Genomic DNA, 115,343 nt, shown 5'->3' on the forward strand with positions numbered 1-115,343 from the left:
ATCCGCCCCGACCAGCTCACCAGTCCACTCACCCTGCATAACAGCAGTCTGACCCCGCCGACCAAACGACGAGGTCAGAACGCATGATTTTCATCGGCCTTCTAGGCCGGGAGCAGCGGCGCGATCGCGACACGGGCGCGCTCAAAGCGCTCCACGGCGCCGTGGCACCGTAGCCAGAACACCATGTGGTGGTCGTCACAGATGTGGCGGCGGTCGTTGAATCCGAGCCCGTCCGGTTGGACGGCAAGACCGCCACAGCCCTGCGGGACATCCGTCCCGGCTCCCATCGCAAGCCCTGCCGCAGACAGCCGTGTGCGTCTCGTGAGCTTTCCGAGTGAATTGCGATGCGCTTTTCTTCGGGCGGGGTCGTCGATTTCCCCTGGCGCTGTCCCGCGACAGGCCAGTGACGTGCTGAGAGTCTCCACTCTGTCTCGGAGTCAGACTGCCACCAAGTCCTGAGTCCTTACACCCGACCGAGTATTCAGCTCGCGATACGTTGAACCGATCGCCGCCGGACCGCGTGTCAGAGCGTTGGGATCATACGGTGCCGACGCAGTGTTCTGGCCGAGAAAAGCGATGCCCGGTCATCCGGAACCGCACCGAGACGGCTTTCGTCGGGTGTTGTTTCGGGAGGTTCGAAGCAAAGGACAGCGATACGCCATGTCAATCACCCTTCCGGTGCTCCTGAAGAGCGACGACCTATTCGGAAAGGACAACGCGGCCGACACCTATGACCGCTCGCGCGAGCTCTCGCGGTATCTTCTGATGCACTACGGCACGGCCACCGACGTCTTCGACGATCTGGGCCATCCGCTGGCCCCGGCGCATGGCTTCCCCGGGCGGCTCTCCCGGGTCCTGGAGTCTGCCGCCCGCCGCAGCGGCCTGCGGGTGGCGCGGATGCTCGACGGCGGGTGCAACGTGGGCGGGGTCGCGCACGAGCTCAGCAGCTGGGTCGAACGGCTGGTGGTCGGCGTGGATCTGAGCGAGCGCACCATCGAGATCGCCCGGACCATCGCGATGTGCGGCGGCGGGAAGTTCAGCGTCTCGGAGCTGGGCCCGTTCACCAGGGACGTCGAACTGCGCCTGCCCGCGGCGGATGGTCGGGCGGCGGTGCGGTTCGAGGTCGGTGACGCGGGGGCGTTGAGCCCTGGTGACGGCCCGTACGACGCCGTGCTGCTCTCGAACGTGCTGGACCGGGTCGAGGACCCGGCAGCCTGCCTGGCGCAGTTCGCCGATGACGACAGCCTGCTGCGCTCGGGCGGGATGCTCGCCGTCGCCTGCCCCTGGTCGTGGTCGCCCGAGTACAGCGACACCGGCCTGTGGCTCGGCTCGGCCGAAGGCCGTACCACCAGCGAGACCGCACTCAAATCGCTGCTGTCCGGTCGCGGGTTCGCGCTGGCCGACGAAGTGAACCTCGGCGGTGTCCTGCGACAGAACCCGCGCGAGTACGACTACTTCGACGCACATGTCACGGTCTGGATCAAGAGCTGACAGCCGCCGTTCGGCGCCACGCTCAGCACGGTCCCACGTCGATGCTCGTCCGTGCGGCCGCCCCGGCCTCACGGACTCGGATCGGATCAACGAAAGGAACAAGCACATGCGCTTCAAGGTTCTCTCCGCGATCGTCGCCTTCTTCACGGCCCTCGCCGGCTTGGTCGTCGGAGCCGGCAATGCCAACGCTGACACGCCTCCCTGGTGGGTCTCGCACGTCTACATGAACATCGGTCCCACGGCCAGCCAGACCCAGCAGTCCCAGTACGGCGAGCTGATCGGGAGCTTGCGGGCCGCGTCAGGACATGCATGGCGCAACGGGGTGATGATGACTCAGAGCCCCAGCAGCCACAGTCTGATCCGGCTGGACCTGGCGCAGGGCAATGCGAACATCAGCCTCTGGTTCACGCCCGACAACCTCTACCTGCGAGGGTTCACCGCCGCCGACGGCGCGACCTTCTCGTTCAACGACTTCAACCTGCAGGCCGCCATGCAGCCGGCCGGCGGCTTCGGCAACAGCAATCTGCTCCCGGCGGCCGCCACCGGTGGCACGTACTACACGCTGCCCTTCAGCTCCAACTACAACAATCTGGTCCAGGTGGCGGGCCGGGACCGGGCGGCCATGCCCATCTCCTGGAACGACTTCTTCAACTCGTTCTACAACCTGGCGTACGCCGACCAGACCGCCGCCAACAACCAGACGATCGCCCGGGACCTGCTCTTCATGATCCAGTACACGTCCGAGGCGGCCCGCTTCAACGACACCTTCGGCGTCATGTCGGCCATCATGGGCGCCACCGCCGTCATCTACAACGGCCTGCCGCCCCTCCAGCAGGAGGTCGAGAACGACTGGTCCCAGATCAGCCGGTACGCGATCAACCAGTCGAACGGGACCAACCCGGCCCCGCTCTACATCGGCCCCAACGCGGGCACGATCTCCAGCTTCAGCGGCGTGCAGCGCTACCTGGCCCTGGGGATAGGCACATCCGGTGACGTCAGTTCCACCGGCGACTGGAACCATTCGGAACTGTAGCGGGACATCGCGTATCCGATACCGCTGCTGCTCGTGACGAGCCCCCGACTTGTGGAAACGCAAGTTCGGGGCTCGTTCGTCGGCTCGGCGGACGAGCACAGTGTCTTGTAGCTCTGTGTAGATCCACCATCCTGAGGCGGCTGCTCAGCGTGCTGGTGTGGCAGGGTTCGTGGGTTATCGTGCTGGTCGTGGGCGGGTGTCTTCGTCGGACTTCCACCTCACTTATACCCCCAGGTCAGAGATTGCATGATCCAGTTCTGGGTGTCGCTCGCGACGTCGAGCCGCTTGAGTTCGGTTGCGATGGGATAGCTGCGTGAGCTGCCGACGTCGATGGCGAGCCCGTCCTTGTCCCCGGGGGCCAGCAGGTCGGCGGGGACGGCGAGGATCATGTGGAAGTCATCGGAGCCGAACAGCAGCTTCCACCGAGTCGGGACCGAGGTGTGGATGAGCGGGGTCCCGACTCGCGGGTCGCCGGCATAGGACATGTACAGCCGCTGATCCCTGCCCTTGAGTTCCGTCCAGATCGTGAGGATTCCGTCGAGTTCCCGTTTGATATTCCAGCGCGGCGGCAGGCTGGTGCCATCGGAGACGACTACCGGGCCTGCGGGAAAGGGGTCTCGAAGGGCCAGGGCTCCCAGGTCGTTCGTGAACTGGTAGACACCGTCGGACTCTTGGGCCATGGATGGTCCTCATTCTGCGGCAGGCGCCGTCATTGCGACACGCGTTCGGGCGGCCGCCTACCCACGCGGCGGCCGAGTGAATCAGGACTTCGCTATGAGTTCACCCTTCTCAGTTGGCGCGCAACGAGGTGAGGCGGAGTTCGTCGTCGCCGTGGATCCATATCGCCAGCCAGGCACTGCGGGCCCAAACGGGCGGACCGACGGACCTCAGTGTGACGAACCCCGATACATCAATCTGGCGATCGACAGCCGGTGTCTTGCAACCTGATCGTTGGCAAGGTAACTCCGCACGACTCCACCTCGCTGACGGTCTGAGACCGAACTTGGCAACCTTCGCCCGAAACTGACAGCAGGGCTGCGGCGCCGCGGCGCGGGTCGTGCCGGGTGGAAGTCTCGACCGGAGGCGTTGACCTGCGCAGCCGTAAGCGACTGGACGACGGAGCAGCCGAACCCCTGAGCGGCGCCGTCCTACGCCGGCTGGTTGATCGCATCGCCTGAGGCCGTGGTCGGTGTCCGGATCGGTCGCTCGGTGCACGCGGTTTCTTGGGGACGGGTATCAGGCAGCGGGCAACCGAGAGGTCGGCCGGCCTCACCCTCCGGTCGGGCGGAGCTTGTGCTCGGACCGAGCCAGTCGGGCTCCGGTAGGCCGCAGCATCTTCGTCGGTCCTGCTGTCTTGGCCTTTGTGCATCCCCGGGGTGTCGCCCGCCCGAGCAGGTCTAGCACCCCCGGGCGGGTGCGCGTGAAGGCCCTTCGGCCGCTGCGCGGGATCGCTGTGCTCGCACCTTCACACCCACCCACCCGCGCGAGCTGTGACCAGGCCTGTCAGCCCCACGGGGGCCGCACCAGCGGCTCGAGACAGACAAGGACCACTGCGATGCCCGCAACCCGACCCGTCACCCTGACCGGCACCGTCACCGGACACACTCGCTTCCGCCAAGTCCCAGGCGATGCGGCCCTTGGCGTGGCCTACTTCATCCTGGCCACCGAGCTGCGCATCTCCCCGACCCCCGGCGCCCCTGCCGTAGCACGCACTGTCCAGATCCAGTGCACCGCCGCTCGCGGCACCGTCGCCGACACGATGTTCGACCAGCTCAAGCGCGGCGCCCGCGTCACCGTCCAGGGCCACCCGGTACTCAACGCGCCCGCCGGACCCGGCCCGCGGCTGCGGCAGCTCAGCACCCTGCTAGTCGAGCCGCTTCCGGCCGCGTGACCGTTCGGCCGGGTCGCCCGCAGGCGGCTCGGCCGCTACTGACTTGTCACGGCAGGCGCGGCGAGGCGTCAGCCGGCGACGCCGTGGATGGGCGCCGACCCGTACGGATCAGTAGTAGATGTAGCCGCCGTAGGTCTGCCACGGGGTCCACGTGCCGTCGATTTCGCACTTGACCCGATCTGCGGGCCAGTTGCCGTAGTAGGTGATGAGATACGTCTGGCAACCCGCCCAGGTGCTCGAGGTGTCGACGCGGTGCCATTCGCTTGCATGCGCGGCCGGTGCTGCGAGCATCAGCGCACCGACTGCCGCCATGGCGCAGGTGCTGACCTTGAGTTTCTGCTTCATTGCTTTCACGAGATGGTGTCCTCTGCGGTGTCAGGGGCGTCCTGGACGGACGACGTGGTTGTCCCGGGGCACATGGATCTTCGGTGACGCACCCCGGGATGATTCTTGCGACCTTTGCCCATCTAAGATGAGATTTGGTCCAGCGTGTCTGGATGTTTTCGTTCGAGAGCTGGAAGCCGATGTCCGCCCTCAGCACCACAATTCCGGCCAGCAGCCTGATCATGAGTCGGCCATCGTGCTTCTCCGGCCGTCTGCTAGCCCGACATTCTCACTGCACTGACCTACTGACGCTTTCACTGCGCACGACTGTGCAACCGCTGTTCGATGACGCCTGCAGGGCCGGCGCGCAGCTGCCGTAGATGCCCGAGCGCATGGCCCCCAACGCCGACAGTGCTGTGCGATGCCTCGTGCTCGACCCCGCGTAGCAGCACCCCCGCCGCGCGCCCGGTCCTTGGTTCCCGGGCGCGGTGCACAGATCAGACGTTCGACGGCTCGCCGACCGGGCCGTCCCGGCAGCAGATGTCGTCGGGCCGGCCTCGCCGTCGGCCCTTAGCTCAGCACACCGCCCGGCGCAGCCCGGTCAAGGCCGCGGCCGCTGCGCGGTCGGCTTCGACGAACCTGGACCGGGGCCGGGATCGGTGTACTGGCCCGGGGCGCGCCAGCGGGCCGAACGGCCCGATCCCCGCGAACTTCGGGACGGACACCATGACGATCCTGCTCGACGCCCCCGGCACCATCCAGGCACCCACCGCACCCAACCTGTCCCCGCGCGCCCTGGTCGAGGCGGCGATCCTCGGACCCAGCCCGGCTATGCGCACCGTTCGCACCCGGGCGGGAGCCGACCTGCTCGACGCGCTCGAACAGCCGATCACCCGCGAACTGCTCATCGCCCGCTGCTCCGACGAGCCAGGCGCGCACCGCCTGCTCGGCGTCGCCCTCGCCCTGGGACGCGCCTCCCAGACCCCCGAGCAGCACCGGACCGCCTACGCCGCACTCGCCCTCGAACGGCGCGAGCTGGGCATCGGCCTGCTGAACACCGCGAGGAAGGCGGACGACGTACTTGACGACGAGGACCCGTTCGCGATCTCACTCTGCATGGCGCTCTACCGCTACGAGGCGAAGGCGGCGCACTACGGCTACTTCGCCGCCCGCCTGGCCCTGCGCCTGCGCAACGCCTGACCCCGGCTTCCTCTCACCCACGTAGGCCGCCGGGACCGACCCGGCGGCCCCTTCCCACTTGGAGTACATGCGCCCGGAGCACCACCCGCCACCCCTCGCGCAAGCGCGTCATCAGCTTCCGCGTCGGCATCGAGCGCCGCTAGGACACCACGCAGATCGTCGGCTATGCCGTCTACCTGGCCACTACGGCCGATGCCTCCCCGAGGACGTCGGCCACGTCTTCAACCCCTCCCTCGGCGGCCACCGCACGTCCCACGACGCGCAGCAGCGCGCCAGCTTCCGCGTGGGCGCCTACACTGACGACGGCCGTGTCTACGGCACACGCCACGATTTCCATCCGACGACCGGGTGGAACTCGTGCAGATCGAGTCCATGGTGCGAGTGCTGCGTTGCATCGACAGGGCGCAGCGCGAGCAGGGAAGCGCGTACGTCGACTCCGCCGACTTCCCCCGCCGCCTGTTCACCGTCGCCGCGGAGATCGGGGCGCAGTTCTACGCCTACCGCGCCCACGAGCGCGGCCCGCTACGCGCACCGACGAAGCCAGGATCACCCACGTGCTCGCCGAGCTGCTGCTCGCGCGCCCCCAGAAACATTCACTCGCCGGCCAGGCAGTGCCGCGGCGCGCCCTTCAGTCACGGCCTGCCCGCGTGCGCCGCGTCGCCGGTGGCCGCAGGTGGTCCGGGCGGGCCGTCAGGTCCGTCCGGCGCTTTTGAACTTGGTAGGGAGAGGCCATCCCGCGCCCGCGCTCGCGGCGATCTGGAGGTCGAGTTCGGTGTCCAGGAGCCATCACGCTAGCCCTGGCAGCAGCCGCTTTGCGGACTAAGGCAGAGGGTCAGGTCCGGTGTGGACACGTGCGGCTCACCCCCTCCGCTCTCCCCTGTAGACGAGTACTCGGCGCTCGCAAGACGCGGTGCGGAATCCCCCTTTCCCATCTCTAGACCGCCGGCATCCTGCTCGCCCATTCAAGGACAAGCGTCCGAGCCCTCTCGGGGCGGTCAACCTCGACCTGGAACGCCCAGGCTGGCAACAGCGGCCGTCCCGGGGCGACCTCCTCCTTAGGGAGTACTGATTCGCTATTTAAGAGGGGCCGGCGCTCAGGGCATCAGCCCGGCCGCGACGGTCGCGCCGAGTTCCCAACACGCTTCCAGGTCGGCTTTCGTCGGCGTGCCGGTCACCGTCACCGGCTGGAATACCCGCTGCCAGCCCAGTCCGGTGGCGATCGACTCGATGGCCCGAACGGCTCCCACCGTGTCGCTGTTCCCATGGACGTAGGTCGCATACGGACGGCCGACCGTTGTATCAAGGATCTGGTAATAGACGGTGTCGAAAAAGACCTTCAAGGCTCCCGACATGTACCCGATGTTGGCTGGCGTGCCGAGGATGTAGCCGTCAGCCTCGATGGCATCCAAGGGGGTCGCCGCGAGCGCCGGCCGCCGCACGACCTCCACACCCTCGATCTCGTCCGCCGTGGCCCCAGCGACGACAGCCTCGAACATCGCCTGCATCGAGGGAGACGGCGTGTGATGGACGATCAGGAGTCGAGGCATGCCTTCGATCGTGGCATGAACGTGTTCGGCTCGCATCATCGCGATCACACTGGATTGTGGAGCCGCTACCGAACCCGTGTGACACGCTTTGCGCTACCCACGTGCCCCGAGACCGCGCTACGGAACGTCCTCATTAGTGGACCCAAGCGAGCACTTGGTTCTGGTCGCGAACGAGCCAGCGCACCAGATCGCTGCCGAAGCCTTCGACGACGATCCGGGCAAGGGCCTGCTGGCCGTCCGGACCGGCGACATGCTCGTAGTCGCCACGCACGTGAGCTCCGGCCACCGCCGGGCCGGTCAGCTGGCTCGCTTGGCCGAGCTCACGACCGCCTCGACAAGTCCGGTCGTCCTGCTCGGCGATTTCAACTGCGACTCCGCCACTGTGTCCGCTGCCCTTGGCCCCGGATACACGCTCGCAGTCCTCCCGCCGGACGCACCGCACACCCGGCCGTACGGCGCGGGCATCCCGGCACGGACCATCGACCACATCATCGGCCGTGGCGGTGGGACGAGCGGCGCGCAGACCGAAGACGTCGGCAGCCTTTCGGACCGCAACCTGCTGCGTGCAGATGTGACTAGCTGTATTGACCATGACTGGCGTGCCTTAGTGCTGGCTGGTCCCTTTCGTGGGATCGGTGTCGACGTCGTTTTGGCCGCCGGGTGCGACCAGGCCGTACTCGTACGCGGCGATGACGAGGTGCGCACGGTCGCGCGCGTCGAGCTTGGCCAGCAGCCGGGTCACGTAGGACTTGACGGTCGCGGCGCTGATTCCCATCGCCTCGGCCAACTCGGCGTTCGACAGCCCCTGGCCGATGAGGGTCAGGGCCTCGAGCTCCCGACCGGTGATGCCCGGGATCTGCTTTGCTGGTGCCGCCGCCGGCTGGGTGCGCCGGGTGAACTGCTCGATCAGGCGGCGGGTGACCTTGGGGGCGATCAGGGCGTCGCCGGCCGCGACCACGCGGACGCCGGCCACGATGTCCGTGATTCCCATGTCCTTGACCAGGAATCCCGAGGATCCGGCGCGCAGGGCGTGGTAGACGTTGTCGTCGTCGTCGAAGGTCGTCAGGACTATGACACGCGTCGCGCAGCCGTCGGCGGTGATCATCCGGGTGGCCTCGATGCCGTCCATGCCGGGCATGCGGATGTCCATGACGACCACGTCAGGGCGCAGGCTGCGGGTCAGCCGGACGGCTTCCAGCCCGGTACCGGCCTCGCCGACGACCTCGATGTCGGGCAGGTCGGCGGTCGCCATGACCAACGCCGAGCGGATCAGCGGCTGGTCGTCGGCGAGCAGGAGGCGGACCGGCATTCAAAGCTCCTTCGGGACGGGAATGCGGGCTGCGACGCGGAATCCGCCCTCGGGACGCGGGCCGGCGCCGAATTCGCCGTGGAGGAGTCCGACCCGCTCCCGCATGCCGGCGAGGCCGTACCCGGTGCGGCTGCCAGTGCCGCGTCCGCTTCTTCGGGTGCCGCTGTCGACGATCGCGATCACGAGGTCGGCGTCGCCGAAATCGACGGACACCCGGCACTGACGAGCCCCGGAGTGCTTCATGACGTTCGTGACGGATTCCTGCACGATCCGGAACGCCGCCGCGTCGATCTCCGGGGGAAGCGGCCGACGCACGCCGCGCCACTCAACGTCGACGCGTACACCGGCATTCCGTGCGCTCGCCACGAGTCTTTCGACGCCGTCGAGACCCGCGAGGGGCGTGCCGGTGTTCGGCGTGGCGGCGTTCGGCGTGTCAGAGTTCGCAAAGTCAGAGTTCGGAGAGTCGGTGTCGTGGAGCGCGCCGAGCATACGACGGAGCCCAGCCAGCGTCTCCCGGCTGGCGTCCTCGATGGCTCCGAGGGCGTTCCGCGCATCCTCCGGGCGCTTCTGGACGACCAGTTTCGCGGCCCCGGCCTGGAGGGCCACGACGCCGATGGTGTGAGCGACCAGGTCGTGCATGTCGCGGGCGATCCGCAGCCGCTCGGCCGTCACCGCCTGGTCGGCCGCCTGGACGCGCGCCTCCTCGGCGTGAATGCGCTCCCGGCGCTGTGAGTTCCCCAGCACCCCGGCGAGCGCGATGATCAGCAGCACCACCGCCTCGACCGAGGTGTCGACTCTCAGCCCCCTGACGAGACACACCGCGACGTAGCCGAACAGTCCGGCGGATGCCAGCCCGGCACCGGCCATCACCGCCGGCCAGGAGCCGTTCGCCGCGACGAAGATCAGAGCGGCGCATACCGGAAGGTACTGATCGGGCGCGATGTTCGAGGAGTGGATGTCGTAGTTCAAGGTGAGCGCGCTGAACACCAGTGCGGTCATCGACCACAGCGGGCGACGAGCCAGCAGACAGCATCCGAGACAGGCCAGCGCGGCGGCCGAACCCAGCGCGGTCAGTTCCCAGCCATTGGCCCATATCGACGGAGGTCCGGCTATGACGATTCCCCAGGGCCGTTCCATCCGCTGCGACTGAGCGATGAACAAGGACGACGTCGTCAAGGCCCAGACGCACGCAACCACGAGCGGCGCGGGCACGCGCGTCAGTACAGGCCGGGTCACGGACATGTGCCGAGCGTAGGTGCCCGCGTCGCGAGTCCGCATCGGACCTGGGGCGTACGCCCGGGGATGGCACCGGCACCGCGAATGCGGGTCCTGCTCCGATGTGCCCGGGCAGCCGCCGTCGGCACTGTCGTTCCCATGACGATCTCGAAGAGTTCCGAAGAACCGGACATGGTCGTGCGAGTGAGGGACGTGCGCAAAGACTTCGGCGACTACGCGGCGCTGGACGGCGTCGGCCTGGAGATCCGCGCCGGCGAGTCGGTCGCGGTGATGGGTCCGTCCGGCTCCGGCAAGTCGACGTTGCTGAACCTGCTCTCCGGGCTGGACCGGCCGTCCGCCGGATCGGTCGTGGTCGGCGGCGAGGACCTCGGCCGACTCTCCGAGCGCGGCCTGGCGGTGTTCCGCCGACGCCGGATCGGGATGGTCTTCCAGTTCTTCAACCTGCTGGACGACCTTCCGGCGCTCGACAACATCGCCTTGGCCGGTCAGCTGGTGGGGATGCGGGCCCGCCCGGCCAGACGGCGCGCCGCCGAGCTGATGGACGAGCTCGGGATCGCGGACCGGAAGGACATCTATCCGGCGGCGTTGTCCGGCGGAGAGCGGCAGCGGGTCGCGGTCGCCAGGGCCCTGATGAACCGGCCGGCGCTGCTGCTGGCCGACGAGCCGACCGGCGCGCTGGACCGCCGCTCCGGGGAAGCGGTGGTGGAGCTGCTGACGGAGCTGAACCGGGTCGGTCAAACGTTGATCCTGGTCACGCATGATCCCCGGCTGGCTGCGCGGTGTGCTTCGCGTGTCGTCGAGATCGAAGACGGACGCATTGTTCGCGACAGTGTTGTGGAGAGTGCGCGATGAGGGCCGTGTGGGCGGCGACTTGGGCCGCGATCAAGCGCCGGAAGCTCCAGACGTCCGTCCTCGGCGTCGTGGTTCTGGTGTCCACCGGGATGGCCGTGGTGACGCTGGGGCTGCTCGCCGCCGTATCAGGCCCCTTCGACAAGGTCTACGACGCGGCACACGGCGCGCACATCGTCGCCGAGTTCGACAGCTCGAAGGCGGACGCCGCACAGCTCGCGCAGACCGCGCAGGCGCCGGGTGTCGTGGCGTCCGCCGGGCCGTATCCGATGGCCGTCCTGCATCAGCCGGTCGAGACCGGCAGCCCCGCGTTCCAGTTGGCCGGCGCCTTCACCGTCGTGGGCCGCGACCGTCCCGACACCGCGGTCGACACGGTGAAGCTCGCCTCGGGACGCTGGCCGACGGGCCCCGGCGAGATCGTGCTCGACCGCCCCGAGGGCTACTCCCGCACGGACCAGAAGATGATCGACACCGAGCACCATGTCGTCACGGCCAGCGGTGTGGATCTCACCGTGGTCGGCTACGCGAGGTCGGTGAGCGATTCCGCCGACGGCTGGGTCACCCCCGCCGAAGCCGAGGCGTTGGGTGCCACGTCGACCCAGATGATGTACCGGTTCCGGGACGCGGGGTCGGACTCGGCGCTCAAGGCCGACGTCGTGTCCGTCACGGCGCACCTGCCCGCCGGGTCCCTGGCCGGGACGAGTTCCTACCTGACGATCAAGAACCATCTGGCCACGGGACCCAACACCTACGTGCCGTTCCTGACCGCCTTCAGCATCCTCGGTCTGGTCATCTCCATCATGATCGTCGGCAATGTCGTCAGCGGCGCGGTGGTCGCGGGCTACCGGCACATCGGGATTCTCAAGGCCCTGGGATTCAGTCCGAACCAGGTGACGTCCGTCTACGTCCTCATGGTCGCGGTCCCTGCCGCGGCCGGATGCGTCGTCGGCGCCGCGATCGGCGCGAGGACGGGTTCGGCGATGGTGAGCCAGGCGTTCTACGGGGTCTCCGGCACCGACGTACTGCGAGGACAGGAGACGATACCGGCGTGGGTGTATCCGGCCGTGCTGCTCGGCATGCCGGTGTTGGTCGTCCTGTCCGCTCTCCTCCCAGCCATCCGGGCCCGACGGTTGCCGGCCGCCGCGCTGATCAGCGCGGGCAGCGTCCAGCAGACCGGACGCGGACTGGCCGCCCAGCGCCGGCTCGGCGGTTCGCGGCTGCCTCGTCCGGTGAGTCTGGGCCTGGGCTGGCCGCTCTCGCGGCCGGGGCGCACAGCGTTGACGCTGTCCATGGTCGTCCTCGGAGTGGCGACGGTGACGCTGGCGATCGGCATGTCGGCATCCGTCGTCAAGTACGACCGGACCCAGAGCCAGCAGGACAAGATCCAGGTGACGATCGGGGTGAACAATCCGGCATCGCCATGGCATCCGATCGGCCCGGACCACACCGACGCACAGCTGTTCGCCCTACTGCGCGCCCTCCCCGGCACTGTCCACGTGTCAGCGAACACCCCGGTGCAGACGCACGTAGCCGGGAACGCCGCCCTCATCCACCTCGACGTCGAGACCGGGGACACCACGGCGCTGCACCCGGACCTGGCGCGCGGGCGCTGGATGGACGGCCCGGGCGAGGTCGTCGTCGGATCAGAGTTCTGGCACCAGCACGGGATCTCACTCGGCCAAGTGATCGCCCTGGTCGCCCCGGACGGCACAGCGGTCCCTGAGAAGGTCGTCGGCGAGCAGACCGCCGGCTGGGACGTCACCACCACCGACTGGGACCGGTTCATCGGACTGTTTCCCACACACCGCGCCGCGACGTACTCCATCGGGCTCGCCAAAGGCACCGACCCGCACGCCTACGCCAAAGCGGCGGCAACGATCGACCCCGGCTTGCAACCGGCGGTGAACGACGGCATCGACACGATCGAGAAGGTGATGATCAGTGTGATCTCGACGCTGACCGGCATGCTGATCGTCGTCGCCGCGCTCGGCGTGTTCAACGCCGTCGTCATGACCACCCGCGAGCGCCGCAAAGACCTCGGCGTCCTGAAGTCGATCGGCATGACCCCGCGGCAGCTGATCGCGATGGTGGTGACGGCGATGGCCGCACTGGGCCTGGCCGGCGGCCTCATCGGGCTCCCGGCGGGCATGCTCGCCCACCGGATCATCGTCCCGGCGACCGGCCGCGGCACCGGCCGCGACCTGCCGGCCTCACTGCTCCACGTGTGGGACTGGCCGACGCTGACACTGCTCGCCACCTCCGGTGCGGTGATCGGCGCGCTCGGGGCATTCCTGCCCTCGATCCGCGCATCGAGGGCATCGGCCGCCGAGGTGTTGCGTAGCGAGTGAGAGCGCGGGCAGTCGCAGTTCCCCGAGCCGGTCGACCACGGCGTGGATCTCGCCGTCGTCGACCGGCAGGGCGAAGTGGTCGCCGAGGGCTTGAAGCGGGGAAGACCGCCGCCGGCCGGATCTGGCAGGCCGGCGGCCGGGCCGAGCTGCCCGTGTGGCCCGGCCCGCTCCACGCCTTCGACCGGCACGACCCCGAGATCCGGATCAGCAAGGCCGCCGGCGCGGCCCGCCGCAACTGGCTGGAACGGCTCCTGGCGACCGAGTGACTCCCGGAGGCGACGGCCTCCGACGGACGTCCGATGGAGGTCCGACCAACATCCACCGCCGCTGCGGCCAGTACCGGGTAACTCCCGGAGGCCATGTCCTCTTATGAGCGAGTGAGAACGACAGCTCCAATAGAGCGCCGTTGCTCGAGTACCTGGTGCGCCTCTGCGGCCTGTGTCAGGGGGAATCGGGTGTGGATGCGTGGTGTGAGTTCCCCGCGAGCCGCCGCCGACAGCGCATACAAAGCGTCGTCCTGCTGTTCCGCATCGGTTTTGCGCGTGAGGATGCCGAGCGGGCCGTAGACGGCCAGGCCGCGTCGGGCGATGGTTTGGACGTTGAGCTCGGCGAAGGCGCCTGACGCGTACCCGTAGAAACCAATGCGCCCGCCGCCGTCAGCCGTGGCGGCCAGCGCCTGCTCGGCGACCGTGCCACCCACGGCGTCGAGCACGAGATCCGCGCCGCGTCCGCCGGTGAGGTCGCGCAGGCGCTCCGGCCAGTCGGCCGTCGTGTAGTCCAGGACGTGGTCGGCACCGAACTCCCGGACGGCATCGCCCTTCTCGGCGCTCGCGGCGCCCACGACCGTGGCGCCGGCGGCCTTGGCCAGCTGGACCAGCAAGGAGCCGATGCGGCCCGCGGCGGCGGTGATCAGCACCGTGTCCTCGGACCGCAGCCGCATGGCCGAAAGCAGACCGCGCGCCACCGCCCCGGCTTGGAACACCGTCAACGCGGTCTCCAGGGGGAGGCCGTCCGGGACCGGGAAGGTGTAGGCAGCGGTGGTGAGCGCGCGCTCGGCGTAGCCTCCGGACTGGCCGACCGTGGTCGCCACGACGGTCTTGCCGACCAGCCCCTCGTCGCCTCCCGGCCCGACCGCCGCTACGCGCCCGCCGACCTCGATGCCGGGGGTCCACGGCAGGGGCATCGGCCATCGCCCCGAGCGGACGATCACGTCGCCGAACATGACCCCGGCCAGGTCGACGTCCACCAGGACCTGCCCCGCGCCCGGAGCCGGGTCGTCGACGTCGTCCACGACAAGCACCTCCGGTGCACCGAACCGCGTTACCCGCACAGCGCGCATGCCCAACCCCTTCTGGTTGACACCCAGACTCGATCGAGACACCCTGTCTCGTATCCGACACCTGATTCAGTGTCCGCAGGCGTCACGCGCCGGCACAAGAATCAGACACGGCGGAATGTGTCGAACGAGACAAAGGACTGAGAATGTCTCAGCCGGACATACGGGTTCGACGTACGCGCACGCTGCTGCGCGACGCCCTCGTGGAGCTGATCGAGGTCAAGGGCTTCGACCGCATCACCGTCGGCGAGCTCACCACCCGCGCGATGATCAGCAGGGCCGCGTTCTACCGGAACTACCGCGACAAGTACGAGCTGGTCGAGCAGATCTTCGACGAAGCCATGACGGAGATGACCACCCTCGACGGCGACACCCGCTCGCCCGGGGAGCGTTGGGCCGACTTCCTCAAGCACATCGACGGCTACCACCGCCTCTACGGCGCGTTGCTGGGCAAGAAGGGCAGCCCCTGGTTCACCGACCGGATGCGCGCCGCGCTCGCCGCGATGGTGAGCACGCACCTGCCCGACCAGACCGCGGACGATCTGCTGCCCAGCGTGGTCTCCGCGATGTTCCTCCAGTCGATCGTGTGGTGGCTCGAAAGCGGCCGCCCGGTTCCGCCCGAGCAGATCGCGGCACAGTCCTCCCGACTCGTTCGCGCCGTCCTCCAGACGACCGCCGGGCCGTGAGGAAGCCGGTCGGCCGAGTGCCGGCGATCGCCGTCCCGCCGTTCCCGGCCACTCCCAACGACCGCCGCCCCCTCCACGGAACGCCGAACCGCCCGATCGGGTGGAGCGCGTCCGCGTTGCCGGTTCGTGCGTGCCCGGTCCTTCAGTTCGCTGCGATGCTGGACTACTACTGGTAGAAACGTCCGATCGGGGAGGTCCACGAGTGGAACCGCTGAAGTCCGGGGATCCGCGCACTGTGGGCCCGTATGTCCTGATCGCGCGGCTCGGCGCCGGCGGCATGGGGCAGGTGTTCCTGGGACGGACGCGGGGCGGGCGGACCGTCGCGGTGAAGGTGGTCAAGGCCGAGCTGGCCGGGGACCGGGAGTTCCGGCGGCGGTTCCGGCAGGAGGTCGCGGCGGCGCGGCTGGTGTCGGGACGCTTCACGGCCGCGGTGGTGGACGCCGATCCGGAGGCCGCGATGCCGTGGCTGGCGACCACGTACGTGTCCGGGCTGACGCTGCGCGCCGTGGTCGGTGCCGGCGCGCTGCTGCCGGAGACATCACTGCGGGTGCTGGCGTACGGGCTGGCGCGGGCGCTGGCCGAGATCCACGCCGCCGGCGTGGTGCACCGGGATCTGAAGCCCTCCAACGTGATGCTGGCCGTGGACGGCCCGCACGTCATCGACTTCGGCATCTCCCGGGTCATCGCCGCCGCGGACCTGACGCGGACCGACGTCGGGACGATCGTCGGCTCGCCGGGCTTCATGTCGCCGGAGCAGACCCGCGGGCAGGAACTCACCGCCGCGACCGACGTCTTCTCGCTCGGCACCGTCCTGGCCTACGCCGCCAGCGGCCGCAACCCCTTCGGCGACGGTCCGGACCACGCGCTGCTCTACCGCATCGCGCACGGCGAGCCCGACCTGTCCGGCCTGCCGGCCTCGCTCGCGCCGCTGATCGCCATGTGCCTGGCGAAGGATCCGGCGCAGCGCCCCAGCACCGCGCAGATCATCGGACGGATGGCCGACGTGCCGGAGGGCGCGTGGCTGCCCGCGGACCTGACGGCGGCGATAGCACAAAGCGCCGCCGAGATCCTGGACTACGAAGGGATCGCGGTCTTCGCCGAGCCCGACGCCGATCCGCTGCAAACCCCCGGCCCGGCGCCGGATCCCACGCTTCTGCTCACGTCGGCGGACCGGGCGACATCGGTGATCCCGGCCGCCGGCGAACGGACGCCGGAACGCGTCGGCGTCGGCGAGCCGCCACGCGGCTCGCGGGGCAACGGCGGCGCGGGGCTGGTCGCCGGCGTGCTGTCGGTCGCGGTCATCGCGGCCCTCGCGACGGCTCTGGTCCTGGTGCTGCACAACGGGAGCCACAACCCGGGTTCGCCGCCGGCGGCGTCCGTGGGGACGAGTACCAGCCCGTCGCCGCTGACCCGGTCGGTCGGGCGGACCAGCACGTCGCAGACGTCTGCGAGCGTGCCGACGCCGACGACCAGCTCCGCCCCGGCGCCGACGACCCCGGCCTCGACCACGACGACGACCAGCGCGCCGAGCACGACGGCGAGCACCTCCGTCTCGACCACGGCGAGCACGTCGCAGCCGACGACGCCGAGCAGCACGTCCAGCTCGTCCGCGCCGCCGACCTCGAGCCCGTCGACCGCGCACAGCACGACACCGCCCACGACGCCGAGTTCAAGCCACAGCTGAACCCGGTCGGTCGGGGCGCGCCGGGGTGGGTCGGGGCGTCGGAGCGGTCGGCGCGGCTCGGGGCGTCGGGGCGGACAGGGAACTGTCAGAACCCTGTCGCGCCGCCCCCGCGGGCCTACCGCATCCCGCACCGAACGGCCGCCCACCGTGCCAGCCGTCCCCATCGAACCCTTATCCTCACGCCACGTCCACGGGTGCTCCGGCGACCGCCGTCGCCGCCTCCGGCCAGTCCGTGCGGGGCCGCGACCGGACTTCGAACGGACATGTCAAGCGCCATTCGCCGCCAACCCTCTCGAATCGACTGCGCGCCGGGCCGCGCCGCCTTCACACTGGGCGCAGCGGACCCGGGGCCGCACCCGCCTGCGGTCCCGGGTCCGCTCTGGTCCGGCGCGGCTCGACGCCGCCCGGCCGTCCGGTGCGGCACGCGCCTTCGCGTGCCGCCGTCCTTGCTGGCCTTGCTGGCCTTGCTGGTGCCCGGTTCCCCGTCTGGCGCCGCACTACGCGCCAGCCCCGTTCGCCGGGCGAACCGGCGGCCGGTGGTCGGACCGGCCGCCGGGGTCCTCACCCGGCCCGCGTCAGCTCGACCGCGGGCAGGTCCTTCAGCTCCTCGCGCGTCAGGTCCACCTGGACGCCGTAGGTGGCGTCGACCACGTTGCGGATCGGGACCGCAACCTCCTTGCGGTTCCACAGGTGTCCCTCGGCGAGCAGGATGTGCGTGACGTGCAGGTCGGATGCGGCCATCAGGCCCTTGACGCGCCCGATGTCGCCGTCGGCGGCGTGCAGGCGCTCGTTCGGACACAGCTGCACCTCGCCGGCCGGCACCCGGTCGTAGGTGATCATGTCCGGCCTGGACGGGGCCCGGTAGCCGCCGCCGAGGGCGCCGCCGCCGGTGACGGGTCCGCCGGTCGGGGCGGCCTGCTGCACCATCTCGGTGGCCTCCGCCGGCTCCAGCAGATCGAACCCGGACATGGTACAGGTCAGGATGATGGCGTCGGGCCCGGCGCGACCGACCATCGTGGCCGGCACGAGTCGCGCGACGTGCGTGTCCCGCCCGACGACGAGGTGGGTCAGGGCCCGGGTGGCCGGGTCCATGATGATCCGGTGCAACCGGCCGCAATCACCGTCGGCACAGGAGACGCCCGCGCCGATCGCGTACGGGTATTCCTTCTCGGTCATGGTGCTCATAGCAGCCTCCTCACTGCTCACGCGGATGAGTTCAGCGGCGCCGCGTTCCTGCCAGGTACCCGGTCACAGAGTTTGAAACGGGGCTTCCACCACGCACGGACCCGAGGAAAAGCGGCGCGGCTGCCGGGTACGGCGACGGCAGCCGCGCCGGCTCAGCGGGCGGCCTCCCGGTCCGACCACGTCTTGATCGCCAGCAGCCGGAGCCGCAGCGTCTCGGTGTCCTCCTCGGCCGGGTTGTCCCCGGCCAGGTCCTCCGCGCCCTCCGGGAGCCCGTCGGTCGGCACGCCGTGCGCGGTGAAGAAGCCCTCGGCCGTGCTGTGCGCGAGGTTCACAGCGACCCGCGGGTTACTGACGAAAGTGCTCTGCACGTGCTTCCACACGCCGTCCAGATACGCGCGGTCCGCATCGGTGAACCGCGGCGGTGCGGGCGTGGCCGCCGCACCTCCCGCGCCGCTGCCGAAGCGCGGGTCGGCGCGGCCGCCCTCGATGAACTTGCCGACGCGCGTCGACAGTCCGCCGAAGGTTCCGGCGGCCGAGGTGCGCCAGCCGGCGGGACCGAGGAAGAACATCGCCGCCAGTGCGGCGAGGACGACCAGGATGACGATCAGGGTGATGACCACGACGACCTCCCGAGCCCGACCCGGTGTCGGAACATCCGCCGTTACCCGCTTCGTCCGCGGCCAATCCGCTGCGTCAGGGCTCGGATTCGAATCAGAGTTCTCAAAAGCGCCGGCGGCGCGGAGTATGGAGGAATGGCGCATCCTGCCGAACACCGGCGCGATCCCGCCCCCGACACGCCCCGGCGGCCGGGATGGACGAGCACATGCGCAAGCCGGTGGACGTCCTGCGGCCACTGCGGGTGCCGGCCGAGCTGCTGAGCTGAGAACGGTCAGGCAGCTGATGGCTATCGGGGAGCAAGGGCAATCAGCGGACTGAGAACAGTCAGGGCTTGCCCGACTCCTCGTCGCCGTCCTCGACGAGCACCGCGTCCCGCAGCGTCCCCAGGATCCGCGTCAGATACCGCGACACCTGCATCTGCGAAACGCCGAGCTCGGTCCCGATCTGACTCTGCGTCATGCCCCGGAAGAACCGCATCAGCAGGATCCGCTTGTCCTTCTCCGGCAGCGCCGTCAGCAGTGGCTTCAGCGCCTCGCGGTCCACGACCCACTCGTAGGCGTCGTCGTCCCCGCCGAGCGTCTCGCCCAGGCTCGCGCCCTGCTCGTCGCCGGGCACCAGCGGCCGCTCCAGCGAGGTGGCGCTGTAGGCGGCCGAGGCGTCGAAGGCCTCGACGATCTCCTCCGGCTGCGCGCCGAGGTGCTCGGCCAGCTCGGCGATCGTCGGCGAGCGCCCCAGCCGGCGCTCCAGCTGCTCGGCCGGGGCGCCGTGCAGGGCCAGGCTCAGCTCCTGCATGCGGCGGGGGACGTGCACGTCCCAGGTGGAGTCGCGGAAGTAGCGCTTGATCTCGCCGGCCACCATCGGGGTGAGGTAGCCCAGGAAGGCGGTGCCGCGCGAGGGGTCGAAGTTGTCGACCGCCTTGATCAGCGCCAGGTACGCGACCTGCTCCAGGTCCTCGGCGGTGTCGGCGGGGACGCTGAAGCGCGAGGCGACGTAGCGCGCGTAGTTCATGTGCTCGGCGATCAGCTCGTCGCGCAGGGTGCGGTAGCTCACGCTGTCCGGCTCGCACTCCGCCAGCACTTCGAAGCGCCGGTGGATCTCCGCGCGGTGCTCGGCGCGGTCCCGCGGCACGCCGCCGAGCCGGGGTGAGGGAATGCTCGGCAGGGGGATGTCCGTGTCCTGGTCCGGGAGTCGGCGGTCGGCGCGCACGACGCGCGCCGGTGCCGTCGAGGCCGGCACCGCGGCGGGGGCGGAGGCGGCGGCGGATGCAGGCGCCGAGGCCGCCGGCGATGCCTTCCCAGTCGCGATCTCAGTCACCCTCTCAACCCCGGTCGTGCCCTCTTTGGCGCCCTCTTTGGTGCCCTCTTCCGTGCTTTCGGCCGCGCCCTCGGTCGTGCCGCTGGTCCCAGCCTCGGGACGCCTCCGGCCGCCGTCGTGCCCGGCCCCGCCGCGGCCGGACGCGCCCGGGCCGGGACCGTTCCCGCGAGTGCTCACCGCACCCCCGCCCGGGCCGTACCGTCGGGTCCTGGCACGCCTTCGCCGGCCGCGCGCTTGACGATGTCGACGCGGACCCGGCCCTGTTCCTCGGCCCACTGCAGGTCGTCGACGAGCGCCGCCAGCAGCGACCAGCCGAACCCGCCGACCTGCGGTTTGGAGCCCGGCCGGGCCTCGGCGGAGACGGTCAGCGCCAGGCCTTCCGGGCCCAGCCGGAAGACGCAGTCCAGCTCCTCGCCGGTGGCGTCGACCTCGTCGGGCAGCAGGAGCAGGCCGCACGCCTCGTCGACGGCCAGCCGCCAGTCGCCCATCTCGGCCATCGAGAAGCCGGCGCGCACGCCGAGATGGCCGGCCGCGGACCGGACCAGCACCACGTAGTCGCGCTCGGCGGGGATGCTCAGTGTTACCGGGACACGACCGTCGGCATCGTCGGCCTCGCCGCGGCGGCCGGCACCCGTGCCGACGCCGTCCTCACCACCCACACCGCTCACGCGCTCCATATGTCCTGATCCCCTTTCCACAGCGACCCTTGCGTGCCCGCCCCGGCCGGGACCGCCGCGCGCGGCCCGAGTCGGCACCATACGGCCTTCCCGCCGTCGTCCTCGACCGCGACCCCCCAGGCCTGGGCCAACTGCACCACGATAGCCAGCCCCTGGCCGCCGAACCCGCGTTCGGCCGGCGGGATGAGCCGGGGCAGCCCGGGGCCGTGGTCGTGGACGCGCACGGTCAGCGTGCCGTCGCGCAGCTCCAGGCCGAGCCGCATCTCGGTGCCGGCGTGCCGGACGGCGTTCGTGACCAGCTCGCTGACCACCAGCGCGGCGTCGGTGACGAAGTCGTCGGCGTGCCAGCGGCGGCAGGTCTCGGTCAGGAAGGCCCGGGCCCGGCCCGGGGCCGAGGGCCCGGGCGTCAGCTCGGTGTGGGCCGACAGGTGGGTCTGGGCCGACTGGTGGCTCTGGGCCGTCCGGCGCGAGGTCATCGAGCCAGATTCCCAGCCGTGAGCCGACCCGATATCGTCGGTAGCGATCCGGGATCACGCGGGCTGGGTGGGAAAACAGGAGGCGTCATGGCGGTCGAGGGCTTCTCGGTCGAGGTCGACAACGACCCGGACCGGGGCGGAGCCGCCGCGGTGTCCGGGGACGGCAAGGGCGGCGGCCAGGCGGTCACGGTCACCGTGGCCGGCGACGTGGACCTGGCGGCGGCGGACACGCTGTGGAGCGTGCTGGACGAGTACGTGCACGCCGGGGCGCAGGTGGTCGTGGACTGCTCGCGCGTGGCGTTCCTGGACTCCATGGGCCTGCGGACGCTGATCCGCGCGCAGCACAAGGCCGGCGCCTCGGGCGCACGCCTGACGCTGGCCGCGCCGTCGGAGGCGGTGCTGCGGGTGCTCCAGCTGGCGGGCGTCGCCGACCTGTTCGTGCTCGACATCAGCGGGAGCGGCAGCGGACGCTGACCATCGGCCATCGCCACCCCTTCCTCGCATCAGCTCCGTCGGCCACCGCGAACACCGCTACCCGTTCCCGCGAATCCAAACTCGGTGCGGGCCCGGCGGCGGAAGTGCGCCATCGGCGGTGAGCCGGTTTGAACGGCCGGCCCGCCGCTGACGCCGGGGCCGATGTCAGGTACCCGACGTGCCCAAACATAGCCCAGGCAGAGCTATTCCCGTTCCGAATGCACGGGAATCTGCACGGGATAAATCTCTGAGCGGACTTCGACAGGCCTCAGGCCGCGGTTCAGGCCGCGTCGAGGAACGCCAGCACGGCCAGCACCCGCCGGTTCCCGTCGAGGTCCGGGAGCAGCCCGAGCTTGGCGAAAATCGTGTTGATGTGGTTGCTGACCGCCTTCTCGGTGATCACCAGCCTGGCGGCGATCCCGGCGTTGGCGTGCCCTTCGGCCATCGCGGCCAGCACTTCGCGCTCGCGCGGGGTCAGTGAGCCCAGGCGTCGGTCCCGGGAGCGCCGGGCCAGCATCTGGGCGATGACCTCGGGGTCCATGGCGGTGCCGCCGCCGGCGACGGTCCGCAGCGCATCCACGAACGAACGCACGTTCGAAACGCGGTCCTTCAGCAGATACCCGATAGCCCCGGCGCTGTCGGAGAGCAGCTCACGCGCGTAAAGCGGCTCGACGTGCTGCGACAGGATCAGCACCGGCAGGCCGGGCACCTGGCGCCGGGCCTCCAGCGCGGCGGCCAGGCCCTCGTTCTTGAAGGTCGGCGGCAGGCGGATGTCGGCGACGGCCACGTCCGGGCGTTCGGCGAGGAGCGCGTCGAGCAGGTCGGGGCCGGTCTCGACGGCGACCGCCACCTCGAAGCCGTGGGCGGTCAGCAGGCGGACCAGGCCGTCCCGGAGGAGCGCCTGGTCCTCGGCCAGCACTACGCGCATCGAGATCCCCTCACTCGCACGGCACCTCCAGCAGCAGCACCCCGCCAAGCCGCAGGGCACCACACAGCAGCCGGTCCCGCAGCGCTTACTCGCACGGCACCTCCAGCGTCACCGTCGTCGGCCCGCCGACCGGGCTGTCCAGCGTCAGCCGCCCGTCGAAGGCGGCCAAGCGGCGCCGCACTCCGGCCAGACCGTCACCGCGCGACAGGTCCGCGCCGCCGACGCCGTCGTCCCAGATCTCCGCCACGACACAGCCCTCGCCGACCACCTTGTCGTCACGCCGGAACACGTCGATCCGGGCCCGGGCCGCGCCGCTGTGCTTCAGCACGTTCGCCAGGGCCTCGGCGATCCCGAAGTACAGCGCCGACTCGCGCGGGGCTGGCAGCCGCCATGTCTGATACAGATCGCTGCGGACCTCCACCGGGATCGGCGAGGCATAGGCCAGCGCCCGCAGGGCGTCCCCGAGTCCGCGCTCGGCCAGCACCGGCGGCAGGATCCCGCGGACCAGCGAGCGCAGCTCGGCCAGCGCGGCGCCGCTGTGCTCGCGGGCCTCGGCCAGCAGCGCGATGGCCTCGTCGGGGTTCTCCCGGACCAGGTCCTCGGCCATGCCCAGGCTCAGGCCGACCGCCGCGAGCCGGGCCTGCGCGCCGTCGTGCAGGTCGCGCTCGATGCGGCGCAGCTCGGACTCGGCGTCGTCGCTGACCCGCTCGCGGGTCACGGTCAGGGTGCTGATGCGTTCGCCGACGTCGGTCGGGGCCAGCAGCGCGCGGGCCCACAGCGCCTGCGCCCGAACGAGTGACGGGCCCACGAACGGCGCCAGCACCAGCGCCGGGAGGCCGAAGCCCAGCCCGAAGGGCCAGAACGGATCGCTGCTGAGCGCCAGCCCGGGCACCGAGCCCACGCCGACCACTCCCCACCCGACCAGCGTCGCCGGCAGCAGCCCGAGCGCCATCCCGATCGGGACGTTGGTGACCAGCCACAGCAGATCCCGCCAGGTCGCGGGGTCGCCGAGCAGCCAGCGCAGCCGGCCGCGGCCGGCCCGCGGCAGGTAGGGCGACTCGATCCCGACCCCGCTCCAGCGCCCCGCGATCCCCCGCTGCCAGTTCGCCAGGCCGCGCACGGCCCCGATCACCGGCGGCACCAGCAGGCCTCCGGTGACCGGCATCAGGCCCAGCGCCAGCGCCGCCGCCACCAGCAGCGGGATCCCCGCCAGCAGCGAGACCGGCGCGATCACCAGACCCCGGCCGGCCGCCAGGGCGGTCGCGGCGCCACGCGCGCGCCAGGCGTCGGCCCCACCTCCGACCGCCTCCGGCAGTCCGGCCATCACACTCGTCCCTTCTCGCGTCGCCATTATCGGGACTACGCGGTGATCGCGGCCAGCGCCGGCACGCTCAGCACCCGCCGGGCGGCGCCCAGGCACGCGGCCAGGGTCAGCGCCGTGACGCTCGCCGCCACCGCGAGGAACACCCCGACGCCCTGGTCCGGGATCAGGTGGCCGGTCCGGGCGTAGCTGAACGGGATGATGCCGGCCAGTGCCGCCAGCGAGCCGAAGAACAGCCCGGCCGCCACGATCGCGCACGCCTCCCAGCCCAGGGAGCGCCGCACGTCGCCCGGCGTGTCGCCGATCAGCCGGCGCTGGCCGAACTCCTTGCGGCGGTGCAGCGTGCCGACCACCGCGATGTTCGCCACGACGACGGCCGCGAAGAGCGTGATCATGCCGACCACCAGGAAGCTGAGGGTCTGCACGCCCTTGTCGTCGGCGGACAGGTGCACGTGCTGCGCGCGGTTGGCGTCGTCCTGGATGAACTGCTCGTACAGCGTGCCGTTGGCCAGGCCGACGAACAGGATCACCGGCATGAGGACGGAGGCCGCCTGCCGCGCGTTCAGCCGGAGTTCGGCCTCGGCCAGGTACCCGCCGCTGCGGCGCATCAGCGGGCCGAGCACCCGGCCGGCGATCCGGACCAGGGCCGGGGCCAGCAGCGCAAGCCCGACACTGGTCAGGATGCAGGCCTGGCCGGCGCTGGCCATCGCCGCGTTCGGGTCGTCCTTCAGCATCGTCGCGCTCATCACGCCGGCGTCCAGGCCGAGCAGGATCACCACGACCGCGGCGATCTTGCGCTTGCGCGACATCCCGGCCTCGCCGGTGGCGGCCGAGACCAGCGAGGCCGCGGTGCTCTGGTTCGCCGCGCGGCGGCCGGCCACGATCGCGGCGGCCAGCGCGGCCAGCGCGACGTCGCCGAGCCCGATCGCCAGGGTGGTGGCGCCGAACTTGAGACCGACGCCGTCCGAGACCTGGTGCGAGGACTTCAGCGCGGCCAGCACGGTCCGGCCCACGACCATGCCGGTCGGGATCGCCGGGACGGCGGCGGCCGCCAGCAGGATCGCGGTCTCGGTGGTGATCATGCGGCGGATCTGCCGGGGCAGCGCGCCGGCCGCCTTGAGCAGCGCGATCTCCTTCTCCCGCTGCCGCACCGTCAGGCTCAGCGTCGCGGCGGTGCCGAAGGCGATGATCAGCGCGCCCCAGCCGCCGATGACCAAGGCCGTGGTCTGCAGGGCCGAACGGTCGGTCTTGGACACGCCCGGCGCGCTGCCGGTTTCGAAAAGTGCTGCGAAACCGGTGAGGATCGCGCCGCCGAGGAACAGGTTCAGGAACGAGGCGAGGTAGGCCCCGCGCCGGTGTCGCAGATTGCTGAAGCTCACAGTGCGCATGTCAGGCCGCCTTCGCGCCGGACCGGGAGGCGGCGCCGAACTCGGCCATCCGCGCCGCCACGCCGGCCGCCCGCGGGGCCCGCATCTCGTCCACGATCCGGCCGTCGGCCAGGAACAGCACGCGGTCGGCGTACGCGGCGGCGACCGGGTCGTGCGTCACCATCACCACGGTCTGCCCGAACTCCCGCACCGACTCCCCGAGCAGCATCAGCACCTCGGCGGCGCGCGCCGAGTCCAGCGCCCCGGTCGGCTCGTCGGCGAACAGCAGCGCCGGCCGGTTCACGATGGCGCGGGCGATCGCGACCCGCTGCTGCTGGCCCCCGGACAGCTCAGCCGGCCGGTGGTCCAGCCGGTCGCCGAGGCCGATCCGGTCCAGCAGGGCCCGCGCGCGCCGCTTGTCGACCGAAGTCCCGGCGATCCGCGCCGGCAGCAGCACGTTCTGCCAGACGGTCAGGGTCGGCAGCAGGTTGAAGGCCTGGAACACGAAGCCGATGCGGCCGCGCCGGAAGCGGGTGGCGGCGGTCTCGTCGGAGGTGTCGAGTTCCTGGCCGCCGATCAGGATCCGGCCGGAGTCCGGGCGCTCCAGGCCGGAGGCGCAGTTGAGCAGGGTGCTCTTGCCGGAGCCGGAGGGGCCCATGACGGCGGTGAAGGTGCCGTAGGGCAGGCCGAGGCTGACCCGGTCCAGAGCGGCGACCTTCACCTGGTCGCCGAACGTCTTGCTGACTGATTCCAGACGCAGCGCGTCTTCCATGGCTGTCATGTGATCCAGACTCGCCCGGCGGGCTCGCGGAATCAGGGGTGCTATCACCTGTCTTCTGCGTGGGCTCGGGGCCGATCGATCGGATGAGTGCATGACCCGATGAATGCGGCATCAGACACTTCTCGGTCTTATCCCACCGCCGCCACCCAAGATGTGAAGATGTGCCACATGCCACACACCCCCGGCACTCACGGCAGCTGTCATCGAGCACCCACCACCCGCACGAACATCACGGCGGGGCGCGTCACGGTCCTGCTCGTGCTCGTCCCGGCGATCGGGATGTTCTTCGGCGGCGTGCTGTTCGCGGTGCTGTGCGCGGCCGCCGCGGCGCTGGCCGCGCTGCGGGTGCGGCCGGACGGACTGTGGTGGGTGCTGCCGCTGGCGCCGGTGGCGATCTGGGCGGTGTGCGTGGGGCGCGAGGTCTTCGACGCCTCCGGCGGCGGCGCCAAGCAGGCGGTCGCGGTGGCGCACGGCATGATCGACGCCTTCCCTGCGATGGTGGTGACGCTGCTGGTCACGGCCGCCGTGGCGCTGTTACGCCGGCTCGCCCGGGGGTCGGCCCGTGCCTGACCAGACTCCCCCGCGGCGCCCCCGACCGCAGCCTCCTTACGACCTGTCGCCGCGCGCGCCGGGCTCGCGTCCGCGCCCGCAGGACGACCTGCGGTACTGGACTCCGCGTCCGCAGCAGCCGCCGCGTCCTCCGGGTCCGCCGCGCGGTGAGCGTCCGGAGTACGCCGGGCGTCCCGAGCGGCGCCCGCCGCGCCGCCGCCGCGCAACCGTCGCGGCCCGCGCGCTGGCCTGCACGGCCTCGGCGGCGATCGTCGTGGCCAGCGCCGCGACCTGGGCCGCGTACCACAACCTGACCTCCGGCCTGCTGACCTCCGACGCGATCAACGAGATCCGCTCCGGCGAGAAGGGCTATGTCGCCCCGCACCTGGACGGCTCGGTCAACCTGCTGCTGATCGGCCTGGACTCGCGCAAGGACATGAACGGCGCCGACCTGCCGACCGACTTCGTCGAGCAGGAACTGCACGCCGGTTCCTCCGACATCGGCGGCTACAACACCAACGTCCTGATCTTCATGCACATCCCGGCCGACGGCGGCCGCGTCACCGCGTTCTCGATCGCCCGCGACGACTACGTCGAGGAGCCCGGCGGCACCTCGACCGTCGGCGACATCCCGGATCTGGGCATGCACAAGATCAAGGAGGCGTACGGCCGCGCGAAGGCGATCGCGGTGGATCGGCTGAAGGCCGGTGGTGTGACCGACCAGGCGCAGATCGAGAAGGTCAGCCGCGAGGTGGGCCGGGAGTCCACGATCCGGGCCGTGCAGCTGCTCACCGGCGAGCACGTGGACCACCTGGCCGAGATCAACCTGCTGGGCTTCTACGACGTCGCCAAGGCCGTGGGCCCGATCGAGGTCTGCCTGAACCACCCGGTGTACGACCCGATCGAGGACGGCGCGGGCACCGGGCTGAAGCTGCCGGCCGGGCACTCGATGCTGGACGCCGCCACCGCGCTGCAGTTCGTGCGGCAGCGCTTCCACCTGCTGCGCGGCGACTTCGACCGCAACCGGCGGCAGCAGGCGTTCCTGTCGTCGGTGATGCACAAGCTCAAGACCGAGGGCGTGATCGGCGACCTGGGGAAGATGCAGGGGCTGTTCGACGTGGTGAAGAAGGACGTGGTCATCGACGACTCCTGGGACGTGCTGGACTTCGCCGACCGCGCGCAGAACCTGACGGCCGGCAGCGCCGACTTCCGCGAGCTGCCGATCACCGGGCAGCCGGTGCTGCCGGGCGACGGGTCGGTCAACACCGTGAACCCGGTGCAGATCCGGCAGATCGTGATGACAGGGTTCGGCGACGCGAAGCAGTTCGCGAACGAGATGACGCAGAACGGGGAGGTGCCGCAGAACGGGGAGGGCGGGGACCCGGCGTCGGCGATGGGGCCGCGCGGGCTCAACGATTCCGGCGGCGGGCTCGGGCAGGACCGTTCGGCGCTGCCGGATCAGGCGGGGGTTGCGGGGGCTTCCGGGGTTACAGGGACTTCCGGTGTCGCGGGGACTTCGCAGGCGGCCGGCGCCGCTCCGGCCCTCCCGCCGCTGCCCGCCGCCCCCGGCGCGGCCACCGGCATGCGTCCGGCCGCGATCGCGCCGACCGACACGCACACCGTCGTCGACGTCTACAACGCCACCGCGAAAAACGGCCTGGCGACCACGGTCGGCGACTGGCTCGCCGCCTCCGGCTGGCCGGTGGACAAGACCGCGGGCGCCACCGCCGAGTCCCGCACCACGATCCTGTACGGCAAGGGCGCGGCCAAGGCCGCCGGCCAGCTCGCGGCCACCCTCGGCGTGCAGGCGGTACCGGCGCCGTCGGCCCGCACCGCGGCCGGGCATGTGCTGATCAGGCTCGGCGCCGACTACACTCCGCCCGGTGGCCCCCAGCCCCCGGCGCCGACCGACGGGACCGGACCGGGCCCGACGGACTCCGCGACACCGGATCCGTCCGGCACCCCGGATCCGGCGAACTCGCCCGGCATCGCCATGGACAACGGGATCACCTGTGTGAACTGACTTCGCTCGCCGGTATGGAGCACCCGACGAACCGGGCCCGGGCCGTCGGGCCCCGCCGTCGAAGGAGCGCCTGATGAGCCCGAGCAACCCGCTGGATCTGGCCAAGCACCTGCACTACGAGCACATCCCGCACCCGCACATCGCGGCCCGGCACGCCGAGGGCCCGGTGAAGGTCGCCGACCAGCACCGCACCGACAACGCGGCCACGCGCTTCAACACGAAGGCCGCGCTGCTGATCACCCGGGCCGTGGGCTCGATGTGGTGCGCGTACCTGTTCGCGGCGTTCGACATGATCAGCCTGCCGTCCGCGATCCGCGGCGGCGCCTCGACGATCGTGGCGTGGGTCGCGCAGACCTTCCTGCAGCTGGTGCTGCTGTCGGTGATCATGGTGGGGCAGAACGTGCAGGCCGCGGCCGCCGACGCGCGCAGCGAGGCGACGTACCACGACGCGAGCGCCACGCTGCACGAGACCGCGCAGCTGCAGGAGCACCTGGCGGCGCAGGACATGCTGCTGACGCGGATAGCGGCGCACCTCGGGCTGGACCCGGTGCCGGTGATCGACATGGACGAGCCGAACGGTGGTGCGGCTGCGGCCGCCGCTCCGACCGGTGGCGCTGCTCCGACCGGTGCCGCTGCTCCGGCCGCGCCGACCACGCCGGCCGACGACAAGCCTGCCGCCGGCGGCGAGTCGGAAACAAAGTAAGACCTTCTAGGGCTTCTATTCGGCACGCAGCGCCTGCAGGACTCCGATCCGCACGGCGCGGCGTGCCGGGGCCACGGCCGCGAGCAGCCCGGTGGCGAACGTCGCGGGCACCACGACCGCCAGCAGCGGCACCGGGACCGACGGCGTGCCCGGCAGGTGGCCGTCCATGACGGCGCGCGCCAGGATCCAGCCGATCGGCAGGCCGAGGACGACGCCGGTGAACGTGCCGGTCGCCACGGTGGCCAGCGCTTCGCTGCGGATCAGGGTACGGATATGGCTCGCCTCGGCGCCCACCGCGCGGAGCAGGCCGATCTCCCGGGTGCGTTCCAGCACGCTCAACGCCAGGCTGGTGACCACGGCCAGGACGCCGATCAGCAGGCTGAGGGCGAGCAGCGCGGTCATGATCGTGGCCAGGAGCTGGAAACCCTGCGCGGCCCGGACGGCGTAGGCGGCGCGGTCGTCGAGGGTGGCTTGCGGGTAGGCGGCGAGGGCGGCCGCGACGGCTTGGCGGGCTTGTGCGGTCTGCCCCGGCTCGGTGCGGATCAGGACTTCCTCAAGGCCCTGATCCTGCGGCGGATACGCTTTCAGGTAGTCGGATTCGGGGATCAGGAAGGCGCCGAGGACCTGTTCGTTGTCGTAGAGGGCTGCGATGCGGACTTGGCGGGTCCCGCCGACCGGGAACGTGATCGGGATGGTCTGGCCGAGGTGCCAGCCGTCGCGCTGCGCGGCCAGGGCACTGACCGCCATGGTGCCGGCCGTGGCGAGGTCGGCGAGGCGGCCGGCGCTGACGCCGGGGTCGACGTCGGCGGGCAGCGTGGCCGGGTCGATGCCGCAGGCCTTCTCGGAGTCGCCGGGTGCTTTGAAGATGCCGCAGGACAGGCCGGTCGCGTGGGCCACGCCGGGCAGCGCGGCGATGCGCTGGACCGCGCTCGGGTCGAGGGTCGCGCCGGTGCCGGCGGTGGTGGCGGCGACGAGATCGGCGTGCAGGGAGCGGCGGACGTCGGCCTCGCTTTCTGAGACCAGGGACGCCGCCATCGCCGCGACGATGGAGACGGTGGCCACGGCGACGGCGAGGGTGCCGGCGGTGCCTGCCACGCGGCGCGGTTCGCGCGTCATCTGGCGTCCGGCGAGGCGTCCTACGAACCCTGATACGGCGACGACGGCCGCGCGGGGCGCCGCCGTCAGCGGCCGCACCAGCGCCGGACCGGCCAGGCCCACGCCGAGGAGAATCAGGATGCTGCCGAGGCCGGCCGGGGCGATGCTGCCGGCGCCCGCTTCCAGGGCCGCGCCGCCGAGGAACGCCAGCGCGGCTGCCACACGCCGCCACCAGGACAGGCGTCCGGCGTGATCGGCGGTGCTGACGGCGCTGAGCGCGGCGAGCGGCCGCTCCCGGGAGGCACGGCGGGCCGCCGAGGCCGCGGCGACAACGGAGATGCCGGGGCCGACGACGAAACACAGGACGACGGTGCGCACGGCGACGACGGTCGGGCCGGCCGGGAGCGGCAGGCCGAAGTGGCCGAAGCCCCACCGCAGCCCGGTGGTGACGCCGAGCCCGAGCGGCAGCCCGACGGCCGCGCCGGCCAGCCCGACCAGCGAAGCCTCGGCCAGGACGAGGCGCGCCAGCTGCAGGCGTCCGGCGCCGACGCAGCGCAGCAGCGCGAGCTCGCGGGTGCGCTGCGCGACGGTGACGGCGAAGATGTTCGCGATCAGCAGCGCCGCCACCACGACCGAGACCATCGCGAAGACCTGCAGCACCGCGCCGATCGTGGAGGTCACCGACCCGACCTGGTCGACCAGCTGCGCGGCCTGCTGCGCCCCGGTACGGACGGTGTAGTCCCCGCCGACCGCCGCAGCGATGCGCGACTGGAGCGCCGCCGGATCGACGCCGGACGCGCCGACGGCCTCGACCGCGGCGACAGTGTTCCCGCTGCCGAGGAGCGCGGCGGCCGTCGCCGGATCGAAGCCCACGACACTGAGCCCGGCGATGTTCTGCGCACCGCCGAAGCCGACGGTGCCGGTGACGGTGAAGCTCTGGACGCCGCGGGCAAGCGCGACACGCAGGCCGCTGCCGGCGGCGAGGTGGAGGCTGCCGGCGGTCCCGGCGTCGACGACAATCTGATCAGGGCCCTGAGGCCACTGCCCGGACTGGAGGTTCACGAGGCGCAGGCGCGGATCGACGGGGATCGACAGGCCGAGGCCACCGAGCGCGGAAATGGTGTGGCCGCCGCGGTCGAGCGGCATGGCGTAGCCCTCGACGATGCCCTCGGCCGCCACGACGCCGGGCACACCCCGCACCCGGCCGACGAGCGAGGCGGGCAAGGTAGGAGCGCCGGTCAGAACAGAGCCGCCGAAGCCGCGCGCATCAGTGACGACAGCGGAGACCCCGGCGGTCGCGGCATCGGCCTGCTGCCGGACGCCGGCATCGATGGTGTCGGTGAGGATGTAGCTCGACGCCAGGAAGGCGACGGCCGCCGCCACGGCCCCGCCGGTCGCGAGGGCGCGGGCTTTGCGGGCGGCGAGGCCGCGGCGCAGGACGGTGGCGATGCGCATCAGGCGGTCGCCCCCGCGTCCAACTCGTCCAGCCGCCGCAGCACCTCGGCCCCCGAAGGGGCCGCCACGTCGTCCACGATCCGGCCGTCGGCGAGCAGCAGGACGCGGTCCGTGCGCGCGGCGGCGGCCGGGTCGTGCGTCACCATCACCACGGTCTGGCCGAGTTCGGTCACGCTGCGGCGGAGGAGGTACAGGAGTTCGCGGCCGGTGCGGCGGTCGAGGTTGCCGGTGGGCTCGTCGGCGAAGACCACGTCGGGCTGTGTGATCAGCGCCCGGGCCATCGCCACGCGCTGGGCCTGGCCGCCGGAGAGCTGCGCCGGCGTGTGCTCCAGGCGGTCGGGCAGGCCCAGGAGGGCCACCACCGCGGTGAAGTGCGCCGGGTCGGGGCGGCGGCCGGTGAGTTCCAGCGGGAGCACGATGTTCTCGCGGGCCGTCAGGGTCGGCAGCAGGTTGAAGGTCTGGAACACGAAGCCGATGCGTTCGCGCCGCAGCCGGGTCAGCGCGCGCTCCGGCAGGGCCGTGATCTCCGTGTCGCCGATGCGCACCGTGCCGGCGTCCACGGTGTCCAGGCCGGACAGGCAGTGCAGCAGCGTGGACTTGCCGGATCCCGAGGGGCCCATCACCGCGGTGAAGGTGCCCTTCGGGATCGCGACGTCCACGCCGCGCAGCGCGGGCACGCGGTTCGGCTCGGCGCCGTAGCTCTTGGTGAGGCCGGCCGCAACGATCGTCGTCATGCCTAGGAACTCTATGCTTTAGGCTGTCTAGGTATCAAGAGGCAGCGCAGCAGCGCCACCGCGCCCAAGATCGCGACCGTCCCGCACACCCCGTTCCAGCCGAACGCCGAATACGCCCGCACCCCGAGCCACGACCCCGCGCTGCCGCCGAGGAAGGCGCACGTCATGTACGCCGTGTTCAGCCGCGCCCGCTCTGACGGCCGCAGCGCGAAGATCCGTGCCTGGTTCGCGACCTGCCCCGACTGCATCGCGACGTCCAGCGCCAGCATCCCGACCGCCAGGCCCACGAGCCCGAACACGCCGCCCGCCGACCCCGTCACCAGCAGCGCCGCGGCCGCCACCACCCCGACCAGGCAGCGCAGGTTCACCGCGTCCGGCCCCAGCCGGTCGGTGGCCCGGCCGGCCCGCGGCGTCGCGAACATGCTCCCGGCCCCGACCAGCGCCAGCACCCCGACCGCGGGTGTGCCGAGGTGGTACTTCGGCCCGGTGACGTGCAACGCCAGCGCCGTCCACGCCGCGCTGAACGCTGCGAAGACCAACACCTGGTACTGACACGAGCGCCGCAGCAACGGCTCCGTCCGCAGCAGACGCACCGACGCGGCCAGCAACGCCGGGTACCGCTCGCCGGTGCTCGGCGTCGTCGTCGGCAGGAACGCGGCCATCGCGACCGACAGCAGCAGCACCGCGACCGCCGCGACCAGGTACGGAGCGCGCCAGCCGAGCCACTGGCCGAGCGTCCCGGAAAACGTGCGGGCCAGCAGGATCCCGCCGATCAGCCCCGACAGCAGCGTCCCGGTCACCTCGCCGCGTCGCTCGGGCTCGGCCAGCCCGGCGGCCATCGGTATCAGGATCTGCGGCACGACCGTCGTCGCCCCGATCAGGGTGCTGGCGACGGCGAGCATCGGCAGCGTGTCCGCGGCGCCGGCGAGCACCAGCCCGACCGCGGTGAGCACCAGCAGCGTCGTAACCAGGCGCCGGTGCCGCAGCCGGTCACCGAGCGGGACCAGCAGGAAGATGCCGGCCGCGTAGCCGAACTGCGCGCAGGTCGTGACCAGCGCGGCAGAGCTCTTGGTTGTCTTGAGTCCGGTGGCGATCAGCGGGCTGATCGCCTGCGGGAAGTAGATGTTCGCGACGGCCACACCGCACGCGATCGACAGCAGCAACGTCAACGGCCGGCTCAGGACCGGCTTCAGGGCAGGGGTGGGTACGACGAGCGCGGACAAGAGTCACCTCACGGGAACCGTGGAACCTGTTTAAATGGTTCCGCAAATGTACACCGGTCAAACCGGTTCCAGGCAAGGTACGCTGAGACCATGCCCGAGACAGCCACCGAGTTCCGCACCGGCTCCGGCCGGCTGAGCTTGGACTTCATCCGAACATTGAGATGGCGCGGCACGGACGGGGCGTTCGAAGAGCTCGCCACCCCCGAGACGCTGGTCGCCTGGATCAGGCAGCTCGGGCCGTATGACGAGGACTTGGCGATCGCCGCGCCGACGCCCCGCACGCTGCACGCCGCGCAGGAAACCCGCGAGGCGGTCTACGCGCTGTTGAAAGCCGCCCGCGCGACGACGGCTGCGGACTGCCCGCCAGAGGCACGCGCGCTGCTCAACAAGACCGGATCGGCGCCGACCCCGCATCCGGTCCTCGACGAAGACGGCACGCTGCACCACGCCGCCGACGACCCAGTCGCCGCGATCCTCGCCGCCATCGCGCGGGATGCGCTCGACCTCGCGACGTCGCCGCTGATCGGCCGGGTCCGCGACTGCGCGGGGCCGAACTGCGGCGCCTGGTTCCTCGACACATCCCGGCCCGGCACCCGCCGCTGGTGCTCGATGGACCGCTGCGGCAATCAGGCCAAGAAGAGCACCTGGCGCAGCAAGCATCCCGGCGCCGGGTGAGGTTGCCGCCGCCCCCCGCCCCTACAGCGGATGCGGTACAAAAGCGATCCGCCCCGGATCGAAAACCCCGCGACTCGTCGTCTTGGGCCCCACCCGAATCACCGTGTACAGAAACCGCAGCACCTCGGCCCGCCGCCGCAGCGGCACCCGCGGCCAGTCCACCCCGGCCTCCGGCCCGGTCACGATCCCGTCGATCGCCGCCGCCGACCGCACCACCACGCCGCCGTGCACGTCGCCGAAGGCCGGGTGCTCGCCGTCCGGCGCCGTGCGCGGGTCCGGCCGGCGGTTGCCCACCATCGGCAGCGACGCGACGCGCGCGGCGTCCCACTCCTGCAGGATGCGGACCGCGTCCTCCTGCACGTGCATCTCGAACGACGTCGCGCCGATCGAGCGCGCGCACTCCTCCGGCGGTTGGTTGCGGGTCGAGGCGCACGCGTACATCCGGTAGCCGCCGACGACCGAGCCGACCATGCTGTGCCCGCAGGCCATGCACTCCACCAGCCCGGTCAGCAGGTAGCCCGAGCGCTCGGCGCCGTTGCGCGAGTTGGTGTGCGCGGCGCCGTGGTTCGTCCGCAGCGTCCGGACCCGTTCCCAGTCCTCGACGCTGACGCACGGCTCCCACGCCGCGGGCAGATAGCCGCCGTCGTCGGCGCGGATCTGGCCGCGGAAGACGCGGATCCCGGCGTAGCGCGGCGCGTCCAGGATCCGGCCGACGCCGCCGACGGTCCAGGCCGAGCCCATCGCGGTCGGCACTTTTCGACCGTTCAAATCGAACGCGATGGCCCGCAGCGTCTCGCCTTCCAGGAACCGGGCGAACACCTCGCGCACCACCTTGGACTCGGCCGGGATCACCGCTCCCATGCCGGGCTCGTAGCCGAACGCACGGCGTCCCCCGCCGTGCGGCCGGCCGGCCAGTGCCGCGCCCCGGTGCGCCGCGCGCGAGGCCCGCGACACCGCCTGCGCCGCGCGCCAGGCCACCGACGCGCGGTCGCTGAGCGTCCGGCGCTGCGCCGGGTCGGCCAGGTCCCACTCGTCGCCGACGCTGTGCAGCACGATCCCGTTGCGCTCGCTGGCGTTCAGCAGCCGTACCAGGTCGTGCGCGCGGTGGCGCAGCAGCGAGCCCGGCGCGTACAGGATCAGGTCCCTGATCTTCTTGCGCTCCACGGCCGCCAGCGTCGCCGTCCATCCCGGCTTGACGCCCTTGGCCTTCCACACCGTGCGCACCGCGTCGGCCTGCACCGCCGCCGGCGCCACGGGCAGCCGCCGCGACCGCGCGTACTCGCGGCACTTCAGCTCACGCACGTCGACAGTGCTCTGATCCTCGTCATCGATGTGCGGTACACAGCAGTAGATACCCGCCGCGAACAACGGCTCTCGCATGTCAACCACACCGTGAATCTACTACGCGGGATAGGAGATGGGGAGTACCGCCGAGTGAAATCCCACGTCACAGCTTTCTAACGTGAGCGATCCGAGCCCTGCCGAACACAGCGCGTGAGACCCCGGACCCGCACCGGCGCACGACCCATCGAGTCGGCGGTCCCGGGGCTCTCACGTACATTCCCAATCGGATCCGCCTATCTCGCGAAGCACTTTACACCTGCGTGAGTAACTCGTATGCAGGTCTCTCACGGCAGGCTTCTGACCAGCGCTGAGAATTCTGAAGAAATCGTGAAGTCGCCGGAATCCGTTATAGGAGACCGAGGTCAGCCCCGGCGTCCACGCATTCCGGAGAACAGCCGTTTGCCGCGCGGAGCCTCGGGAGCAAGCCACCGCACAATGTCATCAACCACCACAGAATCGACGTTCGCCGGAGTCGCGTACTCCGCCGGCGTCGACGCTCCGGAGCCGGGAGCGAACATATGGTTGTCGGCGGGATAGACCCGAATGTCCACATCCGCCCGATCCCCGATCCCGGCGCGCCACAATGCGAGGTCGTCCTCGACGGTGACCTGATAGTCGCGCCCGCCCTGCAGAATCAGCATCGGCTGTGTGAGTTTCTTCGCCGTGGCCACCGGATCGTAGCCGCGCATGTCGAGCCAGTAGGCCCCGGAGTAGCCGAGCGGAAGGTCCTCGGTCGGCGTCGAGGACGACAGATCAGCGCGCTCGACGTTCGCGGCCTGCTCCTCCAGCACGGCGACCATCTCCTGCGGGGCCACGCCGAGACCGGCCAGGTAGCGGACGACGCGCACGGCCGAGCGCTGCATCGGCGTGGCGTCGGCCGCCATCAGCACCAGCCCGGCGATCCGCGGCTCGGCCTCGGCGGCCCGCGGCGCCATCTTCGCGCCCATGCTGTGCCCGACGACGTAGACGCGGTCCGAGTCGATCCCAGGATGCTGATCGAGCTGCCGGAAGGCGTCGCGCACGTACGGCAGGTACTCGTCGGCGGCGGTGAACTCCAGCATCTCGGCCAGGACGCCAGCGTGCACGGCGCCGACCTTGTCGAAGCGCACGCTCGCCACGCCGCGGCTGCCCAGCCCCCAGGCCAGGTCCTTGAGCGGCTTGAGCGGGCCGGCGGTGCCGTCGCGGTCGAAGGGCCCGCCGCCGGACAGCAGGATCGCGGCCGGGAACGGGCCCGCGCCGCGCGGCACGGTCAGCGTGCCGGGGACGGCCAGCGGGCCCTCGCCGACGACGACTTCGTGTTCCGTGAACTGCTTCGCAGCGGCGTAGGACGGCGCGGCCCACTCGCCGGGAGCCGCGATCCGCAGGCCCTGCAGCAGTCCGTCGCCGGCGGTGGCGATGAAGATCGTGAGATCGCCCTTGGCGAACCGGACGGTGACGCTGACCCGCGTCAGCGCGTCGTCGATCGGCTCGGTCCGCGCGCCGCCGAACTCGACGACGTCCCCGAGCGGCGCGGCCTCGCTCTCCCACGCGGCCCGGATCATGTCGGCGGACACCACCGCGGCCAGGTTCGGGGCGAACAGCGCCTCAATCGCCGGCCACCGGCCCTGATCGGCCAGTTCCACGAAGCGCGCGATCAGCGCGGCCGGGTCGTTCGTCGCTTCCATGACTCCCCCTGGTGGGATCTGTGCGGCCTTCCAGCCGACATCCTGCGCGTCGGATTTTCAACCTTTCGCATCTTTGAGAAAGGTAGCATCTATGAGATCGTAGGTCCATGGACCCGCTGAAGCTCCTGGCACATCCGGTCCGCCTGCGCGTCATCCACGCCCTGCGCGGCGGCCGCGTCCTGACCGCCGGCCGGCTGGGCGAGCGCGTCGGCGACGTCTCCAAGGCCACGCTGTACCGCCACCTCGAGCTCCTGACGGAAGCCGGCGTGCTGGAGATCGCCGAGGAGCGACGGGTGCGCGGCGCCGTCGAGCGCCACTACCGGCTGCGCGGCGAGCGCGCCGGCATCGACGGCGCGCAGGCCGCCGAGCTGACGAAGGACGACCACCGCGTGGGCTTCGCCGCCGCGACCGCCGCGCTGCAGGCCGAGTTCGCGGCGTACCTGGAACGTCAGGACTCTGATCCGGCGGCGGATCTGGTCGGCTACCGGCAGCACGCGGTCTGGCTCAGCCGCGAGGAACTGGAGACGTTGATCAGCGCCCTGCGAACGGCGATCCTGCCGGCCCTGGAGAACGCGGCGACCGAACAGCGGTCTCAATATCTGTTGAGCCCGATTCTGTTCCCCATCGAGCAAGCCTGAGTCAGGTCTTCGCATTCGTCCTTGTCAGCGTGCTGAGCCCTGAAGCCTTCCCGATTCATACCGGTTCAACCCTCGATCCGACCCTTTATTCATCACCATGCGTGAGTTAGGCTGACGGTCAGTTAGTTAGCATACAAAAGCTAACTTGTGCCACCTGGAAAGGATCAGGCGTATGACTATCGCGGACCACCCGGCCGAAGTCCTCGCCGTCCCCGCCGACCGCGGAGCCTGTCCGTTCGACCCGCCCCCCGCGTACGACCAAGCGCGAGAACAGCATCCCGTCGCCCCGGTGAAGCTGTTCGACGGCACCACCGCGTGGATGCTCACCCGGCATCAGGACGTCCGGGCCGTGCTTCAGGACCGCCGGTTCAGCGCCGACGCCGCCAAGTCCGGGTTCCCGTTCCTCAGCCCGGGACGCCGGGAGCTGGCCATGGGCAACCCCACCTTCATCCGCATGGACGATCCGGAGCACGCCCGGCTGCGGCGCATGCTCACCTCGGACTTCATCATCAAGCGGGTCGAGGAGATGCGTCCGCAGGTCCGGGCGATCGCCGTGGAGCTGCTGGACGCGATGACCCGCGACCGCGACCACGCCGACCTGGTCACCGAGTTCGCGCTGCCGCTGCCCTCGCTGGTGATCTGCCTGCTGCTGGGCGTCCCGTACGAGGACCACGCGTACTTCCAGAAGTGCAGCAGCACGCTGCTGAACGCCAACTCCACCGCCGAGCAGGTCGAGCAGGCCCGCAACGACCTGAACGCGTACATCAAGCAGCTGGCCGAGGCCAAGCGGGAGCGCGACGACGGCGGCATCATCAGCCGGCTGATCCACCGCGAGGACCTCACCTGCGACGAGGTCGCGACGATGGGCACGCTGCTGCTGGTGGCCGGGCACGAGACGACCGCCAACATGACGGCGTTGTCGATCCTCACGCTGCTGCGCAACCCGGACCAGATGGAGCGCCTGCGCAGCGACCCCACGCTGATCCGCGGCGCGGTCGAGGAGATGCTGCGCTACCTGTCGATCGTGCACACCGGGCTGCCCCGGGTCGCGACCGAGGACGTCGAGATCGGCGGGCGGATGATCCGGGCCGGCGACGGCGTGCTGCTGATGATCAGCACGGCCAACCGGGACGACGAGGCGTTCCCCGACGCCGACTCGGTGGACGTGGGCCGCGACGCGCGGCGGCACCTGGCGTTCGGCTTCGGCGTGCACCAGTGCCTGGGGCAGCCGCTGGCCCGGGCCGAACTGCAGATCGCGCTGGACGTGCTCCTCAACGGGCTGCCGAACCTGCGGCTGGCGGTGCCGTTCGACGAGATCCCGTTCCGGCACGACATGCTGATCTACGGCGTGCACCGCCTGCCGGTCGCGTGGTGACGACGGTGAATCCGACCAGCCCGGCGAACGCAGCGAACCCAGCGAACCCGGCGAGGAGCGTCAAGATGCGGGTCGAGGCAGACCGGTCGAAGTGCATGGGCGCCGGCATGTGCGCGCTGAACGCGCCGGAGGTCTTCGACCAGGACGAGGAAGAGGGCCTGGTCGTCGTCCTGGAGCCGGAGCCGCCGGCCGAGCACCGGTACGCGGTGCGGGACGCGGTGAACCTGTGTCCGGCCGGGGCGCTGCGTTTCGAGGAGGACCAGGAGTGAGCTCGCTCTCCGAGCTCTGCGATTCAGCGCTCTGAGAGCGCTCCGGGACACCCGATCCCATCCCCCGTACCGCCTCGGCCCGCCGCGGCCGAGGCGGTACGGGTACGGGCCCGGTCGTGGCGTTTATATCAGGACCCGTTGACACATGTCGGAATCGTTCCTACGCTCCGCCGCGTGCCAATAGGCGCATGCCACCACCCTCGCCCCATGGAGATCCCATGCTCAAGCGAACCGCGGCGATGCTCGCCGCAGCGGCCGTGACCATCACGGCCGCCCTCACCCTGACCGCCGGGACCGCGAGCGCCGCAGCGCGCCCCGGCGTCAGCGTCACCCTGGCGAGCACCATCGCCCTGGACGACTGCTCCGCCTCGCTCGTCCGGTATCCCACCTCGCGGGACACCGACCAGGCCCTCATGCTGACCGCGGGGCACTGCTACGAGGGCGGCATGCCCTCGGCGGGCCAGGTGCTTCAGAACGTGGCCAGCAGCCGCTCCGGCACGCTGCTGGACGCCGGCGGCAACGAGCTCGGCACGGTGCAGGCCGACAAGCTCCTGTACGCGACCATGACGAACACCGACGTGTCCGTGTACGAGCTGACCGACACCTTCGCCTCCCTGAAGAGCCAGTACGGCGTCACCCCGCTCACGATCTCCGCGAGCCACCCGACCAGCGGCCACACCATCGCCATACCGTCGGCGTACTGGGACCGGACCTGGAGCTGCACCCTGAACGGCTTCGCCGGCACGGTCGAAGAGGACCAGTGGACCTGGCACGACTCGCTCCGTTACGGCCTGAGCGGCTGCAAGGTCATCGGCGGCAGCTCCGGCTCCCCGGTCGTGGACACCAGCACCGGCCAGGTGGTCGGGGTGAACAACACGATCAACGAGAACGGCCAGCTGTGCACGCTGGACAACCCGTGCGAGGTCGCGCCGAACGGCACCAAGACGGAGAAGCGGGGCCAGGGGTACGGGCAGGAGACGTACTGGATCACGACGTGCCTGAACTCGTCGAACGCCATCGACCTGACGGTGTCCGGCTGCCTGCTGCCTTCGGGCTCGTAGCGGGCACATGAGAACACCGCCCGGCCCCCGTCGATGCGGGGGCGGGGCGGTGTTCGAGTGTTCGAGCTGGCGTTCGGCGCCTTAGATGGCGCGGACGTCCTCAGCCTGCGGACCCTTGGGCCCCTGGGTGACGTTGAACTCCACAGCCTGGTTCTCTTCCAGGTTGCGGTAGCCGCTGCCGGTGATCGCGGAGAAGTGGACGAAGACGTCCGGGCCTCCACCATCCTGCTCGATGAAGCCGAAGCCCTTTTCGCCGTTGAACCACTTGACCTTACCCGTTGCCATGAATCTCCTCGATACCTGCGGCCGCCCACCTTGTGTTGGACGCTTGCGCCAGCCAACTATCGCACGACAAGTGGCGTCAGCCCTACTACTAATCGTCCAGATCACCGCAGTCGGTGGTGGCTTTCACTCGCTTCCCCGCGCGGCGGCATGCCAGCACCCGTGCGCTTTACTAACTAGTACCATGATGCAACCATGAGTCACGGCCGATCAGACCCGCTCCGTCCGCTGCCGCGCGCCGCGCGAGTCACCAACCCTCAACGATCCCGTCCCACCACGCGTACTCCGCCGTACTCCCCACCATCGGATCCAGGCGGTGGACGAGATCCTGGAACCGCCCGAGGTTCTCGTAGAGCCGCTCGTAGTCGTCGAAGGCCAGCAGGACCTCCCTGGCGGCGCCCCAGCGCCATGCGATCTCCAGGAAGGCCTTCACGGAGCTGTTGAGGAAGCTCAGGTCGGAGGTCGCATCGGACGTCGCATCGTCCGTCGTCTCGTACGGAACACCGATCACCGTGCCGGAGTGTTCCAGCGCGCCGATTTCCCGTCGCCAATAGCGACCGATCCCGTACGCGGAATAGCCGCGCGCCATCATCGAGGGAAGCTCATCCGATTGAATGGCGCCGACTAATTGGATCGGCGATCGCCCCGTTTCCCTGAATATCGGGACTCCCCATGCGCGCAAGGCGTCAATATCGGCGGAGGGAAGATTCCAGGCGCCGACGGCCGGAGGCGCGACGGCACCGGGCCCGTGGCTGCCGACGAGGCGGCCGAGAGGGTCCGACAAACAGCGCTCGAACGCCTGCTGCAAGTCCCTCTCCGTCACCTGACCGCCTCCTCGCTGCGTTTCAGTACCCGACGCCAACCTACAGCTCATGGGGCGAAACGCAGGCTACGGACCGATCCAGTCGAAGTCCGGCAGGCCGTCGGCCGGGCCCGGGTAGGCGCCCATGGCCCTGCTGAGCGCCCCGGCGTTCTTCGCGCCGTTGCGGATTCCGTCCGGGTCGAGGCTCCAGGACAGGTCGCCCTTGGCATTCGGATATTGCGAGAGAGTGGCGGCACAATTATGTGGGGAAGTGGTGCACGGAACCCGCTCGGAATAGACGCCGGTGACGTCCTCCGGATCGATGCCGTTCGCCGGATTCTTGATGTAGTCGTTCAGGATTTCCTCGGAATGCAGTCCGCCGGGATCGTTCGCCGCGGCCAGATACCGCGCGCCGGGCCCCTTGCCGATCCGGTACACGGCGACGTTCTGGTTCGGCCGCACGCCCTTCGCCATCCGTGCGTCCATCGCGATCTGCGAGAGCTCGGACCGCGGGTCGTTCAGGCCGACGACCGGGCCGCATCCCAGGACGTTGTGGACCAGGACCGGGGTGCCGCCGGCGACCACGTAGTACGTGTGGACCGCGTCGACCGTCAGGTCGTACGTCACCATCGGGCCGAGGTGCGGCAGCACCGCGCGCACCACCACGACGCTGCCGCCAGTACCGCCAGTGCCGCCGGTGCCGCCGGTACCGCCGGTGCCGCTCTGCAGCCGGTCCCCCGGCACCAGCGTCCCGGCCGGGACGAAGGCCGCGGCGCTGAGGTCGTAGAACGGGTGGTTCCTGGTGCTGGTGACGGCCTGGACGCCGTGCGGCGTGTCGACGAGCACGTCCACGAAGTCCGCGTCCGTGGTGGTGACGTGCACCTGATCCACGGCGTGGACCTCGTTCGCGCCGTCCGGCTGCGCGTTCTCGACCCGGTCGCCGGCCCGGACCGCCGCGATCGGCTCGGTGCTGCCGTCCGCCATCAGGACCTGGGTGTCGCCGGCGAAGCTGTGGCTCACGCAGGGATCGGGCTGCGCCTCGTCGTACTGGAGCTCGTCGTCGTAGAAGCTCCGGACGGCCTGCTTCTCGTTCTGCAGCCCGAGATCCGAGAACCGCAGGATCGGCTTCCCGTCCGCGCCGAGCTCGGGGTTCCCCGCGGCGTCCGTCGGGGCGTCGCCGAAGGCCGGGTTCCCCTGCTCGTCGGTGATCGTGGGGCTGTACTCGAGGTCGAACTGGGACTCCTGGTCGGCCAGGCCCTGGTCGTCCAGCAGCGACTGCAGGCGGTTCACGCTGACCGCGGGACCGGGTGCCGCCTCCTGGGGCGCCCCGGCGGCCCGGGGCGCCGGCCGCGGCGTGTCCCCGCCGACGTCCTCGCCTGGGGCCGTCTCGACCGGCTGCACCCGGTCGATCGTCACCTTGCCGTCGCCGACTCGGGCGGTGGCCTTCCCGCCCTTGTTGATGGCGTCGTCGAAGGCCTTCTGGCCCGGCGGCAGCTCCTCGCCGGCGGGCGGCTCGGGTTCGCTCACGGCGTAGTCGCCGTCGGCCTCCGGTATCAGGCCGTCGTAGGTGGTCGTCGGGTTCAGGTGCGCGGTCTCGTCCGGCGGCAGCGAGCGGACGGCGTCCGGGGACAGCGTCACCCGGACCGGTGCCTGGGTGACGGGGCCGGCCGGTGCCGGTTCGGATGCGGTGCTGCCGCCGCCGGTCTCCGCCGGCGGCGCATACGTGGCGTCGGGCTCCGCCGCGTCACCGCCGCTGATCGCGGGCTCGGACTGCACGGTGTCCGGCGGAGCTTGGTCGGCGGCCGGGCCGGCTGCGGAATCGCCGGACGCGGCGGGGTCGGCCGCGTCGCCGCCGGGCGAGTCCTCAAGCGGGGAGGCCGGGAGCTCGGACGCCTGCTGTTCCAGCTCGGCGATGTCGCCGAGGATCTTCTGGCGCTCGGTGTCCAGGTCCTCGGCCTGGCCCTGGAGGGCCGAGACCGCGTCGTTGTGCGTCTGGACGTCGTTCTGCAGCTGAGTCTGCTTCGCCTGGATCGCCGACTCGGCGTTCTGCAGGTTCGTCACGGTGGACTGCAGCGAGTTCGCCTGAGCCTGGAGCGCCGACCTGCGGCTGTTGAGGCTCTCGCTTTCGGCGTTGTAGGCGTCGTACGCGGCTTGCTGGTCCGGCAGCTGGAAGACGTGCGGTTCGTTGTTGTGGGCGGTGATCTCGTTGTTGAGCGCGGTGATCTGGCCTTCGAGCGAGGTGATCTGGTTCTCCAGACCGGACTGCTGGCCGGTGACCTGGTTGGCTTGGTTCTCCAGATCGGATTCGCGCTGCTTGAGCGAGTCCGCGTCGCTCGCCAGGCTCGCCGACTGCGACTGCAGGGCCTGGGCCTTGGTGTTGTAGCCGTCGACCTCGGACTGGACCTGGGCCGCCGCGTTGCCCAAGGGGTCCGGGACGTCCGGCGGGGCCGAGGGGTCGTCGAGCTGGGACAGCGGCCATGCGGAGACCGTGCCCGCCGGCGCCGCCCCCTGCTGCGGCGCCGACGCGGCACGCGCGGCCGGGCTGACAGCGCCCACTCCCGCGCCGGTGGCCAGGGCGACGGCGGCGAGCGCCGCGGCCAGGCGGCGCGCACGGGTGCCCCGGTGCTTCGGGTTCGAGTTCCGGTTCGGGGTCAGGTTCGGGTTCGGGTTCGGGGTCGGGGTCGGGTTCGGGTTCGGGTTCGGGTTCGGGTTCGGGTTCGGGTTCGGGTTCGGGTTCGGGTTCGGGTTCGGGTTCGGGTTCGGGTTCGGGTTCGGGTTCGCCGAGCCGGCCACGGCTACCCGCTCACCTTCGCCGCGAACTGGTCGGCGACCTTCACCGCCGCTGCGGTACCGTCCCCGCCTTCACAGATCGCGACCTGCAGCACGGCCGTGCCCTTCAGCCGCGCCTGCCGGTAGCAGGCCCAGCCGCCGCCTGAGTCCTGCGAGGCGGTCCAGGCGAGCTGGGACGCGGTGGTGGAGCCGACGGTGTAGTTCCACTTCACCGTGTTCTTGTTCTGATCGGTCCGGGTCGCCGACGGACAGGCCGCGATCCCCTTGGCCAGGCTCTGGAACACCGTGCCGGACTGGCCGGCGTCGCCGTAGTCGCCGACGGTCTGGGTGACGGTGTAGTCCCCGGCGCCGGCCGCGTCCTGGTAGGTCGTGGAGTAGAAGACGGTCCAGCCCTTGGTGTAGCCCGTGACCGTGGCCGGGCCCACCGCGAGGGCGCACGAGGTCGGGCTCGCGGTCAGAGCCGGCGGCGGCTGGTTCACGGCCGAGCCGGCGATGACGGTCGTCCCGACGGCTTTGCTGACGTCGTCCGGGGACAGGATGTCGGCTTGCAGCGTGCCGGGAACCACGTGCTGCGGGTTTTCGGCGGCCGGCGTCTTCGCGCCGCTCGGCCAGAGTGCCCAGGTGAGTCCGCCGCCACCGAGCAGTACTACCAGGACCAGCACGATGATCAACGGTCGACGGCGGGTGCGGGTGCGGGGGCTTGGCGGCGGCCCGTAGGAGGGCGGCGGGACCGGGCCGGGTTGCGCCTGGCCGGGTTGCGGGAACGGAGCCTGGTAGCCGCCTCCTGCGGGCGGCGGCATCGCCGGTGGCGGCATTTGTGGTGGTGCTTGTTGCGGCGTTGGTGCTTGTGCCGGAGCGACGACGTTCAACTGCTGCGTGGTGAGCGCTGAAGTGTCGTCGCGCGCTGCCTTGCGTCGGTCCTCGCCCGCCATCGGTCTCCCCCACAGGTGTGCGTTCCTTTGTACCCGGGCAGCAACTCAGCGTACTGTCTATGAACACAGACGTACATATACAATCGGCAGCCGTCAGGGGGTCAGCAAGTGCCAGGCCGTTGGGGAAAGCAACGCGGTGAAGGTCCTTCTGACGCCGAGTACGCGCTCGGCAGGCAGCTCGTCGGCCAGGGACGGTCCCTCGAAGCGGAGGTCCCGCTGCGTGAGTCGGCCGACGCGGGCAACGTGAAGGCCAAGACCTTGCTCGGCGTGCTGCTCCACCAACGAGGACAACGCTCCGAAGGGGAGTCGGTGCTTCAGGAGGCGGCCGACGCGGGCGACGCCGACGCGATGGAGATGGTCGCCTTCATCCTGCGCGAACGCGGCGAGCACGCCAAGTCCCGGCATTGGCTGGAGCTCTCGGCCAACGCCGGCAACCCGCACTCGATGGCCAAGATGGGGCAGCTCCACCAGGACGAAGGCGCCACGGCCGAAGCCGAACGCTGGTACAAGAAGGCCGCCAAGACCGGCCACGCCGACGCCGCGTACAACCTGGCGTGCCTGCTGTTCCGACGAGGCGAGGCCGGCCAGGCCGAACGCTGGGCCCGGCGCGCCGCGGACGCCGGCAGCGTCGAGGCGAAGCGGACGCTGTTGGCTCTTGCCGACGAACGCCGGCGCGACAGGCGAGGCGAGGAGTTCCTAAGGCGACGGTGACGAGAGGTCAGGCCTTCGGCGGCGCCGTCGTCCGACTCCGGGACGCGAAACAGTTCCCGAAGAAGGGGTAGGCGTCGTAGACGATGTGGAAGTTCGCGTCCGGGTAGGCGGTCTTGCACATGTCCACCGCGCCGCCGCCCTCGGTGAAGTCGGGGCTGATCCCGGTGCGCACGTTGGAGATGTCGCCGGCGCCGGTCCAGGAACCGGCGATCAGCCGGCCGGTGCTGTAGGAGTCCCACAGCACCTCGGTCGGGCCCCCGTAGCTCGGCACCACACCGCCGCCGGTGCCGTTGACCACCGCGAGGACGGGCCCGGACGGCGAGCTGAGTGCGGGCTTGAAATATGAATACTGACTGGTTCGGACGCTGCTCAGGAAGTTCGCCGGCACCTCCGGAGTGAACTGGCCGAGATAGATGTACGAGAACGGGTGGGTGTCGGCGGACAGGAATCCGACGATCATGGTGTCACCTGATTTGTACGGAATCCCGTTCCACGCCAAGCTCACCCCGCGGCCCTGCACCGTGTAGTCGGTGGTGATGTACTTCGTCCCGCGATTGGTCAGCAGGTTGATGTCCTCGATGTTGATGTGGTGCAGCGCATCGGTCCCGTCCCAGCCCAGGACGATGTTGTGGCCGTCGTCCGAGGCGATGGCCGGCGGCCCGTCGGAGGTCTCCGGCAGCCGGGTGACGTCCTGGAGCTGCGCCGTCCCGTTGAGCAGGACGATCACGCCGAGGTTGAGGCGGCCGCTGTAGTCCGTCCACAGCATGTACAGGCCGCCGTACGGCTCGTTCACGCACGTGATCGCCGGCGAGTTCGGCGAGTAGACGTGCAGGTAGTACTGGTTGGCGACGGTGTCGGCCCGGGACGTCGAGTTCGGCTCGTTCACCGGGTAGCGCAGGAGGTTGACCTGGCCGTCGGTACCGATGAAGGCCAGGTACTCCCAGGCGAGCCCGCCGCCTTCCTGGCAGTTCGTCATCGCCATCGCGCCCTGGGCGTCGAGGTTGCCGCCGGCGACGTAGGCCGCGGCCGGGCTCGCGGTCGCGAGCATGACGGCGACGACGAAGAACGTGAGGAGCCGCGCGCAGCGCGACGTCCAGCGCGGGTGGTGCCCCTGGCTCCAGGCCTCTGACATAGGGCAATGCTGAACTCGCCGGGTAGGCGAGTCAATGACCGACACGACTGTGAATGGCGACCGCACACCAGTGCTTTCCCCTGGTCGCGGCAGGTTTGATGGAAGCCGCTCCACCCACTCGGGCGCGAGAATCCGACCGGAGGAAAGCCCGGGTCCCCGATAACGATTCAGCCAAGCGCAGGCGAATGCCATTGCGCTCAGCCCGCCTTTTCGCTGATGTGCACAGTGCACTGTTCCATCGGGGTGTTTTCCCAGACTAGGAGTCAAATGAGCACCCGCAAACGTGCCACCCGCGCCGGCGCGCTCGGCCTCGCTATAGCGAGCGCGTTCACCCTGGCCGCTTCGACCGCCGCGTCCACCGTGACGTCGGCCGGCATCCAGGGGTCCGGCAAGAGCGTGCAGGTTCGCCCCATGACCTGGGGCAGCCGGGACGTGGCAGACCTGCCGACGCCGCTGCCGACCTCGCAGTGTCTGGCCCAGCTCGCGATCAACTGCTACAGCCCTCTGCAGTACCGCAGCGCCTACGACCTGAACCGCGTGTACCAGGCCGGGATCACCGGCCGGGGGAAGACGATCCTGATCGTCGACTCCTACGGGTCGCCGACCATCCAGAACGACTTGAACGTCTTCGACAAGCAGTGGGGTCTGCCGGACACCAAGGTGGACATCCGCCGGTTCGGGACCATCCCGCCGTTCGACCCGACCGACTCCACCATGGTCAGTTGGGCCGAGGAGACGACGCTGGACGTCGAGTACGCGCACGCGATCGCGCCCGGCGCGAAGATCGTCCTGGCCGAGACCCCGGTCGCCGAGACCGAGGGCGTCACGGGCCTGCCGGAGATGATGAACGCTGAGAAGTCGCTCATCGACGCCGGCGTGCCGGACGTGATCTCGCAGAGCTTCGGCGCCACCGAGGACACCTTCCCCGGGTTCGCCCAGCACGACTACTCGTCGCTGACGGACCTGCGGTACGCGTACAAGGACGCGGCGGCGCACCACGTGACGGTCCTGGCCTCGGCCGGCGACAACGGCGTGACCAGCCAGACCCTGGACGGCAACGGGTTCTTCCCGTACCCGGCGAACTCCTGGCCCTCGTCGGACCCGCTGGTCACCTCGATCGGCGGCACCTACCCGGCGATCGACGACAGCGGCAAGCGGCTGGCCCCGGACGTCACCGGCAACGACAACAACCTGCTCGACCCGGGCGGCGTCGTCGGCGGCGGCGGGCAGTCCCACGTCTTCGGGCGCCCGGACTTCCAGAACGGCGTCAAGAGCGTGGTCGGCGCCCAGCGCGGCACCCCCGACATCTCGTTCAGCGCGACCCTGTCGGGCGCGGCGTGGGTGTACTTCACCTTCACCCGCCCGGGCTGGCACCTGATCGCCGGCACCAGCGAGTCCTGCCCGATCATGTCCGGCGTCGTCGCGCTCGCCGCCCAGGCGGCCGGCCACCGGCTCGGCACCATCAACCCGGCCCTGTACCGCCTGGGACAGCTGTCGACGAACCCGACCTTCGGCAAGTTCACCGGCATCCAGGACGTGACCGTCGGCAACATCAGCGACAACGGCGTGACCGGCCCCAGCGCGGGACCCGGCTACGACATGGCGACCGGCTGGGGCACCATCGACGGGGCGTACTTCGTCCCGGCGCTGGCGTTCGCCGCTTCCACGGAGGGCGGCCACGGCGACTAGGGCGACTGACGCCTGACGCCTGATGGGCGCCTGACGCCTGAGCTTCGCAGAGTATTGCCAGACCTCGCCGGCCGCGCCGTCAGGCGCGGCCGGCGAGGTCTTCTCGGTTCGGACGCGGGGAGCGTTGACCGCCGCCCCACCGCTGTATATAAGAACTCTGTGATGCTCTCTCCGCGCCTTCACCGCCCCGCCCGAGCCGCGACCGCCGCCGTGCTGCTGGCCGCGTCCGCGGGCGCCGCGGTGGCGTACTCCCCGCCGCGCGCCGCCGCGACCACGCTGATCCCCTACCAGTTCATCGCCAAGAGCTACACCGAGGGTCTGGGGCGGGTACCCGACCAGGCCGGTTGGGGCGTCGAGCTCTACGACTTCCAGACGAACGGGTGCACCGCCCAGGTGCTCGCCGGCGAGGCCAACCGGGTCCTGGAGTCGCCGGAGTTCGCCAACCTGGGCTACTCCAATCCGGCGAAGATCGAAGTGGCGTATCGCACGATCCTCAACCGGGAGCCCGACTCCGCCGGTTACACCTTCTACTTGAACTACCTGAACGGCGGCTCGTCCTGGGCGTCGATGCTCACGTACTTCGAGGCGTCCCCGGAGTTCACCAACCTCGCGGCCACGATCTGCTCCACGCCCGACTACGGCTTCGGAACCGGGGCGCCGGTAGCGCTGTCGCCGACCGGGACCGGATACTCCGGGAGCGAAGCCGGCCTGCAGTCCCTGCTGAACAGCACGCCGTACGGCGGCACCGTCAGCCTCGCCGAGCGCGCGTTGATCCCGCTGACGTCCACGCTCGTCGTGCCCGCGGGCGTCACCCTCGCCACCTACGGGGAGGTGCCATCGACGGGCCAGAACTACGCGGAGCTGGGCCGCCTCGCCCGCCAGCCCGGCTGGAGCGGCGAGTCGGTGCACCTCGGCGGCGGCGCGAACCTGAACCACGTCTGGGTGGACGGCGACCGGCTCCGCGAGTCGAGCTACGACCGCCTCCGGTTCAACATCATCGCCTACGGCGGCTCCGGAACCACGATCCAGTACGACCGCATCGGCAACACCGCCGGCGCGACCGACCTGGAACTCCAGGGCGTCTCCAGCGGCTACCCCTGCAGCGGCGCAGTGGTGAACCACAACCTGATCGACGCCTACACCAGCACCCACAACGCCACATCCCCGTCCGACGGCATCAGCGACGGCTGCGAGGGCTCACAGATCACCGGCAACGGAGTGGTGGACGCCAGCGACGTCGCGATCATCCTGTTCGCCGGCACCGCCGCGGTCCCGCAGGCCAGCAACGTCTCCGGCAACTCCGTCGTCCAGTCCGGCCACGGCGCCAACGCCCTGCTGGCGACCGACGGCTCGACGGGGCAGACCAGCAGCACCCCGCTGCCCTTCCAGGGCTCCTCGGTCCACGACAACACGATCTGGACCAGCCCGACCGCGATCTCGACGTTCGGCATCGCCGACGGCACCTACGGCTGGTTCGGCACGAGCGCGACGGCCGGCACCGGAGCCAGCATCACCAACAACACCAGCGGCAGCTACTCGGTCACCGCGAACACCGGCATCGCCGTCTCAGGCATGCTGAACACAACCGTCACCGGCAACACGATCACGTGGAACAACGGCACCGACCCACTCAACCCGTCGTGCCCTTACGCCGCGGTGGGCGCCTCGGTGTCGGCCGGCTACGCCTCCGGGAACATTCAGCAGCCTTATACCAATCAGCTGTACACCAAGTGCATCTTCTGGTGATGGCTACTCGTCCTGCAGCTGCCGCTGAAATAGGGGCCTGACACAGACGAGCGTAAACATGGTGGCGGCCGCGCAGATAACGCGTCTGCGCGGCCGCCACGAGCTGTGACCGAGCCCGTCTACGCGGAACACTGGCCGCCATGGCCGTCGGGTCGGTGGCATCCGGCTGCGGATCAGGGCGCAGCTCGGCGGCGACGAAGCCGCCCGCGCCGGTCTCGAGCAGCATCGCCGCCAGCCTCGCGGCCAAGGTCCTGACCGACGCCGTGAAGGAACTCAAGCCTGCCACCTGACCTCGCGCCGGCGTCTGCGCTCTTCCAGCTCTCGCCGGCGCGGCCCATCCCGGATGGCTTCCCCGCTCCGTTTCGGCGGGAGCGGATTTCACGTCGGCGACTGGTTTGAGGGCGTCCGCACACATCCACCGCAAGATGATGGGACTCGGCACCCGCGACCGCGCACGGGACCTGAAGGTCAGAGCTCGAAGGAACGCTTCACGCACCAGCTTCTGAACCGTTGGTGCCGGCGTTGCCGGGAGCATCGTGTCGGTCCAGGTCGGGCACGAAGAAGTAGCCGCCCCCCATGGTGATGGCGAACCGGTCGAGAGCCTGACCGGCCAGCCGCTGCTGAACCGCGGCGAAGCCGTGCTGCAGATCGGCCTGAAGGGCCATGAATACCAGCCCGTTCTGTGCCAGCCCCTGCGCGTCGTGTCCGTCCTGGTAGGAGTAGCCGCGGCGGACCATCCTCGGCGGCGTCATCCCGGGAGTGCGCGGATTGGCGCGGCGGACATGGGCGTCGAGCGGCGTGGTCGCGCCGCCGGGGTCGGCGGAGAACGCCGGCTGGCCGGTGGCGGCCGTGCCGTCGAGCCACTGGCCGTCGGGGCGGCGGCCGATGACCCGGGCCTGTTCGGCGTGGGACGTCACGTCCCAGAACTCCTGCGCGAATCTGATGATGCGCACGACCAGGTAGCTGCCACCGACCGCCCAGTCCGGCTCGCCGCCGCCAGCAGCGACCAGCGCCGCCTCGGCGGCGGTGGTGTGGTCGGACAGCGGCGGGTTGGCCAGGCCCTCGGTGAAGCCGAACAGGTTCCGGGTCAGGGCCCTGCCGTCCTGGATGTGGTTCTCGGGCCGGAGTCCTTGTTTGCGCCAGCGGACCGTACAGCCGGCGGCGGCGACCAGCCGGGCGGCCTCCGCGCGTGCCAGGTCCGCGCTGTCGGCGGCCACATGGACGAGCAGGTCGCCGTGGGTGAGGTCGGCGGCGAGCACGTCGCCGGTGAAGGACGGCATCGCGGTCAGACCCTTCGGGCGTGTATAGGCCGGACCCGCCTTGTCGAACCAGGTGGAGCCGAGTGCGATGCTGATCTCGGCGCGCGACGGGACCCGACCGGCGACGACCAGTCGGTGCAACGCCGCTGCCGCATCTTGGCCGCCGGGAACGTCGAGCGCCGTCAACGCCAGGTAGGTCGGCGGCGTCGTCAGGTGGGTCAGCATCGTGAAGGGCGGCCGCTTCGGATCGGAATGCGCCAGTCGGCCGGCCACGACCCCCGCGGACACCGTCCCGCCGGCGGCCAGCCCCGCGAAGCCGAGGAAGCGCCGCCGCTTGACGCTGCGGCCTGGCACGTCCGGGGCGTCGGGCTCGTCCGCGCCTGATGTGCTGGTCATCATCCCCCATCCGCGCCGTACCTCAAGTAGACAGCCTTCTGATATAGCCTATACACGAACTCTGCGATGCAATGTCTTCGAGCCGTTGATTGAGGCCGAAATCGGACTCGGCCGGGCACGGGGGAGGAAGACATATGACATCCGGGTTGTCCATGTCGCGACGGCGGTTCCGGCTGGCAGCGGTGCTGTCGGTCCTGGCCATGGTCGCGCCGCTGCTCGGCAACGGGCCGGTCTCACACGCGGCGGCACCGCCGGCGGTGCCGGCCATCGCGGCACACGCCAGCCGACCCGCCGACGGCCCCGATCCAGCAGCCCCGCCACCGGTCAAGCCGGCCTCCGCCCTGCCCGCCGACACCAGCGCGGGACCGGCGGTGTACGCCTACGACGCCGCCGGCCGGCTGGCCGGGGTGACGCATCCCGGCGGCCAGACCGCGCAGTACGTGTACGACGCCGCGGGCAACGAGCTCGGAGTGACGCAGTACCCGTCGACCCAGCTGGCGGTGCTCAGCGTCGTTCCGGCGGCGGCCCGCCCCGGCGACGTGGTCACGATCCACGGCACCGGCTTCTCGCCGACCGCCGCGTCCGATGTCGTGACCTTCGGGTTCTTCTCGGCCGGACAAGTCCTGTCGGCGACCGCGAACTCCTTGACGGTGAAGGTCCCGGCCGGAGCGTCCACCGGGGCGCTGTCCGTCGCGGTGGGCATCACCTCGGTCCAGGGCGGCACGTTCACCGTCACGGCGCCGCCGGTGATATCAGGGTTCTTCCCATCGCAGGGCGCGCCGGGCAGCTCCGTGCTGATCAGCGGCTCCGGCTTCTCCGCCACCGCGTCCGACGACGTGGTCACCGTGAACGGCGTCCGGGCGCAGGTGACCTCGGCGAACCAGAGCGCGCTGGCCATCACCACCCCGGTCTCCGGCACCGGCCCGATCCAGGTCACCACGCCGATCGGGCAGGCCACCTCGGCGACGCCGTTCGGTGCGCAGGTCTCGGCGTTCAGCCTGGCGGTCATCGACTCCACGACCCGGGTCGCCATCGACGGCGCCGCGCAGAAGGCCACCGTCGGCACCGCCGGCCGTTCGGCCCTGGTGCTATTCGACACCCAGGTCCAGCTCAATACTCAGGACCCTGTCGTGTCGGCGGCCTTCACCGGATCGACGCTGGGCCCGGTCGCCGTCTCGATCTACGACTCGGCCGGAAACCTGGTCACCGGTCCGACGACGGTCAGCGGCGACGACAGCCTGGACTACAAGCAGGGACTGGTGTCCGGCAAGGACTACCAGATGCTGATCACGCCGACCTCGGCGGCGACCGGCGCTGTGACCGTCACGCTCTCGACCATCGCCTGGGCGCCGGAGATCTCACCGACCGGCCCGGGGACCACGGTCACCATCTCCCGGCCCGGCCAGCAGATGGCGACCACGTTCCCGGCGAACGCCGCCGCCGTCGCCATCGGGGTGACGAACAACACCGTCCCGACCGCCCTGACCTACTCGGTGTGGGCGCTGGACGGGACCGTCGCGGCCACCGGGACGATCCCGGCGAAGTCGTCCGGGTCGATCCTCGTGACGCTCCCGGAGCCGACGATCTACGCCGTCCAGCTGCGTGCGTCCAACGCCGCCACCGGCTCGGCCACCGTCACGCTCTCGGCCCCGGTGGTGAACACCCTGACCTCGGGGACCCCGGCCACGGAGAGCGTCACGCGTCCGGGTCAGTACATGGCGTTGCTCTTCTCCGGCACCACCGGCGCCTCGGCGAGCCTGGGCGTCAGCGCGAATACGTTCCCTGACACGCTCTACTACGAAGTGGGCGCTCCCGACGGCACGATCCTGAGCGGCACCACCGGCTCGATCCCGGCCGGCGGCTCGACGACGATCAGCCTGGCCAAGCTTCCCCAGACCGGCACGTACGGCTTGATCCTGGTGCCGGCCGACGCGGTCACCGGCTCGGTCCAGGTCCTGCTCCAGAACGGGACCGCGGCTGCCGCCAAGCCGGCCGCCCCGTCGGCGTCGGCGCCGGGATCAGCGCCTCCGGGATCAGCGCCTCCGGGATTCGCGCAGCTCGGGAAGAACACGCTGCTGGCCGCGAACTCGCCCGGCAAGACTGACGCTGCTTTCGCGCCGTCCGACACGTCGGCCGCTGGCCAGTCTGGGTCCGGCACGTCCGCATCCGCGTCCGCCGCTGCCTCGTCCCATACCGCCCCGGCCGGGGAAATCCCGGCCCAGGGCGGCGGCCTCTGGCAGCCCGACCAGGGCAACCTGAACGGCGTCGACTGGCTGATCCGCCGCGCCGCGCCTCCGGCGGACGCCCCGCTGCGCGCGTCGGCCGGGATCACCGCGGTCTCCGGCGTCGTGCGCACGCTGGACGGCAAGCCGCTGCCCAGGGTCACCGTCTCCGTCGGCACGAAGACCACCACCACCGACGGCCAGGGCCGATTCCTGGTGTCCGGCATCGGGTTCGGGGACCAGACGCTGGACGTGGACGGCTCGACGGCCTCCGACGTCGGCCACCGGTACGGCTACTTCGCCGAGCACCTGGTCCCGACGGTCGGGCAGACCTCGGTCCTGCCGTACACGGTCTGGATGACGCAGCTCGACACCCAGAACATCGTCCGCTTCCCCTCGCCGACCACCCACGAGGTGGTCCTGACCACGCCCAGGATCCCCGGCCTGCAAGTCCACATCCCGGCCGGCTCGGTGATCAAGGACGAGTCCGGCAAGGTCGTCAACGAGCTCGGCATCACGCCGATACCGATCGACCGGCCGCCGTTCCCGTTGCCCAGCAACGGAATCATCCCGGTGTTCTTCACCGTCCAGCCCGGCGGCACCTACGTGCTCCCGGCCGGCGCCTGGGTCGTCTACCCGAACTACACCCACCTGCCGGCCGGCAAGAAGGTCGACTTCTGGGACTACGACCCGGCGCACCTGGGCTGGCACATCTACGGCCACGGCCAGGTCTCCGCCGACGGGAAGCAGGTCGTCCCGGACAAGGACACCAAGGTCTGGTCGTTCTACGGCGCCATGTTCAACAGCGGCCTGCCCGCGCAGGACCCGGTCCCGGACCCGCTGCCCGCCTCGGACGCCGGTGGGAACGCACCGGGCGCGCCGGCGGATCCGGCGACCGGCCCGGCGCCCCCGCAGAGCGCCGGCGACCCCGTCGATCTGGCGACGGGCCAGGTCACCGACCAGTACACCGACCTGAGCGCCGACGACGTGATGCCGATCCAGCTGACCCGCTCGTACTACGGCGGCGACACCGTGGCCCGGTCGTTCGGGGTCGGGGTGCTGGACAACTACGACCTGTTCCTGCACTCGCAGCTGCAGTACCAGGAGGTGGACCTGTTCGTACCGGGCGGCAGCTCGGTGCACTACACCCGGACCTCCCCCGGCCTGAGCTACGCCGACGCGGTCTTCGCCGCGACCGGCACGTCGGGGTCGTACCAGGGGTCGACGATCAGCTGGTCCACGGCCGAGGGCGGCTGGGATCTGGTGCTGCGCGACGGTCTCACGTACCACTTCCCGGACCTGTCGCGCGCGACGTCGATCTCTGACCGCAACGGCAACACCGTCACGCTCAGCCGGGACCTGAACGGCGACCTGACGCGGATCACCTCGCCGAACGGCCGCTGGATCGCGCTGACGTACAACAGCTCGTACCAGGTGACCAACGCACGGGACAACATCGGCCGCACGGTCTCCTACGCGTACGACGCGGCCGGGCACCTGACCAACGTCACGGAACCCGACGGCGGGCTGCTGGCCTACACCTACGACGCCAACGGCCGCCTGGTCTCGGCGATCGACTCCCGCTGGATCACGTACATCACCAACACCTACGACACGACCGGCCGGGTCTCGCAGCAGACGACGACCGACGGGCAGAAGTACTCCTTCGCGTACGCCCTCGACTCCACCGGGAAGACCACTGAGGTCCGGGTGACGCAGCCCACCGGGGCCGTTCAGCGCACCACGTTCGACGCCAACGGCGCGGTCACCGGCGTCACCGACGCGTTCGGAGGCCCGCTGGCCCAGATCACGACCTTCACCCGCGGCGCCTCCGGCGAGGTCGACACCTCGACCGACCCCTACGGCCGCACCACGACGTACCACTACGACACCGCGGGCCGGCTCACCTACACCACGTTCGCGCCGACGACGGGAAGCTCCGTCGACGGGCCGAAGACCGTGTGGGGCTCCTACGACCTGCCCGCCTCGGTCACCGACCAGCTGGGCAAGACGGTCACCTACACGCGTGACGGCCAGGGCAACCTGATCAAGGTCGTCGACGCCCTCGGCCGGGTCACGACGGTCACCTACAACAGCGCGGGGCAGCCACTCACGCTGACTGATCCGGCCGGCAAGACCACGACCTACGGGTACTTCGACGGCGATCCCGTCTCGGCGACCGATCCGCTCGGCGACACCAGCCGTCAGTTCGTGGACGCCGCGGGCCGGGTCACCTCGGTGACCGCGGCCACCGGTGCCGCCTCCTCCGTCACCCTCAACACCCGCGACGCCGTCACCGGCTCGACCGATCCGCTCGGAGCGAGCGTCAGCTACGGCTACGACGCCAACGGCGATCTGACCTCGCTCACCGACCAGCGCAGCGACACCTGGCGCTGGGTCTACGACAGCTCCGACCGGCTGACGCAGGCCACTGACCCGCTGTACCACAGCGCGACTGCCGCCTACGACAGCACCGGGCGCCTGACCTCCACCACCGACGCCAACGGCAAGACGACGGCGTACACATACGACGCGCTCGACCGCGTGGTGCGGACGGGCTTCGGCATCGTCGGAACCGGCAGCCCGGATTCCACGGTCAGCACGACGTACAGCACGACCAGCGACGGCGTCGCGCAAGTCACCGACACCGCAACGGCCGGGCCGACGACGTTCGCCTACGACGGATTGGACCGTCTGGCCACCGTCGTCCAGCCGACCGGGACCATCGCCTACGGCTACGACGCCGACAACCGCCGCACGAGCATGACGGCCGGCCAGGCCCGGACCGTCTACACCTACGACGGCAGCGGGGCCCTGACCAACGTGGCCCAGGGCAGCGTGTCGGCCGCCCCGCAGTACGACAACGCCGGCCGCGAGGCGAGCATCACGCTGCCCGGCGGCTGGAGCCAGAACTACACCTATGACGCCGCGAGCCAGATCACCAGCGTCGGCTACAACTACGGGACCACCAGCAAGGGGACGCTGACCTACACCCGAGACCCGCAGGGACAGGTCAGCTCGGTCGGCGGCAGCCTGGCGAACGTCACACTCCCGGCGGCGGTCGCCAACAACCTCTACGACGCCGCCGACCGCCTCGCCTACCACGCCGGCAGCCTGATCAGCTACGACAACGCCGGCAACCTCACCGGCGACGGCACCACCACCTACACCTGGAACAGCCGAGGCCAGCTCACCGGCCTGACCAACGCGACCGCCAGCACCGCCTTCCGCTACACCGCCACCGGCAGCCGCGACCAGATCACCTCCGGCGGCACCACCACCGGCACCCTCAACGACGGCACCAACCCGGCCGCGGAACTGACCAGCACGGGCGCCACCACGGCGAACCTCCTGTCGGCCGGCGTCGACCAGTGGCTGGCCCGCACCACCGCCGGCGGAACCACCCAGACGTACCTGACCGACCCGCAGGGCAGCACGGTCGCCCTCGGCGCGCCGGACGGAACGCTGAGCGGCAGCTACAGCTACGACCCCTACGGCGGCACGACGACCACCGGCAGCACCGCCGGCAACACCCTGACGTACACCGGCCGCCAATCCGACCCCACCGGCCTGGACTACTACCGGGCCCGCTACTACAGCCCCACCCTCGGCAGCTTCATCAGCCAGGACCCGGCCGGCCTGGCGAACGGCACCAACCCGTACACGTACGCGCTCGACGACCCGACCAACATCACCGACCCGACGGGCGCCACGCCCGACGCGGGGCGGAGCCAGAGCGCAAGCGTGCCGGACGAGTCGGCACCCTCGGACAGCAGCCCGTGCAGCTTCGACCCCGCCACGCCGGTGCTGATGGCCGACGGCAGCACCAAGCCGATCGGCCAGGTGCAGAACGGCGACCAGGTCGAGAGCGCCGATCCGACGACCGGCACGGACGCCGGCGGCAGGACAGTCCAGCACCTGTGGATCAACCATGACAGTGACCTGGCCGACGTCACGATCGACGACGGCAAGGGCCACACCAGCGTCGTGCACACCACCGCCAACCACCCGTTCTACGACGAGAGCGTGCACGCGTTCGTCCAGGCCGCCCAGCTCAAGCCCGGGGACAAGCTGGCAAGCACCGACGGACACATGGCGTTCGTCGCCTCCGTGGCCTCGAAACCCGGCAGCGCCGATCGGGACAATCTCACGATCAGCCAGCTGCACACGTATTACGTCATGGCGGGCAGCACCCCCGTTTTGGTGCACAACGACTCGTGCGGCGCAAAGAACGGTGCGATACCGAATACGAAGAAGCCGGTGGTCGGCAACTACCCGGACAGGGGACAGACATCCCTGTACGCCATAAACGACCCGGTAAGCAGCAATATCCTGAAGTTCGGAATCACTAATGATCCCGCCGCACGGTACAGCCTGAGCGACTACTCGGGCTGGAGTGAGACATACGGCGGGAATTATCAGATGAATATCCTGAAAAACTTCGACACCCGTGAAGATGCGCTAGCGGTTGAGCGCTATGTGACGGAACGCGTCGGAGGCCCAGAGAACTACGAAGACTGGGCACGGACTTTCCCCAACACTCTTCCGTGGGATCAGGTTCTCAACAACGGAATCACAGCACTTCAGTGGATGCCGTAGGTTCGTAGCATGTGCCGCTGGGCAGGGATGCAATCCACCCTGCCCAGCGGCCGCCCCCAGGGTCCGATGTGCCCACGAGTCGTGCCCCGCCCCTCACCGGGACGCTGATCATCTAGCCGATGCCTGCCACACCCACCGTGCCCATCCATCGCCTGGCTCGCGATGCCGGCGTCGCCGCCCGACATCACATCAGCCCGCACGACATCCCGTGCACCACCATGACCGGCATTCTCGACGCCGCCAACGGCAACATCGAAAGGGCCCAGCGCTTGCAGAACCTACATGGGGTTTAAGGCGGAACTAGCTGACTGCGCCCTTTTGAAAGCGGAGGTCCTGGTAGCCGTACGGCGGGATGGACACGTTCAGAACGGCCGGTCTTGGAACCGCGGCCGGGACGGTAGGTAAAGCGGTGCCGTTCCAACCCCGGAGGTTGGTGTAGACGCCTGACGAGGGCGCGATCACTATCTGGACGATCTCCGTATTCGAGTTGTTCTGGAAGCGCAGGAGCCAGTTCGCGCAAGGCTCGCTAGGACTGCCTGACCATACGAACCTCCGGCCTGGACGACGGCCAGCGAGCCTCGCGGAGCTTCAGAGGAGGACACGGGCTAAGGAAGGGCGGACATTGCCGTCGACGTAGCCGAGCTCTCAGCCGCGCTGTCCGCACTACTCGCCCTCGACGCCTCTAGGGCACGAGTGCTGGTTGAAGAGCTGACGGCCATCGGTTCACCAACTGCCGCACTTCGGTCAGGAGAGCCAGCAAGAACCATCGCCAACGCCCCAATCGCAAGACCCAGCACGAGCACGATGACGCCGCCCAGCCACAGCGGGACCGCAATGGTTCGCTTCGGGACCAACTCACTCCCTTGATATCTCGGAAAGCACAGAATTTCGGCACGCCAGCGAACGTGTCGCCCTGTATCTGCTGCGGCTCAGCACGCGGGTGCCCATGACGCCATTCCGCGACATTCACTTACCTGGTTTCATGCGGCTCGGGGATCACTGCCCCACAACGATGCCCATGGAATCACATACCCGTCCAGCCCTCACGCACCATCGGGCGCCTCGAAGACGCCTTCAGGTCCGATGCCTGCGTCGTCCATGCCTCCCCGTAGGGAACCAAGACGAGCCGTGCTGGGCCTTGCCATGCAGGCCGTAATCAATAGCCGACTACCGTCTGGCGCGTGACCGAGCCACACTAGCGCTTCATCGCTCAATTACCGGTTGAGCCCTCTGATCCCGAGCGGCCCCGTCCTGATACGCCTGAAGTGCCTCTATGACCATATCCGGGTTCACAAGCAGGGGGTTGCGCTGGAGATGAGCCATCTCGTCGTAAGTAAGATTCCGCACTATCGGAACACCCCGACGCTTGATTATTAGCAAGGACCCAATCTGGAGAAGCGCCTCGTTCTGATCCCTGATGGACTCCAACGTCTTCGCCACCGCCTCAGCTTGCGTCGCGTTGACCTCAGCCTGAGGCTTGTCGAGCAGACCCAGCTCAAACGCCCGTTCAACACGACGTAGTCTGTCCTTGACCTCCCGCGAAGTCAGCGCTTCTTTAGACCGCACCAGCTTGAGCCGCAGCCATGACCCAATGATCGGGTGCCCGGCTGTCTCATCGACAAATCCAAACGATTCCAGCAAGCGCTGGATCGCTTCCTCGACCTCCGTCCCATCCGTCCCATGGCCGAGGTAGATCGATACGGGGAGAAACCGCTGAGCGACGTGGGTCTCAGGGGCGATGCCACTCTCACGAACGCTGAAGACCACTGGTCTGCTGGAAGGCTCGGCCAGCGCGAGTCCCTGCGCGTCCATCAGGCAATCCCATGCTTCGGCACGTGCTTTCCGAGCCTCGCGGGCCGCAGTTTCAGCGGCGGAATCCTCGGGTGGTGGTCCGCTGTCGGAACCTGGTGAGGCCGGTCCGGATACTCCCCCTGTCCAGGCGTAGATGCCACCACCTGGACTTCCGACGTGACCACCTCCGACCGATACAAGACGGACCATGTCGGCCTGAGGACCCTTCTGCCCCTGCGAGATCTCGAATTCGACCCGCTGCCCCTCCTCCAGGCTGCGATAGCCCTCCATCTGGATCGCGCTGTAGTGGACAAACACGTCCCCACCGCCGTCCACCGCGATAAAGCCGTAGCCCTTCTCCGCGTTGAACCACTTAACCGTTCCCTGAGCCACGCCTGCCTCCTGTCCCCCATCACGATCAGCGCTTGCAAACGCGTGCCGCAGAACACTGTTTCACTAGCCGCCGTGCCGCACAATGCGGACGAAGTGGATCATTCGTGCAGCGGTCACAGTGTCCGTCCACGAGGAATGACATGGTGCCGATGACGGTCGACGGACCATACGCAAGATGCCCCTCCCGACGGGGAGGGGCATCTTTGTGAACTCTGTTGCGGGTTACGGGATCTCACACCCGTCCGGCCCGCACACCGCGCCATCCGGCGCGGCCTCGCCGACGACCTTCAGCGCCGGCGTCTGCGCGGCCCACGCCTCCTGCAGCGCCTGGGTGAACACCTCGGCGGGCTGGCCGCCGGAGACGCCGAACTTGCGGTCCAGCACGAAGAACGGCACCCCGTTCGCGCCCAGCGCCTGCGCCTCCTGCTCGTCGGCGCGGACGTCGGCGGCGAAGGCGGTCGCGTCGGCCAGCACCGCGCGGACCTCGGTCTCATCCAGGCCGGCCTGGACGGCCAGCTCGACGACCCGCTCGTCGTCGAAGACCGAGCGCTCCTCGGCGAAGTTGGCGGCGTAGGCCAGGTCCAGGAGTTCGTTCTGCTTGCCGCGGGTCTTGGCGAAGTGCAGGACGCGGTGGATGTCGAAGGTGTTGCCGTGGTCGCGGCCCTCGGCCAAGTAGCCCAGGCCGGCGTCGGCGGCGTTCGCCGCGACGCGTGCCTCGGCCTGCTTGGCCTGCTCCAGGCTCATCCCGTACTTGCTCGCCAGCATCGGGAGGACCTGGACCGTGTCGCCCTTGGCGCGCTGCGGGTCCAGTTCGAAGGAGCGGAAGACCACCTCGACGTCGTCCTTGTGGTCGAAGGCCTGCAGGCCCTGCTCGAAACGCGCCTTGCCGATGTAGCACCAGGGGCAGGCGACGTCACTCCAGATCTCGACGCGCACGGCGGTTCACTTCCTTATTGCTAGGGGCGGTCACTACTGGCGGTTCAAAGTTGAGATGCGGGCCCGGAGGGGGTTGGGGCCCGCACGCTTTGTTCAACGGTGAACTACCTCGTGGAATTCCGCGCCGCCACGTGACCCGAGCCACGTGACTCGGGCCACATAACCCGAGCGCGCTTCAGCCGCTCCGTCAGACGTGCTCCACCCGCGCCACGGGTTCGGCGCCGGCCAGTTCGGCGCGGCTGCTGACGCCGAAGCGGCGGAACAGGCGGGTCAGGTTGCCCTCGACCGCCTTTACCGAGACCTGGAGTGCGGCCGCTATTTGGCGGTTCGTCGCGCCGGAGCGGACCAGTTCGACGATCTGGCGCTCGGTTGCGCTCAGGGGTTCGGCCGGGGTGTCCAGGCGGGCCAGGCGGCCTTGGACGAAGCGGAGCCAGGGGCCGCAGCCGGCTGCGGCGTAGGCCGTCGCCGCCGATTCCCAGGCGGTGCGGGCGGCGGCGCGGCGGCGGGCGCGGCGTTCCAGTTCGCCGAGGGTGACCTCGGCGCGGGCTATCTCCAGGGGGTAGGGATGCTCGGCGGGGATCGCGGCGCGGAGGCGGTCGGCTGCTTCGCGGGCGTCGGCGGCCAGGCCGTGGCGGAGCAGGCGGGCGCGGGTCAGGCCGAGCTTCACCACGTCGCGTTCCAGGCGGCGCGCTGCTTCTTGTGCCTCGTCGAGAATGCGGTCGGCGGCGGAGAAGGAGCCGCAGCGGGCCAGGGTCTCGGCGAGGTCGGCGTCGACGAGGAACGTCGCCGGGTCGACCATCCCCACGTTGCGCATCAGGGTCCTGCCGCGCGCGAGGTGGTGCGCGGCCTGGGACGAGCGGTCCAGCAGGAGTTCGGCGCGGCCCAGGAAGGCGTGCGCGTAGCCGGTGAACTCCGAGTCGCCGGACGCCGTGCCCGCTTCTATCGCGCGCTGGGCCACGTCGACGGCGGCCTCGGCGCTGCCGTTGGACAGCTCCGCCGCAGCGGCCAGGATCAGCGCCTGCACGCTGGAGGACCCGGTCTCGGCCCGCAGCCGGCTGCCCAGGAGCGCCGCCTCGTGCGCCTGGCGGCACTGGCCGGCGCGCTCGTTGACCGACGCCACCAGGTGCAGCACGTCGCCGAGGTCGCGCAGCCGCCCGGCGCGCTCGACGTCGGCACGCAGCCGGGCCGCGGTGGCGAGGGCGTCCGCGACGTCGCCGCGGCGCAGGAACCAGATGATCAGGGACTTGCGGACCGCGATGGACGGCAGGGTCAGGTCGCCGCCCAAGCCCAGGGCCTCCGCCTCCTCCAGCGACTCGATGGCCCGCTCGGGGTCGGTCTGGATCTCGGTCGGCACGCGCATCGCGATCGACTCCGCGCGCAGATTGCGGTCGCCGGTGGCCAGGGCGTACTCCTCAGCACGCGCCAGAGCCGTCAGCGCGGCTTCGACGGAGCCGGAGCGGAAGGCGTGGTCGGCACGCTGGAGACTGACGCGCGCCTGGAGGTCGGGACGCCCGGCGGCGTCCGCCTCGGCGGCTTCGAGCAGGGCGGCCTGCGCCGATATGTCGTCGTCGAGCTCGACCAGGAGCAGCCGCGCGCCGACGCGGCATGCCGGGTCCGGGCCCGCCGCGACGGCCTCGGCGGCTTCCCGGGCCTGGCGCGGCAGCCCGGCGTCGAAGGCGGCGCGGGCGGCTTCCAGGAAGCGGTGCGCGGCTTGGACCGCGGCGGCCGGGCCGGTGTCGCCGCTTGTGTCGGCGCCGGTGTCGCCGCTTGTGTCGGCACCCGTTTCAGAGCCCGAGTCAGCCTCCGCCGATGCCGCGCTGCCATTCGCCAGCGCTTCGCCGACTTCCGTGGTCGCCGACGACGGTTCGGTGGACACCGCGTTTGCCGAGGACGCCGACAAGCTGTCGGTACCATTCGCCGCCGTCTGCTCGGCAGGCGTCCGCTCGGCAGGCGTCCGCTCGGCCGCCATCCGGTACAGCTCCGCCGCCGTCCCCGGCGCCCCGCGGTGCACCGCGATCCGCGCCGCCCCCTCCAGCTCCGCGGCCAGTTCCTCGGTCGCCTCCGACGTCGCCAGCGCGTGGTGCCGGGCCCGCTCCAGCGGGTCGTCGTGCGCCTGCGCGAGCTTCGCGTGGCACTCCTGGCGGGCCTCGATGTCAGCGTCCGCATACACGATCTCGCGCAACAACGGATGAGCGAACCGCGGCTCCAGGTCCCGTCCCGACACGATGATGCCCGAGGCCAGCGCCTGCGACAGGCCCCACTCGTGGCCGGCCAGCAGCTCGCGCGGCGGTCGCGCGGCCGTCGAGATCAGCAGCAGCGCGTCGCGGGCGGCCTGCGGCAGCGCGTGCAGGCGGTCGGCGAGCAGGCCGCGCAGCCGCTCGGGCACCAGCAGCGGGTCGCCCTGCTGCACCACGACCCCCGATCGCAGTGCGGCACGGCCCAACTCCAGCGCGTAGAACGGGTTGCCGCCGCTCGCGTCCCGGATCCGCTGCGACAGCTTGTCCGTCGGGCGCAGCCCCAGCCGGGTCCGCAGCAGCTCGGAGACCACCGGACCGGGCAGGTTGCCCAGCGCGATCTCGACGGCGTCCTCCGGCAGGAGTCCCCACCACGTGGGCTCCTGCCCCTCCGACAGGCGTTCGGCGGCCAGCACCCGCACCCGGCTGCCCTGGCGCCGCCGCACCGCGAAGGCCAGCACCTCGGCGGTGGCCGAGTCCAGGCAGTTCACGTCGTCGAGGATCAACAGGACCGGACGCTCGGCGGACAGCGCCCGCAGCGCCTCGACCACCGCCACGCGGATCGCGAGCTGGTCGGTGGCCGCGCCGTCCGGCACCGAGCGCATCAGCACGCCGTCGAAGGCGGGGCGCAGGTGGTACGGGACGACTTCGGGCTGGGTGGCGACGGCGTCGGAGAACAGGTCGTACAGGCCCAGATACGGCAGCCACGACTCGGCCGCCGCCGAGGCGCTGCGCAGCACCAGCTGCCCGGCGGCCGCGCACGCCGAGCCGATCGCGTCCAGCAACGCCGATTTGCCGATCCCGGCCGGGCCGCTGACCAGGACCCCGCCGCCGGCGGCCAACGCCGCCATGCATTTCTCGAGCGTCTGCTGCCGGCCGAGTATCGCTGGTGCGTCCTTCACGCAAGGAAGTGTCCTCCCGTGCGCGGCCTATTGGCGAGTCCGAAGTACCGGATCGTGCACGGAGCGTCTCTGACGTGCGGCGAAATACCTTATGTCCGATTCCTCCGGCTATCCCCCCGGCAAATCAATCACTGGATATAGAAGATGCAGCTACCTAGCGCGTTGTTATCTTTTCGTGACCATCTCAGCGTGCTTTTCCCGGGGTCCGCCCGCTACGGTCGCAGACCAGGCACGCCGGTCCTAGACCCGGAAAACGGGACACCGGCGCCTACGCCGAATCCCAAAAGCGCGCAAAGCGCCGGACGGGAACCGGGGACCCACGTCCCAATGGGGTGAATCCGCTTCCGAAGTGGTAGGGCAGCCTCTTTCGCCCGAACCCGTCAGCTAACCCGGTAGGCGGTCAAAGAGGAAGAACACAACGTACATGCGCACTCCCCTGGTGCTCGGCCGCCGTTCCCGCGGCCTGACCCTGACCGCCGCCGCCCTCGGCGCGGTCGCCGTCCCGTCCCTCGCCTCGGCGGCCCCCGCCATGGCCGCGGCCCCCCACGCCGCTCCCGTCGCCGCTCCGGCGCTGGTCCCGGCGCTGGTCCCGGCTCCGGCCTCGGCCGTGGCCGCCGCGGTCGCCGCCGCCGCTCCGGCTCCGGCGCACGCCGCCCCGGTCGCCGCCGCCGCTCCGAAGGCCGCGGTCGCTCCGAAGGCCGCGGTGGCCCCCAAGGCCGACGCCCCGCAGGCCGCGACCTACACCGTGCGCGCCGGCGACACGCTGTCCGGTATAGCCCAGGCCAAGCTCGGCGACGGCAGCAAGTACCCGGAGATCTTCAAGCTCAACACCGGTAAGGCTCAGGCCAACGGCGGGCGCCTGCAGGACCCGAACCTGATCCTGATCGGCTGGGTCCTGAACCTGCCGAGCGCGAACGGCGCCGCGGCCCCGGCCGCGACCACCTCGAACCAACCGGTCATCGAGTCCGCCCCGGTGAAGGCGACGCAGTCGAGCCAGTCGACGCAGAGCACGCAGACCCAGACCCAGAGCTACCAGAGCTCCTCGGCGTCCACCGGCTCCTACGCCAACAACCTGGACGGCTGGATCAAGCAGGCCATCTCGATCCTGAACTCCAACGGTTACTACGTCTCGTACAACGCGATCTACCAGACCGTGATGCACGAGTCGGCGGGCAACCCGAGCGCCACCAACGGCTGGGACTCCAACGCCGCCGCCGGCCACCCGTCGATCGGCCTGATGCAGACCATCTCCCCGACGTTCAACGCCTACGCGCTGCCGGGCCACGGCAACATCTACAACCCGGTGGACAACATCATCGCCGGCGTCCGCTACGCGGCGGCCACCTACGGCTCGCTGGACTCCGTCGTCGCCGCGCGCTGCGGCGGCTCGTGCTGGTACGGCTACTAAGCCGTAGTAGTTCTCCCTGGGTGAGAACCAAAAGCCCCCGAGCGGTGATCCGCTCGGGGGCTTTCCCCTGGTAGCCCTCTGGTAGCCCTCTAGTAGCCCTCGCCGGTCCAGCCGTAGCGCTTGTGCAGGTGGCCGACGACGTTGTCGAAGTCGCCGCGGTCCAGCGCGTGCCCCTCGCGGCGGATGCCCTCGGGGTGCACCCGCACCACGCGGTCGATCACGGCCCAGGACTCGCGGGCGTCGCGGTCCCACTCGCCGGTGCCGACGCTCACCCAGTTCTCGGCGTCCGGGTGCCACTTGCTGGTCAGCTTGACCGCCAGGAAGTTCCCGGTCGCCTTGCCGCGGGCCACCAGGAGCACCGGGCGGTCCTTGCCGCGGCCGTCGTGCTCCTCGTAGGGGACCCAGGTCCAGACGATCTCGCCCGGGTCCGGGTGGTGGTCCTCCTCGGGGGTCCACTCGGTGTGGACGACGCCGATCTTGTGCGGGTCGATCTCGATCGTGTCAAAGGGCGGGAACCGGCCGGGCGAGTTCCCCCACTGGTCGTGCTCATGCTCTGCCATGGCGCCGAACTATGCCAAAAGAGTGAGCGGGGCCGCCAACCGCCTTGAGCTCCGTCCCCCCGCACCGCAGGGCCCGGACAATCCCCTGTGTGACGACGCACTCCCTGGGGACCCTGGTCCTGGTCGCGATCATCGCGGTCCTGTCGCCGCCGCTGGCCGATCTGGCCGGCCGCCGGGCGCCGGTGCCGCTGGTGGTCTTCGAGATCGTGCTCGGCATCCTGGTCGGCCCGGACGTGCTGGGCTGGGCCCACGACGACGACTACGTGCACGCGCTGTCGCAGTTCGGCCTGGCGATGCTGTTCTTCATGGCCGGCTACGAGATCGACTTCGCGCGGCTGCGCGGCGGTCCGCTGAACCGCGCGCTGGCCGGCTGGGCGGTGTCGGTGGCGCTCGGCGTCGGGCTCGGCGTGCTGGTGGCGCCGACGGCGAAGAGCGGGGTGATCGTCGGCATCGCGTTGAGCACCACCGCGCTCGGCACGATCCTGCCGGTGCTGCGCGACGCCGGCGAGGTCGGCACGCCGCTGGGGAACGTGGTGATGGCGGTCGGCGCGGTCGGGGAGTTCGCGCCGATCATCGCCATGACCCTGTTCCTGGACGGCCGCAAGCCCGGCGAGGCGATGGTCTACCTGACGGCGTTCGCACTGATCGCCGGGGTGGGCATCGTGGTGGCGGTGCGCGGCGAGCACGCGGCCGTGAACCGGCTGGCCGACCTGACCATGGAGACCTCCGGGCAGTTCGCGGTCCGGCTGGTCATCGCGCTGCTGATGCTGATGATCGGCGCGACCGTGGCGCTCGGCGTGGACATGCTGCTCGGCGCGTTCGCGGCCGGCGTGATCATGCGGATCCTGTTCCACAGTGGCGACCCGGAGCGGACCGAGCGGGTCACCGCGAAGCTGGAGGCGGTCGGGTTCGGGTTCCTGATCCCGGTGTTCTTCATCGAGACCGGGATCGGCTACGACCTCAAGGCGCTGACCTCGAACTGGGCCACGCTCGGACTGGTGCCGCTGTTCCTGGGGCTGTTCCTGGTCACGCGCGGTGTACCGAGCTTCCTGACCGCGCCGGACGGGGTGAGCGCGCGGGGGCGGTGCGCGATCGCGCTCTACGCGGCCACCGGCCTGCCGCTGATCGTGGCCATCACCGCGATCGGGGTGGACCGCGGGACGCTGAAGGCCTCGACCGCGGCGGCGATGGTCGGGGCGGGGATGCTGTCGGTGCTGCTCTATCCGTTCCTGGCACTGAAGACGAGCGGGGACACGCGGGCTCCGCAGGGGCGGCAGGAGGCAGCCGAGAGCTGGTGACAGTTGCTGGTAACGGCGCTGGTGACGGCTCCGATACGGCGACGATACGACTGCGGTCTGTACACCCGTGGTCTGATACCGGCGGTGCGAGAACCCGCCCTTAGTCCGATGCGCGCCCGGCGCCCGGCACGCCAGGATAGTTACGATGATCCAGACCTGGAGAAGTGAACCGACCTAGGAGGTGCGCATGCCGAAGGTAGTGCTGGCCGGGCTGCGCGCCGACGCGGTGCGCCTGGCCCTGACCTGTCTGTCGATCGTGCTGGGCATCGCGTTCGTGACCGGGACGTTCCTGCTCTCGGGGTCGATCAACCAGGCCTTCAACTACGGGTACGCGCGCGCCGCGCAGAACGTGGACGTGGCCGTGCAGCAGACCGGCTCGGCCGTGTACGCCAACACCACGGCGCCGCCGACGCCGCCGTCGCTGCTCACGCCGTCGGTCGTGGACCGGATCCAGGCCCAGGTCGGCTCCGGCGCGGTGGTCAGCGGCCAGGTCAAGGGCCCGGCGCCGCTGCTGGACGCGAACGGCCAGGCGATGCGCACCGACGGGCTGACCGGCAACGCCGTCGCCTTCCCGGCGGATCCGGCGCTGTACCCGGGCAACATCATCGCCGGCACCGGGCCGAAGGGCCCGGACGACGCGGTCGTCGACAAGGACACCGCCGCCGAGCACAAGCTCCAGGTCGGGCAGACGATCCGGGTCGTGGACCACGACTCGACGGTGCGCAGCTTCCGGCTGGCCGGGATCGCCGAGTACGGCGTCGACAACCGCGCCAACGGCTGGACGCTGGTCGGGCTGCTGCCGCAGGTGGTGCTCCAGGTCACCGGCAAGGCCAGCTACGACGAGATCGACCTGCACGCCCGCGGCGGCGTCTCGCAGCAGCATCTGGCCTCGCAGGTGAGCTCGGCGCTCGGCGGCCAGCCGCAGTTCACGGTGCTGACCGGCACCCAGTACACCAAGGCGGTGCTGGACCACCGCGCGTCGATCGCCGGGAACGTGCCGCAGATCCTGGAGGTCTTCGGGGCGGTGGCGCTGCTGGTCGCGGCGTTCGTCATCTACAACACGTTCACGATCCTGGTGGCCCAGCGGATCCGGCAGGTGGCGCTGCTGCGCTGCATCGGCGCCGGCAAGGGGCAGGTGTTCGGCGCGACGGTGGCCGAGGCGGCGCTGGTCGGGCTGGTCGGCTCGGCGCTGGGGGTGCTGGCCGGGATCGGCGTGGCGCAGGGGCTGCACGCGGTGGTCGCGGCGGTGAGCTCGACCAAGCTGCCGCCGGGCGGGATCGTGGTGTCCGGCGGGGTGATCGCGCTGGGGATGGCGGTCGGGTTCGTGGTGACCATCGTCTCGGCGGTGCTGCCGGCGCGCGCGGCGACGAACGTCCCGCCGATCGAGGCGCTGCGCACGCAGCAGGAGGTGAAGACCACCTCCGGCCGGATCGGGCGGACCCGGGTGCTGGTGGCGGTGGCGCTCGGGGCGGTCGGGATCGTGCTGACGGTGCTCGGCACCGGGCAGGGCGACCTGCTCGGCGGGGTGAAGCTGATCGGAGGCGGCGGCGGCCTGGTGTTCGCGGCGCTGATCGTGGCCGGGCCGCTGATCGTCGGGCCGATGATCTGGGCCCTGGGCTGGCTGCCGGGGCGGTTCTTCGGCACCCCGACGAAGCTGGCCGGCTCCAACGCGCGCCGCAACCCGGGCCGGGTCGCGGCCACCACCGCCGCGCTGACCATCGGCGTGACGCTGATGTCGCTGTTCACGGTGACGCAGGACTCGGTGACGGTGACGCAGTCGCAGTGGATCGACTCGCACAATCCGTACGACTATTCCGTGGACCCGCCGGGCTCCGGGCAGACGGTGCCGTTCCAGGTCGCCGACCAGCTGCGCGCCAAGCCGCAGCTGGGGCACGTGGCGGCGCTGGACGGGACCAAGGCCTCGCTGAACGGCACCTCGGTGGACGTCGGCGCGGTGGAGTCCTCGGCGTACGGGACGCTGTTCAAGCCGGTGGTGAAGTCCGGCTCGCTGGCCGACTTCGGGCCCGGCACGATCGCGCTGTCGAACGAGACGGCCGCCGCGCAGCACGTGAAGGTCGGCGACACGATCACGGTGCAGTCGCCGCAGTCCGGCCCGGTGACCGGCCGCGTGGCCGTGATCTACCAGGTGTTCACCGGGCACGGCATCGACTGGTACGACGTCCTGCTGCCGCGCGCGCAGTTCCTGGAGACGTTCAAGCCGCTGGGCGACACGCAGGTCCGCATCCTGGCGGCGCCGGGTGTGTCGACGGTCGATTCGAGGGCGGCGGTGGACTCCGTGGTGTCGCAGTACCCGTTCCTGCACACCGGGAGCCTGGCGGAGAAGAAGAACTCGCTGACCGGCAGCGCGGACGCGACGCTTCAGCTGTTCACCGCCATGCTGGGCCTGGCGGTGGTGATCGCGGTGCTCGGCATCGCCAACACGCTGTCGCTGTCGGTCGTGGAGCGCACGCGCGAGTCGGCGCTGCTGCGGGCGCTGGGACTCTCGCGCGGGCAGCTGCGGCGGATGCTGTCGGTGGAGGCGGTGCTGATGTCGGCGGTCGGCGCGCTGATGGGAGTGGCGCTGGGAGTCGGGATCGCCGGCGCGCTGGAGTCGCTGATCGGGCGGGTCGAGGGCGGCGCGGTGCTGTCGGTGCCGGTGTTCACGCTGGTCGGCTACGTGGCGCTGGCCGCGGTGGCGGGGCTGGCGGCCTCGGTGCTGCCGGGGCGGCGGGCGGCTTCGGTGTCGATCGTCGCGGCGATCGCGGATTCGTGAGAGCTGAGAGTGCGGGGCGTGGCTCGCATGCAGGACGCGGCACGCGCGCGGGGCACGGTGCGCACGCGGAGCGCGGTGCGCGCGTTGGGCGCGGCACGCACGCCGAGCACGGCACGCACGCCGAGCACGGTGCGCACGCCGAGCACGGTGCGCACGTTGGGCGCGACACGCGCACCGAGCGTGGCACGCATGCGGGACGCGGTGCGCACACCGGGCGCGGCACGCACGCGGAGCACGATGCGCACACCGGGCGCGGCTGCTCGGATTCTTCAGGCACACGGCGGCGCGGACAGGCGCTACGAGCTGACATCCCGGGGGTGGTGAGTGATGCGGGCTGAACCCATCTCACCGGAGCGCCTGGCCGAGCGGATCGCCGACCTGGTGACCGCACACGCGCCGGATCCGTGGACGCGGCTGGCGATCGATGGCGCCCCGGGTTCCGGCACCGCCGAGGTGGCGGCGGCGGTCGGTGAGCTGCTGACCGATGCGGGGCGTCCCGTGCTGCGGGTGTCGGCGGGCGACTTCCTGCGTCCGCGGTCACTGCGGTTGGAGCACGGGCGCGAGGATCCCGATGTGTTCTATGCCGAGTGGCTGGATCTGAAGGGGCTGCGCCGCGAGGTCTTCGATCCGCTGGGGCCCGGGGGTTCGGGGCGGGTGCTCCCCACGCTGTGGAACGCCGAGCGCGATCGCGCCAGCCGTGCCGAGTACGTCGAGCTGCCGCCGGGTGCGGTGCTGATCGTCGAGGGCACGTTCCTGATGGGCATCGGGTTGCCGTTCGACGTGGAGGTGCACCTGTGGCTCTCCGCCGGCGCGCTCAGGCGGCGGACGCCCGAGGCCATGGCCTGGACGTTGCCCGCCTACAAACGGTACGAGGCCGAGGCCGATCCATCGCGCGCCGCGTCCCTGACGGCGCGGATGGACGACCCTCGGCATCCCGCTCTGCTGTACTTCTGATCCAGCTGTCCTGCTGACTCCGTCCTTCTCTTCTAACCCGGCCGTTGTTCCGTCGGCGGATCCGGAAGCGTCGGTGGTTCCGGAGGTGGGGGTGGAGCCGGCGGCTCGGCTTGCCCCGCCATCGGCTGGTCCCCACGCAGCACCCCGAGCCTGGCTCGGTACTCGTGCTCGTCGATCTGCCCGTGGGCGAACCGTTCAGCCAGGATCTGCTCGGCCGGGACCGTCCCCGTCCCGCCTTCGCGCCACGGCGGCGAACCGCCGTGAACCCTCATCGCGCCCTGCGTCGTCACCGATCCGCGGTGCGTGAAGCTGCGCACCAACCACACGACCGCCATGATGACCAACGCCCAGAGCGCGACCATGAACAGCACCCAGAGCAACCAACCACCCCAACCGAGGCCCTCATGAACATGGCGTCCGGGACCGTACCAAGGTCCGCGATACATGGGCCTCCACCTCCTTCTGCTTTCCGCATACGCTCTGTGTCCCACCTCCAAGGTGCGCTCGGATCCTTAGACCGGGCTTAAAGGGGCTTAGGAATAGAGACACCTGTTTCCGCAGCCCAGCGGCGTGCGTGCGCGATGCGTTCAGGGATCGGCGGGTGCGTGTAGCGCATCAGGACCTCCCAGCGGCGGGGGTCCAGGTCGGCGATGTTCTGGACGGCGAGCGCGCGCTCCATGCGCACGATGGTGTCGGGGTCGCGGAACAGGTCGAGCGCGTAGCCGTCCGCGCGGGCCTCGACGTAGCGGCTGTACGCCAGCCCCCACGGCTCCCCGACCAGCCCGATCACCACCAGCACCGCCCGCAGCAGGGCCTGCGAGCGCGGATCGGCGGCGCGGTGCACCCCGGCCGCGTCCAGCAGCGGCGACCAGTGCAGCGCCGCCGCCAGGACCGCGACGCCCAGCGCCGCGCCGACCGCGCCGAAGACCGTGCCGGCCGGGACGTCGCGCCGGGCGGCGTGCCCGAGCTCGTGCGCGGCGATCGCGGCGACCTCGTCGTTCTCCAGGCTGTCGGTGGTGGTGTCCCACACGACCAGGCGGCGGGTCTTGCCGAAGCCGGAGACGTACGCGTTGGCGGCCGTGGTCCGCCGGGAGCTGTCGCTGACCAGGATCTCCTTGACCTGCACGCCGGACTGCGCGACCAGCGCCATCAGCCGATCCCGCAGCGCGCCCTCGGGCAGCGGCTTGAACTTGTTGAACAGCGGCTCGATCAGCACCGGCATCACGAACGAGCCGAGGACCGCGAACGCGGCGGCGGCCAGCGCGGCCCAGACCCACCAGGCGCCGCCGGCGTGGCGCATCAGGAAGTAGAAGGCGCCGACCGCCGCGGCGGTGAGGACCGCGCCGATCACGAAGCCCTTGGCGGTGTCGGCCGCGAACAGGCCCCAGCCCCGCTTGGACAGGCCCCAGCGCCGGCTGACCGTCTCGCTCCACATGCTCAGCGGGACGCGGAGCACCAGCCCGAGCAGCGACAGCGCGACGCTGCCGAGCAGCGCCCTGGCCACCCAGCCGCCGCCACCGAGGTCCCCGGCCGCCCGGACCAGCCCCGCGCCGGCCGGCGTCAGGCCGAGGACCAGCGGGACGGCCAGGCCGAGGACGGTAGAGACGAGGCGCAGAGGACGGACCTCGCGCTTGTAGGCGCGCGAGCGCTCGATCTGCTCCGGCGTGAAGTCCTGGGCGACGTTTTCCACGTGTCCAGTCTGCTCCGTACCAGTACGTTGAGCGCATGTCCGACGCTCACGAAACAGGGGATGCCGCGGCCGCTTTCGCCAGCCTGCGGGGCTTGGCGCTCGGCGACGGGTTCGGGAACGCTGGTTCTTCCACCAGCGGCAGGAGGCGGAGGAGATGATCCGCCACCGAACCACGCCCGGCGACAAGCCGTGGAACTGGACCGACGACACCGCCATGGCGCTGGCGCTGGTGCGGGTGCTGACCGAACTCGGGCAGGTGGAGCAGCAGGAGCTGGCGACGTCGTTCGCGGAGATGTACGCCGCCGACCCGCACCGGAGGTTCGGGCGCGGGATGCGCCAGCTCCTGCCGAAGCTCGGCGAGGATCCGGGGAACTGGGCGACGTACGCGCGGACGCTGTTCAACGGCGAAGGGAGCCTGGGGAACGGCGCGGCGATGCGCGCGGCGCCGCTGGGAGCATGGTTCCGGCGCGATCCGGAAGCGGCGGTCGCGCAGGCGGCACTGGCTGCGGAAGTCACGCACGCGCATCCGGAGGGGATCGCGGGTGGGGTGGCGGTCGCTGCGGCGGCGGCTTTGGCGGCGGGGGCTTCTGACGCGCCGGGGTCCACTCCGGCGCCGACGCCGCATGTCTTCCTGACGGCGACCGCGGAGCTGACCCCGGCCGGCGTGATCCGCGACGGCTTGCTGCACGCCGCCGAGCTGCCGCCGGACACGCCGGTGTCGGAGGCCGCGCGGGTCCTCGGCAGCGGCGAGCGGATCCGGGCCAGCGACACGGTGCCGTTCGCCGTCTGGACCGCGGCGCATCATCTCGACAGCCTGACCGACGCGTTGTGGACCACGGCCGACGGCTTCGGCGACGTGGACACGACGTGCGCCATCACCGGCGGGATCGTCGCGGCGCGGACCGAGTTGCGCGGGGTGTCGGCGCGCTGGCTGGAGTTGGTCGAGGCGCTGCCGGAATGGGTCGGGTAGCGGCCGGCGAACAGCGCGATCAGAACGCGCGCCGCGTGTCTACCATCCCCCGGGCGGATGAGGCACCTCCGTCCCGAGGATGACAGGGTTCGAAGATTACCGTCCGCAGGCTGATTCGGGCGGCGGCGCCGCCGATCTAGCGTCGAAGGCATGGCATTTCATCGTCGTACCAGCATCACCGCCGTCCTGGCCCTCGCGGCGTCGGTCGCCACGACCGGCGCCGCCGTGGCCGCGACCGCCACGCCGTTTCCGGCCTCCGCGCGGGCCAGCGTGCTCGCCTCGGTGACCCCCGCCGCGGCCTTCCAGGGCTCGCTGCCAGCCCCGACCGGGCGCTTCGCCGCCGGTGAGGACGTCATCCACCTCACCGACTGGGGCCGGCCCGATCCGTGGGTCCCGGCGGCCGGGCCCCGGCAGCTCACCGTGTCCATGTTCTATCCCGCCGTCGCCGGGACTGGGACTCAGGCCCCTTATATGACGCTCGCCGAGGCGGCCGGCTTCATCCAGTACCGGGTGCCGGCCGGGACCGGCGTCACGGCCCAGGAGCTCTCCGATGTCACCACGCACGCCTACGACGGCGCGCGGGCCGTGCACGGCAAGTACCCGCTCGTCGTGCTCTCGCCCGGGTTCGAGAACCCGCGCACGACACTTACCTCGCTGGCCACCGAGCTGGCCAGCCACGGGTACGTCGTGGCGCTCGTCGGGCACACCTACGAGGACAGCGGGGAGACGCTGGCGAACGGCCAGACGCCGCCGTGCGCGATCTGCGACGGCAGCAGCCCGACCGCGCCGTCGCCGGACCAGATCACCGCCAGCCGCGCGAAGGACGTGTCCTTCGTCATCGACCAGCTGACGCACGGCGACTGCGCCTGGCGTCTCAGTGAACTGATCGACAAGCGCAGCATCGGCATGGCCGGGCACTCGATCGGCGGGGCGGCGACCGTGGACACCATGCTCAGCGATCCGCGGGTGCTGGCCGGCGTCAACCTGGACGGCACCTTCTTCCCGGTCCCGGCGGCCGGGAAGATCACCCGTCCGTACCTCATGATGAGCCACGGGCTCCAGGACCCGACCTGGATCCAGACCTACGCGAACCTCGGCGGCTACAAGCGCTGGCTCTACGTCGACGGCTCCGACCACGCGACCTTCACCGACATCCCGATCCTGGCGCAGGAGGCCGGACTGCCCGGGCAGCCGCCGATCGACCCGCTGCGCGGCGCGACGATCACGCGGGAGTACGTGACGGCGTTCTTCGACCAGTCGCTGAAGGGGATCCACCAGCCCCTGCTCGACGGCCCGACGCCGGGCAACCCGGACGTGCAGTTCGAGGGCTAGGCTCTGTCCCAGGAAAGGTTGCGGGGGCCTCGCTGGGGCCGGACCGGTTGGGGGAAGTGCATGAGTGACGACCGCGATGTCCGCGCGGACGGTGACAAACGGCAACGCCTGCGCGCCTCCGACTCCGAACGGCAGGCGGTCGTCGAGGTGCTGAAGCAGGCCCTCGACGACGGCCGGCTGAAGATGGACGAGTACGTCGAGCGGATGGAGAAGGCCTACGAGGCCGTCACCATCGCGGATCTGGAGCTCCTGCACGACGACCTGCCGGTCGGCGTTCCCGCGCCGACACGCGCGCCGGCAGCTCCGCCGCCGGCAGCGGCCCCGCAACCGGTGTACATCGTGAACACGCCGCCGCCGGCCCCGCCGCCGACTCCGCACCCGGGCGTCCGCGGCGCGTACGTCGACCTGCCGGGCGGCCTGAAGGTGTTGTGGACGCTCTGGTTCGCCGCGGTGGCGATCAACATCGTGGTGTGGGTGCTGGTCGGGCTGACGACGGTGTCGTTCCCGTATCCGTGGCCGCTGTGGGTGGCCGGGCCGGCCGGGGCGGCGCTGTTCGGGATCTCGGCGCCGGTGGTGCAGTCGCGGCGGGCGCGGTGGGAGCGGCAGCGGCGGCAGCTGCCGCCCAACGGCTGAGGCGGGTCACGGACTGAGACGGCGTAGCGCTTCGACGGTATCGACGTCGTCAGGACGGCCGGTGTCGGTACAGTCCACGGTGACGACGTCCGAGCGCGAGGCGAGGAAGTCGCGGGCTCCGGCGTCGCCGGTCAGCGTCGGAAGCAGGTCGGCGACGGCCTCGCGGCCGAACAGGACCGGATGCGCACGACGGCCTTCGTAGGCGGCGACGGCGATCGGCGCGCCGTCGCGCCAGGCCTCGGCGAGGCGCTGCACGGCCTCCGCGCCGATGAGCGGCTGGTCGACGAGCGTCACGACGACCGCCTCGGCGTCGCGCGCGGCGGACAGGCCGGCGCGGAGCGAGCTGCCCATGCCGGTCTGCCAGTCGGGGTTCAGGACGAGGATCGCGTGATGTACGGCGCCGACGTCGAGGGCGCCGACCACGACGAGGACGCGGTCACAGCCGCCGGCGACGAGCGTGGCCACGGCGCGGTCGACGAGGCGCTCGCCCTGGAAGCGCGCGACGGCCTTGCCGCCGCCGAAGCGGGTGGCGGCGCCGGCGGCCAGGACGATGCCGGTGATGCGGGAAGGTCCGTGGTGGCCGGGTAGGCGTCTGCGGGACGTGGCGGTCACCGGCGAATCAATGCTCATCGAAAAATCGTCGTTCATCGGTGAATCCGTCCCCTCGTCCGCCGCAGCGGCTCCCCACTCCCCCGCCGCCGCGCCGCGACCAGCTCCGCCGCGATCGACACCGCGGTCTCCGCCGGGGTCGAGGCGCCGAGGTCGAGCCCGATCGGCGCGGCGAGACGGGCGAGTTCGTGCTCTGTGACGCCCGCGTCGCGCAGCCGCCGCTCGCGGTCCTCGCACGTGCGCCGCGAGCCCATCGCGCCGACGTAGAGCGCCGGCGAGCGCAGCGCGATCTGGAGCGCCGGCACGTCGAATTTCGGGTCGTGGGTCAGCACGCAGATCGCCGTCCGGGCGTCGATCGACGTCACGGCCAGGTACTTGTGCGGCCAGGCGACCACGACCTCGTGCGCGTTCGGGAAGCGCTCGTTCGTGGCGAACACCGGCCGCGCGTCGCAGACCGTCACCCAGTAGCCGAGGAAGCGGCCGACGGTCGCCAGTGACGCCGCGTAGTCCAGGGCGCCGAGGATGATCATCCGTGGCGGTGCGGCCATCACGTTGAAGAACACTGTCACGCTGTCCGGCTCGTCCCACGCCGCGACCCCAGCCGCCGGTGCCGGACACCCGTCCAGCCGGTACCGCCGCAGCGCCGGCTCCCCCACGTCCACCAGCGCGTCGGCGTCCCGCGCGACCGCGTCGGCCAGCGCCTCGTAACCGTTGGCGCGCAGGACGTCGCCGTGGTGCAGCCCCACCAGCTCCGGCGGGCCGGCGGTGACCGTGACCACCGCGGCGCCGGCGCCCTGCTCGACCGCGTCGTGCACGCGGTCCAGGTGCGCGGTGGCGGCCGTTCCCGGCTCGACGAACACCGACAGGGTGCCGCCGCAGGTCAGGCCGACCGCGTCGGAGTCCTCCAGGCCGTATGTGTGCAGCCGGGGCCGGCCGTCGGCGAGGACTTCCGCCGCGGCCTCGATCACCGCCGCCTCGACGCAGCCCCCGGACACGCTGCCGACCACCTCGCCCGGCACGCCGCCGGTCATCCGCACCGCCATCGCCGCGCCGAGTTCGCGCGGCCCGCCGCCGTCCGCGGCCACCACGGTGGCCAGGACGAACGGCTCCCCGGCGGCACGCCAGGCGAGCAGGGTGGGCAGCAGGTCACGCACGATCAAGCACCCGGGCCCACGTCCACGATCGCCGCGACCGGCCCGCCGCCGTCCGGGCCCTGATGCGCGGCCGAGACCGAGACGAAGACCGCCGGGTCGCCGGTCACCGAGGCCGCGACGCCGCCGACGCAGGCCTTGATCTGCCGGTGCCAGTGCACGTCGGAGTCGTCGAGCATGGCGTTGCGCCGGCCGCGCACCATCCCGTCGGTGCTGGCCTCGCACTTGAGGAACACGTTCACCAGCCGGCCGTCCAGGTCCGACGAGCGCGGCCGCTCCGGCAGGTCCAGCCCGGCCGCGCGGATCGCGTCCCAGATGCCGTCGGCGTCCAGGGCGTCGGTCATCACCGAGTGCCCGATGCGGTAGCGGCCGCCGACGCCGGAGGCGTTGCCGACCACGACGACCTGCGCGCGGTCCAGCTCCACGCCCGAGGAGCACGAGGCCACCGACGAATACAGGGCTCTGTCATGCAGCACCGCCTCGTCCGAGGGCATCTCCACCTCGCCGAGCGCGACCGCGATCCCCAGTGCCGTGCAGCCGTTGGACAGGTCCATCGACTCGTGCGTCTGCTCGGTCCACACCGAGTTCCCACGCGCCTTGGCCTCGCGGATGGTCTGGATCGTCAGCAGCGGGGTCTTGGTCTGCACGTAGTGCACGTCCGCGGGGTCGTCGATGCCGGCCCGCTTCATCGCCTCGTGGACCGCGTCGGCGACCTTCGTGATCATCGCCGACCGGCCGATCTCCTCGGGCAGCAACGGCTCGCTCATCGCGAACCCGACAGTCAGCCGCGGCTCGTCACAGGGCTCTGCGTCGGTCGTGGCGAAGACGGTCGCGTGCGGCGAGAGCACCCCGTCCGTCCCGCCGGACCACACGATCGGCACCAGCGCGACCTCCGCCTCGCTGCGCGTCCCGAGCCGCACCAGCGTCTCGCGGAACGCGCGGTCGGCGATGATGCGCGTGTAGTCGTTGACCCCGCCGTTGCCCTCGGTCTTGCCGACGACCGCCACCACCCGGTCGGCCTCGACCACCCCGGCGGTGATCAGCTCGGCCAACCCGGACGCATCACTGACGTGCCGCAACGGCACCTTCCGGACCTCGATCGCCTCAGGCAACTCTTTACTCCTTCTCCACTACAGTTCCGGCTTCCCCAAGAACGGCTTCACGAATACATCCCAACGCGGCGACGACGGCCCGCCGCCCGCCGCCCTCGACGAAGCGGCACGCCGCCTCCGCCTTCGGCGCCATGCTCCCGCCCCCGAACTCCCCCGCCGCCAGATGCGCACGCAGATCGGCGACGCCGATACGACGCAGGGCCCTGGCATCGGGCGCGCCGAAGTGCAGGAACATGCTGTCCACGTCGGTGGCGACGACCAGCTGGTCGGCACCGACGGCCCGGGCCAGCAGGACCGCCGAGAGGTCCTTGTCGATGACGGCCTCGACGCCGACCAGAGCTCCGGTCGACGCCTCACGCGTCATCGGGATCCCGCCGCCACCGCAGGCGACGACGACGTACCCGGCGTCGAGCAGCGCCGTCGCGGCGGGGGCGTCCAGGATCTCCAGCGGTTCGGGCGAGGCGACCACGCGCCGCCAGCCGCGCTCGCCGCGATCCTCCCAGGTCTGGCCGTGGGCGATCATCGCAGCAGCCTGATCTTCCGGCAGGTAGCGTCCGACCGGCTTGGTGGGTTTGGTGAATCCGCGGTCGTTCGCATCGACCAGCGTCCGGGTCACGACCGCCGCGACCGGCTTCGCGATGCTCCGCGCGGCCAGCGCGCCCTCCAGTGCGCTGACGATCACGAACCCGAGCGTCCCCTGCGTCTGCGCGCCGCACCAGTCGAGCGGCACCGGCGGCACCACGTGCGCGGCCAGCTCGTTCTTCACCAGCAGGTTGCCGACCTGCGGCCCGTTGCCGTGCGTCAGCACCACCTCGACGCCGTCCGCGACGAGATCCGCGACCGCCTCCATCGCCACGCCGACCGCCGCGATCTGGTCCTCGGGGCGTGCGCGGCCGTCCGGCGCCGTCATGGCGTTGCCGCCCAACGCGATCAGGGTCCGCATGTCACAGCCAATCGCAGTAGGCCGACGTCGCGCCGTGCGCCAACCGCGCGAAACCCGGGCCGCGGTCGAAGAAGGGGAGCGAGCCGCGCGTCGCCCGCATCGTCGCCCGCAGGTCCTCGGTGGCTGCGGTGTCGACGTCGAAGCCCGCGCCGGCGTCGAGAGCGGCGCCGGATTCGCCGAAAGCCGTGGTCCCGTCCCTGAAACTGTCCGCACGATCCAAGCCGTAGGCGACCTCAAGGGCGTCGGGTCGGGCGCTCGGCGGCACCGAGGCCATCACCACCCCGTAGTCCCGCAACGCCCCCTCGACCGACACCTTCCCCCATCGCAGATCCCTGACCACGTCCTCGACGGGCCGCTCCAGCGGATCGCCCCACCCGCCGCCGCCGGTCGTCCGGATCCGGATGACCTCCCCGGCGCCCACCGGCTCGGCGTCCGCCAGCGCGTCGACCACCCGCTCGTCGGGCCCGCCGGGATCGATCACCACCTCGAACGGCCGGCCGGCCCGGCCGCCCTTCACGCCCCAGCAGGCCAGGATCGAGCGGTCGGCGATGCTCATGAAGTCCGCGTCCCGCAGCATCCTGATCTGCTTCTCGTAGCCGAGTCCGCCGCGGAAGCGCCCGGGACCGCCGGAGTCCACCGCGAGGCCCAGCTTCTCCACCCGGAACGGCCAGCGTGCCTCGGCGAACTCCACCGGGATGTTGCGCGAGTCCGGGACCACGTGGATCGTGTCCTCGCCGTCGGCGTAGTAGCGCCCGCCGGAGCCGCCGCCGAGGACTTCGCGCATGAGATACGGCAGGCCCTCGGCGTCCAGGCCGTAGACGCCGGTGTAGCGGATCGTCTCCTGGTCGGCGGGCATGCGGCCGTCCACGGCCTTGGCCAGCGCCCCGGAGAGCACGCCGAGCAGCCGCAGGATCACGAACGTGCGCGCGTTCGTCGGCGCCGGGAACACCGGCGTCAGCAACGTCCCCGGCGGCGGGAAGCGCATCTCGATCAGCGGCACCACGCCCTCGTTGACGTCCAGCTCGGCCATCCGCTCCGGGCTGTCGGCGAGGTTGCGCAGCACCGGCGCGAGCCACTTCTTCAGGAAGTTGCCGTCCGCGTAGTCGCCGCAGTGGTTGATCGGCCCCTTCGCCTGCGGCCCGGTGCCGTCGAAGTCGATGACCAGCCGGCCGCCGTCCTCCGGCAGCTTCGTCACGGTGATCCGCTGCCGGTGCAGCCGCGGCGCGTCGACGCCGTCGTGCTCGGCGTAGTCCTCCCAGGTGTAGGAGCCGTCGGGGATCTTCGCCAGCACCTCGCGGCGGAAGGTCTCGGTGGTCAGGTCGATGATGGCGTCGAAGCACTCTTCGACGGCCGGGCGTCCGTAGCGCGCGAACACCTCGCCGAGCCGCCGCGCGCCCATCAGGCAGGCCGAGCACTCCGCGTCCAGGTCGGCGGCCAGCGAGTCCGGCATCCGGGAGTTGCGGGTCATGATCTTCAGTGCGGCCTCGTTCGGCACCCCGGCGTCCCACAGCCGGATCGGCGGCACCATCAGGCCCTCTTCGAAGACGCTGCGCGCGCCGGAGGGCATCGATCCCGGGCACGCGCCGCCGATGTCGTCGTGGTGGCCGAAGGCCTGGACGAAGGCGGCGACGGCGCCGTCGTGGAAGACCGGCACGGTGACGCACAGATCCGGCAGGTGGCCGATGCCGCCTTCGGAGAGGTAGACGTCGTTGTGGAAGAAGACGTCGCCGGGGCGCATCGTGTCCATCGGGTAGTCGCGGACCACCGGATGCACCAGGGCCGAGTAGGAGCGGCCGGTGAGCTTGCGCAGGCGCGCGTCGTGGATGCCGACGCGGAAGTCGTGGGCGTCGCGGATCATCGGGGAGCGCGAGGTGCGGGCGATCGCGGTCTCGACCTCGCGCTCGACGGAGGCCAGGGTGCCCTCGACGATCTCCAGCAGGACGGGGTTCAGCATGCGCGGTCCTCCTGGGTCAGCAGCAGATTGCCCCAGCGGTCCACGTCGCAGACGAATCCGGGATGCACGGGCACGGTCGAGCCGTACTCCTCGATGACGGCGGGGCCCTCGACGCGGTCGCCGTGTCTCAGGGTTCTCCGGTGGTGGATGGCTGCCGCAACCGGTGCGTCGTCGAACCAGACCTGGCGGACTCCGGCCGGTTCGGGTGATCCGTCGGTCCGGGCCGGCACCTCGCTGATGTCGGGGCGCCTGATCGGCCCGATTCCGGTGACGCGGAGGTTCACCCATTCCACGACCTGGCGGTCGTCGTCGCGGAAGGAGTATCCGTACATACCTTCGTGGGCGGCGTGGAAGGCTGCCACCACGCTCTCGGCGGCGAAGTCTCCGTCGGGTACCGGGACGCGGACTTCGTAGGCCTGTCCGAAGTAGCGGAGGTCGGCGCTGCGCTTGAACACCTGCTCGGGCTCCTCGAAGCCTTCGGCGTGGAGCGCTTGTGCCGCGCTGGCTTGGAGGTCGCCGAACAGGGTTCTTACTCGCTCCACGTCGATGCGGTCGTGGCGGCGGACGTGGGTCTGCACGTAGTCGTTGCGGACGTCGACCGTGAGCAGCCCGAACGCCGAGACGTTGCCGGGGTCCGGCGGTACCAGCACCCCGCGCACGCCGAGGATGTCGACAAGACGACAAGCCAACAATGCACCGGAGCCACCGAAAGCGGTCAGCTGGAAGTCGCGGACGTCCAGCCCGCGCTTCACCGTCACCTGTCGCAGGGCATTGGCTTGGTTCCACGCTGAGATCTCCAGGATCCCGGCCGCGACCGCTTCCTCGGTCATGCCGAGCTTGCCGCCAAGCCCGGCCAGGCCCGCGCGGGCCGCCTCGCGGTCCAGTGGGACCTCGCCGCCGAGCAGCCCGGCGGGGATGCGGCCCAGGACCAGGTGCGCGTCGGTGACCGTGACCTCCGTGCCGCCGCGGCCGTAGCAGACCGGGCCGGGATCGGCGCCGGCCGAGCGGGGACCGACCTTGAGCGTGCCCTCCGGGGACAGCCAGGCGATCGAGCCGCCGCCGGCGCCGACCGTGACGACGTCGATCATCGGGATCTTCGACGGGTAGCCGCCGACGCCGCCCTCGGTGGTGACGGCCGGCTCGCCGTGCAGCACGACGGCGACGTCGGTCGAGGTGCCGCCGCCGTCGAGGGTCAGGATGCGGTCGAAGCCGGCGTGCGCGGAGATGAGGGCCGCGCCGAGGGCTCCGGCGGCCGGTCCGGACAGGACGGTGGTGACCGGTTGGCGGATGACTTCCTCGGCGGACAGGACGCCGCCGTTGGACTTCATGACGTAGAAGGGGATGCTGCGAGCGTTGTCCGGTAAAGGATTCGGCACGGGATTCAGCGCGTCGAGGCGGGCGCGGATGCGGCCGACGTAGCCGGACACGGTCGGTTTCACGGCGGCGTCTACAAGCGTGGTCATCGAGCGCTCGTACTCGCGGTATTCGGGCAGGACGTCGGAGGATATCGACACCGCGGCCTCGGGGAACTCCGCTTCGAGGACGTCGCGCATCGCTTGTTCGTGTTCTGCGTTGGCGTAGGAGTGCAGGAAGGACACGCCGATGGAGCGGACACCTGCGGCTTTGAGGTGGCGCGCGGCTTCTTTGGCGTCGGCGGTACTGAAGGCGCGGACTTCTTGGCCGTCGGCGTCGAGGCGTCCTCCGACGCCGCGGACCAGGTCGGCGGGGACGATGCGGGGCGGCTTGACCCAGAAGTAGCTGTTGCCGTAGCCGTCGGGGACGGACTGGCGGGCGATCTCCAGCAGGTGTTCGAACCCTGCGGTGGTGATGAAGCCGAGCCGGTCGACCTTGCCCTGGAGGAGTTGGTTGGTGGCGACGGTGGTGCCGTGGCTGACGACGGCGATGTCCTCGGGGGCCGCGTCCAGGAGTGTCAGGGCTTTGCGGACCGCAGCGATGAAGCCCTCCGAGGGGTCGGCGGGGGTCGAGGGGACCTTGCCGGCCACTGCCCGGCCGGTCTGGTCGTCGATCGCCACGACGTCGGTGAACGTCCCGCCGGTGTCGATGCCGATCCGGATCATGCAGCGCCCCCGGATTCTCCGAGGCGGAACGGTGTCCGCGCCTCGCTGATCAGGTCCTTCTGGTACTTGTCGAGCAGGTGCAGGTTGCGCTCGGCGAGGTGGTCGAAGGTCTGCGCGCGGTCGGAGCCGGGTGTCAGGGTCCGCATGGCGTCGGCGGGATCCAGGCGTGCGGCGACCCAGCCCTCGTGCGAGGCGGCGCGGGCCACGACCTCGGCGATCGGCGTGACGATGAGGGAGTTGCCGAAGTAGTGGACGCCGGCCGGGTCGGTGCCGGTGGCGTTGGCGCCGATGACGTAGACGTGGTTGTCGTAGGCGCGGGCCCGGGTAGTCAGTTCCCAGATATCGGCCGAGCGGAGAAGGGCCGAAGGCCGGCAGACGATCTCGGCGCCGCGCACCGCCTGGATGCGGAAGAGCTCGGGGAAGTCGCCGTCGAAGCACACGGCCAGGCCGATGCGGCCGAGATCGGTGTCGACGACGGTGACGGAGTCCCCGGGCGTGACCCACTTCGTCTCGCCGGGAAAGAGGTGCGTCTTGCGGTAGACGCCGCGGATGTCGCCGGCGGGGTCGATGAGCAGCGCGGAGTTGTAGACGACGCCGCGCTCCTCGCCGCGCTCGTAGGTGCAGTGCACGACGTGGACGCCGAGGCGCCGCGCGGCCTGCTGCACCGGCTCGGTGGTCGGACCGGGGACGGGGCTCATCAGGTCCCAGAGTTCCTCGGCCGGGATGCCCGGTGTGAAGCCGGTGGTGACGGCCTCGGGCAGGACGAGCAGTTCGGCGCCGGTCGCACCGACGCAGCGCTCGATGAGCTCGACGGCGCGGTTCAGGTTCTCCGCGACGCTGTTGGCGGTGAGCGGGCCCGGGTACGGCGCGAGTTGGAGGGCGGCGGCGGTCAGCGGACGCATGGGACGGCTCCGGGGGTTCTGGGGCGAAGCGCTTCAGCGGGAGCCATGGCGCGGTGAGTACCGGTAAGGCCACGTTGGTCGGCTACACCGACGCGGCTGTCGGTCAACGGCATCTGCTTGCGCGCGCCAACACCGCCGGCGCTGCCTGCCGCCGCACAAATCACTTGGCTGAGCAACGGCGCGGCCGCGAGAACAAGCCCTGCGCCGCCGACGTGAAGCGCTCCAGTCTTGCGGCGGCGCGGGCCCGAGTCCGCGCCGCGCGCCGTCATCGTGGCCCCCGGCGGCCGCTCAGGCGGCCCATCAGGTAGCCGAGCGCCACGCCGCTCAGGGCGGCGGCCGCTCCGACGATTCCCGCCGACAGCGCCACCGCGGCGTTGGAGGAGCCCGGTTGGCCCGGCGGCGCGGCGATCGGGAAGGCCGCGACCGGTCCGGTCACCGGCTGCACCACAGTGGTCGCGGCGGCGGTCGGCACCAGCTCGGCCGGCTCGCCGGCCACGGTGCCGGCCACCGCGCCGCGCTCGCGTGCCAGGACGCCGTCCATCCCGGTGAAGAACTGCCCCGCGAGCTTGCGGGCCACGCCGCCGAGCATCCGCTGCCCGACGCCGCCGACCACGCCGCCGATCACCGCGTCGGCGTCGTACTCGACCCGGGTTCGGGCCGCGGCCTCGTCGACCAGCAGCATCCGACACTCCGCGGAGACCGTGCCCGGGGCGCCGGCGCCGGAGGCGCGCAGCGTGAACGAGCGCGGCGCGGCCCGGTCGGCCAGCTCCACGCGGCCCTTGTACGTGCCCTTGATCGAGCCCACGCCGACCGTGACCACCATGTCGTACACGTCGGGGGCGACCAGCTCCAGGCGCTCGCAGCCGGGGATCGCCGCGGCCAGCGTCCGTGGATCCGTCAGCGCTTCGTAGACCCGCCCCACGTCGGCGTTGAGAACCGAGCTCCCGGAGACCTTCACGCGCTCACCTGTTCCTTCCCCGTCTCGCGCGTCGTGCGCGTCTTCCGCAGTTCGTACAGCTCGCTCGGCGAGATCGGCATCCGCCGCACGCTCAGCCCCTCGGCGTCCTCGATCGCCGAGGCGACGGCCGCCGAGGTCGGGATGACCCCGGCCTCACCGGCGCCCTTCAACCCCAGGGGGTTCACTCCCGAGGCGGTCACCATGTGCGCCGTCTGGATGTGCGGCACCTCCGTGGCGAACGGGATCAGGAAGTCCATGTAGGAGGCGTTGACCAGCTGGCCGGCGTCGTCGTAGACGATCCGTTCGTACAGCGCTCCCCCGACGCCCTGCGCGACGCCGCCGTGCACCTGGCCCTCGACGATGCGCGGGTTCACGACCACGCCGCAGTCGTGCACGACGCAGTACCTCAGGATGCGGATATCAGCGGTCTCAGGGTCCGTCTCGACCACGACGCCGTGTGCCCCGGCCGCGAACGTCGAACGCTCCGGCATGTAGTAGCCGGTCGCCTCCAGGCCCGGTTCGTCGCCGGTGCCGACGGCCGCCGCGAACTGCGTGGCCGCCTTCGCCGCCTCGTCGAAGGCGTAGCGCAGCGGGTTCGACAGCACCGCGACCGTGCGCAGGTCGATCGAAGCCGCGGGATCGTCACGGCGGCGCACGGTCCCGTCGACGAGCTCCAGGTCCGCCGGATCGGCGCCGCCGCCCAGCGCCGCCGCCGCGATCCGCTTCGCCTTCTCGGCGACCTTGCCGGCGGCGATGGCGACGGCGTTCCCGCTGGTCACGATGGCGCGCGAGGCGAACGTCCCGACCGCGTACTTGAACCGGCGGGTGTCGCCGGTGATGACCGTGATGTTCGCGACGCCGACCCCCAGCACGTCGGCGGCGATCTGCGCCAGGGATGTGTAGTGTCCCTGGCCCTGTGTCGTCAGCCCTGTGGAGACAACGATTTCGCCGGTCGTCTCCACCTTCACGTGCGCGCCTTCGTAGGGACCCATGCCGGTGCCCTCGACGTACGCCCCGATGCCGATCCCGATCCGGCGGCCCTCCGCCGCGGCCGCCGCGCGCTCGGCCTCGAAGCCGTCCCAGCCGACGAGCTCGCGGATCATCCGCAGCATCGACGGGTAGTCGCCGGAGTCGTAGATCAGCGGACGGCCGTCCTGGAACACCAGACCCTGGTCGTAGGGCATCTCCTCGGGCTGGATCAGGTTGGCCTCGCGCACCGCGAGCCGGTCCAGGCCCAGGTACTCGGCGATGGCGTCCATCGTCCGCTCCATCGCGAACACGCCTTGCGGCCGTCCCGCGCCCCGGTAGGGGGTGACGATGACAGTGTTCGTATACAGCGAGGTGAACTCGACCCGGTACGCGCCGACCTTGTACGGCCCCAGCAGCTGCGTGGACGTCACGATCGGCACGATGATCCCGTAGGGCACGTACGCGCCGTTGTCGTGCCAGATCTCGACGCTGAGCCCGTGCAGCCGGCCCGCGTCGTCGAAGCCGACCTCGACGTGCTGCTGCTGGCCGCGCTCGTGCGCGCTGGAGATGAAGTGCTCGCGCCGGTCCTCGACCCACTTCACGTCCCGGCCCAGCTTCATCGCGGCCCACGGCACCAGGATCTCCTCGGGCCAGGGATGCACGATCTTCACGCCGAAGCCGCCGCCGACGTCGGGGGTGATCACCTCGACGCGGTCCGGCGGCAGTTCCAGCTTGGCCGCCACGGCCAGGCGGACGCTCGTCGAGGTCTGCGTCGAGGTGTGGACTCGCAGGGTTCTGTCGTCGGCGTCCCAGTGCGCCAGGACTCCCTTGCCCTCCATGGGCATCGAGGCGCTGCGCTCGATCTGCAGGTCCAGCGACAGGCGGTGCGGGGCGGCGGCGATGGCTTCGTGGGCATCGCCCTTGCCGTTGGTCTGCACGCTGCGCGCGGCGATGTTGCCCGGCACCTCGTCGTGCACCAGGCGCTGCGCCGCCCTTGCCTGGTCGATGCCCACGACCGGCGGCAGGTCCTCGTACGTGACCACGATCCGCTCGGCCGCGTCCTCGGCGACGTAGCGGTCGGTCGCGACCACCATGACCACGGCCTCGCCGACGTGGTTGACCTCGTCCTTGGCCAGGCAGTACGGAGTGCGGGGGTGGGTGAGGTCGGGGTGCGGGATCAGCAGCGGGAGCGGTTCGGCGACGCGGCCGGGCAGGTCCTCGTAGGTGTAGACGGCGACGAGGCCTTCGACGTCCAGCGCGTCGGTGACGTCGATGTCTGCGATGCGTGCGTGCGCGTTGGGGCTGCGGACGAACGCTGCCGCGAGGGCGCCTCGGCCGAGGTCGTCGACGTAGCGGCCGTCGCCTCTCAGGAGCCTGGGATCCTCTTTGCGGACCAGCGGTTGGCCGACGAGCTTCTCACTCATGCGGTGCCTCCCGCTCGCTCTTAATCTGTGTCTCATTCAGAATCTCCGCCGCGCGAAGGACCGCGGCGACGATGTTCTGGTAGCCGGTGCAGCGGCACAGGTTCCCGCCGATCGCCTCGCGCGCCTCCTCCTCGGTCGGCTTGGGGTTCTCCTCCAGGTAGGCGGTGATCGTGGTGATGAAGCCGGGGGTGCAGAATCCGCACTGCAGGCCGTGGCATTCCTGGAAGGCCTGCTGCACCGGGCCGAGCTCGCCGCCGGGATCGCAGCATCCTTCGACGGTGGTGATCGCGTGGCCGTCGACCGAGACCGCGAAGACGAGGCAGGACCGGACCGGGACGTCGTCCAGCAGGACGGTGCAGGCGCCGCAGACGCCGTGTTCGCAGCCGAGGTGCGTGCCGGTGAGGCCGAGGTCCATGCGCAGGAAGTCGGCGAGCAGGCGCCGGGCCGGGGTCTCGCCGCGCCGGGTGACGCCGTTGACCGTGACAGTGATCTGATGCAGTTGCTCGGTCACGGGGCCACCGCCTCGTACGCCGCCTTCAGCGAGCGCGCGGTCAGGACGCGTGCCAGATGCCTGCGATACTCGGCGGTCGCGTGGATGTCGTCCTCGGGGTCGAGCTGGTCGGCCGCGTGTTCGGCGGCGGCGTCCCAGTCGGCGCCCGCGGCGGTCACGTCCACCAGCTGCGGCACCGGCCCCACCCCGATGTACACCGCCTTCGCGGAGGTCACGGCGCCGGACTCGTCGACGCGGACCGAGGTTCCGACCCCGCACATCGCGTAGTCGCCGTTGCGCCGTGACAGTTCGCGCCAGTCGGTTCCGGTACGGCCTTTGGGTTTCGGGAAGTAGGCCTCGATGGCCAGCTCGTCTTCTTCGCAGGCTGATTCCATCGGGCCGACGAAGAAGTCGGCCGCCTTGACGACCCTCTCCCCGGCGCGCTCCGAGCGCAGAAGCACATCGCCGTCGAGGAGCAGCAGCACCGCGGGCATCTCAGCACACGGATCCGCGTGCACGAGGCTGCCGACGGTCGTTCCGCGGTTGCGGATGGTCGGGTGTGCGACGGTGCGGACGGCCTGGCGTAAGAGGGGGACGGCTTCGAAGGCGTGGGTGGCGCGTTCGACGTCCGCGTGCCGGGCCAGCGCGCCGACCCGGACGCCTTCCAGGTCCGTGCGCACATAGGCGAGCTCGTCCAGGCGGTTCACGTCGATCAGCCGCGCGGGCGCCGTCAGCCGCATGTTCAGCATCGGCACCAGGCTCTGGCCACCGGCCAGGACCTTCGCGTGTCCGCCGTGTTCCGCCAACAACCGCACGGCCTCGTCGACCGTGTCCGGGTCGTGATACACCACCGGCGGGGGCTTCATGGAGGCATCCTCTTCTCGCCGAAAGGGTCGCGGCGACGTCGACTTCTGCCGAACACCGCCGCGATCGCTGGCTGAACTTGCCCAAGGAAGGTGCACGAGGGGCATGTCGCCGCGTTTCCTGCCTGCCTGTCGCTGTTTACTCCTGGGGTTTTACCCCGCTCGGGGGGCCCGATGCTTCGGTTGGGCCGTCCGCGCCGGACGCTGTGGCTGTCTCGGCCAGTGCGGGGGTCTTCAGGTGCGGCGGGGCGATGAGGCGGGCGGCGTGGTAGCAGACGATGGTCACGATGGTGCCGAGCGCGATCCCGGACAGCGAGAAGTTGTCGGTGAACTTCAGGCTCGTGTTGCCGATGCCGATGATGACGCCGGCCGCGATCGGCACCAGGTTCAGCGGATTGCCGAAGTCCACCCGGTTCTCGGTCCAGATCTTGACACCGAGCAGGCCGATCATGCCGTACAGGACCACGGTGATGCCGCCGAGGACACCGCCGGGAGTGGCCGCGACCAGGGCACCGAACTTGGGTGAGAGGCCGAACAGGATGGCCACGAGGGCGGCGACGTAGTAGGCGGCCGTGGAGTAGACGCGGGTGGCGGCCATGACGCCGATGTTCTCGGCGTAGGTGGTGGTCGGCGAGCCGCCGAAGGTGCTGGCCACGACGGTGCCGAAGCCGTCGGCGGCGATGGCGCGGCCCATGTACGGGTCGAGGTCGTCGCCGGTCATCTCGGCGACCGCCTTGACGTGCCCGGTGTTCTCGGCGACCAGCGCGATCACGGCCGGGAGCACGAGCAGGATGAAGGCCCACTTGAACTCCGGGAAGTGCCAGCCGGCGATCTGGTGCACGCCGATGCCGTTGGTCTTGTTCGGGAATCCGATCCACTTGGCTGATTTGACGGCGTCGAAGTTGACGCGCCAGTGCGTGGTGTCGTGGCCGGCGCCGGAGTCGTAGGACGTGATCCTGCCGAAGATCCGGTCGACGATCCAGGACAGCACGTAGCCGAACACCAGCGCGACGAAGATCGCTATCCGGCCGAGGAAGCCCCGGACGCCCACCATGATGCCGATCGCGACCAGCATGGTGACCAGCGCGATCCACTGGTCCTGCGGCCAGTAGACGTTCGCCACGACCGGCGCCAGGTTGAAGCCGATCAGGAGCACCACCGCGCCGGTGACGACCGGGGGCAGGACGGCGTGGATGATCTGCGCGCCGAGGAAGTGGATCAGGACCCCGACCACCAGCAGGACGCCGCCGGCGATCAGGATGGCGCCGGTGACGTGCTGGTCGTCGCCGCCCTGCGCGCGAATCGCCGCGACGCCGCCGACGAAGCTCGCGGAGGTGCCGAGGTAGCTGGGCACCTTGTTCTTGACGATCAGCAGGAAGCAGATCGTGGCGATCCCGCTCATCATGATCGCCAGCTGCGGATTCAGGCCCATGACCAGGGGGAAGACGAACGTGGCGCCGAACATCGCGACGACGTGCTGCGCGCCGAGGCCGACGGTGCGCGGCCAGGACAGGCGCTCGTCGGGGCGGACGACGGAGCCCGGTGGTGGAGTCTTGCCTTCGTATGCGACCCGCCAGCCCAATGTCATGGAGCGGACTGTAGCCACGGTGTGACCGGGGTCACAAGTACCCTCTGGTTACCTCTTTCGCAGGTCGTACGGCTGTGAGGTTCACAGGCCTCGCATGTGGAGGATACGGAGAGCGACCGAAAGGTCGAGACGGAGATCGGGGCGCTCCATGAAGGGGCCGACGAGGCGCTCGATCTTGCCGATGCGGTAACGCAGGGTGTTGTAGTGGAAGTGCAGGCGGCGAGCGGCCTCGGCGACGTTCAGGTTGGTGTCGAGGAGGACTTCGAGGGTGGTGCGCAGGTCCTCGGCGTCGGGATCGCCGTCGGCGGCCAGGCCTTTGAGCGTCTGGCGCGCGAAGTCGCGGAGCTCCGCCGGGTCCGGGACCAGGGAGAGCAGGCGGTAGACGCCGAGGGCGTCGAAGTGCGCGACCGAGCCGGGACCGTTGAGGCGGCGGCCTATGCGGACCGCGCGGCGCGCTTCCTCGTAGGCGGCGGGGAGGTCGGCGACGGTGGCGACGCGGCGGGAGACACCGGTGGAGAAGGTGCGGCGACCGCCTCCGCCAGTGCCGGAGACCTCGGCGATGAGGCTTTTGACCAGGGGGTCGGGGTCGTCGCCGGTTTTGAGGACGACGACGACTTCCTGGTTGAAGCCGGCCACGGGGTTGGTGCGGTCGCGGGCGGCGACGACGGTCTGCCAGGCGGCGGCGAAGCGTTCGCGGGCGGGGCGGAGGGCGTGTTGGGAGGCGGGGAGGACGGATTGGCCGGGGTCCAGTTCGGCGACCAGGACCATGAGGTGGGGGGTGGGGCGGGGGGCTTGGGCTGCGGCGGCGGGGCTTTGGGGCGCGGCACTGACGGTGCCGGAGGCTGCGGCTGCGGCTGCGGCTGCGGCCGGCGTGGCGGCGTCGGCGGGGGTCGGGGCGGCGGTGTCGCCCGCAGGGGCCTGAGCGGCAGCGGCGCCGGATCCGCCGCCGTTGGTGGTCGCGCCGTATTGCCCGGTCTGGTGCCCGGCCTGTTGCCCCGTCTGGTGCCCGGCCTGTTGCCCCGTCTGGTGCCCGGCCTGTTGCCCCGTCTGGTGCCCGGCCTGTTGCCCCGTCTGGCGCCCTGTCTGGTGCCCCGCGTACTGTCCTGGTCCCCTGGTGCCGTTCTGGGGACGGCCGGCCGGTGCGCGTCCCGGGCTGATGTCCCAGCCGAGCGTCGCGGCGTGCGCGGCGGCCGACTGCAGGTCCTCCAGGCGCCCGGTCAGCAGGTCTCTGAGGAAGTCGGCGCGGTACTTGTCCTCGACCGCGGCCACCGCCAGCTGCTTGACCACGGACAGCGCGGCGACCGTGGCGGCCCGTTCGAGCGCCGCGACGTCGGCGGCGTCGAAGGCGCGGCGTCCGGCGAAGGCGACCAGGCGGCCGTGGTCGACGCGTCCGGCGACGATCGGGACCAGCGCGTGCTGCGTGCCGTGGTGCGCGGTCAGGCCGGGCTGCTCGGCCTCGGTGCGCAGGCGGTGGTCCGCGTCCGGGCCGGGGGCGGCGTCGAAGCAGGGCAGGTGGCGGACGGCGTCGGCGCCGTGCTCGGCCAGCACCCGGCCGTCCGGCGTGGTGACCAGGACCGGGCCGCCGAGGATGTTCGCCAGCTCGGCGGCGAGCTCGGCCAGGCCGCCGCCCTCCAGCGCGATCTGCGCGAGCGTGCGGTGGACGTGGTCGGCGCGGGCCAGGACGGCGGACTGGCGGTCGAGGACGTCGGACAGGACGTCGGTGAGGATGTCGTCGAAGGCCACACCCTCGGGCAGCTCGATCACCGGGAAGCCGAGCGCGTCGGCGGCGGCGAGGAGCTCGGGCGGGAGGTCGCCGAGGTAGCGGTGCGGCTTGATCGCGATGGCGGACAGGCCGGCACGGTCGAGGTCGCCGATGAGGTCGGTGAGCGGCGAGGGCGAGTGGCGCAGCGGGTAGCCGGTGGTGAGGAGGAGTTCCTTGGGCTTGACCCAGGGGAGGATGTCGGGGACCTCCATCACGTTGACGCGTTCGACGACGCGGTCGTGCCCGGCGTGGCCGGCGACGATGCGGGCACCGGCGAGGGCGGGGAGGGCCAGGGCCTGGGTGACGGTGAGGCCTATGGGGGCGGGGGTGCGGGTGGCTGGGGTGCTCACCTCTGGACTTTCCGACCGTAGGCGCACGCCCGGGCTCGGCTCCGTCGGTTCGGTCAGTTCCGTCGTCTCCGTCCGCCGTGCCGACTCTGCCGGCTGTGTCATGCGCTGTCCCCCGTTCGCCTCCGCCGCCTCGCTTGACGATGTGGATATCTGCGAAGCTCTGGCGCTGTCCTTGTCAGGATTGCCCATGCCCGGACAGTAGCCCCGAGGTCTAGCGTCGCGACAGGCCCTCGCGGAAAGGATCGATGCCGGTGTCGGTGCCAGTGGGAGGCGGAGCGGTCGACGACGTGGCGGTCGAGGCGGCTGAAGCGGCCGGAGGCGCGGCGGCCGAGGCGGCCGGAGGCGCGGCGGCCGAGGCGGCCGGAGGCGCGGCGGTCGAGGGCGTGGCGGTCGAGCACGTCGAAGTGCGGCGCGGGGAGTACCACGACTCGGTGACGCTGATGCTCGCCGGCCGCGCGGTCGCCGGGGTGGCGGGCGCGGAGCGCGTGCTGGTGGCGATGGCGACGGAGCTGAACGTCGCACTGCTGGCGGAGCTGGGGTACTCGGCGCAGGGGCACTCAACGCTGGCGGACATCGGGCCGGCCGACCTCATCGTGGCCTTCACCTGCCCTTCCGCACCCTCGGAATCGGCGGCGCTGGAGGCACTGACCACCTCGCTCACGCCCACCGCCGCATCCACATCACCGCCCGGTGGCCCCATCACAGCCCCCGGACATCCGCACCCTGACCAGGCCGGCAACCCCGCCCCCCGCACCACAGCCACCGCACTAGGCCGAACGGGTGCACCCATCACCCTGATTTCCACCCCGGGCCTTGCCTCCGTCACAGAGGCCATGGAATCATTGGAATACGGCGCATCACCAATCATTTTCAGCGATAACATCCCTATTGAGTACGAAGTACGACTCAAGGATGAAGCACGACGACGCGGCCTGCTGGTCATGGGCCCCGACTGCGGCACCGTCGTCCTCCACGGAACCGGCCTGGGCTTTGCGAACGTGACCCGCCCGGGCCCCATCAGCCTCGTAGCAGCCTCCGGCACCGGAGCCCAGCAGCTGATGGCCCTCCTCGACGCAGCAGGCGCCGGCATCCGCCACTGCCTCGGCGTAGGCGGCCGCGACCTGACCGAGCAGGTGGCGGGCCGCTCCACCCTGGCAGCGCTGACAGCACTCGCAGAAGACCCGGAAACAGACCTCATCACGGTGGTCTCCAAACCACCGCACCCCACCATCGCCGCCCGCATCAAAGCCCACGCAGCAACGCTCCCCAAACCCGTCCACTTCGCCTTCGTAGGCCCCGACCACCCCACCCTGACCGAGTCCGCGGAACGGATCCTCACCGCCCTCGGCCACGCAGCACCCCCGCACTGGCCGCACTGGCCCCCACCCACGACACCCCGCGAGGAGGACACGACCACCGGCAGGGCGCCGGCCCGCGCCCGCGCCACCACGATCCGCGGCCTGTTCAGCGGCGGCACGCTGCGCGCCGAGGCTGAAGCGGCGCTGCTGCGCGCTGGCGCGCGGAAGATCGACAGGCAGGCATCGGGTGGGTGGGGGGAGGGGGAAAGCAAAAGACTGCCAACGCCCGACGCCGACGACGACGCCGGTGCGCTCGACGCGGCCGCCGCGCGCACGCCCGCCGCTGTGGCCGAAGCTGGACGAGCGCACGCCGGAAACGCTGGCACTGCGGCCGCCGCCGCCGACCAAGCAGAGGCCGCGCACACGCACGCCGGAAACGCTGGGACCGCACTCGCCACCGCCGACGTCAGCCGCGCCGGAACCGCACGCACGCTCACCACAAGTACGGGCACTGCACTCGGCGCTACTGATGCTGACCAAGCAGAGGCTGCGCACACCCACTCCGCGGACGCCGGCAGCCCCGCCGACATGGCCGCCGCACTCCCGGCTGCCGCAAACTCGGGGCTAAGCCATGCCCCCACCGCCGCCGCCGTCGCGTTCGACCTCACCGACTTCGGCGATGACGCCTACACCCGCGGTCGGCCGCATCCGATGATCGACAACACCCTGCGGTTGCGGGCTGTGGCGGATGCGGGTGGCGATGCGGGGGTTGGGGTGCTGCTGCTCGACGTGGTGTTGGGGCGGGGTGCGCATGCGGATCCGGCCGGGGAGGTTGCTGCGGCGATCGCCGGGGTGCGGCGGGTGCGGCCGGAGGTGGCGGTGGTTGTTTCGTTGTGCGGGACGGGTGGGGATCCGCAGGGGTTGGTGCGGCAGGCGGAGGCCCTGGCGGGTGCTGGAGCTTGGGTCTTCTTGTCGAATGCCGAGGCTGCGGAGGCGGCTGCGGTGTTGGCACGGGGTGGGGTGCCGCGTGGGGCTGTTGACCGTCACTGATCGCTACGACTGGCAGGACGTCGATGTCATTGCTCGAAGAATCTGGTTCCGCGATGTCTGACGCCGGTGTGCATGACGGCGCCGAGTCTGCTCCCCCGGTCGCTCGGCTTGCTCCTACGCATGTCGTCGCGGCTGGCGTTGCTGGGTTCGCCGACGATCTTGTGGCGCAGGGGGTGGCGGTGACGCGGGTTGACTGGCGGCCGCCGCCGGTGGGGGCTGAGGGCGATCTTGCCGATGTGGCGCTGGATCGGCGGCGGGGTGAGGCCAATGCGCTGGCCGTGCGGCGGATGCAGGCGGCGGGTGCCGAGTTGGTGGATGTGCGGCCGGCTCGGGAGGTGCTCGGGTTGGCGCCAGGACAGTTTCTGCACGCGGGGCCGCCGATCGGGTGGGGGCGGGCTTCGGGGCCGTTGCGGGGTGCGCTGATCGGGGCGGCGCTGTTCGAGGGGCTGGTGGGGACGCCGGAAGAGGCCGCGGCCTGGTTCGCCGGAGACGGAACCGGGGCGAGGGCTGGGGATGGGGCTGGGGCTGGCGACGGCGAGGGCGAAAACGGCAGCCGCGCCACCGCCAGAACCACCGCCCCCAAACTGGCCCCCTGCCATCACCACGGCGGCGTGGGGCCGATGGCCGGCGTCGTGTCGCCGAGCATGTGGCTCTTCGAGCTGCGCGATCCGGTCTCGGGGGGTACGGCGTGGTGCAGCTTGAACGAGGGGCTCGGCAAGGTGCTGCGGTACGGCGCGTTCGGGCCGGAGGTCGTTGCTCGGCTGCGGTGGATGTCGTCGGTGCTCGGGCCGATGCTGCAGCGGGCTGTGCGGCGGCGGGGGCCGGTGGATGTGAAGGCGATCGTTGCGCAGATGCTGCACATGGGCGATGAGGGGCATAACCGGAATCGGGCCGGGACGCTCATGTTGCTGCGGGAGTTGTTGCCGTCGCTGATTGAGAACGGGGAGGATGCGCGGGATTTGGCTGACGTCGTGCGCTTCGTCTCCGGGAACGATCACTTCTTCCTCAACCTCGTGATGCCCGCGTGCAAGTTGGCGGCGCAGGCTGCGGCGGGGGTGCCGGGCAGCACGGTGGTGACTGTCATGGCGCGGAATGGGACCGACTTCGGGATTCAGACTTCGGGGACCGGGGATCGGTGGTTCACCGCGCCGGCGAATACGCCTGAGGGGCTTTTTCTTGCCGGGTATGGGGCTGGGGATGCCAATCCGGATATCGGGGATTCCGCGATCACCGAGACGGCGGGGGTCGGGGGGTTCGCCATGGCGGCCGCGCCGGCGATCGCGCGGTTGGTCGGGGGGACGGCGGCGAGTGCGGTGGCGACGACGCGGCTGATGTACGAGATCACGCTTGGCGAGAACGCCGCGTTCACGGTGCCGGCGCTCGACTTCCGGGGGACGCCGACCGCGATCGATGTCAGCCGGGTCGTGCGGACCGGGGTGCTGCCGCAGATCAACACCGGGATGGCCGGGCGAGTGGCGGGGACCGGGCAGGTCGGGGCCGGGTTGGTGACGCCGCCGATGGAGTGCTTCACACAGGCGCTCGCGGCGCTGGCGGAACTGGCACGGGAGGAAGAGCGATCGGCACGGGAGGAAGAGCGATCAGCGCGAGCGGACGCCGGACCGGTGCGGGCGGAAGGGGAACCGACGCGGGCGGATGCGGAACTGGCGCCGGGATGGTGAGGCGGCGGATGCGGAAGCACGCGTAGACCCGGAAGGTGAACCGGCGCGGACGGATGCCGAGCTAGTGCGGGCGGAGGGCGAACCGGCTCGGACCGATGCCGAGCTAGTGCGGGCGGAAAGCAAACAGGCTCGGACCGATGCCGAGCTGGTGCGAGCGGAAGGCGATACAACGCGCGCGGATGCGGAACTGGCGCCCGGACGGTGAGGCACCGCCGAGATGGCGAAGGAACGGATTCAGGTGCGCGGAACCGCTCGTAGATGCGGAAGGGAAGCCGGCCCACGCCGATCGGCCGTCGAAGCGACCCCGAACCATCACCCGCCGCCAAATCACCCGAAACCGTAGCACCCACACCGCGCCCGCGCTCCCTACCGCACCCGCCGCAGCTGCGTGCGGTCGCCCCGGTACGGTGGCGCCGTGCTCAACGCGTTCATACCCATCTGGTTGCTGACCGCTCTCGGCTACCTCACCGCTCGGTTCGATCTGGTGGGGGCGGTGTCCGCTGATGTGGAGGCGGTGCTGGGGCGTTTCGTTTTCCGGGTGGCGATGCCGGCGTCGTTGTTCGGGATGTTGGCGAAGGCTGATCTGCACGCGTTGGCGAACACTTCGATCGTGGCGTTCGGGGTCAGTTCGCTGGTGGCGTGCGGGATCGGGTTGGTGATGGGGACGCGGTTGTTCGGGCGTGATGTGCCGAACGGGGCGGTGGTCGCGATGGCTTCCGGGTACGTCAACTCCGCCAATCTGGGCATCCCGGTGGCGGTGCAGGTGCTGGGCAACGCCGTCTTCTTGTCGACTGTGATCCTGTTCAACACCGTGCTCGTGACGCCGATCGTGTTGACGCTCATGGGCCTCAGTGACGGTCCCGCGCCAGGGCTGCGGCAGCGGTTGCGGGGCATAGCCATGCTGCCGGTACACAATCCGATCATCATCGCGTCGGCGTTCGGGGCGTTGGTGTCGGCGACGCACTTCCACGTTCCGGTGGACGTGAGCAGCGCGCTCAGCCTGCTCGGCGGTGCTGCTGTACCGGTGGCTCTGATCACGCTGGGGATGTCTCTGCACGGTGGCAAAAGGGCAGCGCCAGAGGCCACGAATCAGGCTAAGTTCGCAAGAACTAGAAAATCGGTTGTTACTGAGACTATCGCATCGATCACCCTGAAGACGGCCTTCCAACCAGTCCTCGCATACGTCCTCGCGCACTACGTCCTCAACCTCCCCGCGCACGACGTCCTCGCCGTCACCCTCTGCGCCGCCCTCCCCACGGCCCAGAACGTGTTCATCTACGCCAGCGAATACGCCCTCGACACCACCTTCGCCCGCAACTCCGTGATCTTCTCCACGGTCGCGTCCATGGCAGGGCTCTGGACGGTTGCCGCGCTCTTGAAGTGATCGGCTGAAGTGATCGGCGGAATAGCCCGCCCGGCCGTCGCGCGAGGCGGCGTGCGTCACCGGTTCGGGTGAATGCCTCACCTCCGACCAAACGTCGTATTTACGCCACCGAACCCTCACCACGCCGCCCCCCGAACCCCCGCCGCCCCGGACGCGCCGGACGCGCCGCAGGGCCTTCCGACCCCTCGTCCGGCTGGAAACACTCGGCGGGCGTCTCAGGCCCCTCAGCGAGGCCCCAGAAGGCGCGGAACGGGGCGTCGTCGGGCGTTCGGGGCGCGGGGTTCCGGTGCGTGACGGGGTCGCGACGCGGGCGACCGGAATGCTCGGCTTGCCCCTTTCGCAGGGCTCGGAGGCATTCGCGCGCTTGGCGAGCGCCGCTCGCGGGGCCCGTGTCGTGCGGGCTCGCAACGCCCCAGCGCGGTTCCGGCTACCCGCCGGGCGTCGGGCGTGTGCCTCGTTCGGGTCAATCGCCGCTGTGCCGCGGATCACCCGTGCGTTGGTCGCCATTGGGACGCTTTCGCCCGATTCGGGGGGCCCTCGGCCGGCCTCGAACGGCCTCACCTCGGCCGACATGGGGTGGTTCCCCCACCCCTGAGCTGTGATCTGTCGCCGGGATCCGCCATTATGGGCCACGGCTCCGGCGCCGTCGCGGGCCGTGACCGTACTAGGCAAGGAGAAGTTCCATGGCTCTTCCGACACTGACCCCCGAGCAGCGCGCGGCCGCTCTGGCCAAGGCCGGGGAGGTGCGCCGTGCCCGTTCGGAGATGCTGGCCGACGTCAAGGCCGGGAAGCTGTCCCTGAAGGCGGTGCTCGACCGGGCGGCCAAGGGCGAGGAGATGGTCAAGAAGACGAAGGTGACCGCCCTCATCAAGGCGCTGCCGGGCTACGGCCCGGCCAAGGCGGCCAAGCTGATGGCGGACGCCGAGATCGACGAGAACCGCCGTATCGGCGGCCTCGGCGACCGTCAGCGCCAGGCGCTGCTCGCCGCCACCGCCTGATCCGCCAGGTCGAACCGGACGCGAATCCGGGCGATCTCGCCACGGCGCAGCCGGCCGTCCCCGGGCAGGGGACGGCCGGCAATGCCGAGGCCGGGTGAGCCGTCCGGAGGACTCCGTATGGATTCACCAGCCCACACGGCCCCGATGAGGCGCCGCACGGCCCTTCTGGGCTAGCGTGGGACGCATGACTGACCAGCCCGACCTGCGAGCCTCGCACGCGGACCGGGACCGGGTCGTGGAGACGCTGCGGATCGCCGCCGGGGACGGCCGGCTCTCCGCCGAGGAGCTCGACGCCCGGCTGGAGGCCGCGCTCACCTCGCGCACCCTCGGGGAGTTGGCGGAGCTCACCTCCGACCTGCCCGGCACCCCGGACAGCGGTGCCGGCTACGGGCCCGCTCACGGTGCCGCCGCACCGCCGTCGAAGGACGTGCTCGTCATCGAGCAGAAGGGCGGGCAGTTCGTCCGCACCGGGGCGTGGGTGGTCCCCGGGCGCATCGAGCTGCGGCCCAAGATGTGCGACGTCATCCTGGACTTCAGCGACGCCGTCATCAGCCGCGACACCCTGCGGATCGACGCGGACATGCGGCTCGGCAAGCTGATCATCATCGCGGGAGCCGGGGTCGAGCTCGACATCGACGGCCTGACGCTGGCGTTCTCCAAGTTCCGGCTGCGCGGGGACCGGCGGCGACGCTACGGGGTCGACCGGGACGCGCGGCCGCTGCGGATCGAGATCGTCGGCACCCTGAAATACGGCAAGCTGGTCGAGCGGCGGGCCCGGCGGCGACGCCCGGCGCGCTGACGCCGACCGCAGGCAGATCGCACGCCGATCGCACGCCGGCGGGACGCTGACGCACGGCACTGCGACACCGGCACTGCGACACCGCAGCGCCACGGCCGCAACGGCACCGCACCGTCGCAAGACCTGCTCAACCCGGCGACAAAGACTTCCCAAGCTCAGAAAACCTCAGCGGACCTCAAGTATTAAGGGACAACCCTTAATACCCGGGCCGGCACTCAGAACTTCAGATCCGCCTCGATCGGCCGGTGCGCCTGCTTCGGCCCCACGGCCGGCAGCACGGTGCTGGCGACCGGCGTGAGCCCGCGGGACAGCACGTCGTCCAGCCGGACCACCGGGAACGTCGCCGGCCACGTGAACCCGAACCCGCTCCCGGCCTTGGCCTGCGCCGACACCAGGCCGGTGCCGGACCCCAGCAGCGGCCCGATCTCCCGGTCGGTCTGCGCCACGTCCAGGTCGCCGACGACTATCAGGTTCGGCGACTTCTCCTTCTGCACGTCGTCGACCAGCTGCTCCAGCGCATCGCCGCGGGCCACGCCGAAGCCGTCGTGCGAGAGCGAGGGCTGCGGCAGGTGCACGGCGTAGACGGTGACGCTCCGGCCCTGGCCGGCGTTCACGGTGAACCGCAGCAGGCCGCTGAACTCGCCGGCGGAGCTGCTGTCGGCCGCGCCGGACTGGCTCGCCCCGGAGGCGCGGCCGCCGGTCAGGTCCACCGGCTGGCTGGAGTCGATCTTGAAGCGCGACCAGACCACGAACTCGTACATCGCCAGGTGGTAGCCGTAGCGGGCGGGTGCGGCCTGGTCGGCGAGCTCGACGTTCTTCGCCATGCCCTGCAGCACCACGATGTCGGCGCCGCGCTGCTGGGCCAGTTGGGCGATGCCGGTCAGGTCGGGGGTGGTGTTGTCGCCGGCGGAGACGTTCTGGCTGAGGATCCTGATGTCCGCCGGGCCCGAGCCGCCGGTGCGCAGCAGCGTCGGGCCGAAGTCGCCGGCCCAGACCGCGCAGGTCAGCAGGCTGATGCCGATCGCCCACTTCTTCATGCTGAGCAGGGCCACCGGCAGGGCCAGCACGAGCGGGGCGACGGTCCAGGGCAGGAAGGTGTCGACCAGCGAGCCGATGCCCATGAACTCGGGGAGGAAGCGGTGGCCGAGCAGGATCGCGAGCACCAGGACACTGATGATGATGGTCAGCACGGCCAGCTGCCGGCGGGCCCGGCGCCAGTGCGGCTCGTGCTCCTCGGGGTCCCGGGAGTCCTCGGGGCCGGCGGAGGCCGGGGGCGCGGGCGGCGCCGGTTCGGCGGGCTCGGAGGTGACGATCGGGCCGATGACGGTCGGGGTCTCGTCGGGGCCCGTGGAGATTGCGCGGGTCGCCGAGGTCGCCGGCGCAGGGCTCGACGATGCCGGGGCGTCCACGGAAGGCGTCGCGGAAATGGCGTGACCCGAGGCGGGCGAAGCAATGGTGGGCTGGGCCAGGAAGGCAGCGGGCGAAGCCGCAGCGCTGCTTTGCCCGGCCCGCGCGCGAGACCCGGCCGCGCTCGCCGCCGCCCAAGCAGGCAGAGCCGCGGCACCGGTCTGCCCGGACAGCGCGGAAGACCCAGCCGTGCTCGGCGCTGCCGAAGCAGGCGAAGCTGCGGCAGCGTCGGTCGGTGCAGAAGCACCTGACGCAGGATCCGGCTTCGCGAGCGCGGCCGGGGCAGGAAGACCCGCAGTCGGAGCGCCCGGAACAACGGGAGCAGCGGGAGTCCCTGGAGTACCCGGCGCACTCGGAGTCGCGACCCCCCGGAACGGCGTCGCAGGGCTCTCTCGCCGCTGCGTCGGCACCGCCGCGGACTTCCACGTGGCCGAAGCCTGATCGGCCGCGGAACGGATGATGTCACTGATCGCGAACACCGGCGCCGCGACGGCCACCGCAGTGTTCTGCGGAGCCGGGGCACTCGTGCCGCTGGCCGGCGGTATCTGCTCGCCGGAGGTGGATATCGCGGAGTCGTCCGCGGCGGCCGCGCCGTCGGCGCCCGAGGTCCCGTCGGCCGCGTGCTCCGCGCCGCCGTCCTCAGAAGCCCCCACAGCCGCCCCCTGGCCTATCGGCCCCTCGCCGTCCGGGCCGCCCGCGCGCACGCCGGATCCGGCCGAACCAGCCTGAAGTTGATCGAAACGCAAGTCTTCTCGTCCACTCGCCGTGACCAGACCCGACCGTTCCGCGCGCGCCGAGCAGCGTGCACGCGCAAAGGCTACTACCAACGAACGAGTCGTTCGGTCACGGTCCGGTGACTAGAGCAACAACCGTGTCACAACTTCCTGAGACGGCCAACCCGGTTTCGCTCAGAGGCCGGGGGCACCCCAGACCGGGAACCAGCGGCTCAGGTCCGACTCCAGGCGCAGGTCGTTTCCCAGCATGGCCTTGATCTGCAGTTCCAGCGCACCGTCGCGCTGTTCGCCGGCCTGCGGGGCGAAGGGGTAGAACGTGCCGCGCTTGTAGAGGTACACCAGGGCCAGGCGGCGGTCCCGGTCGTCGGTGAAAGACACCAGGGAGCACAGCAGCTGCGGTCCGAATCCGGTGTCCTGCAGCGAGCTGTTCACCGCGTGCAGGTCGGTCACCAGACCGGCGGTGTCGTCCGGTTCGTGGTGCGAGACCAGCCAGGTGTAGCCGTAGGAGTCGTCGCGCGCCTCGACCTTGGGGCCGTTGCCGGCCGCCAGGAGCGTGGTGATGTCCGACTCGACGTCGTCGAAGGCCCGCCCCTCGGCGCGCTTGAAGCACACCGAGCCCAGGCCCGTGGGACGGAAGTTGGTCGCCGCCTGCAGGGTCAGGGCCGCCGACGGCAGGCCGAAGAGCTGGTCGAGGTCCGGCTTGACCGGCTTGGTCCGACCGAGCAGCGTGTCCAGGAATCCCATGGCTACCAGCTTGCCCTATCTGACGAGGGTCGCCGCGGGAGGTCCCGCGGTCCGTTCGCTTATCGTGATCGTCTTGTGCAGATCCCCGTGACTAATCCGGATCCTTCCCGGCACGGGGAGGCGCGACGCCTGTCGGACGCATACGGCTCGCATGGTGGAAAGCTCGGGTCCGACAGGCGCGGGGGGCGGTGCGGGTCGTTCGGGGTCGTACGGGTCCTGACGACGGCTCAGCCGCGGCCGATCTCGACCGCCAGCTTCGCCAGCTTCTCCTGGCGGACCTGCAGGGTCGGGTGCGTGGCGAACAGGTTCGAGACGCTGGCGCCCTTGATCGCCGGGGTGAAGAAGAAGGCGTTGAAGGCCTGCTGCTTGCGCAGGTCCTGGGTCGGGATCATGGCCATGTCCCCGGTGATCCGGCCCAGCGCGTTGCTCATCGCCGACGGGTTGCCGGTGAGCAGCGCCCCGGAGCGGTCGGCGGCCAGTTCGCGGTAGCGGGACAGGCCGCGGATCAGCAGGAAGGACAGCAGATAGGTCAGGCCCGAGACGATCATCACGAAGAACAGCACCACCGCCGGGCTGTCCTCGTCGTCGCGGCCGCGGTCGGAGAAGCCGCCCCACAGCCCCATCTCGAAGGTGATGCGGGTGATCAGGCCGGACAGGATGCCCAGGAACGAGGCGATGGTCATCACCGCGACGTCCTTGTGCGCCACGTGCGAGAGCTCGTGCGCGAGCACGGCCTCCAGCTCGCGGTCGTCCGGGAGCTTGCGCATCAGGCCGGTGGTCGCGCAGACCACGGTGTTCTTCTGGCTGCGGCCGGCGGCGAAGGCGTTGGGGACGTCGGTGTCCACCAGGCCGACCCGGGGCTTGGGCATGTCGGCCAGCGCGCACAGCCGGTCCAGCACGGCGTGCAGCCGGTGCGCCTCGGCGGAGTCGTTGGGCTGGACGAGCTTGGCGTTCATCGAGAACAGCGCGATCTTGTCGGACAAGAACCACTGCGCGAAGAAGAAACCGCCGATGACGATGATGAGGATCGGCAGCAGGCCCTTGGGCGCGAGGGCCACCGCGACGCCGATGGCGGCGACGTAGACCAGCCCGAGCAGGAACATCACGATGACCATCCGCGATGTCAGCTGCCGGTCCGGCGCGAAACGGGTCCTTGCCACTGGTGGTCTCTCCCTGTTCAACCTGGTTGTTCAACCCGGGCTGGATGTCAACCCGTCAATCGGAGCAACGCCGGGAATCCTCCGGAGGTTCCCGGGTGGGACTGTTCGCGCAGCGAAAGAGACTACCGCCACATCGTGACCGGTGTGACCGGTGTGGCGATGCGGCGGCAGTCGGGGACCAGCGGGGGTGCGTCCGTACGAGTGGCTCGGGGGTCCGGCCTCAGCCGGGGATGAGCCCTTCCTCGGACATCATCGCCTCGACTTCGTCCAGGGTGGAGTCGGCCATGGGGAGCACGAAGTCGCTCTCCACGAGCCGGTCCAGCGCGATCGGCGTGCCGATCTCGCGCACCCGGTCCAGCAGCGTGTCCAGCGCCAGCCGGAACGCCGCCTCGTCCTTGGCCTGGCAGGTCTCCAGGACCTTGGTGTCCAGGTCGTTCAGCTCGTCGATCGAGCTGTCCGGGACCTCCAGCTGCCCCTCGGTGAGAATGCGGACGATCATCGCGCCTCTCCCTCCTTGCGGACCTCCTCGGCGTCAGCGACGTCCTTGTTGGAGGCGTTGCCGACCGCGTGGCCGGCTTCCAACTGCTTGGTCGACGGACCGCCGGCCAGCTCCCGCTTCATCGCCTCGAGCTGGTTGTCGACGTCCGAGCCGGTCGACAGGCGCTCCAGCTCGGTGGTGATGTCGTCCTTGGCCATGCCGGTCGGGTCGTTGAGCGCGCCGGAGGCCAGCAGCTCGTCGATCGCCGAACCGCGGGCCTGCAGCTGGAGGGTCTTGTCCTCGGCGCGCTGGATCGCCATGCCGACGTCGGACATCTCCTCGGAGATGCCGGAGAAGGCCTCGCCGATCCGGGTGGTCGCCTCGGCGGCGGTGTAGGTGGCCTTGATCGTCTCCTTCTTGGTGCGGAAGGCGTCGACCTTGGCCTGCAGCGACTGGGAGGCCCGGGTGAGCTTCTCCTCCTCGGTCTGCAGCTGCGCGTACTGGGTCTGCAGGTCCGTGATCTGCTGCTGGATGCCGCCGCGGCGGGACAGGGCCTCGCGGGCCAGGTCCTCGCGGCCGACCTCCAGAGCCCGACGGGCCTGGGTCTCGTGCTTGTCGGCCTGGTCCTGCAGCTGCTTCATCTGCAGCTCCAGGCGCTTGCGCGAGGTGGCCACGTCGGCGACGCCCCGGCGCACCTTCTGCAGCAGTTCCAGCTGCTTCTGGTACGAAAGGTCGAGCGTCTCGCGCGGGTCCTCGTACTTGTCCAGCGCCTTGTTGGCCTTGGCCTGGAAGATCAACTTCATGCGCTTCATGACGCCAGCCATGGGCTCTGCCGCGCCCCCTTCACGTCCTCGTGTGGCCGACTCCGGTCCGCGTGCGGATCGTGCTCGATGTCGTCCAACTTTGTGGTCCTGGTCAGGACTTACCATACGGCCCGCCACCCCTTCACGGCACCTACTGAAGGTCATGGCTTCCCCGTGCTGTTCGTCATGGCCGCCGACGTGGCTTCGTGGTCGCGGGGCCGTGGCCTTAGAGTCTTCCCGTGTTCCGGAAGCAGAAATCCACCGATGAGGCCGACCAGGCCACGTCCGAGCAGGAGAACGCCGCCCTGCTGGACGAGGCCCGGGCCGCCAAGGGCCGTCCCACGCCCACCCGCCGCGAGGCCGAGCTGGCCCGCAAGCAGCGGCTGTCCGGCATCAGCTCCGATCCCAAGAAGGCCAAGCGCCAGAATCGCCAGCGCGACTTCGACGCGGCCACCGAACGGCAGCACGGCGGGCCGGTGAAGGCGTTCGCCCGCGACTACGTCGACTCCCGCTTCCGGATCGCCGAGTTCTTCATCATCTTCGCCGTCCTGCTGTTCGTGGTGGCCTCGGTCCCGTCGGTGGCACTGCTGTCGGTGGTGCTGTGGCTGGTGATGCTGGTGGCCATCGTGTTCGACTCGGTGCTGCTGGTGCGCGGGGTGAAGAAGGAGGCGCGCAAGCGCTTCCCCGACGCCGACCTGGGCCGTTTGGGCTGGTACTCGCTCATGCGGTCGATGCAGTTCCGCAAGTGGCGGCTGCCCAAGCCCCGCCTGAAGCGCGGCGAGAAGTTCTAGGCGGACCCTCGGTCAGCTTTCCGTCGGCCATCGTCAGGACCCGGTCGACGCCGTCCAGCAGGGCGGTGTCGTGGGTGACCAGGACGGTGGCCGTCCGGTGTGTGCCGGTGACGGCGGCCAGCAGCGCCAGGACCGCGGCCCCGCGGTCGTGGTCGAGGGCCGAGGTCGGTTCGTCCACCAGGAGGACGGCCGGGTCGGCGTAGAGGGCCCGGGCGATGTTGACGCGCTGGCGTTCGCCGCCGGAGAGCTGGTGCGGGCGGCGGCGCCAGGTGGCCGGGTCCAGGCCGACCGCCGCCAACAGGGCGCACGCCCGTTCGCGGGCCGCCCCGGGCCGGTCGCCGCGCACGTGGCCGACGACTTCCAGCTGCTCGGCGGCGGTGAGCGACGGGATCAGGTTGGCTTGCTGGAACACGATGCCGATCCGGTCCCGGCGCAGGCGGGCCCGCGCGGCCCGGGACAGCGCCGCGGTGTCCTGACCGGCGACCGAGACGGTTCCGCCGTCCGGGGTGAGCAGGGTCGCGGCGACCGCCAGGAGCGTGGACTTGCCGGAGCCCGAGGGGCCGACCACCGCGGTGAACTCCGCGGGGGCGACCGTGAGGCTGACGTGGTCCAGCGCGGTGAGGCGGGACTCGCCGTCGGGGTAGGTGAGGGTGACGTCGGTCAGGGCGAGGGCCGTCGGGCTATGGGTCATCGGGCTGCTCCCAGCGCGGTCAACGGGTCCACGGCCACGATCCGGCGGACCGCGAGCGCCGCGCCGGCCAGACCGAGGACGACGATGGCGGCCAGCGGGACGACCACTGTCGAGGGTTTGAGGGCGAACGGGGTGCCGGAGCCGCTGAGCAGCACGCCTCCCACCGCGCCGGCGGCCACGCCGAGCGCACCGCCGGCGAAGAGCAGGATGAGCGCCTGGCCGAGGGCGTCGCGGATCAGGTATGCGCTGCTGGCGCCGATCGCTTTGAGCACGGCGATGTCGGTCTTGCGCTGGACTGTCCAGACCGTGAAGAAGGCCCCTGTGACCAGGGCACTGATGGCGAACAAGAAGGCTTGGATCATCGTCAGGCTGCCCTGTTCGGCCGAGTAACCGTCGATGCCTGCTTTGGCCGCGTCGAGGGTGACGGTTCTGGTGTGCTGGGCCGCGTCCAGGGTTCCGGTCGCGGTGGTGTCGGCGGCGCCCACCAAGAGGGCGACGGGCCGTGCGGCGCCGGAGACCCGCTGCCAGGTGGGTTCGTCGGTCCAGACGGTCGGGGCGTGGCCCCAGGAGCGGTCGGCGATGAGGCCGGAGACCGTGAGCTCGGCCGGGCCGACCGTGATCCGCGCCCCGGGGCGCAGGGCGTGGTCGGCCGCGAGCTTGGCACCCACCGCGACCTCGCCCGGACTCGGCGGACGGCCGGCCAGCAGCGGCGGCATCAGGGCGGGATCGACGCCGACCGCGCTCACGGCCGCCGCCGCTCCCCCGGGCGCGGCCAGCCGCGTCATCGACACCCCGAACGCCTCCGCACCGGTCGCCGCCTGCCACACGGCCTGCTGGCCGGGGGTGACGGCGCTGTCGGTGAAGGACACGGCCGGGCCGCCGAACACCACGGCACGGGCCGGCAGGCCGGTCAACGCCGAGGTGGAGTCGGACGCCAGGCCGCCGGTGAGGCCGTAGAGGAACAGGACGAGGCCGGCCAGGAGGGCGACGACGGCACCCATCAGGGTGAACCGGCCCTTGGCGAAGCGGATGTCGCGCAGGGCGACGAACACGATGCTGCCTTCCGTCGGTGGATCGGGACGTCTTCCAGCTTCGCGAGCGCGGGTCCGCCTGCCATCACGGAGAAGGCTGGTCGCGGATCAACCGAAGGATGGATGCCCGAGCGGCCGGAACCGGGCGTGACGGACCGTAAACTTGCGGCATATGAGCAGTTCGGAAGGCATAGCCGCGGCGGGTCACCGGGCCCGGGTGCCGACGCTGCGCGTGCTGATGTCGGCGCTGCACTGCCTGTTCGCCGCGCTGCTGGTGGTCGGGCTGCTCGGGGCCGGGACCGGCGCGCGTGGGGTGGCGGCGTGGGTGGTCGGCGCGGTGCTGGGCGGGGTGTACGCGGTCGGCATCGGAGGCGTCGGAGGTGTCGGAGGCATCGCGAGCGACACGGGCCCGGCCTGGTCGTCGCGGGCTGGGTCGTCGCGGGCCTGGTCGCTGGGCTGGCTGGCGGCCGTGACGGCGACGTGGGCCGCGCTCGTGGTGATTGCGCCGTCGACGGCGTACGTCGCGTTCCCGCTGTACTTCCTGGTGCTGCACCTGCTGCCCCGGCCCTGGTCGCTCGGGGTGGTGGCGGCGATCACCGCGACCGTGGTGGCCACCCAGGCCACGACCAGCGGCGGCCTCACCGCGGCCAAGGTCGTCGGGCCGTGCGCGGGGGCGGCGGTGGCGCTGCTGACGGCGTACGGGTACGCCGGGATGTACCGCGAGAGCCGGCGCCGCCAGCAGCTGCTCGAAGAGCTGGTGCGGGCGCAGGCCGAGCTGGCGGCCACGCAGCGGGAGGCCGGCCGGCTGGCCGAGCGGCAGCGGCTGGCCCGGGAGATCCACGACACGCTCGCGCAGGGCTTGTCGAGCATCGTGCTGCTGGCGCGCGGGGCCGAACACGGGCTGTCGGCGGAGTCGGCGGCCCGGGTGCGGGAGATCCGGGAGACCGCGAGCTCGAACCTCGCCGAGGCCCGGCGCTTCGTGGCCGGGCTGACCCCGCCGGCACTGGACGACTCGACGCTCGGGGAGGCGGTGCACCGGGTCGTCGCGGGATATCCGCGCGTGGCGTTCCGGCTCGACGGGGAGCCCTACGCGCTGCCCATGGAGACCGAGGTCGCGCTGCTCCGGGCCGCGCAGGAGGCGCTGGCCAACGTCGAGAGGCACGCGGGCGCGGCGCACGCGGCGGTGACCCTCGCCTACCACGACGACCAGGTGACGCTCGACGTGTTCGACGACGGGATCGGCTTCGACGCCGCCGCGGCGCCGGACGGACGCTTCGGGCTGCACGGCATGCGCGAACGGATCTCGCAGCTCGGCGGGGCCCTGACGATCGAGTCGGCGCCCGGCGAGGGGACGGCGGTCGTGGTGGCGCTGCCCGCTCGGCGCGAGGACGGACGGGGCGGCGGGACCCTGAAGGCCGGCGCCGACCATGTCGGGCTCGGCGAGCTGGTCGAGCTCGTCGGAAGGGTCGAGCTGGTGGAGCTGGTCGGGCCGGTCGAGCCGGCCGCGAGTGTGCTTCCCCGGCAGGCGGGCCACCGCACGCCCGAGACCGCCGAAACCACCGAGACCGCCGAGGCCGCGTCATGATCCGCGTCCTGCTCGTCGACGACCATCCGGTCGTCCGCCGCGGCCTGCGCGCCGTCCTGGCCGACCTGCCGGAGATCGAACCGGTCGGCGAGGCCGCGGACGGCGCCGAGGCCCTGCGGCTGCTCGACCACGCCGCCGCGACCGGGGCCCCGCTTCCCGACATCGTCCTGATGGACCTGCAGATGGCGCCGGGCATGCACGGCGTCGAGGCCACCCGCCGCATCGCCGCGCGCCCGGACCCGCCCGCGGTGCTGATCCTCACCACCTACAGCACCGACGCCGACATCCTCGCCGCCGTCGAGGCCGGCGCCACCGGCTACCTGCTGAAGGACGCGCCGCCGGAGGACCTGGCCGCGGCCGTCCGGGCGGCGGCGCGGGGCGAGACCGTGCTGGCGCCGCCGGTCGCCGCGCGGCTGCTCGGCCGGGTGCGCGCGGACCGGCCGGCGCTGTCCCAGCGGGAGGCCGAGATCCTGGAGCTGGTGGCCGCCGGGCTCGGCAACCGGCAGATCTCGCGGCGGCTGTTCATCAGCGAGGCGACCGTGAAGACCCACCTGGTGCACGTCTTCAGCAAGCTCGGGGTGGACAGCCGGACCGCGGCGGTGGCCGCCGCCGTGCAGGCGGGCCTGATCCGGATGTGACGGCCGGCGCCCGCCGCCCTCACCCCGGAGCCGTAGGCTGACGACCATGGAATTCCGTCATCTCGGCCGCTCCGGCCTGATCATCAGCGAGATCGCCTACGGCAACTGGATCACCCACGGCTCGCAGGTGGAGGAGGACGCGGCGCTGGCCTGTGTGCGCGCCGCCCTCGACGCGGGGATCACCACGTTCGACACCGCCGACGTGTACGCCGGGACCCGGGCCGAGGCCGTGATGGGCCGGGCGCTCAAGGGCGAGCGGCGCGAAGGGCTGGAGATCTTCACCAAGGTCTTCTGGCCGACCGGCCCGGGCCGCAACGACCGCGGGCTGTCGCGCAAGCACATCATGGAGTCGATCAACGGCTCGCTGAAGCGGCTGCAGACGGACTACGTCGACCTGTACCAGGCGCACCGGTACGACTACTCGACGCCGCTGGAGGAGACGATGACGGCGTTCGCCGACGTCGTGCACTGCGGCAAGGCGCTGTACATCGGCGTGTCGGAGTGGAAGGCCTCGGAGATCCGCGCCGCCAAGGCCCTGGCCGACGAGCTGAAGATCCAGCTGATCTCCAGCCAGCCGCAGTACTCGATGCTGTGGCGGGTCATCGAGGCCGAGGTGGTCCCGACCTCCGAGGAGCTGGGCCTGGGCCAGATCGTCTGGTCCCCGATCGCGCAGGGCATCCTGACCGGCAAGTACCTGCCCGGCGGCGAGCTGCCGGCCGGGTCGCGCGCGACCGACGAGAACTCCGGCGCGAACGTCATGCGCGAGCTGGTCGCGAACCAGGAGCTGCTGGAGTCGGTGCAGCAGCTGCGGCCGATCGCGGAGTCGGTGGACCTGACGATGGCGCAGCTGGCCGTGGCGTGGGTGCTGCAGAACCCGAACGTCTCGGCGGCGATCATCGGGGCCTCGCGTCCGGAGCAGGTGAGCGAGAACGTCAAGGCGGCCGGGGTGAAGCTGTCGGAGGACGTGATGAAGCGGATCGACGAGGTCCTCGGGTCGAACGTGGTGCGGGACCCGGCGCGGACGGTGTCGCCGGCGGCCCGGCCGTAGCCCGGCCGCGCGACGGCGGCGGAAGTCTGTCAGAAGGCTGACAACAGGGCTATGCTCCGGCGTGACTCGACCGCGATCACGCCAGGAGCGCTCATGAGGAGCAAGCCCATAGCCGCGCGGTCCGGGGCGCTCGCCGCCGGACTGCTCGCCGCCGCCGTCGCGATACCCGGCGGAGCGCAGGCCGCGTCGGCGGCCTCGCCCGCCTCCGGCGCCACGACCGCTGCCGCCACCGCCACCACCACCGCGACCTCGACCTCGACCGTTCTCACCGACGCGCAGGTCGCCGCACTCGCCCCCGACGCCCAGGCGGCACGGCTGGCACCGCTGCGTGCCGTGGCGAACGCGGTGGGAGCCGTCGGGCGGGGCAGCGCCGCCGATGTCTACGGCAACCTCGCGATCGACGCGGGCCACGACGTGGTGACCGTCTACCTCACCGACACGGCGCAGTCGGCGCGGGTACTCGCGGCGGCGCGTGCCGTGGACCCGACGATCGACGGCTCGCTGATCCGCTTCCAGAAGGCCGCGGCCACGCACGCCGCGCTGGACGCCGCCGCGCAGCGGGTGGTGGCGCTGGCCGATGCCGGGAAGCTGCCGGTGCACGTGGATCTGGTCGGGCCGGCGGCGGACGCGTCCGGGCTGGAGCTCGACGTGGACGATCCGGCTGCGGCTCCGGCGGCGTTGCAGGCTCCGACGACGTCAACGACGAACCTCGCGACGTCTCTCGGTGTGCCGCTCGTCTACCGGCAAGGACACGCACTGCAGGCCAAGTCCTGGGCGAACTCGAAGTGGGACGACAGCTCGCCGTTCATCGGCGGCGACGCGATCACCGGCGGCGGCACCGGCCACGGCTGCACCGCCGGACTGCCTGCGGTCCGCAAGTCCGACAACCACCCGATCATGGTGACCGCGGCGCACTGCTTCGGCGTCGGCACCAAGATCTACACGCGAGCCGGGACGCCGGGTGACTACGCCAACGGGTTGAAGGGCAACTACGTCGGCACCGTGACGGCCCGGGTGCAGGAGTGGGACGCGGAGACCATCGACGGCGCGAACAACAACGCCGACGAGTCGGACACCACGACGTGGCTGCGGCTGACGAGCTTCGCGTACTCCTACAACGGGGACTATGTGTGCCACGACGGCCAGCGTTCGTACTTCATGGGGCACCCGACGCCGTGCGGCATCAAGGTGACCAATCAGGACATGTACTGCGGGCCGAGCACCGGCTGCCCGGGGCTGTCGTACACGGCGCGCGGCGTGTGGGGCGACGCGGTGAACAACGGCTGGGGCGCGGCCGGCGGGGACAGCGGCGCCACGATGTTCGCGGTGGAGTCCGGCGGGGTACGGCAGGCGCGCGGGCTGCTTTCGGACGGGACGCCCGGGGACGGGACGCCGGGGGTCTTCTGGACGGAAGCCACCGACATCTTCAACTACTACGGGTTGACCTTGAATCCGCAGACCTGATCACCTGGTCGTAGCCGATTCAGCGACGAGGCCGTTCCAGCAGGACGGCCGTGCAGAACGGAGACGCGCGGCATGCTGTCGAGTCTGCTCCCGCCGGAGGTCCAGGTCGAGGAGTGCTTCGGCGACCCCGAGGACGCGGTGTTGATGCCCGGCGAGGAGGCGGTGATCGCGCGGGCCGTGGACAAGCGGCGGATGGAGTACATCACCACGCGGCACCTGGCGCGGACGGCTTTGGTCCGGCTCGGTTTTCCGCCGGTGGCGATCGGGACCGGCGGGAACCGGGAGCCGTTGTGGCCGGCCGGGGTCGTGGGGAGCATGACGCATTGCCGCGGGTACCGGGCGGCGGCGGTCGCTCGGGTCGGGGCCGGGGAGGGCTCGGGCGGCTTGGCCGGCGGGCCAGGCGGGGCCGGCGGGATCGGCCGGGCTGGCGGGGCTGGCGGCGGCGGTGCGGGCCTCGGGGGCGCCGGGGGTGTCGTGGGCCTCGGGATCGACGCCGAGCCGCACGGGCCGCTGCCGGAGGGCGTCTTCGACACCATCGCGCGGCCGGACGAGATGCCGGCGTTGGCGGAACTGGCGGCGGAGCGTCCGCAGGTGCGGTGGGACCGGTTGGTGTTCAGCGCGAAGGAGTCGGTGTACAAGGCGTGGTTCCCGGTGGCGCGGCGGTGGCTGGGCTTCGGGGAGGCCTCGGTGGCTTTCGTGCCGGACGAGGCGATGTCCGGGTCTGGGTTCGGGTCCGGGTCGGTGGCGGGGGCCGGGGCGGTGTCCGGGGCCGGCGGGCTTTCGGGCGTCGGCACGATGCCGGGTCTGACATCGGGGCTGCTGTTGGGGCCGATGTCCGGCACGTTCACCGCACGGATCCTGCAGAGCGGTGCACCGATCACGCGGATGACCGGTCGTTGGACGATCGAATCAGGGCTCGTGCTCACCGCCGTCACCCTTTAGGGATCGTTTGCCGGGCGGGCGGGCCGGGCAGGTTCCGGCCGTGGCGCTCTCCGTGGGTTTCGAAGGCACCGACCAACCCTCACCCGTCATCGCCGCCAGCATCGAGGCGATCGCCGCCGGGACCATGGTCCTGTCGCTGGCCACCGCCG

Annotated in this window: 95 protein-coding genes, 2 pseudogenes and 1 riboswitch (1 of these 98 running past the window's edge); of the genes and pseudogenes, 45 read left to right on the forward strand and 52 right to left on the reverse strand. The window is 70.9% G+C overall.

The features are described from left to right. Positions 1-660: 660 nt before the first annotated feature. Positions 661-1,491 (forward strand): class I SAM-dependent methyltransferase, encoded by an 831-nt coding sequence (locus ABH920_RS09680; protein ID WP_370348563.1) that lies wholly within the window; start codon positions 661-663, stop codon positions 1,489-1,491. A gap of 106 nt (positions 1,492-1,597) precedes the next feature. Further along, positions 1,598-2,524 (forward strand): ribosome-inactivating family protein, encoded by a 927-nt coding sequence (locus ABH920_RS09685; RefSeq protein WP_370348564.1) that lies wholly within the window; start codon positions 1,598-1,600, stop codon positions 2,522-2,524. A gap of 218 nt (positions 2,525-2,742) precedes the next feature. On the opposite strand, the gene ABH920_RS09690 is transcribed toward ABH920_RS09685, so the two are convergent. Then, on the reverse strand, positions 2,743-3,204 hold the full coding sequence (locus tag ABH920_RS09690; protein WP_370348565.1) for a hypothetical protein: 462 nt from the start codon (positions 3,202-3,204) through the stop codon (positions 2,743-2,745). An 875-nt stretch (positions 3,205-4,079) separates the two neighbouring features. Between ABH920_RS09690 and ABH920_RS09695 the strand changes: the two genes are divergently transcribed. Then, the gene (locus ABH920_RS09695) at positions 4,080-4,415 is read left to right on the forward strand and encodes a hypothetical protein (RefSeq protein ID WP_370348566.1); all 336 of its coding nucleotides are present in this window, start codon (positions 4,080-4,082) and stop codon (positions 4,413-4,415) included. 108 nt (positions 4,416-4,523) lie between these two features. On the opposite strand, the gene ABH920_RS09700 is transcribed toward ABH920_RS09695, so the two are convergent. Next, positions 4,524-4,760, reverse strand: a complete 237-nt coding sequence (locus tag ABH920_RS09700; protein WP_370348567.1) for a hypothetical protein — start codon at positions 4,758-4,760, stop codon at positions 4,524-4,526. 705 nt (positions 4,761-5,465) lie between these two features. Here ABH920_RS09700 and ABH920_RS09705 point away from each other — a divergent pair. Further along, positions 5,466-5,939, forward strand: a complete 474-nt coding sequence (locus ABH920_RS09705) for a hypothetical protein (protein ID WP_370348568.1) — start codon at positions 5,466-5,468, stop codon at positions 5,937-5,939. Positions 5,940-7,033: 1,094 nt separating this feature from the next. Here the strand turns inward: ABH920_RS09705 and ABH920_RS09710 are convergent. Then, positions 7,034-7,486: a flavodoxin family protein gene (locus ABH920_RS09710; RefSeq protein ID WP_370349018.1), complete on the reverse strand. Its 453-nt coding sequence runs from the start codon at positions 7,484-7,486 to the stop codon at positions 7,034-7,036. 250 nt (positions 7,487-7,736) lie between these two features. Here ABH920_RS09710 and ABH920_RS09715 point away from each other — a divergent pair. After that, positions 7,737-7,931 (forward strand): annotated as a pseudogene (locus ABH920_RS09715) (endonuclease/exonuclease/phosphatase family protein); the annotation flags it as partial. A 159-nt stretch (positions 7,932-8,090) separates the two neighbouring features. Here the strand turns inward: ABH920_RS09715 and ABH920_RS09720 are convergent. Together ABH920_RS09720 and ABH920_RS09725 are read right to left on the reverse strand one after the other, a co-directional pair. Beyond that, positions 8,091-8,795, reverse strand: coding sequence for a response regulator (locus ABH920_RS09720; protein WP_370348569.1), 705 nt, complete (start codon positions 8,793-8,795; stop codon positions 8,091-8,093). Then, on the reverse strand, positions 8,796-10,037 hold the full coding sequence (locus tag ABH920_RS09725) for a sensor histidine kinase (protein ID WP_370348570.1): 1,242 nt from the start codon (positions 10,035-10,037) through the stop codon (positions 8,796-8,798). 132 nt (positions 10,038-10,169) lie between these two features. On the opposite strand from ABH920_RS09725, the gene ABH920_RS09730 reads away from it, so the two are divergent. Both ABH920_RS09730 and ABH920_RS09735 read left to right on the forward strand, forming a co-directional pair. Further along, positions 10,170-10,883 (forward strand): ABC transporter ATP-binding protein, encoded by a 714-nt coding sequence (locus ABH920_RS09730; protein WP_370348571.1) that lies wholly within the window; start codon positions 10,170-10,172, stop codon positions 10,881-10,883. Continuing rightward, complete coding sequence (locus ABH920_RS09735; RefSeq protein WP_370348572.1) at positions 10,880-13,228, forward strand: FtsX-like permease family protein; 2,349 nt, start codon at positions 10,880-10,882, stop codon at positions 13,226-13,228. The genes ABH920_RS09730 and ABH920_RS09735 overlap by 4 nt, the downstream gene beginning before the upstream one ends. Positions 13,229-13,595: 367 nt before the next feature. On the opposite strand, the gene ABH920_RS09740 is transcribed toward ABH920_RS09735, so the two are convergent. Further along, positions 13,596-14,519 (reverse strand): zinc-binding dehydrogenase, encoded by a 924-nt coding sequence (locus ABH920_RS09740; protein ID WP_370348573.1) that lies wholly within the window; start codon positions 14,517-14,519, stop codon positions 13,596-13,598. A gap of 191 nt (positions 14,520-14,710) precedes the next feature. Here ABH920_RS09740 and ABH920_RS09745 point away from each other — a divergent pair, with 191 nt between their 5' ends. Next, positions 14,711-15,250: a TetR/AcrR family transcriptional regulator gene (locus ABH920_RS09745; RefSeq protein WP_370348574.1), complete on the forward strand. Its 540-nt coding sequence runs from the start codon at positions 14,711-14,713 to the stop codon at positions 15,248-15,250. A 202-nt stretch (positions 15,251-15,452) separates the two neighbouring features. Continuing rightward, positions 15,453-16,934, forward strand: a complete 1,482-nt coding sequence (locus ABH920_RS09750; protein ID WP_370348575.1) for a serine/threonine-protein kinase — start codon at positions 15,453-15,455, stop codon at positions 16,932-16,934. A gap of 561 nt (positions 16,935-17,495) precedes the next feature. Here the strand turns inward: ABH920_RS09750 and ABH920_RS09755 are convergent. From ABH920_RS09755 to ABH920_RS09775, 5 genes are all read right to left on the reverse strand, one after another. After that, positions 17,496-18,119, reverse strand: coding sequence for a hypothetical protein (locus ABH920_RS09755; protein ID WP_370348576.1), 624 nt, complete (start codon positions 18,117-18,119; stop codon positions 17,496-17,498). A 152-nt stretch (positions 18,120-18,271) separates the two neighbouring features. Beyond that, positions 18,272-18,739: a hypothetical protein gene (locus ABH920_RS09760; protein WP_370348577.1), complete on the reverse strand. Its 468-nt coding sequence runs from the start codon at positions 18,737-18,739 to the stop codon at positions 18,272-18,274. 322 nt (positions 18,740-19,061) lie between these two features. After that, positions 19,062-20,051, reverse strand: a complete 990-nt coding sequence (locus ABH920_RS09765) for a SigB/SigF/SigG family RNA polymerase sigma factor (protein WP_370348578.1) — start codon at positions 20,049-20,051, stop codon at positions 19,062-19,064. A gap of 173 nt (positions 20,052-20,224) precedes the next feature. Next, entirely contained in the window at positions 20,225-20,728 is a 504-nt protein-coding gene (locus ABH920_RS09770) for an ATP-binding protein (protein WP_370348579.1), read from the reverse strand. Next, positions 20,716-21,204 carry an ATP-binding protein gene (locus tag ABH920_RS09775; protein ID WP_370348580.1) on the reverse strand — a complete coding sequence of 163 codons (489 nt, stop codon included), beginning with the start codon at positions 21,202-21,204 and terminating at the stop codon, positions 20,716-20,718. Before ABH920_RS09775 ends, ABH920_RS09770 begins: the two co-directional genes overlap by 13 nt. A gap of 87 nt (positions 21,205-21,291) precedes the next feature. On the opposite strand from ABH920_RS09775, the gene ABH920_RS09780 reads away from it, so the two are divergent. Further along, entirely contained in the window at positions 21,292-21,678 is a 387-nt protein-coding gene (locus tag ABH920_RS09780; RefSeq protein WP_194918733.1) for an STAS domain-containing protein, read from the forward strand. Positions 21,679-21,958: 280 nt separating this feature from the next. Here the strand turns inward: ABH920_RS09780 and ABH920_RS09785 are convergent, their stop codons facing one another. The 4 genes from ABH920_RS09785 to ABH920_RS09800 all read right to left on the reverse strand — a co-directional run bounded on the left by ABH920_RS09785 (position 21,959) and on the right by ABH920_RS09800 (position 26,066). Then, on the reverse strand, positions 21,959-22,606 hold the full coding sequence (locus ABH920_RS09785) for a response regulator (protein WP_370348581.1): 648 nt from the start codon (positions 22,604-22,606) through the stop codon (positions 21,959-21,961). Positions 22,607-22,691: 85 nt separating this feature from the next. Beyond that, complete coding sequence (locus ABH920_RS09790) at positions 22,692-23,930, reverse strand: histidine kinase (RefSeq protein WP_370348582.1); 1,239 nt, start codon at positions 23,928-23,930, stop codon at positions 22,692-22,694. 35 nt (positions 23,931-23,965) lie between these two features. Continuing rightward, complete coding sequence (locus ABH920_RS09795; RefSeq protein WP_370348583.1) at positions 23,966-25,315, reverse strand: FtsX-like permease family protein; 1,350 nt, start codon at positions 25,313-25,315, stop codon at positions 23,966-23,968. A gap of 1 nt (position 25,316) precedes the next feature. Then, positions 25,317-26,066, reverse strand: a complete 750-nt coding sequence (locus ABH920_RS09800) for an ABC transporter ATP-binding protein (RefSeq protein WP_370349019.1) — start codon at positions 26,064-26,066, stop codon at positions 25,317-25,319. A 177-nt stretch (positions 26,067-26,243) separates the two neighbouring features. Here ABH920_RS09800 and ABH920_RS09805 point away from each other — a divergent pair, with 177 nt between their 5' ends. The 3 genes from ABH920_RS09805 to ABH920_RS09815 all read left to right on the forward strand — a co-directional run bounded on the left by ABH920_RS09805 (position 26,244) and on the right by ABH920_RS09815 (position 29,350). Then, on the forward strand, positions 26,244-26,645 hold the full coding sequence (locus ABH920_RS09805) for a DUF6542 domain-containing protein (RefSeq protein WP_370348584.1): 402 nt from the start codon (positions 26,244-26,246) through the stop codon (positions 26,643-26,645). Next, positions 26,638-28,647, forward strand: a complete 2,010-nt coding sequence (locus ABH920_RS09810) for an LCP family protein (protein WP_370348585.1) — start codon at positions 26,638-26,640, stop codon at positions 28,645-28,647. Before ABH920_RS09805 ends, ABH920_RS09810 begins: the two co-directional genes overlap by 8 nt. Before the next feature lie 73 nt (positions 28,648-28,720). Further along, positions 28,721-29,350, forward strand: a complete 630-nt coding sequence (locus ABH920_RS09815) for a hypothetical protein (protein ID WP_370348586.1) — start codon at positions 28,721-28,723, stop codon at positions 29,348-29,350. Between the two features lie 15 nt (positions 29,351-29,365). On the opposite strand, the gene ABH920_RS09820 is transcribed toward ABH920_RS09815, so the two are convergent. Genes ABH920_RS09820 through ABH920_RS09830 form a run of 3 tightly spaced genes read right to left on the reverse strand, consistent with a single transcriptional unit; the run spans position 29,366 to position 33,857 of the window. Next, the gene (locus tag ABH920_RS09820) at positions 29,366-31,900 is read right to left on the reverse strand and encodes an FtsX-like permease family protein (protein WP_370348587.1); all 2,535 of its coding nucleotides are present in this window, start codon (positions 31,898-31,900) and stop codon (positions 29,366-29,368) included. Beyond that, on the reverse strand, positions 31,900-32,634 hold the full coding sequence (locus tag ABH920_RS09825; RefSeq protein WP_370348588.1) for an ABC transporter ATP-binding protein: 735 nt from the start codon (positions 32,632-32,634) through the stop codon (positions 31,900-31,902). The genes ABH920_RS09820 and ABH920_RS09825 overlap by 1 nt, the downstream gene beginning before the upstream one ends. Positions 32,635-32,645: 11 nt before the next feature. Beyond that, positions 32,646-33,857, reverse strand: coding sequence for an MFS transporter (locus ABH920_RS09830; protein ID WP_370348589.1), 1,212 nt, complete (start codon positions 33,855-33,857; stop codon positions 32,646-32,648). Between the two features lie 90 nt (positions 33,858-33,947). Between ABH920_RS09830 and ABH920_RS09835 the strand changes: the two genes are divergently transcribed. Beyond that, a complete protein-coding gene (locus ABH920_RS09835) occupies positions 33,948-34,532 on the forward strand; it encodes an ABATE domain-containing protein (RefSeq protein WP_370348590.1) in 585 nt (194 codons plus the stop codon). A gap of 21 nt (positions 34,533-34,553) precedes the next feature. On the opposite strand, the gene ABH920_RS09840 is transcribed toward ABH920_RS09835, so the two are convergent. After that, entirely contained in the window at positions 34,554-35,912 is a 1,359-nt protein-coding gene (locus ABH920_RS09840; protein WP_370349020.1) for a recombinase family protein, read from the reverse strand. Positions 35,913-36,238: 326 nt separating this feature from the next. Then, positions 36,239-37,540 (reverse strand): serine aminopeptidase domain-containing protein, encoded by a 1,302-nt coding sequence (locus ABH920_RS09845; protein WP_370348591.1) that lies wholly within the window; start codon positions 37,538-37,540, stop codon positions 36,239-36,241. A gap of 107 nt (positions 37,541-37,647) precedes the next feature. On the opposite strand from ABH920_RS09845, the gene ABH920_RS09850 reads away from it, so the two are divergent. From ABH920_RS09850 to ABH920_RS09865, 4 genes are all read left to right on the forward strand, one after another. Further along, positions 37,648-38,178, forward strand: coding sequence for a helix-turn-helix domain-containing protein (locus ABH920_RS09850; RefSeq protein ID WP_370348592.1), 531 nt, complete (start codon positions 37,648-37,650; stop codon positions 38,176-38,178). Between the two features lie 172 nt (positions 38,179-38,350). After that, positions 38,351-39,553 (forward strand): cytochrome P450, encoded by a 1,203-nt coding sequence (locus ABH920_RS09855; protein ID WP_370348593.1) that lies wholly within the window; start codon positions 38,351-38,353, stop codon positions 39,551-39,553. Between the two features lie 65 nt (positions 39,554-39,618). Next, positions 39,619-39,822, forward strand: a complete 204-nt coding sequence (locus ABH920_RS09860) for a ferredoxin (RefSeq protein ID WP_370348594.1) — start codon at positions 39,619-39,621, stop codon at positions 39,820-39,822. A gap of 218 nt (positions 39,823-40,040) precedes the next feature. Next, positions 40,041-40,883: a serine protease gene (locus tag ABH920_RS09865; RefSeq protein ID WP_370348595.1), complete on the forward strand. Its 843-nt coding sequence runs from the start codon at positions 40,041-40,043 to the stop codon at positions 40,881-40,883. Between the two features lie 81 nt (positions 40,884-40,964). On the opposite strand, the gene ABH920_RS09870 is transcribed toward ABH920_RS09865, so the two are convergent. From ABH920_RS09870 to ABH920_RS09885, 4 genes are all read right to left on the reverse strand, one after another. Then, positions 40,965-41,168 carry a cold-shock protein gene (locus tag ABH920_RS09870; RefSeq protein WP_194918483.1) on the reverse strand — a complete coding sequence of 68 codons (204 nt, stop codon included), beginning with the start codon at positions 41,166-41,168 and terminating at the stop codon, positions 40,965-40,967. A gap of 244 nt (positions 41,169-41,412) precedes the next feature. Beyond that, positions 41,413-41,988: an SUKH-4 family immunity protein gene (locus ABH920_RS09875; protein ID WP_370348596.1), complete on the reverse strand. Its 576-nt coding sequence runs from the start codon at positions 41,986-41,988 to the stop codon at positions 41,413-41,415. Positions 41,989-42,054: 66 nt separating this feature from the next. After that, the gene (locus ABH920_RS09880) at positions 42,055-44,760 is read right to left on the reverse strand and encodes a nucleic acid/nucleotide deaminase domain-containing protein (RefSeq protein WP_370348597.1); all 2,706 of its coding nucleotides are present in this window, start codon (positions 44,758-44,760) and stop codon (positions 42,055-42,057) included. A gap of 2 nt (positions 44,761-44,762) precedes the next feature. Then, positions 44,763-45,419, reverse strand: coding sequence for a sensor domain-containing protein (locus ABH920_RS09885; RefSeq protein WP_370348598.1), 657 nt, complete (start codon positions 45,417-45,419; stop codon positions 44,763-44,765). Between the two features lie 378 nt (positions 45,420-45,797). Between ABH920_RS09885 and ABH920_RS09890 the strand changes: the two genes are divergently transcribed. Beyond that, positions 45,798-46,400, forward strand: a complete 603-nt coding sequence (locus ABH920_RS09890) for a tetratricopeptide repeat protein (protein WP_370348599.1) — start codon at positions 45,798-45,800, stop codon at positions 46,398-46,400. 7 nt (positions 46,401-46,407) lie between these two features. Here the strand turns inward: ABH920_RS09890 and ABH920_RS09895 are convergent, their stop codons facing one another. Continuing rightward, a complete protein-coding gene (locus tag ABH920_RS09895) occupies positions 46,408-47,532 on the reverse strand; it encodes a hypothetical protein (RefSeq protein WP_370348600.1) in 1,125 nt (374 codons plus the stop codon). A gap of 267 nt (positions 47,533-47,799) precedes the next feature. On the opposite strand from ABH920_RS09895, the gene ABH920_RS09900 reads away from it, so the two are divergent. The 3 genes from ABH920_RS09900 (at position 47,800) to ABH920_RS09910 (ending at position 51,257) form a co-directional block, all read left to right on the forward strand. Next, on the forward strand, positions 47,800-49,221 hold the full coding sequence (locus ABH920_RS09900) for a S8 family serine peptidase (RefSeq protein WP_370348601.1): 1,422 nt from the start codon (positions 47,800-47,802) through the stop codon (positions 49,219-49,221). Between the two features lie 162 nt (positions 49,222-49,383). Beyond that, positions 49,384-50,967 (forward strand): DUF4214 domain-containing protein, encoded by a 1,584-nt coding sequence (locus ABH920_RS09905; protein WP_370348602.1) that lies wholly within the window; start codon positions 49,384-49,386, stop codon positions 50,965-50,967. 140 nt (positions 50,968-51,107) lie between these two features. After that, entirely contained in the window at positions 51,108-51,257 is a 150-nt protein-coding gene (locus tag ABH920_RS09910) for a hypothetical protein (RefSeq protein WP_370348603.1), read from the forward strand. Between the two features lie 198 nt (positions 51,258-51,455). Here the strand turns inward: ABH920_RS09910 and ABH920_RS09915 are convergent, their stop codons facing one another. Then, the gene (locus ABH920_RS09915; RefSeq protein ID WP_370348604.1) at positions 51,456-52,622 is read right to left on the reverse strand and encodes a Dyp-type peroxidase; all 1,167 of its coding nucleotides are present in this window, start codon (positions 52,620-52,622) and stop codon (positions 51,456-51,458) included. A 134-nt stretch (positions 52,623-52,756) separates the two neighbouring features. Between ABH920_RS09915 and ABH920_RS09920 the strand changes: the two genes are divergently transcribed. Further along, entirely contained in the window at positions 52,757-59,443 is a 6,687-nt protein-coding gene (locus tag ABH920_RS09920; RefSeq protein ID WP_370348605.1) for an RHS repeat-associated core domain-containing protein, read from the forward strand. A gap of 119 nt (positions 59,444-59,562) precedes the next feature. Further along, positions 59,563-59,736 (forward strand): hypothetical protein, encoded by a 174-nt coding sequence (locus ABH920_RS09925; RefSeq protein ID WP_370348606.1) that lies wholly within the window; start codon positions 59,563-59,565, stop codon positions 59,734-59,736. A 1,690-nt stretch (positions 59,737-61,426) separates the two neighbouring features. On the opposite strand, the pseudogene ABH920_RS09930 reads toward ABH920_RS09925, so the two are convergent. From ABH920_RS09930 to ABH920_RS09940, 3 genes and pseudogenes are all read right to left on the reverse strand, one after another. Then, positions 61,427-61,627, reverse strand: a pseudogene (locus ABH920_RS09930) (cold-shock protein); the annotation flags it as partial. Between the two features lie 222 nt (positions 61,628-61,849). Beyond that, complete coding sequence (locus ABH920_RS09935) at positions 61,850-62,563, reverse strand: DsbA family oxidoreductase (protein WP_370348607.1); 714 nt, start codon at positions 62,561-62,563, stop codon at positions 61,850-61,852. A gap of 187 nt (positions 62,564-62,750) precedes the next feature. Continuing rightward, on the reverse strand, positions 62,751-65,699 hold the full coding sequence (locus ABH920_RS09940) for an AAA family ATPase (protein WP_370348608.1): 2,949 nt from the start codon (positions 65,697-65,699) through the stop codon (positions 62,751-62,753). A 261-nt stretch (positions 65,700-65,960) separates the two neighbouring features. After that, positions 65,961-66,112, forward strand: a riboswitch (cyclic di-AMP (ydaO/yuaA leader). An 11-nt stretch (positions 66,113-66,123) separates the two neighbouring features. Here ABH920_RS09940 and ABH920_RS09945 point away from each other — a divergent pair. Continuing rightward, entirely contained in the window at positions 66,124-67,107 is a 984-nt protein-coding gene (locus ABH920_RS09945) for a transglycosylase SLT domain-containing protein (RefSeq protein ID WP_370348609.1), read from the forward strand. Between the two features lie 89 nt (positions 67,108-67,196). Here the strand turns inward: ABH920_RS09945 and ABH920_RS09950 are convergent, their stop codons facing one another. Beyond that, a complete protein-coding gene (locus tag ABH920_RS09950; RefSeq protein WP_370348610.1) occupies positions 67,197-67,667 on the reverse strand; it encodes a type II toxin-antitoxin system PemK/MazF family toxin in 471 nt (156 codons plus the stop codon). 89 nt (positions 67,668-67,756) lie between these two features. Between ABH920_RS09950 and ABH920_RS09955 the strand changes: the two genes are divergently transcribed. The 4 genes from ABH920_RS09955 to ABH920_RS09970 all read left to right on the forward strand — a co-directional run bounded on the left by ABH920_RS09955 (position 67,757) and on the right by ABH920_RS09970 (position 72,692). Further along, positions 67,757-68,965: a cation:proton antiporter gene (locus tag ABH920_RS09955; RefSeq protein ID WP_370348611.1), complete on the forward strand. Its 1,209-nt coding sequence runs from the start codon at positions 67,757-67,759 to the stop codon at positions 68,963-68,965. 187 nt (positions 68,966-69,152) lie between these two features. Further along, positions 69,153-71,738 (forward strand): ABC transporter permease, encoded by a 2,586-nt coding sequence (locus ABH920_RS09960; RefSeq protein ID WP_370348612.1) that lies wholly within the window; start codon positions 69,153-69,155, stop codon positions 71,736-71,738. A gap of 18 nt (positions 71,739-71,756) precedes the next feature. Further along, positions 71,757-72,062 carry a hypothetical protein gene (locus tag ABH920_RS09965; RefSeq protein ID WP_370348613.1) on the forward strand — a complete coding sequence of 102 codons (306 nt, stop codon included), beginning with the start codon at positions 71,757-71,759 and terminating at the stop codon, positions 72,060-72,062. A gap of 3 nt (positions 72,063-72,065) precedes the next feature. Then, positions 72,066-72,692: a uridine kinase gene (locus ABH920_RS09970; RefSeq protein WP_370348614.1), complete on the forward strand. Its 627-nt coding sequence runs from the start codon at positions 72,066-72,068 to the stop codon at positions 72,690-72,692. 32 nt (positions 72,693-72,724) lie between these two features. Here ABH920_RS09970 and ABH920_RS09975 read toward each other — a convergent pair whose 3' ends face one another. Continuing rightward, a complete protein-coding gene (locus ABH920_RS09975) occupies positions 72,725-73,054 on the reverse strand; it encodes an SHOCT domain-containing protein (protein ID WP_370348615.1) in 330 nt (109 codons plus the stop codon). A gap of 161 nt (positions 73,055-73,215) precedes the next feature. Continuing rightward, the gene (locus ABH920_RS09980; RefSeq protein WP_370348616.1) at positions 73,216-74,382 is read right to left on the reverse strand and encodes a M48 family metallopeptidase; all 1,167 of its coding nucleotides are present in this window, start codon (positions 74,380-74,382) and stop codon (positions 73,216-73,218) included. Between the two features lie 154 nt (positions 74,383-74,536). Here ABH920_RS09980 and ABH920_RS09985 point away from each other — a divergent pair, with 154 nt between their 5' ends. The 3 genes from ABH920_RS09985 to ABH920_RS09995 all read left to right on the forward strand — a co-directional run bounded on the left by ABH920_RS09985 (position 74,537) and on the right by ABH920_RS09995 (position 77,317). Then, positions 74,537-75,352 (forward strand): ADP-ribosylglycohydrolase family protein, encoded by an 816-nt coding sequence (locus ABH920_RS09985; protein ID WP_370348617.1) that lies wholly within the window; start codon positions 74,537-74,539, stop codon positions 75,350-75,352. Positions 75,353-75,502: 150 nt separating this feature from the next. Beyond that, a complete protein-coding gene (locus ABH920_RS09990) occupies positions 75,503-76,684 on the forward strand; it encodes an alpha/beta hydrolase family protein (RefSeq protein WP_370348618.1) in 1,182 nt (393 codons plus the stop codon). 60 nt (positions 76,685-76,744) lie between these two features. Further along, positions 76,745-77,317, forward strand: coding sequence for a DUF1707 domain-containing protein (locus tag ABH920_RS09995; protein ID WP_370348619.1), 573 nt, complete (start codon positions 76,745-76,747; stop codon positions 77,315-77,317). A gap of 6 nt (positions 77,318-77,323) precedes the next feature. Here the strand turns inward: ABH920_RS09995 and ABH920_RS10000 are convergent, their stop codons facing one another. The 13 genes from ABH920_RS10000 to ABH920_RS10060 form a co-directional block, all read right to left on the reverse strand. Further along, a complete protein-coding gene (locus tag ABH920_RS10000) occupies positions 77,324-77,947 on the reverse strand; it encodes an NTP transferase domain-containing protein (protein ID WP_370348620.1) in 624 nt (207 codons plus the stop codon). A 14-nt stretch (positions 77,948-77,961) separates the two neighbouring features. After that, positions 77,962-79,080 carry an XdhC family protein gene (locus ABH920_RS10005; protein WP_370348621.1) on the reverse strand — a complete coding sequence of 373 codons (1,119 nt, stop codon included), beginning with the start codon at positions 79,078-79,080 and terminating at the stop codon, positions 77,962-77,964. A gap of 2 nt (positions 79,081-79,082) precedes the next feature. Continuing rightward, positions 79,083-80,189, reverse strand: a complete 1,107-nt coding sequence (locus tag ABH920_RS10010; RefSeq protein ID WP_370348622.1) for a ring-opening amidohydrolase — start codon at positions 80,187-80,189, stop codon at positions 79,083-79,085. 4 nt (positions 80,190-80,193) lie between these two features. Then, on the reverse strand, positions 80,194-81,132 hold the full coding sequence (locus ABH920_RS10015; protein WP_370348623.1) for a carbamate kinase: 939 nt from the start codon (positions 81,130-81,132) through the stop codon (positions 80,194-80,196). 1 nt (position 81,133) lies between these two features. Then, entirely contained in the window at positions 81,134-83,086 is a 1,953-nt protein-coding gene (locus ABH920_RS10020) for a hydantoinase B/oxoprolinase family protein (protein WP_370348624.1), read from the reverse strand. Further along, positions 83,080-85,164, reverse strand: a complete 2,085-nt coding sequence (locus ABH920_RS10025; RefSeq protein ID WP_370348625.1) for a hydantoinase/oxoprolinase family protein — start codon at positions 85,162-85,164, stop codon at positions 83,080-83,082. Before ABH920_RS10025 ends, ABH920_RS10020 begins: the two co-directional genes overlap by 7 nt. Further along, a complete protein-coding gene (locus ABH920_RS10030) occupies positions 85,161-86,066 on the reverse strand; it encodes a carbon-nitrogen hydrolase family protein (protein WP_370348626.1) in 906 nt (301 codons plus the stop codon). The genes ABH920_RS10025 and ABH920_RS10030 overlap by 4 nt, the downstream gene beginning before the upstream one ends. A gap of 265 nt (positions 86,067-86,331) precedes the next feature. Continuing rightward, entirely contained in the window at positions 86,332-87,024 is a 693-nt protein-coding gene (locus ABH920_RS10035) for a carbon monoxide dehydrogenase subunit G (protein WP_370348627.1), read from the reverse strand. Further along, a complete protein-coding gene (gene cutA / locus ABH920_RS10040) occupies positions 87,021-89,417 on the reverse strand; it encodes an aerobic carbon-monoxide dehydrogenase large subunit (protein ID WP_370348628.1) in 2,397 nt (798 codons plus the stop codon). Before cutA ends, ABH920_RS10035 begins: the two co-directional genes overlap by 4 nt. Continuing rightward, on the reverse strand, positions 89,410-89,928 hold the full coding sequence (locus tag ABH920_RS10045) for a (2Fe-2S)-binding protein (RefSeq protein ID WP_370348629.1): 519 nt from the start codon (positions 89,926-89,928) through the stop codon (positions 89,410-89,412). The genes cutA and ABH920_RS10045 overlap by 8 nt, the downstream gene beginning before the upstream one ends. Further along, on the reverse strand, positions 89,925-90,773 hold the full coding sequence (locus tag ABH920_RS10050) for a xanthine dehydrogenase family protein subunit M (protein WP_370348630.1): 849 nt from the start codon (positions 90,771-90,773) through the stop codon (positions 89,925-89,927). The genes ABH920_RS10045 and ABH920_RS10050 overlap by 4 nt, the downstream gene beginning before the upstream one ends. A 136-nt stretch (positions 90,774-90,909) precedes the next feature. Further along, entirely contained in the window at positions 90,910-92,358 is a 1,449-nt protein-coding gene (locus ABH920_RS10055; protein WP_370348631.1) for a uracil-xanthine permease family protein, read from the reverse strand. A gap of 81 nt (positions 92,359-92,439) precedes the next feature. Further along, positions 92,440-94,470 (reverse strand): PucR family transcriptional regulator ligand-binding domain-containing protein, encoded by a 2,031-nt coding sequence (locus tag ABH920_RS10060; protein ID WP_370348632.1) that lies wholly within the window; start codon positions 94,468-94,470, stop codon positions 92,440-92,442. Positions 94,471-94,715: 245 nt separating this feature from the next. On the opposite strand from ABH920_RS10060, the gene ABH920_RS10065 reads away from it, so the two are divergent. The 5 genes from ABH920_RS10065 (at position 94,716) to ABH920_RS10085 (ending at position 101,678) form a co-directional block, all read left to right on the forward strand. After that, entirely contained in the window at positions 94,716-96,818 is a 2,103-nt protein-coding gene (locus ABH920_RS10065; protein WP_370348633.1) for a hypothetical protein, read from the forward strand. Between the two features lie 23 nt (positions 96,819-96,841). Then, positions 96,842-98,497, forward strand: a complete 1,656-nt coding sequence (locus tag ABH920_RS10070) for a DUF1116 domain-containing protein (protein ID WP_370348634.1) — start codon at positions 96,842-96,844, stop codon at positions 98,495-98,497. A gap of 415 nt (positions 98,498-98,912) precedes the next feature. Next, positions 98,913-99,881 carry an AEC family transporter gene (locus ABH920_RS10075; RefSeq protein ID WP_370348635.1) on the forward strand — a complete coding sequence of 323 codons (969 nt, stop codon included), beginning with the start codon at positions 98,913-98,915 and terminating at the stop codon, positions 99,879-99,881. Positions 99,882-100,564: 683 nt separating this feature from the next. Beyond that, positions 100,565-100,879, forward strand: coding sequence for an integration host factor, actinobacterial type (gene mihF / locus ABH920_RS10080; RefSeq protein WP_012786078.1), 315 nt, complete (start codon positions 100,565-100,567; stop codon positions 100,877-100,879). A 184-nt stretch (positions 100,880-101,063) separates the two neighbouring features. After that, positions 101,064-101,678 carry a DUF1707 domain-containing protein gene (locus ABH920_RS10085; protein WP_370348636.1) on the forward strand — a complete coding sequence of 205 codons (615 nt, stop codon included), beginning with the start codon at positions 101,064-101,066 and terminating at the stop codon, positions 101,676-101,678. A 215-nt stretch (positions 101,679-101,893) separates the two neighbouring features. Here the strand turns inward: ABH920_RS10085 and ABH920_RS10090 are convergent, their stop codons facing one another. After that, positions 101,894-103,087 (reverse strand): endonuclease/exonuclease/phosphatase family protein, encoded by a 1,194-nt coding sequence (locus tag ABH920_RS10090; protein ID WP_370348637.1) that lies wholly within the window; start codon positions 103,085-103,087, stop codon positions 101,894-101,896. Between the two features lie 457 nt (positions 103,088-103,544). Between ABH920_RS10090 and ABH920_RS10095 the strand changes: the two genes are divergently transcribed. Then, the gene (locus ABH920_RS10095; RefSeq protein ID WP_370348638.1) at positions 103,545-103,814 is read left to right on the forward strand and encodes a hypothetical protein; all 270 of its coding nucleotides are present in this window, start codon (positions 103,545-103,547) and stop codon (positions 103,812-103,814) included. Positions 103,815-103,993: 179 nt separating this feature from the next. On the opposite strand, the gene ABH920_RS10100 is transcribed toward ABH920_RS10095, so the two are convergent. From ABH920_RS10100 to ABH920_RS10115, 4 genes are all read right to left on the reverse strand, one after another. Continuing rightward, a complete protein-coding gene (locus ABH920_RS10100) occupies positions 103,994-104,563 on the reverse strand; it encodes a hypothetical protein (RefSeq protein ID WP_194920220.1) in 570 nt (189 codons plus the stop codon). Positions 104,564-104,790: 227 nt separating this feature from the next. Further along, complete coding sequence (gene htpX, locus ABH920_RS10105) at positions 104,791-105,723, reverse strand: zinc metalloprotease HtpX (protein WP_370348639.1); 933 nt, start codon at positions 105,721-105,723, stop codon at positions 104,791-104,793. Positions 105,724-105,943: 220 nt separating this feature from the next. Next, positions 105,944-106,222: a hypothetical protein gene (locus ABH920_RS10110; RefSeq protein WP_370348640.1), complete on the reverse strand. Its 279-nt coding sequence runs from the start codon at positions 106,220-106,222 to the stop codon at positions 105,944-105,946. Beyond that, entirely contained in the window at positions 106,219-107,025 is an 807-nt protein-coding gene (locus ABH920_RS10115) for a PspA/IM30 family protein (protein ID WP_370348641.1), read from the reverse strand. Before ABH920_RS10115 ends, ABH920_RS10110 begins: the two co-directional genes overlap by 4 nt. A gap of 218 nt (positions 107,026-107,243) precedes the next feature. Between ABH920_RS10115 and ABH920_RS10120 the strand changes: the two genes are divergently transcribed. After that, on the forward strand, positions 107,244-107,795 hold the full coding sequence (locus ABH920_RS10120; RefSeq protein WP_370348642.1) for a DUF3043 domain-containing protein: 552 nt from the start codon (positions 107,244-107,246) through the stop codon (positions 107,793-107,795). On the opposite strand, the gene ABH920_RS10125 is transcribed toward ABH920_RS10120, so the two are convergent. Both ABH920_RS10125 and ABH920_RS10130 read right to left on the reverse strand, forming a co-directional pair. After that, entirely contained in the window at positions 107,725-108,486 is a 762-nt protein-coding gene (locus tag ABH920_RS10125) for an ABC transporter ATP-binding protein (RefSeq protein ID WP_370348643.1), read from the reverse strand. The two genes, ABH920_RS10120 and ABH920_RS10125, sit on opposite strands and share 71 nt — an antisense overlap. Then, complete coding sequence (locus ABH920_RS10130; protein ID WP_370348644.1) at positions 108,483-109,538, reverse strand: ABC transporter permease; 1,056 nt, start codon at positions 109,536-109,538, stop codon at positions 108,483-108,485. Before ABH920_RS10130 ends, ABH920_RS10125 begins: the two co-directional genes overlap by 4 nt. 151 nt (positions 109,539-109,689) lie before the next feature. Here ABH920_RS10130 and ABH920_RS10135 point away from each other — a divergent pair, with 151 nt between their 5' ends. The 6 genes from ABH920_RS10135 to ABH920_RS10160 form a co-directional block, all read left to right on the forward strand. Further along, the gene (locus ABH920_RS10135) at positions 109,690-111,102 is read left to right on the forward strand and encodes a sensor histidine kinase (protein WP_370348645.1); all 1,413 of its coding nucleotides are present in this window, start codon (positions 109,690-109,692) and stop codon (positions 111,100-111,102) included. Beyond that, positions 111,099-111,740, forward strand: a complete 642-nt coding sequence (locus ABH920_RS10140) for a response regulator (protein WP_370348646.1) — start codon at positions 111,099-111,101, stop codon at positions 111,738-111,740. Before ABH920_RS10135 ends, ABH920_RS10140 begins: the two co-directional genes overlap by 4 nt. A 46-nt stretch (positions 111,741-111,786) precedes the next feature. Then, the gene (locus tag ABH920_RS10145) at positions 111,787-112,788 is read left to right on the forward strand and encodes an aldo/keto reductase family protein (protein WP_370348647.1); all 1,002 of its coding nucleotides are present in this window, start codon (positions 111,787-111,789) and stop codon (positions 112,786-112,788) included. Positions 112,789-112,881: 93 nt separating this feature from the next. After that, positions 112,882-114,252, forward strand: coding sequence for a peptidase (locus ABH920_RS10150; protein ID WP_370348648.1), 1,371 nt, complete (start codon positions 112,882-112,884; stop codon positions 114,250-114,252). Between the two features lie 72 nt (positions 114,253-114,324). Continuing rightward, a complete protein-coding gene (locus ABH920_RS10155; protein ID WP_370348649.1) occupies positions 114,325-115,194 on the forward strand; it encodes a 4'-phosphopantetheinyl transferase in 870 nt (289 codons plus the stop codon). 40 nt (positions 115,195-115,234) lie between these two features. After that, on the forward strand, positions 115,235-115,343 hold the start of the coding sequence (locus ABH920_RS10160; protein ID WP_370348650.1) for a pyridoxamine 5'-phosphate oxidase family protein. It continues 404 nt past the right edge of the window; only the first 109 of its 513 coding nucleotides appear in the window; it begins with the start codon at positions 115,235-115,237; its stop codon lies beyond the right edge, outside the window.

This window comes from Catenulispora sp. EB89 (genome assembly GCF_041261445.1).
GTDB lineage: Bacteria > Actinomycetota > Actinomycetes > Streptomycetales > Catenulisporaceae > Catenulispora.

Bases quoted from the DNA above. Each gene is read 5' to 3' on its own strand.
- ABH920_RS10145 (WP_370348647.1), top strand. From the start codon at position 111,787: ATGGAATTCCGTCATCTCGGCCGCTCCGGCCTGATCATCAGCGAGATC.
- ABH920_RS09920 (WP_370348605.1), top strand. From the start codon at position 52,757: ATGACATCCGGGTTGTCCATGTCGCGACGGCGGTTCCGGCTGGCAGCG.
- ABH920_RS09710 (WP_370349018.1), bottom strand. From the start codon at position 7,486: ATGCCTCGACTCCTGATCGTCCATCACACGCCGTCTCCCTCGATGCAG.
- ABH920_RS10085 (WP_370348636.1), top strand. From the start codon at position 101,064: ATGACTGACCAGCCCGACCTGCGAGCCTCGCACGCGGACCGGGACCGG.
- ABH920_RS09680 (WP_370348563.1), top strand. From the start codon at position 661: ATGTCAATCACCCTTCCGGTGCTCCTGAAGAGCGACGACCTATTCGGA.
- ABH920_RS10015 (WP_370348623.1), bottom strand. From the start codon at position 81,132: ATGCGGACCCTGATCGCGTTGGGCGGCAACGCCATGACGGCGCCGGAC.
- ABH920_RS09960 (WP_370348612.1), top strand. From the start codon at position 69,153: ATGCCGAAGGTAGTGCTGGCCGGGCTGCGCGCCGACGCGGTGCGCCTG.
- ABH920_RS10065 (WP_370348633.1), top strand. From the start codon at position 94,716: ATGCCGGTGTCGGTGCCAGTGGGAGGCGGAGCGGTCGACGACGTGGCG.
- ABH920_RS09870 (WP_194918483.1), bottom strand. From the start codon at position 41,168: ATGGCAACGGGTAAGGTCAAGTGGTTCAACGGCGAAAAGGGCTTCGGC.
- ABH920_RS09925 (WP_370348606.1), top strand. From the start codon at position 59,563: ATGCCTGCCACACCCACCGTGCCCATCCATCGCCTGGCTCGCGATGCC.
- ABH920_RS09895 (WP_370348600.1), bottom strand. From the start codon at position 47,532: ATGTCAGAGGCCTGGAGCCAGGGGCACCACCCGCGCTGGACGTCGCGC.
- ABH920_RS09910 (WP_370348603.1), top strand. From the start codon at position 51,108: ATGGCCGTCGGGTCGGTGGCATCCGGCTGCGGATCAGGGCGCAGCTCG.
- ABH920_RS09835 (WP_370348590.1), top strand. From the start codon at position 33,948: ATGCCCGAGACAGCCACCGAGTTCCGCACCGGCTCCGGCCGGCTGAGC.
- ABH920_RS09795 (WP_370348583.1), bottom strand. From the start codon at position 25,315: ATGCGCACTGTGAGCTTCAGCAATCTGCGACACCGGCGCGGGGCCTAC.
- ABH920_RS09995 (WP_370348619.1), top strand. From the start codon at position 76,745: ATGAGTGACGACCGCGATGTCCGCGCGGACGGTGACAAACGGCAACGC.
- ABH920_RS09975 (WP_370348615.1), bottom strand. From the start codon at position 73,054: ATGGTCGCGCTCTGGGCGTTGGTCATCATGGCGGTCGTGTGGTTGGTG.
- ABH920_RS09695 (WP_370348566.1), top strand. From the start codon at position 4,080: ATGCCCGCAACCCGACCCGTCACCCTGACCGGCACCGTCACCGGACAC.
- ABH920_RS09735 (WP_370348572.1), top strand. From the start codon at position 10,880: ATGAGGGCCGTGTGGGCGGCGACTTGGGCCGCGATCAAGCGCCGGAAG.
- ABH920_RS09970 (WP_370348614.1), top strand. From the start codon at position 72,066: ATGCGGGCTGAACCCATCTCACCGGAGCGCCTGGCCGAGCGGATCGCC.
- ABH920_RS09700 (WP_370348567.1), bottom strand. From the start codon at position 4,760: ATGAAGCAGAAACTCAAGGTCAGCACCTGCGCCATGGCGGCAGTCGGT.
- ABH920_RS10030 (WP_370348626.1), bottom strand. From the start codon at position 86,066: ATGCGTCCGCTGACCGCCGCCGCCCTCCAACTCGCGCCGTACCCGGGC.
- ABH920_RS09685 (WP_370348564.1), top strand. From the start codon at position 1,598: ATGCGCTTCAAGGTTCTCTCCGCGATCGTCGCCTTCTTCACGGCCCTC.
- ABH920_RS09720 (WP_370348569.1), bottom strand. From the start codon at position 8,795: ATGCCGGTCCGCCTCCTGCTCGCCGACGACCAGCCGCTGATCCGCTCG.
- ABH920_RS10000 (WP_370348620.1), bottom strand. From the start codon at position 77,947: ATGAGCATTGATTCGCCGGTGACCGCCACGTCCCGCAGACGCCTACCC.
- ABH920_RS10025 (WP_370348625.1), bottom strand. From the start codon at position 85,164: ATGATCCGGATCGGCATCGACACCGGCGGGACGTTCACCGACGTCGTG.
- ABH920_RS10095 (WP_370348638.1), top strand. From the start codon at position 103,545: ATGTCACTGATCGCGAACACCGGCGCCGCGACGGCCACCGCAGTGTTC.
- ABH920_RS09905 (WP_370348602.1), top strand. From the start codon at position 49,384: ATGCTCTCTCCGCGCCTTCACCGCCCCGCCCGAGCCGCGACCGCCGCC.
- ABH920_RS09745 (WP_370348574.1), top strand. From the start codon at position 14,711: ATGTCTCAGCCGGACATACGGGTTCGACGTACGCGCACGCTGCTGCGC.
- ABH920_RS09725 (WP_370348570.1), bottom strand. From the start codon at position 10,037: ATGTCCGTGACCCGGCCTGTACTGACGCGCGTGCCCGCGCCGCTCGTG.
- ABH920_RS09800 (WP_370349019.1), bottom strand. From the start codon at position 26,066: ATGGAAGACGCGCTGCGTCTGGAATCAGTCAGCAAGACGTTCGGCGAC.
- cutA (WP_370348628.1), bottom strand. From the start codon at position 89,417: ATGAGTGAGAAGCTCGTCGGCCAACCGCTGGTCCGCAAAGAGGATCCC.
- ABH920_RS10125 (WP_370348643.1), bottom strand. From the start codon at position 108,486: ATGACCCATAGCCCGACGGCCCTCGCCCTGACCGACGTCACCCTCACC.
- ABH920_RS10055 (WP_370348631.1), bottom strand. From the start codon at position 92,358: ATGACATTGGGCTGGCGGGTCGCATACGAAGGCAAGACTCCACCACCG.
- ABH920_RS09780 (WP_194918733.1), top strand. From the start codon at position 21,292: ATGGCGGTCGAGGGCTTCTCGGTCGAGGTCGACAACGACCCGGACCGG.
- ABH920_RS09825 (WP_370348588.1), bottom strand. From the start codon at position 32,634: ATGACGACGATCGTTGCGGCCGGCCTCACCAAGAGCTACGGCGCCGAG.
- ABH920_RS09990 (WP_370348618.1), top strand. From the start codon at position 75,503: ATGGCATTTCATCGTCGTACCAGCATCACCGCCGTCCTGGCCCTCGCG.
- ABH920_RS10140 (WP_370348646.1), top strand. From the start codon at position 111,099: ATGATCCGCGTCCTGCTCGTCGACGACCATCCGGTCGTCCGCCGCGGC.
- ABH920_RS09770 (WP_370348579.1), bottom strand. From the start codon at position 20,728: ATGGAGCGCGTGAGCGGTGTGGGTGGTGAGGACGGCGTCGGCACGGGT.
- ABH920_RS09840 (WP_370349020.1), bottom strand. From the start codon at position 35,912: ATGCGAGAGCCGTTGTTCGCGGCGGGTATCTACTGCTGTGTACCGCAC.
- ABH920_RS10020 (WP_370348624.1), bottom strand. From the start codon at position 83,086: ATGCTGAACCCCGTCCTGCTGGAGATCGTCGAGGGCACCCTGGCCTCC.
- ABH920_RS09850 (WP_370348592.1), top strand. From the start codon at position 37,648: ATGGACCCGCTGAAGCTCCTGGCACATCCGGTCCGCCTGCGCGTCATC.
- ABH920_RS09705 (WP_370348568.1), top strand. From the start codon at position 5,466: ATGACGATCCTGCTCGACGCCCCCGGCACCATCCAGGCACCCACCGCA.
- ABH920_RS10155 (WP_370348649.1), top strand. From the start codon at position 114,325: ATGCTGTCGAGTCTGCTCCCGCCGGAGGTCCAGGTCGAGGAGTGCTTC.
- ABH920_RS09985 (WP_370348617.1), top strand. From the start codon at position 74,537: ATGATCCGCCACCGAACCACGCCCGGCGACAAGCCGTGGAACTGGACC.
- ABH920_RS09805 (WP_370348584.1), top strand. From the start codon at position 26,244: ATGCCACACACCCCCGGCACTCACGGCAGCTGTCATCGAGCACCCACC.
- ABH920_RS09950 (WP_370348610.1), bottom strand. From the start codon at position 67,667: ATGGCAGAGCATGAGCACGACCAGTGGGGGAACTCGCCCGGCCGGTTC.
- ABH920_RS09690 (WP_370348565.1), bottom strand. From the start codon at position 3,204: ATGGCCCAAGAGTCCGACGGTGTCTACCAGTTCACGAACGACCTGGGA.
- ABH920_RS10110 (WP_370348640.1), bottom strand. From the start codon at position 106,222: ATGATCGTCCGCATTCTCACCGAGGGGCAGCTGGAGGTCCCGGACAGC.
- ABH920_RS09775 (WP_370348580.1), bottom strand. From the start codon at position 21,204: ATGACCTCGCGCCGGACGGCCCAGAGCCACCAGTCGGCCCAGACCCAC.
- ABH920_RS09860 (WP_370348594.1), top strand. From the start codon at position 39,619: ATGCGGGTCGAGGCAGACCGGTCGAAGTGCATGGGCGCCGGCATGTGC.
- ABH920_RS10135 (WP_370348645.1), top strand. From the start codon at position 109,690: ATGAGCAGTTCGGAAGGCATAGCCGCGGCGGGTCACCGGGCCCGGGTG.
- ABH920_RS09845 (WP_370348591.1), bottom strand. From the start codon at position 37,540: ATGGAAGCGACGAACGACCCGGCCGCGCTGATCGCGCGCTTCGTGGAA.
- ABH920_RS10050 (WP_370348630.1), bottom strand. From the start codon at position 90,773: ATGAAGCCCCCGCCGGTGGTGTATCACGACCCGGACACGGTCGACGAG.
- ABH920_RS10115 (WP_370348641.1), bottom strand. From the start codon at position 107,025: ATGGCTGGCGTCATGAAGCGCATGAAGTTGATCTTCCAGGCCAAGGCC.
- ABH920_RS09815 (WP_370348586.1), top strand. From the start codon at position 28,721: ATGAGCCCGAGCAACCCGCTGGATCTGGCCAAGCACCTGCACTACGAG.
- ABH920_RS09915 (WP_370348604.1), bottom strand. From the start codon at position 52,622: ATGACCAGCACATCAGGCGCGGACGAGCCCGACGCCCCGGACGTGCCA.
- ABH920_RS09755 (WP_370348576.1), bottom strand. From the start codon at position 18,119: ATGAGCACCATGACCGAGAAGGAATACCCGTACGCGATCGGCGCGGGC.
- ABH920_RS09865 (WP_370348595.1), top strand. From the start codon at position 40,041: ATGCTCAAGCGAACCGCGGCGATGCTCGCCGCAGCGGCCGTGACCATC.
- ABH920_RS09820 (WP_370348587.1), bottom strand. From the start codon at position 31,900: ATGCGCATCGCCACCGTCCTGCGCCGCGGCCTCGCCGCCCGCAAAGCC.
- ABH920_RS09945 (WP_370348609.1), top strand. From the start codon at position 66,124: ATGCGCACTCCCCTGGTGCTCGGCCGCCGTTCCCGCGGCCTGACCCTG.
- ABH920_RS09785 (WP_370348581.1), bottom strand. From the start codon at position 22,606: ATGCGCGTAGTGCTGGCCGAGGACCAGGCGCTCCTCCGGGACGGCCTG.
- mihF (WP_012786078.1), top strand. From the start codon at position 100,565: ATGGCTCTTCCGACACTGACCCCCGAGCAGCGCGCGGCCGCTCTGGCC.
- ABH920_RS09900 (WP_370348601.1), top strand. From the start codon at position 47,800: ATGAGCACCCGCAAACGTGCCACCCGCGCCGGCGCGCTCGGCCTCGCT.
- ABH920_RS09730 (WP_370348571.1), top strand. From the start codon at position 10,170: ATGACGATCTCGAAGAGTTCCGAAGAACCGGACATGGTCGTGCGAGTG.
- ABH920_RS10070 (WP_370348634.1), top strand. From the start codon at position 96,842: ATGTCATTGCTCGAAGAATCTGGTTCCGCGATGTCTGACGCCGGTGTG.
- ABH920_RS10150 (WP_370348648.1), top strand. From the start codon at position 112,882: ATGAGGAGCAAGCCCATAGCCGCGCGGTCCGGGGCGCTCGCCGCCGGA.
- ABH920_RS10100 (WP_194920220.1), bottom strand. From the start codon at position 104,563: ATGGGATTCCTGGACACGCTGCTCGGTCGGACCAAGCCGGTCAAGCCG.
- ABH920_RS09790 (WP_370348582.1), bottom strand. From the start codon at position 23,930: ATGGCCGGACTGCCGGAGGCGGTCGGAGGTGGGGCCGACGCCTGGCGC.
- ABH920_RS09855 (WP_370348593.1), top strand. From the start codon at position 38,351: ATGACTATCGCGGACCACCCGGCCGAAGTCCTCGCCGTCCCCGCCGAC.